Source organism: Serratia sp. TSA_198.1 (genome assembly GCF_052686505.1).
Map to the genome: position 1 here is coordinate 398,619 of NZ_JBQZFP010000002.1, position 115,343 is coordinate 513,961.

Annotated in this window: 91 protein-coding genes and 3 tRNA genes (2 of these 94 cut by a window edge); 56 read left to right on the forward strand and 38 right to left on the reverse strand. The window is 56.1% G+C overall.

Annotated features, from left to right (window positions below):
• Window positions 1-745 carry the 5' portion of an acetate kinase gene (gene ackA / locus ACUTSW_RS13285; protein ID WP_445584613.1) on the reverse strand. The gene continues 458 nt to the left of window position 1, outside the view, so the window shows 745 of its 1,203 coding nt (coding positions 1-745); its start codon is at window positions 743-745; its stop codon lies off the left edge, out of view.
• Window positions 746-1,100: 355 nt separating this feature from the next.
• On the opposite strand from ackA, the gene yfbV reads away from it, so the two are divergent.
• From yfbV to ACUTSW_RS13305, 4 genes are all read left to right on the forward strand, one after another.
• Entirely contained in the window at window positions 1,101-1,556 is a 456-nt protein-coding gene (gene yfbV / locus ACUTSW_RS13290; RefSeq protein ID WP_004947297.1) for a terminus macrodomain insulation protein YfbV, read from the forward strand.
• A 145-nt stretch (window positions 1,557-1,701) separates the two neighbouring features.
• On the forward strand, window positions 1,702-2,196 hold the full coding sequence (locus tag ACUTSW_RS13295) for a YfbU family protein (protein WP_197912942.1): 495 nt from the start codon (window positions 1,702-1,704) through the stop codon (window positions 2,194-2,196).
• Window positions 2,197-2,212: 16 nt separating this feature from the next.
• On the forward strand, window positions 2,213-2,869 hold the full coding sequence (locus tag ACUTSW_RS13300) for a sugar phosphatase (protein WP_063196799.1): 657 nt from the start codon (window positions 2,213-2,215) through the stop codon (window positions 2,867-2,869).
• 99 nt (window positions 2,870-2,968) lie between these two features.
• Window positions 2,969-4,801: an SLC13 family permease gene (locus ACUTSW_RS13305; RefSeq protein WP_445584614.1), complete on the forward strand. Its 1,833-nt coding sequence runs from the start codon at window positions 2,969-2,971 to the stop codon at window positions 4,799-4,801.
• A 26-nt stretch (window positions 4,802-4,827) separates the two neighbouring features.
• Here ACUTSW_RS13305 and yfbR read toward each other — a convergent pair whose 3' ends face one another.
• The gene (gene yfbR / locus ACUTSW_RS13310; protein ID WP_006317020.1) at window positions 4,828-5,427 is read right to left on the reverse strand and encodes a 5'-deoxynucleotidase; all 600 of its coding nucleotides are present in this window, start codon (window positions 5,425-5,427) and stop codon (window positions 4,828-4,830) included.
• A gap of 111 nt (window positions 5,428-5,538) precedes the next feature.
• Window positions 5,539-6,753, reverse strand: a complete 1,215-nt coding sequence (locus ACUTSW_RS13315; RefSeq protein WP_004947286.1) for a pyridoxal phosphate-dependent aminotransferase — start codon at window positions 6,751-6,753, stop codon at window positions 5,539-5,541.
• 40 nt (window positions 6,754-6,793) lie between these two features.
• Here ACUTSW_RS13315 and ACUTSW_RS13320 point away from each other — a divergent pair, with 40 nt between their 5' ends.
• The 15 genes from ACUTSW_RS13320 (at window position 6,794) to nuoN (ending at window position 24,441) form a co-directional block, all read left to right on the forward strand.
• Window positions 6,794-6,982, forward strand: coding sequence for a hypothetical protein (locus ACUTSW_RS13320; RefSeq protein WP_445584615.1), 189 nt, complete (start codon window positions 6,794-6,796; stop codon window positions 6,980-6,982).
• A 630-nt stretch (window positions 6,983-7,612) separates the two neighbouring features.
• Window positions 7,613-8,548 carry a transcriptional regulator LrhA gene (lrhA, locus tag ACUTSW_RS13325; RefSeq protein ID WP_004947284.1) on the forward strand — a complete coding sequence of 312 codons (936 nt, stop codon included), beginning with the start codon at window positions 7,613-7,615 and terminating at the stop codon, window positions 8,546-8,548.
• Between the two features lie 710 nt (window positions 8,549-9,258).
• A complete protein-coding gene (locus ACUTSW_RS13330; protein ID WP_004947282.1) occupies window positions 9,259-9,696 on the forward strand; it encodes an NADH-quinone oxidoreductase subunit A in 438 nt (145 codons plus the stop codon).
• Between the two features lie 29 nt (window positions 9,697-9,725).
• Window positions 9,726-10,400, forward strand: a complete 675-nt coding sequence (locus tag ACUTSW_RS13335) for a NuoB/complex I 20 kDa subunit family protein (protein WP_004947278.1) — start codon at window positions 9,726-9,728, stop codon at window positions 10,398-10,400.
• Window positions 10,401-10,496: 96 nt separating this feature from the next.
• Window positions 10,497-12,293, forward strand: coding sequence for an NADH-quinone oxidoreductase subunit C/D (gene nuoC / locus ACUTSW_RS13340; protein WP_004947275.1), 1,797 nt, complete (start codon window positions 10,497-10,499; stop codon window positions 12,291-12,293).
• Between the two features lie 2 nt (window positions 12,294-12,295).
• On the forward strand, window positions 12,296-12,847 hold the full coding sequence (gene nuoE / locus ACUTSW_RS13345; RefSeq protein WP_062868101.1) for an NADH-quinone oxidoreductase subunit NuoE: 552 nt from the start codon (window positions 12,296-12,298) through the stop codon (window positions 12,845-12,847).
• On the forward strand, window positions 12,844-14,196 hold the full coding sequence (gene nuoF, locus ACUTSW_RS13350) for an NADH-quinone oxidoreductase subunit NuoF (RefSeq protein ID WP_004947269.1): 1,353 nt from the start codon (window positions 12,844-12,846) through the stop codon (window positions 14,194-14,196). The genes nuoE and nuoF overlap by 4 nt, the downstream gene beginning before the upstream one ends.
• A gap of 79 nt (window positions 14,197-14,275) precedes the next feature.
• Complete coding sequence (gene nuoG, locus ACUTSW_RS13355; protein ID WP_445584616.1) at window positions 14,276-17,014, forward strand: NADH-quinone oxidoreductase subunit NuoG; 2,739 nt, start codon at window positions 14,276-14,278, stop codon at window positions 17,012-17,014.
• Complete coding sequence (gene nuoH, locus ACUTSW_RS13360; protein WP_062792113.1) at window positions 17,011-17,988, forward strand: NADH-quinone oxidoreductase subunit NuoH; 978 nt, start codon at window positions 17,011-17,013, stop codon at window positions 17,986-17,988. Before nuoG ends, nuoH begins: the two co-directional genes overlap by 4 nt.
• Before the next feature lie 14 nt (window positions 17,989-18,002).
• Window positions 18,003-18,545, forward strand: coding sequence for an NADH-quinone oxidoreductase subunit NuoI (gene nuoI, locus ACUTSW_RS13365; RefSeq protein ID WP_004947256.1), 543 nt, complete (start codon window positions 18,003-18,005; stop codon window positions 18,543-18,545).
• A gap of 13 nt (window positions 18,546-18,558) precedes the next feature.
• On the forward strand, window positions 18,559-19,119 hold the full coding sequence (gene nuoJ, locus ACUTSW_RS13370; RefSeq protein ID WP_013813890.1) for an NADH-quinone oxidoreductase subunit J: 561 nt from the start codon (window positions 18,559-18,561) through the stop codon (window positions 19,117-19,119).
• Entirely contained in the window at window positions 19,116-19,418 is a 303-nt protein-coding gene (gene nuoK, locus ACUTSW_RS13375) for an NADH-quinone oxidoreductase subunit NuoK (protein WP_004947249.1), read from the forward strand. The genes nuoJ and nuoK overlap by 4 nt, the downstream gene beginning before the upstream one ends.
• Complete coding sequence (gene nuoL / locus ACUTSW_RS13380) at window positions 19,415-21,262, forward strand: NADH-quinone oxidoreductase subunit L (protein WP_445584617.1); 1,848 nt, start codon at window positions 19,415-19,417, stop codon at window positions 21,260-21,262. The genes nuoK and nuoL overlap by 4 nt, the downstream gene beginning before the upstream one ends.
• 185 nt (window positions 21,263-21,447) lie before the next feature.
• The gene (nuoM, locus tag ACUTSW_RS13385; protein WP_004947242.1) at window positions 21,448-22,977 is read left to right on the forward strand and encodes an NADH-quinone oxidoreductase subunit M; all 1,530 of its coding nucleotides are present in this window, start codon (window positions 21,448-21,450) and stop codon (window positions 22,975-22,977) included.
• A gap of 6 nt (window positions 22,978-22,983) precedes the next feature.
• Window positions 22,984-24,441: an NADH-quinone oxidoreductase subunit NuoN gene (nuoN, locus tag ACUTSW_RS13390; RefSeq protein WP_004947238.1), complete on the forward strand. Its 1,458-nt coding sequence runs from the start codon at window positions 22,984-22,986 to the stop codon at window positions 24,439-24,441.
• Window positions 24,442-24,517: 76 nt separating this feature from the next.
• Here the strand turns inward: nuoN and ACUTSW_RS13395 are convergent, their stop codons facing one another.
• A complete protein-coding gene (locus tag ACUTSW_RS13395) occupies window positions 24,518-25,393 on the reverse strand; it encodes a LysR family transcriptional regulator (protein ID WP_013813886.1) in 876 nt (291 codons plus the stop codon).
• A 337-nt stretch (window positions 25,394-25,730) separates the two neighbouring features.
• Between ACUTSW_RS13395 and ACUTSW_RS13400 the strand changes: the two genes are divergently transcribed.
• From ACUTSW_RS13400 to ACUTSW_RS13425, 6 genes are all read left to right on the forward strand, one after another.
• Window positions 25,731-27,560: a thiamine pyrophosphate-binding protein gene (locus tag ACUTSW_RS13400; RefSeq protein ID WP_445584618.1), complete on the forward strand. Its 1,830-nt coding sequence runs from the start codon at window positions 25,731-25,733 to the stop codon at window positions 27,558-27,560.
• An 83-nt stretch (window positions 27,561-27,643) separates the two neighbouring features.
• Window positions 27,644-28,069, forward strand: a complete 426-nt coding sequence (locus ACUTSW_RS13405; RefSeq protein ID WP_062868097.1) for a cupin domain-containing protein — start codon at window positions 27,644-27,646, stop codon at window positions 28,067-28,069.
• Window positions 28,070-28,243: 174 nt separating this feature from the next.
• Window positions 28,244-29,107 (forward strand): DMT family transporter, encoded by an 864-nt coding sequence (locus ACUTSW_RS13410; RefSeq protein WP_004947227.1) that lies wholly within the window; start codon window positions 28,244-28,246, stop codon window positions 29,105-29,107.
• Between the two features lie 18 nt (window positions 29,108-29,125).
• Window positions 29,126-29,641, forward strand: a complete 516-nt coding sequence (locus ACUTSW_RS13415; protein WP_445584619.1) for a DUF6789 family protein — start codon at window positions 29,126-29,128, stop codon at window positions 29,639-29,641.
• A gap of 155 nt (window positions 29,642-29,796) precedes the next feature.
• The gene (locus ACUTSW_RS13420) at window positions 29,797-31,041 is read left to right on the forward strand and encodes an MFS transporter (protein ID WP_445584620.1); all 1,245 of its coding nucleotides are present in this window, start codon (window positions 29,797-29,799) and stop codon (window positions 31,039-31,041) included.
• A 273-nt stretch (window positions 31,042-31,314) separates the two neighbouring features.
• Window positions 31,315-31,818, forward strand: coding sequence for a DUF1097 domain-containing protein (locus ACUTSW_RS13425; protein ID WP_445584621.1), 504 nt, complete (start codon window positions 31,315-31,317; stop codon window positions 31,816-31,818).
• On the opposite strand, the gene ACUTSW_RS13430 is transcribed toward ACUTSW_RS13425, so the two are convergent.
• Window positions 31,798-32,781: a LacI family DNA-binding transcriptional regulator gene (locus ACUTSW_RS13430; RefSeq protein ID WP_063196814.1), complete on the reverse strand. Its 984-nt coding sequence runs from the start codon at window positions 32,779-32,781 to the stop codon at window positions 31,798-31,800. The two genes, ACUTSW_RS13425 and ACUTSW_RS13430, sit on opposite strands and share 21 nt — an antisense overlap.
• Window positions 32,782-33,053: 272 nt before the next feature.
• On the opposite strand from ACUTSW_RS13430, the gene idnO reads away from it, so the two are divergent.
• The 3 genes from idnO (at window position 33,054) to elaB (ending at window position 35,272) form a co-directional block, all read left to right on the forward strand.
• Window positions 33,054-33,818 (forward strand): gluconate 5-dehydrogenase, encoded by a 765-nt coding sequence (idnO, locus tag ACUTSW_RS13435; protein ID WP_063196816.1) that lies wholly within the window; start codon window positions 33,054-33,056, stop codon window positions 33,816-33,818.
• 24 nt (window positions 33,819-33,842) lie between these two features.
• Window positions 33,843-34,874, forward strand: coding sequence for an L-idonate 5-dehydrogenase (idnD, locus tag ACUTSW_RS13440; protein ID WP_445584753.1), 1,032 nt, complete (start codon window positions 33,843-33,845; stop codon window positions 34,872-34,874).
• A gap of 86 nt (window positions 34,875-34,960) precedes the next feature.
• The gene (gene elaB / locus ACUTSW_RS13445; protein WP_004947209.1) at window positions 34,961-35,272 is read left to right on the forward strand and encodes a stress response protein ElaB; all 312 of its coding nucleotides are present in this window, start codon (window positions 34,961-34,963) and stop codon (window positions 35,270-35,272) included.
• A gap of 44 nt (window positions 35,273-35,316) precedes the next feature.
• On the opposite strand, the gene ACUTSW_RS13450 is transcribed toward elaB, so the two are convergent.
• Window positions 35,317-43,959, reverse strand: a complete 8,643-nt coding sequence (locus ACUTSW_RS13450; protein WP_445584622.1) for a GH36-type glycosyl hydrolase domain-containing protein — start codon at window positions 43,957-43,959, stop codon at window positions 35,317-35,319.
• Window positions 43,960-44,246: 287 nt separating this feature from the next.
• Here ACUTSW_RS13450 and menF point away from each other — a divergent pair, with 287 nt between their 5' ends.
• The 6 genes from menF to menE all read left to right on the forward strand — a co-directional run bounded on the left by menF (window position 44,247) and on the right by menE (window position 51,457).
• Window positions 44,247-45,539 carry an isochorismate synthase MenF gene (menF, locus tag ACUTSW_RS13455; protein WP_445584623.1) on the forward strand — a complete coding sequence of 431 codons (1,293 nt, stop codon included), beginning with the start codon at window positions 44,247-44,249 and terminating at the stop codon, window positions 45,537-45,539.
• Window positions 45,540-45,791: 252 nt separating this feature from the next.
• Window positions 45,792-47,465 carry a 2-succinyl-5-enolpyruvyl-6-hydroxy-3-cyclohexene-1-carboxylic-acid synthase gene (gene menD, locus ACUTSW_RS13460; RefSeq protein WP_445584624.1) on the forward strand — a complete coding sequence of 558 codons (1,674 nt, stop codon included), beginning with the start codon at window positions 45,792-45,794 and terminating at the stop codon, window positions 47,463-47,465.
• Window positions 47,462-48,232 (forward strand): 2-succinyl-6-hydroxy-2,4-cyclohexadiene-1-carboxylate synthase, encoded by a 771-nt coding sequence (gene menH / locus ACUTSW_RS13465; RefSeq protein WP_445584625.1) that lies wholly within the window; start codon window positions 47,462-47,464, stop codon window positions 48,230-48,232. Before menD ends, menH begins: the two co-directional genes overlap by 4 nt.
• 11 nt (window positions 48,233-48,243) lie before the next feature.
• Window positions 48,244-49,101: a 1,4-dihydroxy-2-naphthoyl-CoA synthase gene (menB, locus tag ACUTSW_RS13470; RefSeq protein ID WP_311991854.1), complete on the forward strand. Its 858-nt coding sequence runs from the start codon at window positions 48,244-48,246 to the stop codon at window positions 49,099-49,101.
• Window positions 49,101-50,084, forward strand: coding sequence for an o-succinylbenzoate synthase (gene menC, locus ACUTSW_RS13475; RefSeq protein WP_445584626.1), 984 nt, complete (start codon window positions 49,101-49,103; stop codon window positions 50,082-50,084). The genes menB and menC overlap by 1 nt, the downstream gene beginning before the upstream one ends.
• Window positions 50,072-51,457, forward strand: coding sequence for an o-succinylbenzoate--CoA ligase (gene menE, locus ACUTSW_RS13480; protein ID WP_445584627.1), 1,386 nt, complete (start codon window positions 50,072-50,074; stop codon window positions 51,455-51,457). Before menC ends, menE begins: the two co-directional genes overlap by 13 nt.
• Window positions 51,458-51,498: 41 nt before the next feature.
• Here menE and katA read toward each other — a convergent pair whose 3' ends face one another.
• On the reverse strand, window positions 51,499-52,935 hold the full coding sequence (gene katA, locus ACUTSW_RS13485; protein ID WP_311991857.1) for a catalase KatA: 1,437 nt from the start codon (window positions 52,933-52,935) through the stop codon (window positions 51,499-51,501).
• Between the two features lie 334 nt (window positions 52,936-53,269).
• Here katA and ACUTSW_RS13490 point away from each other — a divergent pair, with 334 nt between their 5' ends.
• Entirely contained in the window at window positions 53,270-53,812 is a 543-nt protein-coding gene (locus ACUTSW_RS13490; protein ID WP_311993854.1) for a YfaZ family outer membrane protein, read from the forward strand.
• A gap of 50 nt (window positions 53,813-53,862) precedes the next feature.
• Here ACUTSW_RS13490 and tyrP read toward each other — a convergent pair whose 3' ends face one another.
• Complete coding sequence (tyrP, locus tag ACUTSW_RS13495) at window positions 53,863-55,071, reverse strand: tyrosine transporter TyrP (protein ID WP_442994749.1); 1,209 nt, start codon at window positions 55,069-55,071, stop codon at window positions 53,863-53,865.
• Between the two features lie 242 nt (window positions 55,072-55,313).
• Here tyrP and ACUTSW_RS13500 point away from each other — a divergent pair, with 242 nt between their 5' ends.
• The gene (locus tag ACUTSW_RS13500) at window positions 55,314-56,510 is read left to right on the forward strand and encodes a nicotinamide mononucleotide deamidase-related protein YfaY (protein ID WP_062868082.1); all 1,197 of its coding nucleotides are present in this window, start codon (window positions 55,314-55,316) and stop codon (window positions 56,508-56,510) included.
• A 444-nt stretch (window positions 56,511-56,954) separates the two neighbouring features.
• On the opposite strand, the gene yfaE is transcribed toward ACUTSW_RS13500, so the two are convergent.
• The 4 genes from yfaE to ubiG form a co-directional block, all read right to left on the reverse strand.
• Window positions 56,955-57,215: a class I ribonucleotide reductase maintenance protein YfaE gene (gene yfaE / locus ACUTSW_RS13505; RefSeq protein ID WP_062868081.1), complete on the reverse strand. Its 261-nt coding sequence runs from the start codon at window positions 57,213-57,215 to the stop codon at window positions 56,955-56,957.
• Window positions 57,216-57,218: 3 nt separating this feature from the next.
• The gene (gene nrdB, locus ACUTSW_RS13510) at window positions 57,219-58,349 is read right to left on the reverse strand and encodes a class Ia ribonucleoside-diphosphate reductase subunit beta (protein ID WP_006317935.1); all 1,131 of its coding nucleotides are present in this window, start codon (window positions 58,347-58,349) and stop codon (window positions 57,219-57,221) included.
• A gap of 68 nt (window positions 58,350-58,417) precedes the next feature.
• Window positions 58,418-60,706, reverse strand: coding sequence for a class 1a ribonucleoside-diphosphate reductase subunit alpha (gene nrdA / locus ACUTSW_RS13515; RefSeq protein ID WP_062868080.1), 2,289 nt, complete (start codon window positions 60,704-60,706; stop codon window positions 58,418-58,420).
• Window positions 60,707-61,135: 429 nt separating this feature from the next.
• Entirely contained in the window at window positions 61,136-61,861 is a 726-nt protein-coding gene (gene ubiG / locus ACUTSW_RS13520; protein ID WP_020439480.1) for a bifunctional 2-polyprenyl-6-hydroxyphenol methylase/3-demethylubiquinol 3-O-methyltransferase UbiG, read from the reverse strand.
• Window positions 61,862-62,073: 212 nt separating this feature from the next.
• Between ubiG and gyrA the strand changes: the two genes are divergently transcribed.
• Together gyrA and rcsC are read left to right on the forward strand one after the other, a co-directional pair.
• A complete protein-coding gene (gyrA, locus tag ACUTSW_RS13525) occupies window positions 62,074-64,725 on the forward strand; it encodes a DNA topoisomerase (ATP-hydrolyzing) subunit A (RefSeq protein WP_004947160.1) in 2,652 nt (883 codons plus the stop codon).
• Window positions 64,726-64,898: 173 nt separating this feature from the next.
• Complete coding sequence (rcsC, locus tag ACUTSW_RS13530) at window positions 64,899-67,769, forward strand: two-component system sensor histidine kinase RcsC (RefSeq protein WP_445584628.1); 2,871 nt, start codon at window positions 64,899-64,901, stop codon at window positions 67,767-67,769.
• Between the two features lie 53 nt (window positions 67,770-67,822).
• On the opposite strand, the gene rcsB is transcribed toward rcsC, so the two are convergent.
• From rcsB to ACUTSW_RS13545, 3 genes are read right to left on the reverse strand one after another with little or no spacing between them, the layout of a single operon-like run.
• Window positions 67,823-68,473, reverse strand: a complete 651-nt coding sequence (gene rcsB, locus ACUTSW_RS13535) for a response regulator transcription factor RcsB (protein WP_004947156.1) — start codon at window positions 68,471-68,473, stop codon at window positions 67,823-67,825.
• A complete protein-coding gene (rcsD, locus tag ACUTSW_RS13540) occupies window positions 68,466-71,168 on the reverse strand; it encodes a phosphotransferase RcsD (RefSeq protein ID WP_445584629.1) in 2,703 nt (900 codons plus the stop codon). The genes rcsB and rcsD overlap by 8 nt, the downstream gene beginning before the upstream one ends.
• Before the next feature lie 21 nt (window positions 71,169-71,189).
• Window positions 71,190-72,344, reverse strand: coding sequence for an MFS transporter (locus tag ACUTSW_RS13545; RefSeq protein ID WP_241921933.1), 1,155 nt, complete (start codon window positions 72,342-72,344; stop codon window positions 71,190-71,192).
• A 422-nt stretch (window positions 72,345-72,766) separates the two neighbouring features.
• Between ACUTSW_RS13545 and ACUTSW_RS13550 the strand changes: the two genes are divergently transcribed.
• The 3 genes from ACUTSW_RS13550 (at window position 72,767) to ACUTSW_RS13560 (ending at window position 74,878) form a co-directional block, all read left to right on the forward strand.
• Window positions 72,767-72,925 carry a hypothetical protein gene (locus ACUTSW_RS13550; protein WP_445584630.1) on the forward strand — a complete coding sequence of 53 codons (159 nt, stop codon included), beginning with the start codon at window positions 72,767-72,769 and terminating at the stop codon, window positions 72,923-72,925.
• 259 nt (window positions 72,926-73,184) lie between these two features.
• Window positions 73,185-74,303 carry a porin OmpC gene (locus ACUTSW_RS13555; RefSeq protein WP_062868075.1) on the forward strand — a complete coding sequence of 373 codons (1,119 nt, stop codon included), beginning with the start codon at window positions 73,185-73,187 and terminating at the stop codon, window positions 74,301-74,303.
• Window positions 74,304-74,461: 158 nt separating this feature from the next.
• Window positions 74,462-74,878 carry a VOC family protein gene (locus ACUTSW_RS13560; protein ID WP_004947147.1) on the forward strand — a complete coding sequence of 139 codons (417 nt, stop codon included), beginning with the start codon at window positions 74,462-74,464 and terminating at the stop codon, window positions 74,876-74,878.
• Here ACUTSW_RS13560 and ACUTSW_RS13565 read toward each other — a convergent pair.
• Complete coding sequence (locus ACUTSW_RS13565) at window positions 74,872-75,450, reverse strand: TetR/AcrR family transcriptional regulator (RefSeq protein ID WP_445584631.1); 579 nt, start codon at window positions 75,448-75,450, stop codon at window positions 74,872-74,874. The two genes, ACUTSW_RS13560 and ACUTSW_RS13565, sit on opposite strands and share 7 nt — an antisense overlap.
• A 113-nt stretch (window positions 75,451-75,563) precedes the next feature.
• Here ACUTSW_RS13565 and ACUTSW_RS13570 point away from each other — a divergent pair, with 113 nt between their 5' ends.
• On the forward strand, window positions 75,564-76,031 hold the full coding sequence (locus ACUTSW_RS13570) for a nuclear transport factor 2 family protein (RefSeq protein ID WP_004947138.1): 468 nt from the start codon (window positions 75,564-75,566) through the stop codon (window positions 76,029-76,031).
• Between the two features lie 148 nt (window positions 76,032-76,179).
• Here the strand turns inward: ACUTSW_RS13570 and ACUTSW_RS13575 are convergent, their stop codons facing one another.
• Window positions 76,180-76,620, reverse strand: coding sequence for a DUF2946 domain-containing protein (locus tag ACUTSW_RS13575; protein WP_445584632.1), 441 nt, complete (start codon window positions 76,618-76,620; stop codon window positions 76,180-76,182).
• 168 nt (window positions 76,621-76,788) lie between these two features.
• On the opposite strand from ACUTSW_RS13575, the gene ACUTSW_RS13580 reads away from it, so the two are divergent.
• From ACUTSW_RS13580 to ACUTSW_RS13595, 4 genes are all read left to right on the forward strand, one after another.
• The gene (locus ACUTSW_RS13580) at window positions 76,789-78,201 is read left to right on the forward strand and encodes a PepSY-associated TM helix domain-containing protein (protein ID WP_445584633.1); all 1,413 of its coding nucleotides are present in this window, start codon (window positions 76,789-76,791) and stop codon (window positions 78,199-78,201) included.
• Between the two features lie 67 nt (window positions 78,202-78,268).
• On the forward strand, window positions 78,269-78,598 hold the full coding sequence (osmE, locus tag ACUTSW_RS13585; protein ID WP_445584634.1) for an osmotically-inducible lipoprotein OsmE: 330 nt from the start codon (window positions 78,269-78,271) through the stop codon (window positions 78,596-78,598).
• A 156-nt stretch (window positions 78,599-78,754) separates the two neighbouring features.
• A tRNA-Ser gene (locus ACUTSW_RS13590) sits at window positions 78,755-78,842 on the forward strand.
• Window positions 78,843-78,848: 6 nt separating this feature from the next.
• Window positions 78,849-78,924, forward strand: a tRNA-Thr gene (locus ACUTSW_RS13595).
• 189 nt (window positions 78,925-79,113) lie between these two features.
• On the opposite strand, the gene ACUTSW_RS13600 is transcribed toward ACUTSW_RS13595, so the two are convergent.
• From ACUTSW_RS13600 to ACUTSW_RS13615, 4 genes are all read right to left on the reverse strand, one after another.
• A complete protein-coding gene (locus ACUTSW_RS13600) occupies window positions 79,114-80,262 on the reverse strand; it encodes an acyltransferase family protein (protein ID WP_062868071.1) in 1,149 nt (382 codons plus the stop codon).
• 214 nt (window positions 80,263-80,476) lie between these two features.
• A tRNA-Pro gene (locus ACUTSW_RS13605) sits at window positions 80,477-80,553 on the reverse strand.
• Between the two features lie 78 nt (window positions 80,554-80,631).
• Window positions 80,632-82,413 (reverse strand): LPS biosynthesis-modulating metalloenzyme YejM, encoded by a 1,782-nt coding sequence (gene yejM, locus ACUTSW_RS13610; RefSeq protein ID WP_062868063.1) that lies wholly within the window; start codon window positions 82,411-82,413, stop codon window positions 80,632-80,634.
• A gap of 9 nt (window positions 82,414-82,422) precedes the next feature.
• Entirely contained in the window at window positions 82,423-82,650 is a 228-nt protein-coding gene (locus tag ACUTSW_RS13615) for a YejL family protein (RefSeq protein WP_006317912.1), read from the reverse strand.
• Between the two features lie 177 nt (window positions 82,651-82,827).
• Between ACUTSW_RS13615 and yejK the strand changes: the two genes are divergently transcribed.
• Window positions 82,828-83,838, forward strand: coding sequence for a nucleoid-associated protein YejK (gene yejK / locus ACUTSW_RS13620; protein ID WP_004947114.1), 1,011 nt, complete (start codon window positions 82,828-82,830; stop codon window positions 83,836-83,838).
• 85 nt (window positions 83,839-83,923) lie between these two features.
• On the opposite strand, the gene rplY is transcribed toward yejK, so the two are convergent.
• Together rplY and ACUTSW_RS13630 are read right to left on the reverse strand one after the other, a co-directional pair.
• A complete protein-coding gene (rplY, locus tag ACUTSW_RS13625) occupies window positions 83,924-84,208 on the reverse strand; it encodes a 50S ribosomal protein L25 (RefSeq protein WP_004947109.1) in 285 nt (94 codons plus the stop codon).
• A gap of 161 nt (window positions 84,209-84,369) precedes the next feature.
• A complete protein-coding gene (locus tag ACUTSW_RS13630) occupies window positions 84,370-86,127 on the reverse strand; it encodes a DEAD/DEAH box helicase (RefSeq protein ID WP_445584635.1) in 1,758 nt (585 codons plus the stop codon).
• A gap of 309 nt (window positions 86,128-86,436) precedes the next feature.
• On the opposite strand from ACUTSW_RS13630, the gene rsuA reads away from it, so the two are divergent.
• From rsuA to ACUTSW_RS13645, 3 genes are all read left to right on the forward strand, one after another.
• Entirely contained in the window at window positions 86,437-87,150 is a 714-nt protein-coding gene (gene rsuA / locus ACUTSW_RS13635) for a 16S rRNA pseudouridine(516) synthase RsuA (protein WP_445584636.1), read from the forward strand.
• Between the two features lie 30 nt (window positions 87,151-87,180).
• Window positions 87,181-88,377, forward strand: a complete 1,197-nt coding sequence (locus ACUTSW_RS13640) for a Bcr/CflA family multidrug efflux MFS transporter (RefSeq protein ID WP_062868061.1) — start codon at window positions 87,181-87,183, stop codon at window positions 88,375-88,377.
• A gap of 613 nt (window positions 88,378-88,990) precedes the next feature.
• The gene (locus ACUTSW_RS13645; protein WP_004947098.1) at window positions 88,991-89,335 is read left to right on the forward strand and encodes a YejG family protein; all 345 of its coding nucleotides are present in this window, start codon (window positions 88,991-88,993) and stop codon (window positions 89,333-89,335) included.
• Between the two features lie 9 nt (window positions 89,336-89,344).
• Here ACUTSW_RS13645 and yejF read toward each other — a convergent pair whose 3' ends face one another.
• The 8 genes from yejF to ACUTSW_RS13685 form a co-directional block, all read right to left on the reverse strand.
• Window positions 89,345-90,937, reverse strand: coding sequence for a microcin C ABC transporter ATP-binding protein YejF (yejF, locus tag ACUTSW_RS13650; protein WP_445584637.1), 1,593 nt, complete (start codon window positions 90,935-90,937; stop codon window positions 89,345-89,347).
• 1 nt (window position 90,938) lies between these two features.
• The gene (locus ACUTSW_RS13655) at window positions 90,939-91,964 is read right to left on the reverse strand and encodes an ABC transporter permease (protein WP_006326758.1); all 1,026 of its coding nucleotides are present in this window, start codon (window positions 91,962-91,964) and stop codon (window positions 90,939-90,941) included.
• Complete coding sequence (locus ACUTSW_RS13660; RefSeq protein WP_013813790.1) at window positions 91,961-93,055, reverse strand: microcin C ABC transporter permease YejB; 1,095 nt, start codon at window positions 93,053-93,055, stop codon at window positions 91,961-91,963. The genes ACUTSW_RS13655 and ACUTSW_RS13660 overlap by 4 nt, the downstream gene beginning before the upstream one ends.
• Before the next feature lie 10 nt (window positions 93,056-93,065).
• The gene (locus tag ACUTSW_RS13665; protein WP_020439473.1) at window positions 93,066-94,874 is read right to left on the reverse strand and encodes an extracellular solute-binding protein; all 1,809 of its coding nucleotides are present in this window, start codon (window positions 94,872-94,874) and stop codon (window positions 93,066-93,068) included.
• An 89-nt stretch (window positions 94,875-94,963) separates the two neighbouring features.
• Window positions 94,964-96,550: a cyclic di-GMP phosphodiesterase gene (locus ACUTSW_RS13670; protein WP_445584638.1), complete on the reverse strand. Its 1,587-nt coding sequence runs from the start codon at window positions 96,548-96,550 to the stop codon at window positions 94,964-94,966.
• Window positions 96,551-96,805: 255 nt separating this feature from the next.
• Entirely contained in the window at window positions 96,806-97,381 is a 576-nt protein-coding gene (gene mepS / locus ACUTSW_RS13675) for a bifunctional murein DD-endopeptidase/murein LD-carboxypeptidase (RefSeq protein WP_004947077.1), read from the reverse strand.
• Window positions 97,382-97,788: 407 nt separating this feature from the next.
• On the reverse strand, window positions 97,789-98,499 hold the full coding sequence (locus ACUTSW_RS13680) for a phosphatase PAP2 family protein (protein ID WP_062868057.1): 711 nt from the start codon (window positions 98,497-98,499) through the stop codon (window positions 97,789-97,791).
• Between the two features lie 51 nt (window positions 98,500-98,550).
• Window positions 98,551-99,525, reverse strand: a complete 975-nt coding sequence (locus tag ACUTSW_RS13685; protein WP_445584639.1) for a CobW family GTP-binding protein — start codon at window positions 99,523-99,525, stop codon at window positions 98,551-98,553.
• Window positions 99,526-99,839: 314 nt separating this feature from the next.
• Between ACUTSW_RS13685 and ACUTSW_RS13690 the strand changes: the two genes are divergently transcribed.
• Entirely contained in the window at window positions 99,840-100,148 is a 309-nt protein-coding gene (locus ACUTSW_RS13690; protein WP_445584640.1) for a type 1 fimbrial protein, read from the forward strand.
• Between the two features lie 49 nt (window positions 100,149-100,197).
• On the opposite strand, the gene ACUTSW_RS13695 is transcribed toward ACUTSW_RS13690, so the two are convergent.
• Window positions 100,198-101,679, reverse strand: a complete 1,482-nt coding sequence (locus tag ACUTSW_RS13695; RefSeq protein WP_445584641.1) for a mannitol dehydrogenase family protein — start codon at window positions 101,677-101,679, stop codon at window positions 100,198-100,200.
• A 341-nt stretch (window positions 101,680-102,020) separates the two neighbouring features.
• On the opposite strand from ACUTSW_RS13695, the gene uxuA reads away from it, so the two are divergent.
• The gene (gene uxuA, locus ACUTSW_RS13700; RefSeq protein WP_445584642.1) at window positions 102,021-103,211 is read left to right on the forward strand and encodes a mannonate dehydratase; all 1,191 of its coding nucleotides are present in this window, start codon (window positions 102,021-102,023) and stop codon (window positions 103,209-103,211) included.
• Window positions 103,212-103,350: 139 nt separating this feature from the next.
• Here uxuA and yeiP read toward each other — a convergent pair whose 3' ends face one another.
• Window positions 103,351-103,923, reverse strand: coding sequence for an elongation factor P-like protein YeiP (yeiP, locus tag ACUTSW_RS13705; RefSeq protein WP_013813782.1), 573 nt, complete (start codon window positions 103,921-103,923; stop codon window positions 103,351-103,353).
• 129 nt (window positions 103,924-104,052) lie between these two features.
• Window positions 104,053-105,297, reverse strand: a complete 1,245-nt coding sequence (gene mtr, locus ACUTSW_RS13710; RefSeq protein WP_445584643.1) for a tryptophan permease — start codon at window positions 105,295-105,297, stop codon at window positions 104,053-104,055.
• Between the two features lie 283 nt (window positions 105,298-105,580).
• On the opposite strand from mtr, the gene ACUTSW_RS13715 reads away from it, so the two are divergent.
• Window positions 105,581-105,835: a YkgJ family cysteine cluster protein gene (locus tag ACUTSW_RS13715; RefSeq protein WP_006317870.1), complete on the forward strand. Its 255-nt coding sequence runs from the start codon at window positions 105,581-105,583 to the stop codon at window positions 105,833-105,835.
• Here ACUTSW_RS13715 and ACUTSW_RS13720 read toward each other — a convergent pair.
• The 4 genes from ACUTSW_RS13720 to ACUTSW_RS13735 all read right to left on the reverse strand — a co-directional run bounded on the left by ACUTSW_RS13720 (window position 105,832) and on the right by ACUTSW_RS13735 (window position 111,534).
• Window positions 105,832-107,010, reverse strand: coding sequence for a sugar efflux transporter (locus tag ACUTSW_RS13720; RefSeq protein WP_445584644.1), 1,179 nt, complete (start codon window positions 107,008-107,010; stop codon window positions 105,832-105,834). The genes ACUTSW_RS13715 and ACUTSW_RS13720 overlap by 4 nt on opposite strands.
• A 171-nt stretch (window positions 107,011-107,181) precedes the next feature.
• Window positions 107,182-109,662: a trimethylamine-N-oxide reductase TorA gene (gene torA / locus ACUTSW_RS13725; protein WP_197912460.1), complete on the reverse strand. Its 2,481-nt coding sequence runs from the start codon at window positions 109,660-109,662 to the stop codon at window positions 107,182-107,184.
• A 12-nt stretch (window positions 109,663-109,674) separates the two neighbouring features.
• Complete coding sequence (locus tag ACUTSW_RS13730) at window positions 109,675-110,835, reverse strand: NapC/NirT family cytochrome c (RefSeq protein ID WP_004947044.1); 1,161 nt, start codon at window positions 110,833-110,835, stop codon at window positions 109,675-109,677.
• A gap of 258 nt (window positions 110,836-111,093) precedes the next feature.
• Complete coding sequence (locus ACUTSW_RS13735) at window positions 111,094-111,534, reverse strand: nucleotide triphosphate diphosphatase NUDT15 (protein WP_445584645.1); 441 nt, start codon at window positions 111,532-111,534, stop codon at window positions 111,094-111,096.
• 247 nt (window positions 111,535-111,781) lie between these two features.
• On the opposite strand from ACUTSW_RS13735, the gene fruB reads away from it, so the two are divergent.
• The 3 genes in view from fruB to fruA are tightly spaced (at most 11 nt apart) and all read left to right on the forward strand, a layout consistent with a single transcriptional unit that may run on beyond the window.
• Window positions 111,782-112,915 carry a fused PTS fructose transporter subunit IIA/HPr protein gene (fruB, locus tag ACUTSW_RS13740; RefSeq protein ID WP_197912463.1) on the forward strand — a complete coding sequence of 378 codons (1,134 nt, stop codon included), beginning with the start codon at window positions 111,782-111,784 and terminating at the stop codon, window positions 112,913-112,915.
• A complete protein-coding gene (gene fruK, locus ACUTSW_RS13745; RefSeq protein WP_004947035.1) occupies window positions 112,912-113,853 on the forward strand; it encodes a 1-phosphofructokinase in 942 nt (313 codons plus the stop codon). The genes fruB and fruK overlap by 4 nt, the downstream gene beginning before the upstream one ends.
• 11 nt (window positions 113,854-113,864) lie before the next feature.
• On the forward strand, window positions 113,865-115,343 hold the 5' portion of the coding sequence (gene fruA, locus ACUTSW_RS13750; protein ID WP_445584646.1) for a PTS fructose transporter subunit IIBC. 210 nt of this gene lie beyond the right edge of the window; only the first 1,479 of its 1,689 coding nucleotides appear in the window; it begins with the start codon at window positions 113,865-113,867; the stop codon falls past the right edge of the window.

The window sequence follows — 115,343 nt, forward strand, 5'->3', positions numbered from 1 at the left end:
GATCGATGTCACCGCTGCGGGTACCCATCACCAGGCCTTCCAACGGAGTCAGGCCCATGGAAGTGTCAACGCACTTCCCGTTGCGCACTGCGGTAACGGAACCGCCGTTACCCAAGTGGCAGGTGATCACGTTCACTTCTTCAACCGGCTTGTTCAGCATCTTCGCGGCTTCTTGGGTCACGTAGAAGTGGCTGGTGCCGTGCGCGCCATAGCGGCGAACGCCGTGATCGCGATACAGGCTGTACGGCAGGGCGTACAGGAAAGATTCTTCCGGCATGGTCTGGTGGAATGCGGTGTCAAACACGGCAACGTTTTTATCCGCCAGGTTAGGGAAGGATTTCAGTGCTTCAGCAATACCGATCAGGTGCGCTGGGTTATGCAGTGGTGCAAATGGCACCGAATCTTTGATACCCTGCAAGACTTCATCGTTGATCACGGCAGACGCGGTAAACTTCTCGCCGCCGTGCACAATGCGGTGACCGATAGCGGTCAGCTGTGCAGAAAGCTCCGGTTTTTGTGCCAGAATAGTATTAACAATGTAGTTCAGTGCTTCGCTGTGCGCAGCGCCGGCACCCAAGGCCGCTTCGTGTTTGGCGCCGTCCATCTTCCACTTGAGGCGAGCCTCAGGCAGGTGGAAACATTCGGCCAGGCCGGAGAGGTGTTCTTCACCGTTGACAGCATCGATGATAGCGAATTTCAGGGAAGAACTGCCGCAGTTAAGGACCAGTACTAGCTTACTCGACATGGAAGTACCTACTTAAATAGTTCGTGTTGTTAAAGGAAAACCAAAACACGTGGTGAATTAATCGTCAATCAGACAACAAGCGTAGCGCATAATGCCGTTGACATTTATGATTAACATCATGTGAAGTGCACAAATCACATGATGATGAAAAAACCGATGATTTCTCTGCGGTTTAAGTAATCTTCATTTTTATAGGGCTAAAAGTTGACAGAATTATTGTCATCTTCTACCGGCCAAAAGGCCGGCCTAGGATACCGATAGCCTGCAGCAAACACAAAATAAATTTAAAGCTTCAAATTTTTTAGTATTGTGTTTGCAGTACCCCCATTTTTACTACGTGACGTTGAGGTACGCGATGACGAGCAAACCGTCTGGTTCCGTAAGCTGGTTTCAGGTCTTCCAGCGCGGGCAGCATTATATGAAAACCTGGCCGTCAGACAAACGTCTGGCTCCGGTCTTTCCGGAGAATCGCGTTGCGAGCGCCACCCGTTTTGCCGTCCGTTTTATGCCGCCGCTGGCGGTGTTTACCCTGACCTGGCAGATTGCGCTGGGCGGCCAGCTCGGCCCGGCGATCGCCACCGCGTTGTTCGCCTGCAGCATGCCGATGCAGGGCCTGTGGTGGTTGGGGCGTCGTTCGGTCACGCCGTTGCCGCCAACGCTGCTGCAGTGGTTCCATGAAGTGCGCAACAGGCTGACGGAGGCCGGTCAGGCGGTAGCGCCGGTGGAAGGGACCCCGACCTATCAAACGCTGGCGGATCTGCTGAAACGTGCCTTCAAGCAGTTGGATAAAACCTTCCTGGACGATCTTTAAACGTTAAAGGGCCGCAGCGATAGCGGCCTTTTTCGTGATAACGCCAATAACCCCGGTTTAAATCAAAGAACGGTCGAGTTGTGATTTCCTGCGATATTGCGCTGTGCGATGCTTTCGTCATAAGCAATTTACCGAGGAAATTATGATGGAAATGACCCATGCCCAACGACTGATCCTGTCGAACCAGTACAAGATGATGACTCTGCTCGACCCGGACAACACTGAACGTTACCGCCGTTTGCAGACGATCATCGAGCGTGGTTTTGGTTTGCAGATGCGCGAGCTGGATCGCGATTTCGGCGAAATGAGCGAAGAGGTGTGCCGCACTATCATCAACGTGATGGAGATGCACCACGCCTTGCAGGTCTCCTGGGATAATCTGAAAGACAAACAGGGTATCGAGGCGCGTCGCCTGGCTTTTCTCGGCTTTGATGCCGCCACTGAAGCGCGCTATCTTAGCTATGTACGTTTCCTTGTTACCACCGAGGGGCGCTATACTCATTTCGATTCCGGCAGCCACGGCTTTAACGCCCAAACCAAGATGTGGGAAAAATACCAGCGTATGCTGGCAATCTGGCTGTCATGCCCGCGTCAGTACCACCTGAGCGCCGTTGAGATTGCGCAAATTATCAATGCCTGATTAAAAGAGGTTTCCTGTGGAGTGTAAGGGTTTTCTGTTCGATCTTGATGGGACGTTGGTTGATTCTCTGCCGGCGGTGGAACGTGCCTGGGTTAACTGGGCCAAACGCCGTGGCATTAATCCACAGGACGTACTGGATTTTATTCACGGTAAACAGGCCATTACCTCGTTGCGCCACTTTATGCCCGGTGAAAGTGAGGCCGCCATTCAGCAGGAGTTTCTGCTGCTGGAACAGGTAGAGGCGCAGGATACCGACGGCGTCACCGCACTGCCGGGGGCCGCGGCCTTGCTGGCGCGGTTGAATGCGCTCGACATTCCGTGGGCGATCGTCACCTCCGGCTCTATTCCGGTCGCCACTGCCCGCCGTAACGCCGGCGGCTTGCCGCAGCCGGAGGTGTTTATCACCGCCGAGCAGGTAAAACATGGCAAGCCTCAGCCGGACGCCTATCTGTTGGGCGCCGAGCGACTGGGGCTGGCACCGCAGGATTGCGTGGTGGTTGAAGATGCGGCTGCCGGGATCCTTTCCGGGTTGGCGGCAGGCTGCCAGGTGATCGCGGTGAACGCCCCGGCCGATGCGCCCAAGTTGGATCAGGTCGATCTGCTGCTGTCATCCCTGGAGCAAATCGCGGTGAGGAAGACAGAGCAGGGCGCCGCAATCGATCGGGTTGCCTGACGGGCCTTATCTTCACCCAAATTGATTAGACCCCGCATCGGCGGGGTTTTTTTATGCTAATTTTTAAGACCTTGACTATGTCTGCCGGATGAGGCCGTTTTGAACAGCGAATTACTGTGGGTGCTGAGTTTACTGTTGATTGCCATCGTGCTGTTTACCACCAACAAGCTGCGGATGGACGTGGTGGCGCTGCTGGTGATCATCGCTTTTGTGTTGAGCGGTACGCTGACCCTGCAGGAAGCGACGGTGGGTTTCAGCGATCCCAACGTGATCCTGATTGCCGCGTTGTTTGTGATTGGCGAAGGGCTGGTGCGTACCGGCGTGGCCTATCAGGTGGGCGACTGGCTGGTGAAAGTCGCCGGCAGCAGTGAAACCAAAATGCTGATGTTGTTGATGATCACCGTAGCCGGGTTGGGGGCGTTTATGAGCTCGACCGGCGTAGTGGCGATCTTTATCCCGGTGGTGCTCAGCGTGGCGGCACGGATGAAAATCGCGCCGGGCAGGTTGATGATGCCACTGAGTTTTGCCGGCCTGATCAGCGGGATGATGACGCTGGTGGCAACACCGCCGAACATGGTGGTGAACAGCGAACTGGTGCGTGAAGGTATCGGCGGCTTCGGTTTCTTTGGCGTGACGCCGGTTGGGCTGGTGGTGTTGGTGCTGGGCGTGGGATACATGCTGGTGGCGCGGCGCTGGCTGGGCAATAACGACGGGGATAAAAGCCGGGAGACTTGGCAACGCCGCACCTTCCGCGATCTGATCCGCGACTACGAACTGACCGGCAGGGCGCGCCGGTTGGCGATCCGCAGCGGATCGCCTCTAGTGGGCCGCTCGCTGGATGAATTGCATCTGCGCGCCCGCTACGGGGCCAATGTGGTGGGGATCGAACGCTGGAAGCGCTTCCGGCGGGTGATGGTCAGCGCATTCGGCAGTACCGAACTGCGAGAAGGCGACGTACTGTTGATCGACATGTCGGACAGTCAGATCGACTTGCGCGAGTTTTGCAGCGAGCAGCAACTGGAGCCGATGGTGCTGCGCGGCGACTATTTCTCCGAACAGGCGCGTAACGTCGGCATGGCGGAGGTATCGTTGATTCCGGATTCGACGCTACTGGGTAAAAGCCTGCGCGAATCGACGTTCCGCAGTCGCTATGATTTGAACGTGGTCGGTATTCGCCGCCATGGCGAAACCCTGTCGGGCAAACTGGTGGATGAATCGCTGACGTTGGGCGATATCCTGCTGGTGATTGGCGACTGGAAGGCAATCCGCCAACTGCAGGCAAAAACCCATGATTTTATTGTCCTCAATTTGCCGGCAGAGGTGGACGAGGTCGCCCCGGCCATCACCCAGGCACCGCACGCGCTGTTTTGCCTGGCGCTGATGGTGGCGATGATGCTGACCGATGAAATCCCCAATCCGATCGCCGCGCTGATCGCCTGCTTGCTGATGGGAAAATTCCGTTGCATCGACATGGAAAGCGCCTATAAGTCGATTCACTGGCCGAGCATCATTTTGATTGTCGGCATGATGCCGTTCGCCCAAGCGCTGCAGAAAACCGGTGGGGTGGACTTGATCGTGCGTGGATTGATGGACGTTGCCGGCGGTGCCGGGCCGCGCGTGATGCTGGTGTGCCTGTTTGCGCTGTGCGCCGCGATAGGTCTGTTTATCTCCAACACCGCCACCGCCGTGCTGATGGCGCCGATCGCCATTGCCGCTGCGCGCGAGATGGGCGTTTCGCCATACCCGTTCGCCATGATTATCGCCATTGCCGCCTCGGCCGCCTTTATGACGCCGGTCTCTTCGCCGGTGAACACGCTGGTACTGGGGCCGGGGAACTATAAGTTCGGTGATTTTGTGCGGATCGGCGTGCCGTTCACGCTGCTGGTCATGTTGGTCAGCGTGATTATTGTGCCGTGGCTGTATGCATTTTAACGGCGCAGCGGGCTGCGCCAGGGCAGTTACAGGGAAGAGTCCAGGCTGATTTCATCCAGCGACAGGCTGAAGCTGGGGATAAACACATTCATGAAATAATCCATTTCCGGGCTGCTGCGCTGTTGCAGGGTCTTTTCAAGCCGGGCTTTCGCCAGCTTGAATTCGTTGTTGCCGGCAGACAGCTCCTCCAGGCATTTCAGGTAGGCGCACAGCGCATCGGCCTGTTTCACCACCAGTTTTTCGTCTTCGGTGTAGTAATGCTCATCGAGAATCGACCGGAAATCGTTACGTAATTCCGCCGGGATCATATCCAGCAGCTTCTGCTGGGCGATTTTTTCGATTTTCTTATACTCGTGGGCGATCTGCGGATTGTAGTACTTGATCGGCGTTGGCATATCGCCGGTAATCACTTCGCTGGCATCGTGGTACATCGCCAGCAGGGCGACGCGCTCGGCGCTCAGGTTGCCATTGAATTTTCGGTTTTTGATCACCGCCAACGCATGGGCGACAAACGCCACTTGCAGGCTGTGTTCGGAAACGTTCTCGGTACGTACGTTGCGCATCAGCGGCCAGCGGTTGATCAGTTTCAAGCGGGACAGGTGGGCAAAGAAATGGCTCTGGCTCATGGTGCTCTCTTCTACAACGGCAAGTGAGGGTTCCATTGTGAGCAGTGACGACGGGTTATGCAACCGGGGCGTGCAGGGAAGGGGCGCAGCAACCGGCTGCGCCCGTTGAGATTACTGACGATAACTTTCCAGGAAGCGGCCCAGTTTGCCCACGGCCATTTCCAGTTCATCGACGCGCGGCAGGGTAACGATACGCACGTGGTCGGGATACGGCCAGTTGAATGCGCTGCCTTGCACCAGCAGCACTTTTTCCTGCAGCAGCAGATCCAGCACCATTTTCTGGTCATCATGAATGTTAAAGCGTTTGGCATCGATGCGCGGGAACATATACAGCGCGCCCTGAGGCTTCACGCAGGAAACGCCTGGAATGTCATTCAGCAGTTCCCAGGTACGGTTACGCTGTTCATACAGGCGGCCGCCGGGTTGAATAAACTCGCTGATGCTCTGGTAGCCACCCAGCGCAGTTTGGATCGCGTGTTGCATCGGCACGTTGGCGCACAGGCGCATGGACGCCAGCATCTCCAGCCCTTCGATATAGCCTTTGGCATGTTTCTTCGGCCCGTTCAGGACCATCCAGCCCTGACGGAAGCCCGCAACGCGGTAGGTTTTGGACAGCCCGTTGAAGGTGACGGTCAGCAGATCCGGTGCCAGCGCGGCGATAGAATGGTGTTCGGCTTCGTCATACAGAATCTTGTCGTAAATCTCATCCGAGAAGATGATCAGGTTGTGCTGGCGTGCGATCTCGACAATCTGCTCCAGCAGTTCTTTGCTGTATACCGCGCCGGTCGGATTGTTCGGGTTAATGATCACAATGCCGCGGGTGCGTGGCGTGATTTTGCTGATAATGTCGTCCAGATCCGGGAACCAGCCCGCCTGCTCATCGCACAGGTAATGCACGGCCTTGCCGCCGGACAGTGACACAGCGGCAGTCCACAGCGGGTAATCCGGTGCCGGCACCAGCATTTCGTCACCGCTGTTCAGCAGCGCCTGCATGGATTGCACGATCAGCTCAGAAACCCCATTGCCGATGTAGATATCCTCAACGGTCACGTCACGGATGTTACGCGCCTGGTAGTGCTGCATGATCGCTTTACGCGCCGAGAAGAGCCCTTTGGAATCGGAATAGCCTTGCGCCGTCGGCAGATTGCGGATCACATCGACCAGGATTTCATCAGGGGCGTCGAAACCAAACGGGGCAGGGTTGCCGATGTTCAGTTTGAGGACTTTATTGCCTTCTTCTTCAAGACGTTTAGCTTCTTTGAGCACCGGGCCGCGAATGTCATAACAGACGTTGTCCAGTTTATGGGATTTCTCAATGGGGGACATAGAAAGTTGGGCCTTTTGCTGGAATGGGGGCGTTCCTACCGTGGAACACCGCAACCCGCTCAATGTACTCCTGGCGCTGGCGCTTTTGAAGGGTTATGCACGCCTTTGGTGCAAACGAGTGGTCCAAAGGCCAATTTCAGCGCTGATAAGCAAGGGTAAAGTATTTATTTGGTTTTTAATATCCAATAAAAATGGTTTTGTGGTTTTTTATCCTGTTATGATGGCGTGATGTTAACATTATTGACCTTGTTCAGAACGCTGGGGCTGCAGATTCTTGCGCACTGATAAGCCAGAGGGAAGGATTACCCGGATAAACTGTAAAGAAATGATAATACCGGAGTAGTCTGATAGCGGGTTGTCAATCGGCAACCCAAACTGAGTAATATGGAGATATTACATTAGTAATATTTCAGTCTCTTTCTTAAGTAAAATTTAACTGATTGTTCCCGTATTATTCACGTGGGAAATGTTACTAATTGAATTTATTAAAATCATTAAGAGATGAACCTGCGCAACGCAGTAAATAACTTACTTCTTCTCGAGGATAGGGGAGCTAAAGCCTGTCAGATCGCGGAAATCACGCAGCACGATTGGTGTGGCAATCCAGCATTGTGAATGAGTAAAATCTTTGGTTTGGTAAAAATTAAACACTTTCACTAGTAATAAAGCACAGCGTTCTATAAGCATCCGCGATAGATCGCATTTTAAAAGGCGATAGAGGTAACGAAATATAAGTAATTTTTTTGCCCTCCACTAATGAGTGGGGTACTGTCATGTCAGGCATCGTCCCTTTAAACGATGTCTTAGAAACACACCAGGGTAGTTTGTAAATTAGAATTCAAAAAGTGAAGAAAACACTATGACAACTGCAAATCGTCCGATACTTAATCTCGACCTCGATCTGCTTAGAACCTTTGTAGCTGTTGCTGATTTGAACACCTTTGCGGCGGCGGCAGTAGCCGTTTGTCGTACCCAATCAGCCGTCAGTCAACAAATGCAGCGGTTAGAGCAACTGGTTGACAAAGAGTTGTTTGCCCGTCATGGGCGCAACAAATTATTGACCGAACACGGTATTCAGCTTCTCGGCTACGCCAGGAAAATCCTGCGCTTCAACGATGAAGCCTGTACCTCTCTGATGTACAACAATATAAAAGGTGTTTTGACTATCGGCGCTTCTGATGATACGGCCGATACCATCCTGCCTTTCCTGCTTAACCGCGTCACGTCGGTTTATCCTAAACTGGCGATTGATGTGCGGGTGAAACGCAGCCCGTTTATGCTCGATATGCTGGAAAACGGCGAAGTCGATCTGGCGATTACGACGGTGGAAACCGAGGGGCATCCGCACATTGTGCTGCGCACTTCGCCGACCCTGTGGTATTGCTCTGCGGATTACCGTTATCAGGCCGGTGAGCCGATCCCATTGGTGGTGATGGACGAACCCAGCCCGTTCCGCTCGATGGCGATCAAACACCTGGATGATGCCGGGATCCCATGGCGCATCGCTTATGTGGCCTCGACGCTTTCAGCCGTTCGTGCCGCCTGCAAGGCCGGTTTGGGGATCACAGTCCGGCCGATCGAGATGATGAGTCCTGATTTGCGGGTGCTGGGTGCGGTAGAAGGCTTGCCACCATTGCCAGATACCCAATATGCCCTGTGCAAGGACACGCAGTGCGGCAACGAACTGGCGATGGCGATTTTCAGCGCCGTACAAAACGGCAACGACAGTTACAGCTTCAATGGAGCGAGTTCATCCCAGCAGGATGATACTTGCCTGGTCGACGACGAGGAATAACCTCCCGGCGCGTTAAGCTGCACGTTAAAACCTCTGCTTCGGTGGAGGTTTTTTTTGGCCGTAATTTCGACAAAATTGACTTTATGACGGTTAGCGTGGATTTGTTAGGCGAAATGGTTATTTGTTTAACTATTCATGGTAATGAGAACCGTTATCAGATGGTGAATAAATGGTTTTGCTTGTTTTTTGAACTTGGGGGAATGCGCGTAAAGGCCTGGAATTAATATGGTTATTTTGGTAATTTATTGCAGGTGTTTTTACGTCTGAATTTGACAAAATTTGTTAAAGGCCCACACTTTTTTTGAGGAATTATGCTGAAAACGTGTCCTGGATCAAAAAAATACCCCTAGGTAGTGAGTGGAAGAACAGGAGATTCCTGAGACAATGGTATAGTAAAACTGAAATAAGCATGTTGGTTTATATCTATCTGTTTCTACACGGCAATTGACTGACACGATTTAGCCTAAGCCAGTCGCATCAAATGTTAATTAAATGATGGGTATGTAAACTAATGTGTAGATACTTTTGTCAAAGTTGACAAAAGGTTATAGAAAGGAGTAAAAAGCCCACAGTAAAACGCTGCCTAACTCTCTGTAAAAGCAGTTTGTTTGTGTGGTTAATTTATCCTTCCCTTAAATCGATGTGGTGCACTAACTGCCAGTTACAAGAGCAGTGCGATCGACGCCACTTTTGATGAGTAAGCATAGAGTATGTCAACAACCACTGAAGTTATCGCTCATCACTGGGCGTTCGCCGTATTTCTTGTCATGGCTATCGGGCTTTGCGGCCTTATGCTGCTGGGTGCGTTTTTCCTGGGCGGGAGAGCCCGCGCGCGCGCCAAACACACCCCGTTTGAATCCGGGATCGACTCGGTCGGTACGGCGCGCATGCGTCTGTCCGCCAAGTTCTACCTGGTCGCCATGTTCTTCGTCATTTTCGATGTTGAAGCCTTGTACCTGTATGCCTGGTCGGTCTCCGTTCGCGAGAGTGGTTGGGTGGGCTTTATCGAAGCCGCCATTTTCATTTTGGTGCTATTGGCCGGTTTGGTTTATCTGGTGCGTATCGGCGCATTGGATTGGACGCCGTCGCGTTCCAAACGTCTCAGTAAACCAGGCACAATCACTAACACCAACCGTCATCCGCAGTAGTCATTTGTGGTTAAAAACGAGGCATTAAGATGGACTATACGCTCACCCGCATAGACCCGAACGGTGAGAATGACCGTTACCCCCTGCAAAAACAGGAGATCGTCGCCGATCCCCTGGACCAACAGGTTCACCGCACGGTTTACATGGGTAAACTCGAGCATGCGCTGCATGACATGGTGAACTGGGGGCGTAAGAACTCTATTTGGCCATATAACTTCGGCCTTTCGTGCTGTTACGTGGAGATGGTGACGTCGTTTACCGCCGTTCACGACGTGGCGCGTTTCGGTGCTGAAGTATTGCGTGCATCGCCACGCCAGGCTGACCTGATGGTCGTGGCCGGTACTTGCTTCACCAAGATGGCCCCGGTTATTCAGCGCCTGTACGAACAGATGCTGGAGCCAAAATGGGTTATTTCGATGGGCGCCTGCGCCAACTCCGGCGGCATGTACGATATCTATTCCGTCGTGCAGGGCGTGGACAAGTTCCTGCCTGTCGACGTGTACATTCCTGGCTGCCCACCGCGCCCGGAAGCCTACATGCAAGCGCTGATGCTGTTGCAGGAATCCATCGGTAAGGAACGTCGTCCGTTGTCATGGGTTGTCGGCGATCAGGGCGTGTACCGCGCCAATATGCAGTCTGAAAGAGAGCGTAAACACGGCGAGCGTATCGCGGTGACCAACCTTCGGACGCCTGACGAGATTTAAGACGTTCATTTAACGTCCATCTTAGTGCGCTATTGGTTAACACAGCGAAAAGTGAACTTGCGGCGAAATAACCCTTTAGTGTGGTGAAAAAAAATTATGACAGATTCAACGACGCACGACGCCCTGCCATCATGGCAAACCAGGGATCACCAAGACGATCCGGTGATTGGCGAACTGCGCAACCGCTTTGGGCCGGAAGCCTTTACTGTTCAGCCCACCCGTACCGGAATGCCCGTGGTATGGGTTAAACCTGACCAGTTACTGGAAGTAATGACGTTCCTGAGAAAACAGCCGAAGCCTTATGTCATGCTGTTCGATCTGCATGGCGTAGACGAACGTCTTCGCACCCACCGCGACGGTTTGCCTGCCGCGGATTTTTCTGTTTTCTACCATCTGATTTCCATCGAACGTAACCGCGACATCATGCTGAAAGTGGCGCTGTCTGAAAAAGACCTGCACGTGCCCACGGCGACCAAGGTATTCCCGAATGCCAACTGGTATGAGCGTGAAACCTGGGAAATGTTCGGTATTACCTTCGACGGCCACCCGCACCTGACGCGCATCATGATGCCGCAGACCTGGGAAGGCCACCCACTGCGTAAAGATTACCCGGCACGCGCCACCGAGTTCGATCCCTTTGTGTTGACCAAACAGAAAGAAGATCTGGAAATGGAGTCGCTGACTTTCAAACCGGAAGAGTGGGGCATGAAGCGCGGCACCGAAAACGAGGACTTCATGTTCCTCAACCTCGGTCCGAACCACCCGTCTGCGCACGGTGCGTTCCGTATTATTCTGCAGCTGGACGGCGAAGAGATCGTCGACTGCGTGCCGGATATCGGTTATCACCACCGCGGTGCCGAGAAAATGGGCGAACGCCAGTCCTGGCACAGCTACATTCCGTACACCGACCGCATCGAATACCTCGGTGGCTGCGTAAACGAAATGCCTTACGTGCTGGCAGTTGAGAAACTGGCCGGGATCAAGGTGCCGGATCGCGTTGACACCATCCGCGTAATGCTGTCTGAACTGTTCCGCATCAACAGCCACCTGTTGTACATCAGTACCTTCATTCAGGACGTCGGCGCAATGACCCCGGTGTTCTTCGCTTTTACCGACCGTCAGAAAATCTACGATCTGGTTGAAGCGATCACCGGTTTCCGTATGCACCCGGCCTGGTTCCGCATCGGCGGCGTCGCGCATGATCTGCCGCGCGGTTGGGATCGCTTGCTGCGTGAGTTCCTCGAGTGGATGCCGAAACGTCTGGATTCTTACGTCAAGGCCGCGTTGAAGAACAGCATCCTGAAGGGCCGTTCTGTCGGCGTTGCGTCCTACAATGCCAAAGAAGCGCTGGAATGGGGCGTGACCGGCGCCGGCCTGCGAGCCACCGGCATCGAGTTCGACGTGCGCAAATGGCGCCCGTATTCCGGCTATGAGAATTTCGACTTCGAAATCCCGGTCGGCGACGGCAACAGCGACTGCTACACCCGCGTAATGTTGAAGGTGGAAGAGCTGCGCCAGAGTCTGCGCATCCTCGAACAGTGCCTGAACAACATGCCGGAAGGCCCGTTCAAGGCCGATCACCCGCTGACCACGCCGCCGCCGAAAGAGCGCACGCTGCAGCATATTGAAACGCTGATCACCCACTTCCTGCAGGTTTCCTGGGGCCCGGTGATGCCAGCCAACGAATCATTCCAGATGATTGAAGCCACTAAAGGGATCAACAGCTACTACCTGACCAGCGACGGCAGCACCATGAGCTACCGCACCCGGGTACGTACGCCAAGTTTTGCTCACCTGCAGCAAATCCCTGCGGTAATCCGTGGCAGCCTGGTCTCCGACCTGATCGTCTATCTGGGCAGTATCGATTTTGTAATGTCAGATGTGGACCGCTAACTATGCACTCTCAAAAAGACAATCACGCAGTCAACGATGCGCTTGAGCCAATCAATGCAGCCGCTCCCCAGAGCGGCGCTGATGCATTTGTACTGAGCGCGGAAGAACGTGATGCGATCGAGCACGAAAAGCACCATTACGAGGATCCACGCGCCGCCTCCATCGAAGCACTGAAAATTGTGCAGAAGCAGCGCGGTTGGGTTCCGGACGGTGCGATTTACGCCATCGCGGAAGTGCTGGGCATTCCTGCCAGCGACGTAGAAGGCGTGGCCACGTTCTACAGCCAGATTTTCCGTCAGCCGGTAGGGCGTCACGTGATCCGTTATTGTGACAGCGTTGTCTGCCACATCACCGGGTACCAGGGCATTCAGGCCGCCATCGAGAAAAAACTGAGCATCAAACCGGGTCAAACCACCTTTGATGGTCGCTTCACTCTGCTGCCGACCTGTTGCCTGGGCAACTGCGATAAAGGGCCAACCATGATGATTGATGAGGATACTCACAGTCAGCTGAAGCCTGAAGATATCGAGAAGCTACTGGAGCAGTATCAATGATTAAAGACATTGTACGCACTCCCGAAATGCACCCGCTGACCTGGCGGCTGCGCGATGACAAACAGCCGGTCTGGCTGGATGAATACCGCAGCAAAAACGGTTATGCAGGCGCTGAGAAAGCCATCAAGGGCCTGGCCCCGGACGAGATCGTCAACCTGGTGAAAGACGCCGGGCTGAAAGGCCGTGGCGGCGCAGGTTTCTCCACCGGTTTGAAGTGGAGCCTGATGCCGAAAGACGAATCCATGAACATCCGTTACCTGCTGTGTAACGCCGACGAAATGGAGCCGGGCACCTATAAAGACCGCTTGCTGATGGAGCAACTGCCGCACCTGCTGGTGGAAGGCATGTTGATTTCCGCGTTCGCGCTGAAAGCCTATCGCGGCTACATCTTCCTGCGTGGCGAATATATCGAGGCGGCGGTGCATCTGCGTCGTGCCATCGCTGAAGCGACTGAAGCGGGCCTGCTTGGCAAAAACATCATGGGCAGCGGCTTCGATTTCGAACTGATCGTCCATACCGGCGCCGGCCGCTATATCTGCGGCGAAGAAACCGCTCTTATCAACTCGCTGGAAGGCCGTCGTGCCAACCCGCGTTCCAAACCGCCTTTCCCGGCTTCCTCCGGCGTCTGGGGCAAGCCAACCTGCGTAAACAACGTAGAAACCCTGTGCAACGTTCCGGCAATCCTGGCGAACGGCATTGAGTGGTATCAGGGGATCAACGGTGGCAAAAGCAAGGATGCCGGCACCAAACTGATGGGGTTCTCGGGCCGGGTGAAAAACCCAGGCGTTTGGGAACTGCCGTTTGGCATCACCGCACGTGAAATTCTGGAAGATTACGCCGGCGGCATGCGTGACGGTCTGCGCTTCAAAGCCTGGCAGCCAGGCGGCGCGGGCACCGACTTTTTGACCGCCGATCACCTCGATCTGCCGATGGATTTCGAGAGCATCGGCAAAGCCGGCAGCCGTCTCGGCACCGCGCTGGCGATGGCGGTGGATCACGAAATCGGCATGGTTCCGCTGGTGCGTAACCTGGAAGAGTTCTTCGCACGCGAGTCTTGCGGTTGGTGCACGCCATGCCGCGATGGCCTGCCGTGGAGCGTGAAGATCCTGCGCGCGCTGGAGAATGGCGAAGGGCAGCCGGGGGATATCGAAACCCTCGAGCAGCTGTGTCGTTCCCTTGGCCCAGGTAAAACCTTCTGCGCTCATGCGCCAGGTGCCGTAGAGCCACTGCAAAGCGCGATTAAATATTTCCGTGAAGAGTTTGAAGCGGGCATAGCCGTTAAGCACTTCAGCAACGCGCATGCGATTGGCGGCATCCAGCCGAACAATCTGCTGAAGCAACGCTGGTAAGCCGGCTCGTTCCGACAACACGGCCAGAATTTTTGATTAACGCCTGCCGCAAGGCAGGCCACTTGGAAGCATGCTGACTATGGCTACGATTCATGTAGACGGCAAAGAATACGACGTAGATGGCGCTGACAACCTGCTGCAGGCTTGTCTCTCCCTCGGGCTCGATATTCCTTACTTTTGCTGGCATCCGGCGCTGGGAAGCGTCGGCGCTTGCCGCCAATGTGCGGTAAAGCAATACCAAAACGCGGAAGATACGCGTGGCCGTTTGGTGATGTCTTGTATGACACCGGCATCGGATGGAACCTTTATTTCCATCGACGATTCCGAAGCCAAACAGTTCCGCGAAAGCGTGGTCGAGTGGTTGATGACCAACCACCCGCACGACTGTCCGGTATGTGAAGAAGGCGGTAACTGTCACCTGCAGGATATGACAGTAATGACCGGCCACAGCTTCCGTAAATACCGGTTCAGTAAGCGTACCCACAACAATCAGGAGCTGGGGCCGTTTATCTCGCATGAGATGAACCGCTGTATCGCCTGTTACCGTTGCGTGCGCTACTACAAAGATTACGCGGATGGCACCGATTTCGGCGTGTACGGTGCGCACGACAACGTCTACTTCGGGCGTACGGAAAGCGGCACGCTGGAAAGCGAGTTCTCCGGTAACCTGGTGGAAGTGTGTCCGACCGGCGTGTTCACCGACAAAACTCACTCCGAGCGGTATAACCGTAAGTGGGATATGCAGTTTGCGCCAAGCATCTGTCAGCAGTGCAGCATCGGTTGTAACACCAGCCCGGGCGAGCGCTATGGCGAACTGCGTCGTATCGAAAACCGCTACAACGGCAGCGTGAACCACTATTTCCTGTGTGACCGCGGCCGCTTTGGCTATGGCTATGTGAACCAGAAAGATCGTCCTCGTCAACCGCAGCAACTGCGCGGCAATGACTGGATCACCCTGAACGCCGAACAGGCGATGCAGGGCGCGGCGGACATTCTGCGTCAGGCAAAGAAAACCATCGGTATCGGCTCGCCACGCGCCAGCCTGGAAAGCAACTTTGCGCTGCGTGAACTGGTTGGCGCCGAGAATTTCTACACCGGTATTGCCCAGTCTGAGCAGGCACGCCTGAACCTGATGCTGAACGTGCTGCAAAACAGCGGCGTTTACACCCCGGCGTTGCGCGAAATCGAAGACTACGATGCCGTTCTGGTTCTGGGTGAAGATTTGACCCAGACCGGCGCACGCATCGCGCTGTCGGTTCGCCAGGCCGTGAAGGGCAAGGCACGTGCTATGGCTGCGGCACAGCGCGTTGCCGACTGGCAGATTGCGGCAATACAAAACATCGGCCAACGCGCCAAACACCCGCTGTTCGTCACCAACGTGGATAACACCCGTCTGGACGACATCGCGGCGTGGAACTACCGCGCGCCGGTGGACGATCAGGCTCGCTTTGGTTTTGCCATTGCCCATGCGCTGGACAACGCAGCGCCGGCGGTCAGCGATTTGGCTGCCGACCTGAACAAGAAAGTCGACATCATCGTGCAGGCACTGACCGATGCGCGCAAACCGCTGATCGTTACCGGCAGCAACGCCGGCAGCGAAGCCATCATCGAAGCGGCGGCCAACATCGCCAAGGCGCTGAAGGATCGCGGTTCTGACGTTGGCATTACCTTCGTCGCCAGCGCCGCCAACAGCGTCGGTCTGTCGATGATCGGCGGCGGTTCGCTCGATGAAGCCTTGGCGAAGCTGGAAAGCGGCGAAGCCGACACTGCCATCGTGATGGAAAACGATCTTTACCGTCATGCACCGGCGGCGAAAGTGGACGCGGCACTGGCGAAGGTCAACAACCTGATCGTGGCCGATCACCAGCGCACCGCGATCATGGATAAGGCCAACCTTATCCTGTCAGCGGCCAGCTTCGCTGAAAGCGACGGTACGCTGGTCAACCAGGAAGGTCGCGCGCAGCGCTTCTTCCAGGTTTACGATCCGGCTTACTACGACGATGCGAAGAAAGACGTTTACACCGTGATGCTGGAAAGCTGGCGCTGGATGCACTCGCTGCACTCCACCTACACCAGCCGCCACGTGGACTGGACGCAGCTTGACGACGTGATCGCAGCCTGCGTCGCGGCGCTGCCGCAGTTGCAGGGCATTGTGGAGGCTGCGCCGGATGCAAGTTTCCGCATTCGCGGCCAGAAGCTGGCCCGTTCTCCGCACCGCTCCAGTGGCCGTACCGCCATGCGTGCCAACATCAGCGTGCATGAACCGCGTCAGCCGCAGGATAAAGACACCATGTTCTCCTTCTCGATGGAAGGGAACAACAGCCCGCTGGCCGATCGTCAGCAGATCCCGTTCGCCTGGGCGCCAGGCTGGAACTCACCGCAGGCATGGAACAAGTTCCAGGCCGAAGTGGGTGGCAAGCTGCGTCATGGCGATCCGGGTATCCGCCTGATCGAAGCAGGGGAGGGTAACCTGGGCTACTTCACCCACGTGCCTGCCGCCTTTAATCATGCGGAAGGCTGGCGTGTCGCGCCGTATTACCACCTGTTCGGCAGTGATGAAATGTCACAGCGTTCCGGTGTGATCCAGCAGCGTATGCCAGAAGCTTATGTGATGGTGAACCCGGCCGATGCCGCTGCGCTTGGCGTCAATGCCGGTGCGCTGGTGGAGTTCAGCTGTGCGGGCCAGCAGCTTCGTCTGCCGGTGCGTCTGAGTGAAACTCTGACCCAGGGCCAGGTTGGTTTGCCGCTTGGCTTGCCAGGGATCCCACCGGTGCTGGTGGGCGCAACGGTTGAAAATCTGCGGGAGGCAACACGATGAGCTGGTTTACCCCTGAGGTGATCGACATTCTGATCTCCATTCTTAAAGCGGTAGTGATCCTGCTGGTCGTAGTGAGCTGTGGGGCATTCATGAGCTTCGGCGAACGCCGTCTGCTCGGCCTGTTCCAGAACCGTTATGGACCGAACCGTGTCGGCTGGGGCGGCTCGTTGCAGCTGGTCGCCGACATGATCAAAATGTTCTTCAAGGAAGACTGGGTACCGAAATTCTCCGACCGGGTGATCTTCACCCTGGCGCCGATGATCGCCTTTACTTCCCTGTTGCTGGCATTTGCCATCGTCCCGGTCAGCCCGACCTGGGCGGTGTCCGACCTCAACATCGGTATTCTGTTCTTCCTGATGATGGCCGGCCTGGCGGTTTACGCCGTGCTGTTCGCCGGCTGGTCGAGCAACAACAAATACTCGCTGTTGGGGGCGATGCGTGCTTCTGCGCAAACCCTGAGCTACGAAGTGTTTCTCGGCCTGTCGCTGATGGGCGTTGTGATGCAGGCTGATTCGTTCAACATGCAGGCCATCGTTGAATCGCAGGCTCACGTCTGGAACGTCATTCCGCAATTCTTTGGTTTTATTACCTTTGCGATTGCCGGGGTTGCGGTGTGTCACCGTCACCCGTTTGACCAACCGGAAGCCGAGCAGGAACTGGCTGACGGCTACCACATTGAATATTCCGGCATGAAGTTCGGTCTGTTCTTCGTGGGTGAATACATCGGTATCGTCACCGTTTCCGCCCTGATTGTGACGTTGTTCTTCGGCGGCTGGCAGGGTCCGTTCCTGCCGCCATTCATCTGGTTCGCGCTGAAAACGGCTTTCTTCATGATGATGTTCATTCTGATTCGTGCTGCTCTGCCACGTCCGCGCTATGACCAAGTGATGTCTTTCGGCTGGAAAGTGTGCCTGCCGCTGACGCTGCTGAACATGCTGGCGACCGCCGCCGTCATTTTGTACAACGCTCAATAAGGGGTGAATAAACCATGACATTGAAAGAGTTATTGGTTGGTTTCGGCACCCAGGTGCGCAGCATTTGGATGATAGGCCTGCACGCCTTCGCCAAGCGCGAAACCCAGATGTATCCGGAAGAACCTGTTTACCTGCCGCCGCGCTACCGTGGCCGCATCGTGCTGACGCGCGATCCGGACGGCGAAGAGCGTTGCGTGGCCTGTAACCTGTGTGCGGTTGCCTGCCCGGTTGGCTGTATCTCGCTGCAAAAAGCAGAACAGAAAGACGGCCGTTGGTATCCGGAGTTCTTCCGCATCAACTTCTCGCGCTGCATTTTCTGCGGCCTGTGCGAAGAAGCTTGCCCGACCACCGCAATCCAGCTGACGCCGGATTTCGAAATGGGTGAGTTCAAGCGCCAGGATCTGGTGTACGAAAAAGAAGATCTGTTGATCTCGGGGCCGGGTAAATATCCGGAATATAACTTCTACCGGATGGCCGGTATGGCGATTGACGGCAAAGCCAAGGGCGAAGCCGAAAATGAAGCCAAACCGATCGACGTCAAAGGTCTGTTGCCTTAAGGAGCCAGCAAGCATGGAAATTGCCTTTTATCTGGCAGGGTTGATTGCGATTGTCGCGACGATTCGCGTGATCTCGCATACCAATCCTGTGCATGCGTTGCTGTATCTGATCGTCTCGTTACTGGCGATCTCTGCAGTCTTTTTCTCACTCGGCGCGTACTTTGCCGCCGCGCTGGAAATCATCGTTTACGCCGGTGCCATCATGGTGCTGTTCGTGTTCGTGGTGATGATGCTGAACCTCGGCAACGCGGTACAGCAGCAGGAGCGCGAGTGGCTGAAGCCGTCGGTGTGGATCGGACCTGGTCTGATGTCGCTGGCGCTGCTGGTGGTGCTGATTGTCGCTATCCGCAGCCTGTCCGATCAGGGCATCAGCGGTGAGATGGTTGACGCTAAAGCGGTGGGGATCAGCCTGTTCGGTCCTTACGTTCTGGCGGTTGAACTGGCTTCAATGCTGCTGTTGGCAGGTCTGGTTGTTGCCTTCCACATTGGCCGCGAGCACAAACCGGGCGAAGTGTTGAGCAACGCGCCGGCCAGTAGCGAAATGGCGAGAAGAAAATCGGAGGAGCAAGCATGATCCCTCTTCAACATGGTCTGATCCTGGCGGCGATCCTGTTCGTGCTCGGCCTGACCGGGCTGACGCTCCGTCGCAACCTGCTGTTTATGTTGATCAGCCTGGAAGTGATGATTAACGCCGCAGCCTTGGCGTTTATCGTGGCGGGCAGCTATTGGGGCCAACCGGACGGGCAGGTGATGTATATCCTGGCGATCAGCCTGGCGGCTGCCGAGGCCAGCATTGGCCTGGCGTTGCTGCTGCAGCTCTACCGTCGTCGTCATACCCTGAATATCGATACTGTCAGTGAGATGCGCGGATGAACCTATTATATTTAACTATTCTGCTACCGCTGATCGGGTTCCTGCTGTTGGCATTTTCCCGTGGCCGCTGGTCTGAAAACGTCTCGGCGACCGTCGGGGTAGGCTCTATCGGCCTGGCTGCGCTGATTACGGTGCATGTGGCGATGGATTTCTTCGCCCAGAAAGCCACCGGCGTGCAGCTGTTTGAGCAAAGCCTGTGGAACTGGATGACCGTCGGCAACTTCAATATCGGCGTGACGCTGACGCTGGACGGCCTGTCGCTGACCATGCTGTCTGTGGTTACCGGCGTCGGTTTCTTCATCCACATGTTCGCTTCCTGGTACATGCGCGGTGAAGAGGGGTATTCGCGCTTCTTCGCTTACACCAACCTGTTTATCGCCAGCATGGTGATATTGGTACTGGCAGACAACCTGTTGCTGATGTACCTGGGCTGGGAAGGCGTGGGCCTGTGCAGCTACCTGTTGATCGGTTTCTACTACAAGGATCCGGCCAACGGCGCGGCGGCGATGAAAGCCTTTATCGTGACCCGCGTCGGCGACGTGTTCCTGGCGTTCGCGCTGTTCATTCTCTACAACGAACTGGGCACGCTGAACATCCGCGAACTGATGATTCTGGCACCGCAGAAGCTGGCCGTCGGCGATACCGCGATCACCTGGGCTACCCTGATGCTGCTGGGCGGCGCGGTCGGTAAATCGGCGCAGTTGCCGTTGCAGACCTGGCTGGCTGACGCAATGGCGGGCCCAACCCCGGTTTCAGCGCTGATCCACGCTGCGACCATGGTAACCGCCGGTGTTTACCTGATTGCCCGTACTCACGGCCTGTTCCTGATGGCGCCGGAAGTGCTGCATCTGGTGGGTATCGTCGGGGCTGTGACCCTGGTGCTGGCCGGCTTTGCCGCGCTGGTGCAGACCGACATCAAACGCGTGCTTGCTTACTCCACCATGAGCCAGATTGGCTACATGTTCCTGGCGTTGGGCGTGCAGGCGTGGGATGCGGCGATCTTCCACCTGATGACCCACGCGTTCTTCAAGGCGCTGTTGTTCCTGTCTTCCGGTTCGGTGATCCTGGCCTGCCATCATGAGCAGAACATCTTCAAGATGGGCGGCCTGCGCAAGAGCATTCCGCTGGTTTACGTCTGCTTCCTGGTGGGTGGCGCTGCGCTGTCGGCGTTGCCGCTGATCACCGCCGGCTTCTTCAGTAAGGATGAGATCCTGGCGGGTGCAATGGCGAACGGTCACCTCAACCTGATGATTGCCGGTCTGGTCGGGGCGTTCATGACCTCGCTGTACACCTTCCGTATGATTTTCATCGTGTTCCATGGCGAAGAGAAAATCAAAGCGCATGCCGGTAAAGGCATCACTCACCACCTGCCGCTGTTGGTTCTGCTGGTTCTGTCCACCTTCGTTGGCGCGATGATCGTTCCGCCATTGCAGGGCGTACTGCCGGATACCACCGAGCTGGCGCACGGCAGCGTGCTGCAACTGGAAATTACCTCAGGCGTGGTGGCTATCGCCGGTATCCTGCTGGCGGCAGCGCTGTGGTTGGGCAAACGCAGCTTGGTCACCAGCATCGCTAAAAGCGCGCCGGGGCGTTTCTTCTCGACCTGGTGGTTCCATGCCTGGGGCTTCGATTGGCTGTATGACAAAGTCTTCGTCAAGCCTTACCTGGGCATTGCGAAACTGCTGCAGCGCGATCCGCTGAACTCGATGATGAACCTGCCGGCCATTTTCTCCCGCTGGGGGAACCGTGGCCTGACGGTGAGCGAGAACGGCCAGGTGCGTTGGTATATAGCGTCTATGGGTGTGGGTGCAGTGGTCGTATTGGCGCTGTTGATAATAATTTAAAGCATTTATCGGGCATAGCTCTGTGCTATGTACAATGTTTTATACCGTATGGATTTCGCGTTGTAGCTAGGCGGCAAGTGCGAGCATCCCCTGGGGCTTACTTAGGTAAGTGACAGGGGTAAACGCCCGCAGCCAACAACGCTACAGCGTGAAAGACAACGGTAGAATAAGGGACACAAAACGCCATGCTATTACCTTGGCTAATTCTTATCCCCTTTATTGGCGGTCTGCTGTGCTGGCAGTTTGAGCGCTTCGGTACTAAGGTGCCGCGCTGGATTGCGTTGATCGCAATGGGGCTGACATTGGCGCTTTCTCTGCATCTGTGGATGCAGGGTGGCTACACGTTGACTACGCCGAAAGGCATCCCGCAATGGCAGTCTGAATTCCTGCTGCCGTGGATCCCTCGCTTCGGTATTTCCATCCACCTGGCGCTGGACGGCCTTTCACTGCTGATGGTGGTGCTGACCGGCCTGCTGGGCGTGTTGGCTATCCTCTGTTCCTGGCGCGAGATCCAGAAATACCAGGGCTTCTTCCACCTGAACCTGCTGTGGATCCTGGGTGGGGTAATCGGCGTGTTCCTCGCCATCGACATGTTCCTGTTCTTCTTCTTCTGGGAAATGATGTTGGTGCCGATGTACTTCCTGATTGCGTTGTGGGGCCACAAGGCGTCGGACGGTAAAACCCGTATCACCGCGGCCACCAAATTCTTCATCTATACCCAGGCCAGCGGTCTGGTGATGCTGATTGCGATTATGGGCCTGGTGTTCGTGCACTACAATGCGACCGGCGTGTGGACCTTCGATTATGAAGATCTGCTGCAAACGCCAATGTCGCACAACGTGCAATATCTGCTGATGCTGGGCTTCTTCATCGCCTTCGCGGTGAAAATGCCGGTGGTGCCGTTGCACGGCTGGCTGCCTGATGCGCATAGCCAGGCGCCAACCGCAGGTTCCGTTGACCTGGCGGGGATCTTGCTGAAGACGGCGGCCTACGGCATGCTGCGTTTCAGCCTGCCGTTGTTCCCGGAAGCGTCACACGAGTTTGCCCCAATCGCCATGTGGTTGGGCGTGGTCGGTATCTTCTACGGTGCCTGGATGGCGTTCGCGCAGACCGACATTAAACGTCTGATCGCTTACACCTCGGTATCGCACATGGGCTTCGTGCTGATCGCCATCTACACCGGCAGCCAACTGGCTTACCAGGGCGCGGTGATTCAGATGATCGCGCACGGCCTGTCTGCGGCCGGCATGTTCATCATCTGTGGCCAGTTGTACGAACGTCTGCATACCCGTGACATGCGCGAGATGGGCGGCCTGTGGGGGCGTATCAAGTACATCCCTGCGCTGTCGCTGTTCTTCGCGGTAGCCACCTTGGGGATGCCGGGGACCGGTAACTTCGTCGGCGAATTCATGATCCTGTTCGGCAGCTTCCAGGTGGTGCCGGTGATCACCGTGATTTCTACCTTCGGTCTGGTGTTTGCTTCGGTTTACTCGTTGATCATGATGCAGCGCGCCTATTACGGCAAAGCTAAATCGGAGCAACCGTTGCCGGGCATGACCGCGCGCGAACTGTTCATCATTCTGCTGTTGGTGGTGTTGCTGGTTCTGCTGGGGGTTTACCCGCAGCCGATTCTGGACACGTCTAATGCGGCGATGAGCAACGTGCAACACTGGTTTGGTTCGTCAGTTTCAGCAATTTCAACAACAAGGCCGTAATTCGCCATGACAATAACTCCTCAACAACTGATCGCACTGCTACCGCTGTTGATCGTCGGATTGACGGTGGTGGTTGTGATGCTAGGCATTGCGTGGCGACGCGACCACTTTATCAACGCCACACTGACCGTGATCGGTCTAAACCTGGCGCTGCTTTCGCTGTATTTTGTCGGCCAGGCAGGCCCAATGGACGTCACCCCGCTGTTGCGGGTTGACGGCTACTCGATGTTCTATACCGGGCTGGTGATACTGGCGAGCCTGGCGACCTGTACCTTCGCCTATCCATGGCTGGTGGGTTACCCGGACAACCGCGAAGAGTTCTACCTGCTGGTGCTGATTGCCACGCTGGGTGGCATTCTGTTGGCTAGCGCCAACCACCTGGCGTCGCTGTTCCTCGGTATTGAACTGATCTCGCTGCCGCTGTTCGGCCTGGTGGGCTATGCCTACCGCCAGAAGCGTCCGCTGGAAGCCGCTATCAAGTACATGCTGCTGTCCGCTGCGGCTTCGTCATTCCTGCTGTTCGGTATGGCGCTGCTGTATGCCGAGTCCGGTGATCTGTCGCTGGCCGGTCTGGGCAAGAGCCTGCACGAAAACATGATGCATCAACCGCTGATCCTGGCCGGTATGGGCATGATGATTGTGGGTCTGGGCTTCAAGCTGTCTCTGGTGCCGTTCCAACTGTGGACGCCGGATGTGTATCAGGGGGCGCCTGCGCCGGTCTCTACCTTCCTGGCCACTGCCAGCAAGATTGCGATCTTCGCCGTAGTGATGCGTCTGTTCCTGTATGCCCCGGCCGCCGACAGCGAAGCGCTGCGTATGGTGCTGTCGATCATTGCCGTCGGTTCAATTCTGTTCGGCAACCTGATGGCCATCAGCCAGACCAACATCAAGCGTTTGCTGGGTTACTCGTCGATCGCCCACCTGGGTTATCTGCTGGTGGCGTTGATTGCGGTGCAAACCCATCAACTGTCGCTGGAAACCGCCGGTGTTTACCTGGCCGGTTACCTGTTCAGCAGCCTGGGCGCGTTCGGTGTGGTTAGCCTGATGTCCAGCCCGTACCGTGGCCCGGACGCCGATTCGCTGTTCTCCTACCGTGGTCTGTTCTGGCATAAGCCGATTCTTTCCGCGGTCATGACGGTGATGATGCTGTCTCTGGCCGGTATCCCGATGACCTTGGGCTTTATCGGTAAGTTCTTCGTTATCGCGATGGGCGTCAGCGCTCACCTGTGGTGGCTGACCGGTGCTGTGGTATTGGGCAGTGCCATCGGTTTGTACTACTACCTGCGTGTGACCGTCAGCCTGTTCCTCAGCGCGCCGGAAGCTCTGCAACGCGATACGCCGAACAACTGGGCGTTGACTGCGGGCGGTGTGGTCGTGCTGATATCCGCCGCGTTGGTGCTGCTGTTGGGTGTCTACCCACAGCCGCTGATTACGCTGGTGCAGATGGCGCAGCCGATGTTCTGATAGGCATCAAGGCAGTAAAAAAAGGTCGCTTCGGCGACCTTTTTCTATGGGGCGGGGCAGGGGACGGGTGAGAGAATCAGCCTGGGTTATTTTTAAACGACGCTTCCAGCGCCTGCACGACGGCGCGTACCCGCGCAGCGCGCTGCAGGTCGGGGTGCAGCACCAGCCAGATATCCACCCAGTCCTTATTTTCCGGGAAGATGCGCACCAGGTCCGGATCCTTATCCGCCAGGAAGGAGGACAGCAGACCAATCCCCAAACCGCTCCGCGTCGCCGAGCGCAGCAGCAACTGTGAATTGCATTGCAAAACGACGTTGGGATCGATCAGCGCCTCGCCACAGAAATTATTCCAGTGGCGCGGCACCAGTTCGCGCGGAAACATCAGCAAATCGTGGCCGCGCAGGTGGTCGCCTTTGGTTGGCTGGCCGTGTTTATCGAGATAGTCTTGCGTCGCGTACAGCCCCATTTCGATGGTCGCCATGCGCTTGATAATCAGCTCATCAGAATCGGGCCGTGCGCCACGGATCGCCAGATCCGCGCCGCGGTAAGAAATATCGGAGATATTAACCGCCGTCAGCAGTGTGACGGTGATTAATGGGTGCTGCTCACGCAAATCCTTCAACGCCGGAATGACAAAGGCCTCGGCCATGGTGTCGGTGGTGGCGATGCGCACGTTACCGCACAGGCTGTCGTCGCCGCTGGTGGCTTTGCGGCCAATTGCCTGCACCGAGTTTTCCATATTCATTACGTCCGCCAGCATTTCCTCGCCCAGCGGGCTGAGGGAAAATGATTTCGGCGTGCGGATAAACAGCTTCGATCCCAGGCTTTCTTCAAACGCGGTAATGCGTCGGCCGACAGTGGCCTGGTCGACGTGTAGTTCATTGGCGGCTTTTCGTAAAGTACCGCAGCGTGCTACTGCCAGGAAGAAGCGTGCGTCATCCCAATTCATCATGCCATTTCCTTTGTACAGGCTTATCGGTCTTATCAGTGTTCATTCTCGCGCAGCCGCTTTGGCTCTGGTTTTGGCTGCAAATGAAGCCCACGTATCATAATTATTTATTATGTTTCAGGATATGAATAAATGCATCAATGTGAAGCAGTTTTGCATCTTTATTTTTACTAAACAATCTTTATGCTTATCAACGTTTATGCTGTGATCTGGCGCACATTTTTGTATCAATGTTACCCTAACGCGTAAGCAGATGCGCATGAGAGCCTGTCTCTGTGGGCTAACCGCCTGGTGGGATTGACTCTGAATCAGGTTGGCCCACCACGACTGGACATGAAAAATGGAGTCTCACGCAGAGAAGTTATACACCCCCGTAGCACTGGCAACTGCGGACGGTATCAGGGTTATTGCGACGCCTGGCGCGAAAGCGGCAGAGAGAAGCAACGCTGATGTGATTATCCAGGGTCTTGAAGCACGCGGCATTCAATACATATTCCTGGTACCGGGCAAGCTCGTGTACCCACTAATTAAATCCATTGAACATTCCGGCATTACCGGCATCGTCGGCGCTCATGAAACTGCCTGCGGTTTTATGGCCGATGGTTACGCCCGTGCCAGCCGCAAGTTCGGCGTTTGCCTCGGCATCTCCGGCCCGGGCACCATGAATTTCCTGCCGGCGATGGCTGCGGCTCAGGCCGATAAGATCCCGGTGCTGTATCTGGCCGGCGGCATCGCTACCTATCATGAAGCGCAGGGCGCTTTTCAGGACGGCAGCAATAGCGGCATCGATGAGCTGACTATCGTCAAACCTCTGCTTTCCGCCGCCATCGAAGTGAAAAATAATCTGACGTTGCAGCATGAACTGCGGCGCAGTTTGTCTTGCCTGAACACCCAGCGTAAAGGCCGCGCTTATTTAAGCGTACCGGTCGACATGCAAAAGAAAGCGGTGGCCGGCAGTCATGCTGCAGATCCACAGCGCACACCACAGTGCCGCGAAGCGGCGATCGACCAGCAAGGGTTGGATCAGGTGCTGGACGATTACCTGCTGCGCGGCTTGAAAGTTGTCTGCCTGGTGGGCAACCGCATGAATAACCCGCAGGATGCCGAACTGCTGCTGCGCCTGGCGGAGAAGTATCGTCTGCCGGTCGCCACCACGCTGTCCGGCAAGGGGGCGTTCCCTGAAGGGCACGAGCTGGCGCTTGGCCTGTATGGATTCGCCGGCCATACTCGTGCGGTGGAAACCATCAACGGCGATGACGTGGACGTACTGCTGGTGCTGGGATGCGACCTTAGCCAGCGTGACAGCCTGAACTGGAACCCGCGGTTGCACGGCACCAAAACGCTGGTGGTGATTGACGAAGACTTTGACAAGGTCAGTTCGCACTATCAGCCGGACATGCAGATTTTCTCCAGCCTGACCGGTGGGGTACAACACCTGCTGGATGCGGTCAGCGACGACGACGCGCACCTGGCCGGTATCAAGGCGCTGCGCGATGGCTGGCTTGAACAGGTGCGTCAATTGCCGCTTGAACAGCAACAGCCTGACTTGCAGGCGCGCCAGGCCGCAGGTGAAGCCAACATGTATCCCGGTGATGTCATCAAACGCATCCGCAGCCGCATGGACGAGGACACCAACGTGGTGGTTGACTCCGGGGCGCACCGTATCTTTATGGCTCACCACTGGCTGGCCAGCGGGCGCGGTGATTACCATACCTCAAGCTCCCTGGCGCCGATGGGCTGGGCGATATGCGCCGGTATTGGCATCAAACTGGCGGCACCGCACCGCGACTGCGTGGTGGTGACCGGTGACGGCTGCATGCTGATGCATGGCATGGAGATCCAGACCGCCGCTCGTTATCAGGTCAAAATGACCTTTGTCGTAATGAACAACAGCGCCCACGGTGCCATGCATATCGACACGCTTCAGAACCGTGGCGTATCGGCTGATTACACCGCTCTGCCGAGCCACGACTGGAAGTCCTTCGCCAACAGCCTGGGCGTTGCCTCCGCGAAGGCGACGACGCTGGAGGAACTGGACGAGGCGCTGGCCGCCGCAGCCGAGTACGCGGGTCCGTTCCTGATCGAAGTGATAGTAGGAAATCATGTCGCGCCCAATCGATACTATGCCGAGAGCATCGTAGAATACGAACAGCGTATCAAAGGGTTGTAAGGGCGCGTCCCTGAGGCCGTCGTTAATTATCCTTTGTATCTCGCTATTTCTGTTCTTATTCACAGAGTCATGGAGCGATAACAATGTATAAATTGATACTTCTGGCATTAACGATGGCATTTCAGGGGAGCGCGCAGGCTGCTGAAGATCACGGCGAAGGGATCAGCAAAGAAACCCTGCTGAAAACTGAAACCTCGTGGGAGGGCACGCCGTACGGGCAGTATCCGGCCGGCGCCCCTCAGATCACCATGTTGAAAGTGACGGTGGAGCCGAACAAGGTGCTTGCCTGGCATACCCACCCGTGCATCAGTGCGGTGTATATGACCGGCGGCAGTGTTTCTCTCACGGTAAAAAAAACCGGCTTGAAGCACACCTTTAAGCAAGGGGATTCCTTTACCGACACGGTAGATATCGTTCATCAGGGCGTTTCTGGCGATAAAGGGGCGGAGATGCTGGTGTTCTTCGCTTGTGCCGACAACAAACCACTGACGGTGAAAACCGCCGAATAATAGTGTCTTTCAAGCTGCGGCGTTGTTGACTGCACTGCCCGTAGGGGGCGAATATATTCGCCCCGTTTGATACGGGTGCAGCATACGGAGGCGCTGGCCCACTCTGGGGCAGCCTGTCCGTACAGGGTATAGATCATTTTTTGCCGCCCGTTTGGGTCGCATTCCGAGGAAATCATGGTTGCTTTGTGGATGGTCGTCGCCAGCGGGTTTTTCGCGCTGATGGGGGCCAGTGTTAAACTGGCTTCGGCCAAAGTCGGCTTTTTCGATATTATTTTTTATCGTTCGTTTATTAACGTACTGATCGTCGCCGCGCTGATTAAGGTTAAAAATCTCGGTTTCCGCACGCAGCACCTCGGTTTGCATATGAAACGCGCTGCCATCGGCAATGCGGCGATGTATTGCGGCTTTTATTCGCTGATCCACCTGCCGATCGCCACCGCCACCACGCTGGGTTACACCAACCCGATCTTTCAGTCGGCGATCGCCTTCGTTACCTCCAAAGGCCAATTGACCGGCAAACTGCTGTTTTCCGTGCTGTTGGGGTTTATCGGCATACTGGTGTTGCTGCGCCCGGACACGCCGAATGGCGAGTATGTCGCTACTCTGATTGGCCTCTTATCCGGCCTGCTGACTGCGCTGGCCTATTTCAATGTCGGTAAACTGGTGCGCAGTGGTGAGCCGGAGCTGCGGGTGGTGTTCTATTTCTCTCTGGTGGGCACGGTGATTGGCTGTGTGATGACTGCGGTGGTGGGCTTTACGGCCCTGGACAGCGCCATGATGCTGTGCGTAGGCGCTATCGGCGTATTCGGCAGTTTGGGGCAAATCACCATGACCCGCGCTTACGGTAGCGGCAATGCGGTGATTGTCAGCATCCTGTCCTACAGCACCATTATTTTTTCCACGCTACTCGGTTATCTGCTGTTTGGCGAAAAGCTGTCTTATATTGCTGCAGCCGGTATGGCGTTGATTATTCTTTCCGGCGCATTGGCCATTTTGAAACGCAGTCCGGCGAAAGCCTCGAAGGCTGCGGCAGTTTAACCACAAGGAGAGAGACAATTGGATGTAAGCCCAGCCAGGGAACTGGCACGTTATGGACTGTATGGCATTGTGGCGACCGTCGGTATGGACCTGGTCAATTTTATTGCCGCGTCCGCCGGGGTTATCAGTAAACTGAACCTGGTTTTTATCGGCAATTTAGCCAATCAATGGTGGCATGGGCAATTCCTGTTCCTGCGGCCTGGCGATATTCCCCCGGCGCCGCACGCATTATTATTGGGCTACAGTGCGCATTATTTTGCCGGTATCTTCCTGGCGATTCTTTTTTATTATTTTGTTTTTTCCGTTTATCACCCGCGTAGCGGTGCTCTATGCCGGGCCGTTATTTATGGCCTGGTTTGTTCGCTTATATCGCTATGTTTAATTTATCCCTCGGTAGGATTGGGCTTTTTCGGCAGCGCCACTAACGGCACAGGTCTGCTGGTGGCTAGTCTGGTCAACCATGTCGTATATGGTTTGGCCTTGGGTATTTGCGGCATTTGGCCGCGCCGGCAGCCAGTTCGCGTGTTGCATTAAACGATCATATTTGCCCTGTTCATGCATTAATGAATCACTGTGATGCATTCTTGGCTATTTTTGCTCTTATACCCAAACGGTATGATGAACGCGTTTCCTGATTGAGTTTGGTTTTCAGGACAGAATGTTTATCCAGCTTGTTTCGGGAGAGAAAAATGTCTGAAGGTGTCGCTGTTAATCAAGCAGCTAAAACGAATTCGGGCACGTCGCATTTTGCCATTCTGCTTTTTTTAGCGCTGGCATTAATGTCTGCATTGCTTAATAGCAGTGCACCGACGCCGCTTTATCCGCTTTATCAACATGAATTGGGTTTAAGCTCGGTCAGTCTGACAATTATTTATGGCGCTTATGCGGCAGGGGTGCTGATTTCACTGTTTGGCGTGGGCAACATGGCCGGCAAGGTGAAAGATCTGCGCAGCATGATTGTGCCGGCGTTGCTGGTGGTGTTAGCCGGCGCGCTGTTGTTTTCGATGGCCGATTCGTTTTTGATGATGTTTATGGCACGGTTGCTGGCCGGGATTGGGACCGGTGCGCTGACCGGGGCGGCCAATATTGCGCTGGTGCGTTTTGGGCCGAAAGACGGCGGTAAGAATGCGGCGCTGATCGCTACGCTGTCGTTTACTCTCGGCCTGGCGTTGGGGCCGATCTTCAGCGGTGTGGCGCTGCAAACCGGATTCCATACTACGTCATTACCCTTCATTATCATCATGGTGGTGGCGGCAGTAGCCGCGCTGGGCGTGATGCTGAAATGGCCGGGTGAAGTGGTGGTTGTGCCGGTAAGCGGGGAGCCGGTGGCAAACGCCGTGCCGGAAAAGAGTTCGTTGGCGGACGGCCTGCGCGCCACGGGCGGTAAGTTCTTCTTGTGCGCCGGTGCGTTGTTCATCTGTTGGGCGGTCGCTGCCAGTATTCTGGCGATTGGCCCGAGCGTATCGGAAAAGCTGTTGGGCATGCACAGCCGTGGTGTTTACGGTTATGTGATTGCCGTGTACCTGGTGATTGCCGGCATTAGCCAGATCCTCAGTCGCCGCATTAATGCGCGGCACTCGCTGATGTTTGGTTGCCTGGCGCAGGCATTGTCGGTGGTGGTGTTCGCCGAGGCGATTCAGATCCATTCGCTGGGCCTGGCAGCCGCCGGGATGGTGATTGCCGGTTATGCCTACGGCGCCATTTTTGTCGGCAGCGCCACGCTGGTGAATCTGATTTCACCGAAGGCCAGCCACGCAAGACTGATTTCGCTGTTTTACGTTATTGCTTATATCGCCAACTGGGTACCCATTCTGTTGGGGGTAGTGATCGACCATGCCAGCCTGCACCTGGCGGTCAACCTGTTATTTGTGGTCAGTACCCTGGTGTGCTTGATTCTGAGCTTCATGGTGACCCGCGCGGGCTTCCCGCGCTGATACCCGCCGCTAGTAAAGCCACCGCGTGGTTGGCTGCAACTTGATGTTCATAGGGTATAAGAAAGAATACTTTAGCCACGCAATGTGGCGAACGATTTCCCTGGTGTTGTTGTGTGTCATTTCCAGCGTGCTTGCCACGCTGGTTTTTTTTGTGACAAATTCCACAAGTCTGTAATTTCCATTTCTCTTATTGCATATTTTTTGTGATTTTAATCACATAAATTTGCCGATTTTCGAGTACACTGCGCGCTTTCTTTTCTGCCGGGTCGATTTATGAACGTTATTTTCGCCATTGCTGTCACTACCGGAATTCTGTCCGGCGTCTGGGGATGGGTTGCCGTCAGCCTGGGGCTGATCGGCTGGGCCGGCTTCCTCGGTTGCACCGCCTATTTCGCCTGTCCGCAGGGCGGGCTGAAAGGGTTGTTGATCAGCTCGCTGACCAGCTGTAGCGGGGTGTTTTGGGCGATGGCGATTATTCACGGCAGCGACCTGGCGCCGGGTTGGAGCATGCTCGGCTACTTGCTGACCGGTATAGTGGCCTTCCTGATGTGCATTCAGGCCAAACAGCAGTGGTTGGGGTTCGTGCCCGGCACCTTTATCGGTGCTTGCGCTACCTTTGCCGGCGGGGGCGACTGGCCGCTGGTGACGGCCTCTTTACTGGTGGGGCTGGTGTTTGGTTACGCGATGAAAAACAGCGGGCTGTGGCTGGCGGCGCGCAGCGAGAAGGCGAAAATGCCTGACGTGGCTACCGCGCATTCAAATAGTGCCGCCGAGTGAAATGCGGTAGTGCAAGTCAACGCGCTCAATGCACGGCACCCCTTTTATGCGCTTCAGCAGGATCTCGGTGGCTACCTTGCCGATATCAAAGCGGGGAGTAATCACGCTGGCGATGCCCGGCGTGGTGGCTTTACCGATATCCAGACCGTGAAAACCTGACAGAGCGATGTCCTGCGGGATCTTCAACCCAAGCCGCAGGCACTCCTGCAACACGCCTACCGCCAGATCGTCGTTAGTGCAGAGTATGCCGTCCAGATCAGGATAAAGCCGACGCGCCATTGCCAGCATATCGGAGCCGACCGAGACCGATGAAACCTTATGCGGCGTGATCTGGCGTGGGGGCAATCCCTGATTTTCCATCGCCCGGCAATAGCCCTGAAAGCGTTTCAAGTCGCGTGCATCGGACATGGCACCGAAATAGACCACCTGGCGTTTACCGCTGGCAAGCAGCGCTTCGGTCATGTCATAACCCGCCTGATAGTTATCGAACCCCACGGCAATTCGCCCTGCCGGCCCTTCAAGATCCATCACCTGCGCCACCGGGATTTTTGCCGCCGTCAGGTACTTTTCCGCCCGCAGAGTGTGCTGTGAATCGGTAAGGATCAGCCCGGCGATCGGGTAGGCCAGCAACTGGACGATGTGCTCTTCCTCGCGTTCGCGGCTGTAGTCATAGTTCACCACCAGCGTTTGATAACCCTGATCCAGAGTGACGGATTCGATGCCGGCCAGCAGATCGGCAAAGATCTGGTTGTTGAAGGAGGGGACTAACACGCCGATGCGCGGTTTTTGGTTCGAACGCGCTTCATCCGTGTCGGTGAAGTTCACCTCTTTCATCACGTCGGCGATGCGCGCGGCGGTGTCGGCCGCCACCTTTTCCGGCGTACGCAGATAGCGGCTGACGGTCATTTTGGTCACACCGGCGAGCAGCGCGATATCTTGCAGCGTAACGCGTTGGTTCTTCATTCTGGAGCCTTAGCAGGGTGGGGGCGGAGAAATCGCGGATAACCCCATGTTAGCAAATCGATTTGGTGATAACAATCAACGTCATAAAGTATAAAAATCCTATTTATCAATGGAATATGTCAATTGTTTGGCCTGTGCGACTGCGCGGCGTCACGTTAAAGGTAACAGCTTTTAGTAACATGATTTTAAGTGATGCAGCTCACGTTTTTGCCGGCGGCAATCCGGTGAGATAGGCGCCTGTTCTAACTGAATGACAGGGATCGGGGAACCTCATGAACAACTTATTTTCGCTGGATAATAAAAAAATACTGATTACCGGCGCGTCACGGGGCATTGGTTTTCTGCTGGCGCGCGGGCTGGCGCAGTACGGCGCGCACATTCTGGTCAACGCCACCAGCCGGGAAAACGCGCAGCGCGCGGTGGATGCGCTGCGGCGTGAAGGCTTCAGTGCCGATGCCGCCCCTTTTGACGTGACCGACTCGCAGGCCATTCATGCCGCCATTGAGCAGATTGAGGCGGAAATGGGCGCGATTGATGTGCTGATTAACAACGCCGGTATTCAGCGGCGCCATCCCTTTACCGAATTCCCGGAAAAAGATTGGGACGACATTATCGCCGTCAATCAGAAAGCGGTATTTATGGTGTCGCAAACTGTGGCGCGCCATATGGTGCAGCGCCAAAGCGGCAAAATTATCAACATTGGCTCGATGCAGAGTGAGCTGGGGCGCGACACCATTACGCCCTATGCCGCCTCCAAAGGTGCGGTGAAAATGCTGACGCGCGGCATGTGCGTGGAGCTGGCGCGTTACAACATTCAGGTCAACGGCATCGCGCCGGGCTATTTCAAAACCGAAATGACCCAGGCGTTGGCGGACAATCCGGAGTTTACCGCCTGGCTGACCAAACGCACCCCGGCCGCACGCTGGGGCGATCCGCAGGAGTTGATTGGCGCGGCGGTGTTTTTGTCGTCCAAAGCGTCGGACTTTGTTAATGGCCATTTGCTGTTTGTCGATGGCGGCATGTCCGCTGCGGTATAACGACCTGTTCAACGGAAAATCATGATGAAAATTCAAACCCGGTCCTGTGTGGTCAACGGCAAATATGATGTGGCGGTGGTGGAGCAAGAGGTGGAATATCAGGGAACCGGCACACTGGTGAAAATCACTCGTGGCGGAATCTGTGGTTCAGATCTGCATTATTACCAGGAAGGTAAGGTCGGCAGTTTTCAGGTGCGTCAGCCGATGGTGCTTGGCCATGAGGTGATCGGCGAAGTGGTGGCCAGCGATTCGGCGCTGCTGACAGCGGGCCAGAAAGTGGCGCTGAACCCCAGCAAGCCATGCGGGCAGTGCAAATATTGTCTGGCGAATCAGCAAAACCAATGTACCCAAATGCGTTTTTTCGGCAGCGCGATGTATTTCCCGCATGTTGACGGCGCGTTCACCCAATACAAGGTGGTCGATAGCGCGCAGTGCATTGCGTTCGACGCCGATCGCGACGAAAAGGTGATGGTGTTTGCCGAACCCCTGGCGGTGGCGATCCACGCCGCGAAGCAGCCCGGTGAAGTCAAAGGGAAAAAGGTGTTCGTGTCCGGTGTCGGTCCGATAGGCTGCTTACTGGTCGCGGCGCTGAAGGCGTTGGGTGCCGGTGAAATTGTCTGCGCCGATCTCAGCCCGCGCTGCCTGGATATTGCTGAGGAAATGGGGGCCGACGTCCGTTTGCACGCCGCCGACGACGACTTCAGCGCTTATCTGCAGGAAAAAGGGTATTTTGATATCGCTTTTGAGGTTTCCGGCCATCCGTCGTCTCTACAGCGTTGTCTGGAAATCACCCGCGCCAAAGGGACGGTGGTGCAGGTGGGCATGGGCGGCAGTTTCCCTGATTTCCCGCTGATGCTGCTGATTGCCAAAGAACTGAACCTGCTGGGATCGTTTCGTTTTGTTGAGGAATTCTCGTTGGCGGTGACCTGGCTGGCCGAAGGGACAGTCGATCCGCTGCCGCTGCTTTCCGCCGAGTTCGATAACCGGCAACTGGCGCAGGCGCTGGAGTTTGCCGGTGACAAGAGCCTGGCTGCCAAGGTGCAATTAGTGTTCTGATTTTAGCCAATAGTCTGATGGCGTGGACCGGCGATCCTTGTCTATAGTTAAGAACCGTTTAATTTTTTAACCACGGAGAATTTAACATGGCGAGAAATACGGATGCGGATCAAACCACGCTGGATGATGATCTGAGAATGCTGAGTGACACGCTGGAAGAAGTGTTGAAATACTCCGGCGATCGCGCCGATCAGGCCTATATCGATATCAAGGCCCATGCGGAACAGGCGCTGAGCGAAGTAAAGTCGCGGCTGACTGACACCACCGAGTCCTACTATGCGCGGGCCAAGGATGCCGTATGCCGCACTGACGGCTACGTGCGCGAAAAACCCTGGCACAGCGTCGGTATTGGCGCCACGGTCGGTTTGGTGCTGGGCCTGTTGCTGGCACGCAAATAACGGCCTGTTGAAGTTGGGCGCGGCAATCGCCGCGCCCCCAATGTTTACTGCCCCAGCGTGACCTCCACCTGATGGATCTTCCCATCGTCAACCAGCGTTATCGCCGCCTCAGGCTGTTTTTCACCGTCCACAGTGACCAGCGCTTCGCCCTGACCCTGACGGATCGTCAACCGATATTCGCTGCCGCCTTCGCGGTAGTTAAGCGTTACCTGCGGCCAGTCTGCAGGCAGCCGGGTATTGACGGTCAGCCGATCGCCGTGGCGTTTCACCCCCAGCAGGGATTCGACGATTAACCGGTACATCCAACCGGCGGAGCCGGTATACCAACTCCAGCCGCCGCGGCCGACATGCGGCGCCACCGCGTAGATATCGGCGGTGACTACGTAAGGCTCGACCTTGTAACGTTCGGCGGCGGTGCTGTCCAGGCTATGGTTGATGGGGTTAATCAGCGCCATCAATTCCCAGGCGCGTTCGATATTGCCCATTTCGGCGAAGGCCATCACCGCCCAGACCGCACCGTGGGTATATTGGCCGCCGTTCTCGCGTACGCCGGGCAGATAGCCGCGAATATAACCCGGGTTTGGGCCGTTGCCGTCGAACGGCGGCGTCAGCAGTTTGATCAGGCCGGCCTGGTTGTCGACCAGGTGTTTATCCAGCGACTGCATTGCCTGCAGGCTGCGCGGTTTATCCCCGGCGCCGGACAGCACCGACCAGCTTTGGGCGATGGCATCGATGCGACACTCCGCCGACTCATGGGAGCCCAGCGGCTCCCCGCTGTCAAAGTAACCCCGGCGATACCATTCGCCGTCCCAGGCGTGGTCACGCAGATTGTCGCGCAAGGTGGCGGCCTGTTGGCGGCACAGCGTCGCCAGTTCCTTGTCGTTGCGGGCGGTTGCCAGTTCGCCATAGCGTTGCAGAATATGGAACAGGAAGAAGCCCAGCCACACGCTTTCGCCGCGCCCCTCCAGGCCGACCATATTCATGCCGTCGTTCCAGTCTCCGGCCCCCATCAGCGGCAGGCCATGCTCGCCGAAGTTCAGCCCGTGTTTCAATGCGCGCACGCCGTGCTGATACAGGGTTTCCTGCGTCGCGCTCAGCGCCGGCTGTTCGTAGGACGATTCCTCGCCTGGCGCCAGCTTGCGCGCTTCAAGATAGCCGACCTGTTCTTCCAGAATGGTTTTATCGTCGGTGGCGTCCAGGTAGTGGCAAATCGCCAACGGTAACCACAGATAATCATCCGAACAGAGCGTGCGAACGCCATTTCCCTGCGGCGGATGCCACCAGTGCTGCACATCGCCTTCGACAAACTGGCGCGATGCGCACAGCAGGATCTGTTGGCGCAGCCGTTCAGGCGCGGCGTGGGTCAGCGCCAGCGTATCCTGCAGTTGATCGCGGAAGCCAAAGGCGCCACCGGATTGGTAGTAGCCGCTGCGTGCCTGAATGCGGCAGGAGAGGGTCTGGTACAGCAGCCAGCCATTGGCCAGCAGATCGACCGCCGGTTGCGGGGTACTTATCTGCACTTTGTTGAGAATACCGTCCCAATGCGCCGCCACCTGTTGCAACTCCTCCTGCAGGTTCTTTTCTTGCAGGTATTTTTGCAGCAACGCTTCGGCCTCATCGGCATTTTGCCCCAGGCCGAGGGCGAACACGAAGCTGCGCTGATCGCCATCGATCAGGCTGATCGCCGACTGTACCGCGCCGCAAGGGTCCATGCCGGCACCCACCTTGTCGGACAGTCGCCGTAGCTTCAGCACTGCCGGGCTGGCCAGCGAGCCGTTGCGGCCAATGAATTCGCGCCGGTCGCCGCTGACTGAACAATGCGCGCCGGAGACGCCGAAGAAGGCGGTGCGTTCCGAGCCACTGCCACCGTAGTGGTTGGTGGCCAGGACGCCGCACCCGCTTTCGGGCGCTGCCGCCTGCGTGACGATGTGCATAGCCGTTTTTTGCCGCAGATCGCCGAGGATAAACTCCACATAACCGGTAGCCGACAGTTTGCGCGTGCGTCCGGAGGTATTGGTCAACGTCAACAGGAACAGTTTCACCGGCACCTCTTTGGCGACCAATACGGTGAACTGGCTGTCGATGCCGCTTTCGCGATGATCGAACACGCTGTAACCGAAACCGTGGCGCGTCAGATAGTGGCCGCGTCCCCGGGCGGGCAGCGGCGTCGGCGACCAGAAGTGGCCGCTTTCTTCGTCACGCAAATAGAAGGCTTCGCCGCTGCGGTCGCAGATGGGATCGTTTTCCCAAGGCGTAAGGCGGTATTCGTGGGCGTTTTCGTACCAGGTGTACGCCTGGCCGCTTTCCGAAACGACCGAGCCGAACATCGGGTTGGCAATGACGTTTGACCAGGGCGCAGGGGTGATTTTGCTTTCGTTCATGGCGATCACATATTCACGGCCATCCTCCGAGAAGCCGCCGAGGCCGTTATAGAACTGCAATGCGTCGATGGCGGGCAACTGCGGCGAATGCAGGTTACGCGGCAGATTGTCTATCGTCGCCAGTTTCGACGAGGCGGTAACCGGCGACAGCGGCTGCTGCAGGATCTGCGGCAGTTGCAGGCGTTGGTTCAGCTGTTCATTTAATCCGCCGCGTCGGTCATCGAGGTAGATACGTGCCACGCTGAGCAGCAGACGGTGATCTTCCGGTGACATATGCTCACTGGTGCGCACAAAAATGCCGCCCGGTTTATCGGTTTGGGTTGACTCCATACCGGCGGCGATCAGGCCCATTATCTGGTTTTGCAACTCCTGGCGGTAGCCTCCGGCGTCCTCGTTAAGGATCACCAGATCCACCTGCAGCCCTTTCAGCCGCCAGTAGTTGTGCGCCTGAATCAGCTGCTGCACCAGCCCGATGTTCTCGCCATCGGTCACCGTCAACAGCACGATCGGCAGATCGCCGGAGATTGAATGTCCCCATAGCCCCGACTGGCCGCGGCGATTCTGGATGATTTCGCTGCTGGCGGCGCGCATTTCCTGTGCAGGGAACACGACTGCACTCGCCAGGCGGTTGAACAGATTGGCATCTTCCTCATTGGCGTTCAACTGGCGCAATACTACCTGGCTGTGCGACCAGGCCAGTTCAAACACGCGGTCCGCCAGATGGCGATCGCGGTATTTTTCCAGCATGGCCAGGCTGCTGACGCGGTCTTCGCAAACACCGTAGAAAATATCCAGCGTCAATGGCACGTTGGGCTCCAGCACCACACGCTGGCGGATAGAGATAATCGGATCGATGACCGGCCCGGCGCTGTTGGACAACGGCGTATTTTGATACAACGCCTGCGGGTTGGCCGGGGTCCGGCCACGGCCGATAAATTTGGCGCGGTCGGTTTCGAACGAGGTCTGGCTGGATCGGCCCTGTACCGTCATCATATGCAACAGCCACGGGCATTTCTCTTTTGGTTCGCGCGGGCGGCGGTGACACAAAATGGCGTCCTGATCCGGCAACAGTTCGGTCTGAACGAACAAATTGCTGAACGCCGGGTGAGCCAGATCGTTGCCGGCCGGCGCCAGCACCACTTCCGCATAGCTGGTGATTTCAATGGTGCGCGGTTGTTTACTGCGGTTCAGCAGGGTGATGCGCCGTAGTTCGATATCGTCCTCCGGTGACACCACAACCTGCGTTTTGACCGACAGCGAGCCCTGGCGGCGCTGATATTCTGCGCCTGCATCGTTGAACACCGCACTATACCCCTTGGCGGCGCCGCCGATCGGTTGCCAGGTGTTGCTCCATACCTCACCGGTTTGCGGATCGCGCAGGTAACAGAAGGCGCCCCAATTGTCGCAGGTGGCGTCTTCGCGCCAGCGGGTCAGGGCCAGGTTTTGCCAGCGGCTGTAGCTGCCGCCGGCCTGGGTTAGCATCAGGTGGTAGTTGGCGTTCGACAGTAACTGCACTTCCGGGATCGGCGAATCCACCCGGTTGAACTCACGCGCAATGAAGCTGGCCGGGGTAATGGTGCCCTCATGGGTTTCGAAGTGACGACGGGTGCTGTACAGCTCAACCGCATCCGGTACCCGTTCTTGCAGCAGCAAGCGCGTCGACTGGAACGCAGGATAATCGGCGAAGCGCGACACCATGGGGGCATCCAGCAGCAGATGGGACAGGGCAAGGAAGCTCATGCCCTGATGGTGCGCCATATAGGAGCGGATAATCACGTACAGCTGACCACGGCTGAGGCGTGCGGTGGTGTAATCCAGCGCCTCGTAAAAACCGTAACGGCCTTTGGCGCCATTCTTTTCCAGGGCGACGAGGTTGCTGCAAGCGGCATCCGGATCGACAATCAATGCCATCACCGTAGCGTAAGGCGCGACCACCATATCGTCACCCAGCCCGCGACGCAGGCCCAGCCCCGGTACGCCAAAGGCGTGATACTGGTAGTTTTGATCGGCATCGAAGCCGAAATAGCCGGATTCGGAGATGCCCCAGGGCACGCCGCGCTCCTTGCCCCAGGCGATTTGCCGTTCCACCGCTGCGCGGCACATTTGCACCAGCAGGGAGTCGGGGTAGGCCGGCATCACCAACTGCGGCATCAGGTATTCAAACATCGAGCCGCTCCACGACATCAGTGCCGGCTCATTTTCGATCACGGTAAACAGTCTGCCGAGCGCAAACCAACTGCGCTGAGGCACCTGATTGGTGGCGATGGCAACGTAGTTGGTCAGGCGGATTTCCGATGCCAGCAGATCGTATTTGCTGCTGTCCATTCGATTCTGATCGCAGTTAAAACCGACGGCCAGGAAATGGGTCGACTCGTCATACAGGAAGTTGAAGTCCATCTGCGCCATTTTTTCCAGGCGCTGTTGCAGACTGTACAACTGCGCCAACCGTTCCTGCGCCGATGCGCTGGCGGCGTCAAGCTGGCTTTGCTGCTCTGCGGGCAGCGTCAACCGGGACGGTGGATTGGCCAGCCAGTGCAGGCTGGGCACTTGTGTCAACTCGGGTACATCGTCGCTAAGCCAGCCGAACCACAGCGCCCATTCCGCGCAGAGTTCGTTGAGCTGCTGATGCAGCGCGCCAGCCCAGCGTTTGGCTTCTTCGTCGTGATTCAGCGCCGGTTCCTGCAACCCGTTGCTGTAGTTGCGCATGGCGTTCAGCTCGGCCTGCAAAGCGGCGGGGTGACTGTTTAACGCCTGTTCAAAATGATTTCGCAGCTTCGGCAGATTTTTGTGGGCGGCGTCTCCCCAGTGCTGTTCCAGCAGTTGCAGGCTGTCCCCAAGCCCGGCCAGCACTAATTGCGGGCTGATGACCGGTTGATGGGCCAGCGCGGGCAGACCGGCGCTGAGCGTCAGCAAGTGGCCGGCCAGGTTACCGCTGTCCACGCTGGAGATATAGCGCGGGTTCAGCGGCTCCAAAGTACGGGTGTCGTACCAGTTGTACAGGTGCCCGCGATAGTGTTCCATGCGGTCCAGCGTGTTAAGCGTCAGTTCAATACGCCGCAGCGCCTCACTGAGCGTCAGGTAGCCGAAATCATAGGCGGTGAGGTTAGCCAGCAACGACAGCCCGATATTGGTCGGTGAAGTGCGGTGCGCCACTACCGGCTCCGGTATCTCCTGATAGTTATCCGGCGGTAGCCAGTTTTCCTGCTGATTAACGAAGGTATTGAAGAAGTCCCAGGTTTGGCGGCTGGTGTGGCGCAGGAAGCGGCGCTGTTCATCGTCTAGCGCGGTTTTACTGCGCTGCGGTTGGTGGCTGAGATAACACAGCAGGAACGGGGCCAGGCACCACAGGGTGGCGAAGGGCAGCGTGATAAACAGCGCCATCGGGTTGTGCAGGAAGCTAAACAGCAGCAACGCCAAGCCGGCTACCGGGTTGATCCACATCGCCCGATAAAAGTTTTTCAGAGTAACCTGCTGACGGGCGCTGGATTGCGCGTAGCTGGTCCACTCTTGCAGGTTGCGTTTGCTGATCAGCAGTCGCCAAAGGGTAATGGCGATCGCTTTGAGGCTATACAGCGCTTCATGCGGCAGCGTTGCCAGCCGCAGGCCGACCTGAGCCAGCCGATGCAGCGAACCGTTCATCGCCAGTCGCAGATGCTGCAGGAAGGGCCTGCGCGGCGGTTTGCGCACAACGTCCTGCAATAGCGCCAGCAGGGTAGGCAACAGCAGAATGATGGTGAAGACCGCCAGCCAGTAACGGGTGTTCGGCAGCCAGACGAAACCGCAAAACAGCAGTAACAGCAGGCTGGGCGACGTCAGACTGCGGCGCAGGTTATCGAACAGCTTCCAGCGCGACAGGGTGCTCAACGGGTTGGTGGTGCGGGTGCCATCTTCGGTTTTTACTCGTGGCAGCAACCAATTGAGCAGTTGCCAGTCGCCGCGGATCCAGCGCGTACGGCGCGCCACGTCCACCAGATAATTGCTGGGATACTGTTCGTACAACAACACGTCGCTCAGCAGGCCGGAGCGGGCGTAGCAGCCTTCCAGCAGATCGTGGCTCAGCACCAGATTCGGCGGGCAGGTGCCCTTGAGGCTGTGCGAGAACACGTCGACATCGTAGATACCTTTGCCGATAAAGGATCCTTCGCCAAACAGATCCTGGTAAATGTCCGAGGCCATCAACGTGTAGGGATCGTTGCCCGGCGTGCTACTGCACAGTGCCGCGTAGCGGCCCTGTCCGTAAGTCGGTATTTCCTCCGCCATGCGCGGTTGCAAGATGGCGTAGCCTTCCACCACCCGCTGTTGACGTGCGTCGTACTGCGGTTGGTTAAGCGGGTGCGCCATGGCGGCGATCAACTGGTGGGCGCTTTCGCGCGGTAATACGGTATCGCTGTCGAGGGTGATAACGTATTTCACGTTTTTCAGCACTTCCAGGCCGGTGCCAACCTGGGTGCAGAAGGCGTTGCCACGGTTACGCAGCCAGTCGTTCAGCGCATTCAGCTTGCCGCGCTTGCGCTCCAGCCCCATCCAGACGCCCTGTTTTTCATTCCACTCGCGATCGCGGTGAAACAGGAAAAAGTGGCTGGGGCCTTCGCAGGGATAGCGGCCGTTAAGCGCTTCCATCTTCTGGCAGGCATAGGCCAGCAGATGGGCATCGTCCGCTTGCTGCTTTTGCGGTGCATCGTCGAAGTCGGTGAGCAGGGCAAAGTGCAGATGTTTCATCGCGTTGCCCAGATAACAGACCTCAAGCGCGTTGATCAGTTTATCGACGCCACTTTTGCTGCCGATCAACGTCGGTATCACCACCAGGGTACGGAACTCGGCGGGAATGCCGCAGGAGAAATCGAGCCTCGGCAGGGGTTGCGGCGTGCGGCTGCGGGTGGTGACCTCGCTAAGCAGGTTGAGCACGAACTGGCTGACTACCGCCGCCATCGGGAAGAACAGCAGCGCCAGCCCCCAACTGATGCCGGTGCTGTAGGCATGGCGCAGCAATTCCGCACAGATGGCGGTGGTGATCAGGCTCAGGCTGCCTAGCCAGGAAAGTAGCGGTGCCTGATTTAACGCATGGCGCAACCGGGTAATGCGGCCGAGCCGAACCTCCAGCTGCTGTTCCAGCTCCGGCCGACCATCGTCAATCAGATAGTAGCCAACGTGGTTGCGGCGCGGATCGCTGGACGGATCTTCGGCTGCCACCCGTGCCATATTCAGCACGTGCTGGGCGACCTGAACCTCATTGCGCGAGCAGTGACGCGCCAGCATTTCGATCACATGGCGGTAGTTGTCACGCGTGTCGAAGTGCATCAACGGATAAACCCCGGCCGGATCGTCGCGCAGGGTCTGATCGACCTGGCTCATGGTTTCGACAAACTCGGCCCAGTCCATTTCACTGAGCTGGCGCAGGCCGGAAATACTGTTGCTGACCGACAGTTGACTGACGGCCAGCTGCTGGTTAAAACGGTGGATCAGCTCATCCGACGTCAGGCTGACTTCCGCCAGCCGCTGCTCTACCCAGGTCAGCGGTAGCGCCAGCATGGTGCCGTGGCCTTGCAGGCGACGGACCAACTCGGCGACAAAAGCGCTGGAGCGAGGAGGATTGGAGCGCGCCATGTCGGCAATGACCACGATCAGGTTGGCCGGATCGTTTTCCGCCGATTCCAGCATTTTGGTCACCCAACTGTCGGCCAGATTACGCTCGCTTTGCGCCTGCGCGACCTCAACGCTGACGCGCCGCAGATTTTCGATCAGTGCCAGACGCAGCATGCCGGGCAACGCCCAGAGTTCGCCCAGCGTCAGATTGGCTTCTTTTTGATAGGCGGCGATATACCGCGTGAGGCTTTCGGCGTCCCAGTGGCCGTCGCCGTGCGCAATGGCCTCGGCGGCCACGTCATAGATTCGCGGGCAATTATGCGGCGCTGCCAGCTGGGGCAGGCCGCGGCCGAAGGTTTTTGGCAGATGATGGCGCACGACGCGGATTTGTTCTTCGATCAGATAGTAGTTATCGAGCAACCATTCGCCGGCCGGGGTCATGCTGGATTTTTTGCCGTTGCTCAACTGGTGGCAGCTTTCCGCCAGAATGCGCTCGTTTTCGTCCAGCCGCTTCAGCAAAAAGTAGGGGGTCTTGCGCGTCGCCAATTTGTGCGAGCGTGCCAGGCGCTGGCCATAGCGTTCCATTTGGTCGACAGAAAACAGTTCTGCCTTGATGGCGTTGCCGTTGGTCTCAGGGGCGTTTTTATTACGCCGTAACGGCAACGTCCTTATTTTTGCAGTTTTACGTTGTTTTTTTAACCAATTGATTAGTATTTCTTTCACACAAAAGCTCCTTACATCTGACCCAAAGGACAGCCGGTGAAACCGCTGGGAGATCGTGAACATCCTGTTTTTAACGCCGGGCAGATCTGACGTGGGTTCGCTGCAGGCAGGAACATGCTTTCTCAGTATAGTCGCATAATACCCGGTCGGACGTTTTTTGAACTAATTGTTTAGATTTAATAAACATTTTTTGAGCGTGAACCTTGACTTCACACCGCTATTTTTCCGCCGTTCAACCTTGATTTGCCGTATAATTCCCTACATTACGTTTGGTTATTGAGGTGGCTGTGCAACAACTTTCGGGATTGCTGAGGCGATTGCGCCGGCAGCTTGAATCCCCTATTTCGGTTGGGGGCGGTTTCCGCCAGTTTTCACTTCCCGTGCCTGCATCGCTGGCCGCCACTTTACTGGAGTGGCTGGCGGCGCAGCCGGTATTCCCGCAGTTTTACTGGCACCATCGCGACGGTCACGAAGAGGCGGCGGCCTGTGGCGCGCTGCGCCTGTTTACGCAGCCTGAACAGGCTCAGGCGTTTATCAGGGCGCATCAGAGCGTGCGCATATGGGGGTTGAACGCCTTTGACGGCATCGCGTATTTATTCTTGCCACGTCTGGAAATTCTGAGCCGCGAAGGTGAAGCTCAGTTAACGCTTAATCTGTTTTCCGAAAGCTCGCTGCGCGACGATGCGGACGCAGCTGACCGCTGGTTGGAAAAGGTGGTGGCTGCGCGGCCAATCGCGCCCTTAAAGGCTGAAGTGAACAAGGTGCAGCATCAACCGGCACGTGCCGGATGGGAAATCATGCTGCACGAGGCGCTGAAAGCGATCGATCGGCAACAGATGGAGAAGGTGGTGTTGGCGCGCAGCACGTTGCTGACGCTGGATGGCCCGCTGTCCGCACCGGCGATGATGGACGCCAGCCGTAGGGTGAATCACCGATGCTACCACTTTATGCTGAGATTTGATGCACATTCCGCATTTCTCGGTTCCAGTCCGGAAAGGCTGTACCGGCGAAATGGCCTGCAACTGCTGACCGAAGCGCTGGCGGGCACCGTGGCCAATCATCCCGATCAACAGCGCGCGCAGGCGCTGGCGCAGTGGTTGCAGGGCGACGCTAAAAACCAGCATGAGAACCTGCTGGTGGTGGACGATATCTGCCAGCGTCTGCAAGGGGTCGCCGGTTCGCTGGACGTGCTGCCGCCGGAAGTGGTGCGTTTACGTAAGGTGCAGCATTTGCGGCGCCGTATTGAAGGGCAGCTCAATCGCAGCGACGACGCCGATTGCTTGCAGCGGCTGCAACCGACGGCGGCGGTTGCCGGGTTGCCTCGTCAGGCGGCGCGCGAGTTTATCCTGCAACATGAACCTTTCTCCCGCGGCTGGTACGCGGGTTCGGCCGGCTATCTTTCCTCTCCCCTCAGTGAGTTTTGCGTTGCGCTACGTTGCGCGCAGTTAGAAGGGGAAGGGGTAAGGCTCTACGCCGGTGCCGGTATCGTGGCCGGTTCCGATGTCGCTGAAGAGTGGCAGGAAGTCGAAAACAAGGCCGCCGGGTTGTTGACCTTGTTGCAGTCCGGCCACCTGAGCTGAATGTCCCTGTTCATTGCATGGTGTTGTTGGGCGGCAAACGCGGAGAATGTAAAGCGCTTGTGATCCGCATGTTTGTTTTGTGCGCTAAATCAAGGAATTGTCCGCCATAAAGTTACAGGGATATGCGGCGTTTTTGCGCTGGCGCAAAAGTCGTGGAGATAACTACTCATATAATGCAGAACATAATTTTTGGCATGCCGCTAAATAGCCGGTGCCGAAGGATGATTCTGTTAACCGACTTGTGAGCGAATTATGTCGACAAGTGTTTTTAATCGCCGATGGGCGGCGTTGTTGTTGGAAGCGCTGGCCCGCCACGGAGTGCGGCATGTTTGTATCGCTCCGGGATCGCGTTCTACGCCGTTGACACTGGCTGCGGCGGCTAACAGGTCTTTTGTCTGCCATACCCATTTTGATGAACGCGGGCTGGGCCATCTGGCGCTTGGCCTGGCGAAGGCGTCGCGGGAGCCGGTGGCGGTGATCGTCACTTCCGGCACCGCCGCCGCCAATCTCTATCCCTCGCTGATTGAAGCCGGGCTGACCGGTGAACGGTTGGTGTTCCTTACCGCCGATCGGCCGCCAGAGCTGATCGACTGCGGCGCCAATCAGGCGATCCGCCAAACCGGCCTTTATTCCAGCCATCCGACGATGAGCATCGAACTGCCGCGCCCGACGCCGGATATTCCCGCCAGTTGGCTGGCATCCACCGTCGACAGCGCCATGGCGCGCTTGCAGCTCGGCGCTTTACACATCAACTGCCCGTTTGCCGAACCGTTGTACGGTGGCGATGAACGACACTACGACGACTGGTCGGCGGCGCTCGGCGACTGGTGGCAAGACAGCCAGCCCTGGCTGCGGGAAATGGATCCCCATGCGGTGCTGAAACAACCGGATTGGTTCTCCTGGCGGCAAAAACGCGGCGTGGTGGTGGCAGGGCGCATCAGCGCGCAAGAGGGGGAGCAGTTGGCGGAATGGGCCGCTACGCTTGGCTGGCCACTGATTGGCGACGTGCTGTCTCAGACCGGCCAACCACTGCCCTGTGCCGATTTATGGCTGGCTCAGCCTCAGGCGCAGCGCATCCTGCAAGACGCGCAACTGGTGGTGCAATTTGGCAGCAGCCTGACCGGCAAACGCCTGTTGCAATGGCAGGAGCAGTGCCGGCCGCAGGAATATTGGCTCATCGATGAGTTGCCGGGCCGGCTCGACCCGGCGCATCACCGTGGCCGCCGCATCCGCTCCGGCGTGGCGCAATGGCTCGAACTGCATCCTGCGCAGCCGCGCTCCCCCTGGACCGAAGAGCTGGCGTCACTGGCGGATCAGGCTCTGGACAGCGTCTCCGGCTATCTGGTGAACCGCTTTGGCGAGGCGCAATTGGCGCACCGCCTGCCGGAGCTGCTGGCGGAAAATGGTCAACTGTTCCTCGGCAATAGCCTGGTCGTGCGGTTGATTGACGCCTTGACCCGATTGCCGGCCGGTTATCCGGTCTTCAGCAATCGCGGCGCCAGCGGTATCGACGGCCTTATCTCTACCGCAGCAGGCGTACAACGGGCAACGGCCAAACCGACGCTGGCGGTGGTGGGGGATCTCTCCGCACTCTACGATCTGAATGCGCTGGCGCTGCTGCGGCAGTGTTCTGCGCCCACGGTGCTGATTGTGGTGAATAACAACGGCGGCCAGATTTTTTCACTGTTGCCGACGCCGGAAGAAGATCGCCAGCGTTTCTACTGCATGCCGCAGGACGTGGATTTCAGCCATGCCGCGGCGATGTTCCAACTGAACTATGCGCGGCCGGAAAACTGGGGGCAACTGAGGCAGGCGGTTGAACAAGGCTGGCGCCACGGCGGCGCTACGTTGATTGAGCTGCAGGTGCCGCCGAGCGACGGTGCCGAGACATTGCGGCATCTGGTACGACAAATGGCGGGGCAATGATGCTGGCGACACGTATTTTACAACGGGGCGAACCGAACCGCCCTTGGCTGATTTGGCTGCACGGCTTGCTGGGTAACAATAATGAGTGGCGGGTGATCGCCGCGCACTGCCCGGAGTGGCCGTCGCTGGCCATTGATCTGCCCGGCCACGGCGATTCGGTTGCCGTGGCGTGCCGCGGTTTTGACGATATCAGCGCGCAAATCAGCGCCACTCTGCAGATGCATGACATCGAACGCTATTGGCTGGTGGGCTATTCGCTGGGTGGGCGCATCGCCATGTATCACGCTTGCCATGGTCAAACTGACGGCTTGCTGGGGGTGATTGTCGAGGGCGGCAATCCGGGGCTGGACAGCGAAGCGTTGCGCAGCCAACGCCGTGCGCAGGACGCCGTCTGGGCAGAACGATTCCGGCATCAGCCGATCGCCGAGGTGTTGGTGGACTGGTATCAACAGCCGGTATTTACCGAACTCAGCGGCGTACATCGCGATGCGCTGATCACCGCCCGGTCCGACAACAGCGGCCCGGCGGTGGCTGACATGCTGCAAGCCACTTCATTGGGGCAACAGCCTTATCTGGCACCGCAGTTGCAGCAATTGACCGTGCCGCTGATGGTGCTGTGCGGCGAAAATGACCCCAAGTTTCAACGACTGGCGCGCGACGCCGGGTTGCCGTTACGCACCGTGCCGCAGGCCGGACACAATGCGCACCTGGCTAACCCGCAGGATTTCGTCGCCGAGCTGCAGTCCTTTCTCGTTAACCCTGGTTAAAGGAACCGATCATGCTTTATCCGAATGAAGAACAACTGTATGCCGCCATCGAGTGGCAGGATTGCTCCGGTGATTTCGAGGATATCCTGTATCACAAATCCGCCGATGGCATCGCGAAAATCACCATCAACCGCCCGCAAGTGCGCAACGCGTTCCGTCCGCATACGGTGAAAGAAATGCTGGAAGCGCTGGCCAATGCCCGTTACGACGACGGTATCGGCACCATTATTCTCACCGGTGCCGGCGACAAGGCGTTCTGTTCAGGCGGCGATCAGAAAGTGCGCGGTGACTACGGCGGCTATCAGGACGACAGCGGCGTGCATCACCTGAACGTACTCGACTTCCAGCGCCAGATCCGTACCTGTCCTAAGCCAGTGGTGGCGATGGTGGCCGGTTATTCGATCGGCGGTGGCCATGTGCTGCATATGATGTGCGATCTGACCATCGCGGCGGACAACGCCATCTTTGGCCAGACCGGCCCGAAAGTCGGTTCGTTCGACGGTGGTTGGGGGGCCTCTTACATGGCGCGCATCGTTGGCCAGAAGAAAGCGCGTGAGATTTGGTTCCTGTGCCGCCAGTATGACGCCGCCGCCGCGCTGGATATGGGCCTGGTCAACACCGTAGTGCCGCTGGCGGACCTGGAAAAAGAAACCGTACGCTGGTGCCGCGAAATGCTTCAGAACAGCCCGATGGCGCTGCGTTGCCTGAAAGCGGCGTTGAATGCCGACTGTGACGGCCAGGCGGGCCTGCAAGAGTTGGCGGGCAACGCCACCATGTTGTTCTACATGACCGACGAAGGCCAGGAAGGGCGCAATGCGTTTAACGAAAAGCGTCAGCCGGACTTCAGCAAATTCAAGCGTAACCCGTAATGAACGCGCCGATCCGCAACGTCGGGGTTTACCGTTACCGTTTGCCGATGGAGGCGGGAGTGGTGCTGCGTAACCAGCGGCTGAAAACCCGCGATGGTCTGCTGATTCATCTGCGGCAGGGGGAGCGGGAAGGCTGGGGCGAGATTGCGCCGCTGCCTGAGTTCAGCCAGGAAACGCTGGCCGAAGCCGAGCAGGCCACGCTGGCCTGGCTGCAGGGCTGGCAGGCAGGCCAATTGCCGGCAGACAGTCCGCTGCCTGCGGTAGCGTTCGGCACCAGTTGCGCACTGGCGGAGTTGGAACACCGGCTCCCGTTGCAGGCCGACTACCGCAAAGCGCCGCTGTGCACCGGCGATCCCGATGAACTGTTCGAGGTCTTGAGCGCGCTGCCGGGCGAGAAGATCGCCAAGGTGAAAGTTGGGCTGTATGAGGCGGTGCGCGACGGCATGATCGTTAACGTGCTGCTGGAGGCGCTGCCGGATTTGCGCTTGCGGCTGGATGCCAACCGCAGTTGGACCCGTGCCAAAGCCGAGGGTTTCGCCAAATACGTCAACCCGGCGCTGCGCGATCGCATCGTCTTTCTCGAAGAACCCTGCAAAACCCGTGATGAGTCGCGGGATTTCGCCCTGGCGACCGGCATTGCCATCGCCTGGGACGAGAGCGTGCGCGAGGCGGATTTTGTGGTGCAGGCCGAACCGGGCGTAGCGGCGATCGTGATCAAGCCCACTCTGGTCGGCAGCCTGAACCGCTGTCAGGCTCTGGTGGCGCAGGCCCATGCGGCAGGGTTGACGGCGGTGATCAGTTCCAGCATCGAATCCAGTCTGGGGCTGACCCAACTGGCGCGCATCGCGCACTGGCTGACGCCGGCCACCGTTCCCGGGCTGGATACGCTCGATTTGATGCAGGCACAGTTGCTGCGGCGTTGGCCGGGCAGCAGCCTGCCGTTACGGGATCTGCAAGCGATGGAATGCCTATGGCGCAGTTGAGCGATTGGCCGTGGCGACATTGGGCGCAGCGGCAACCGCAGGCGACGGCGGTGATTGTCGGCCGGCAGCCGGTCAGCTGGTTGGAACTGCAACGCCAGGTGGATGAACTGGCGGCCGATTTTCAGTATCAGGGTGTTGAACCCGGCAGTGGCGTTGCGCTGTGCGGCAAGAACAGCTATCCGCTGCTGCTGGCCTATCTGGCGCTGCTGCAGTGCGGTGCGCGGTTGTTGCCGGTGAATCCGGCCTTGCCCGTTTCTCTGCTGGATACGCTATTGCCCGACCTGGATATGGCGTTTGTCTTCAGCCCGGATCCCTTGCCGGCGTTGTCGGCCGCTCTGATTCCGTTGACCCCGCCCTCTACCGAACCACGCTGGCTGACTTTGCCCGTCTGGGATCCGCAGCGGCTGGCGACGCTGACGCTGACCTCCGGCTCCAGCGGTATGCCAAAGGCCGCCGGGCATAACGGCGCCGGGCATTTAGCCAGCGCAGAAGGGGTGCTGCGGCTGATGGATTTTCAGTCGCAGGATCGTTGGTTGCTTTCCCTGCCGCTGTTCCACGTATCCGGCCAGGGCATTGTCTGGCGCTGGCTGGCTGCGGGGGCCACGCTGGTGGTGCGTGATATGTCCCCTTTGGCCGACGCATTGGTGGGCTGCACTCATGCCTCGCTGGTGCCGACGCAGCTGTGGCGGCTGTTGGCGCAGCCGCTGGAAGGTCTGACGCTAAAAGAGGTGCTGTTGGGCGGGGCGATGATCCCGGTTGCGCTGACCGAACAGGCGGAGGCGGCGGGTATTCGTTGTTGGTGCGGCTACGGTCTGACAGAACTGGCTTCTACGGTCTGCGCCAAGCGCGCCGATACGCGGCCGGGCGTTGGGTTACCCTTGGCCGGCCGTGAAATCCGGCTGGTGGATGAGGAAGTGTGGATCCGCGCGCAGAGCCTGGCGTTGGGGTACTGGCATCGCGGCGCTTTGCAGCCGCTGGCCGACGAGCAAGGCTGGTTTCATACCCGCGATCGCGGCGTGATGGAACAGGGGGCGCTGCGAATTATCGGACGGATGGATAACCTGTTTTTCAGCGGGGGAGAAGGTGTGCAACCGGAGGATATTGAACGCGTGCTGATGGAGCATCCGCAGATTGCGCAGGCGTTTGTGGTGCCGGTGGAAGATGCGGAATTTGGACAGCGGCCGGTGGCGGTGATCGACAGCGAATCGCCCTTGGTGTTGGACGCACTGTTGACGTGGTCACAGGGCAAGCTGGCCAACTTCCAGCGCCCGACGGCGCTGTTCGCTTTACCCGACGAGCTGAAAAACGGTGGCATCAAGATTTCGCGCCGTGTGCTGCAGCAATGGGTGGCGGAGCAACTTTCAACGGCATGAAAAAGCCGCCCGAAGGCGGCCGTGGCGGTAAACAGGGCCGGTTATTTTAGCCCCAGCGCCCTGGCGACACCGGCGCCGTAGTCCGGGTGCACCTGGGTAAACAGATCGACCTGACGCCGCTGGATCTGTTCCGGCACCTGCGACAACTCACCGGCGATACGGGTGAACATGCGCTGGTGTTCTTCGGCGCTTAGCAGGTTGAACAGCGCGCGCGGCTGACTGAAATAATCCTTATCCTCGCGGTGATTCCAGTGATCGGCGGCACCTTCGATGCTCAACGGCGGTTCGCTGAAATCCGGTTGTTCCTGGAACAGGCCGAAGCTGTTCGGCTCGTAGGTCGCTCCGTTGCCGCTGTTGCCGTCCACGCGCATCGCGCCGTCGCGGTGATAGTTGTGGAACGGGCATTTGGCGCCGTTAACCGGGATTTGGTGATGGTTAACGCCCAGGCGGTAACGGTGCGCATCCCCGTAAGAGAACAGGCGACCCTGCAGCATTTTGTCCGGCGAGAAGCTGACGCCCGGTACCACGTTGGCCGGGTTCATCGCCACCTGTTCAACTTCCGAGAAATAGTTGTCCGGGTTGCGGTTCAGTTCGAAGAAGCCCACGTCGATCAGCGGGTAGTCTCCATGCGGCCATACCTTGGTCAGATCGAATGGGTTGTAGGGCGTTTGCGAGGCTTCGTGTTCGGGCATGATTTGAATTTGCAGCTTCCAGCGAGGGAAATCACCGCGCTTGATCGCGTCGAACAGGTCGCGCTGCGAGCTTTCGCGATCCTTGGCGATGATCGCTTCCGCTTCGTCATCCATCAGGTTTTCAATGCCCTGTTCGCAGCGGAAGTGGAATTTCACCCAGAAACGCTCGTTATTGGCATTGATAAAGCTGAAGGTGTGGCTACCGAAGCCGTGCATGTGGCGATAGGATTTCGGGATGCCGCGATCGCTGAAATCGATGGTCAATTGGTGCAAAGATTCCGGCAGATGGGAGAAGAAATCCCATTTGTACACCGGGTTGCGCAGGTTGGTGTGCGGATCGCGTTTTACTACGTGGTTAAGATCGGGGAACTTCAGCGGATCGCGCAGATAGAATACCGGCGTGTCGTTGCCTACCAGATCCCAGTTGCCTTCATCGGTGTAAAACTTCATGGCAAAGCCGCGAATGTCGCGTTCGGCGTCTGCTGCGCCGCGCTCACCGGCTACGGTGGAGAAGCGGATGAACATGTCGGTTTGCTTGCCGATTTCAGCGAAGATTTTTGCGCGGGTGTATTGGGTAATGTCATGGGTGACGGTGAAAGTGCCATAGGCGCCGGACCCCTTGGCGTGCATGCGGCGCTCGGGGATCACCTCGCGGTCGAAGTGGGCCAGTTTTTCCAGGAACCAGACGTCTTGCAGCAGCATCGGCCCGCGTTTTCCTGCGGTGATCACATTATTGTTATCGACAACCGGAGCGCCGGCTGCGGTGGTCAATCCTTTCTTGCTCATCACTTGCTCCTTATCGTATTGCCATTGAGTTAATGCTCGGGTGGCTTAAACGTTCATCATGATAGTTTTGCTGGGATCCTCTCTGGATTTTGATTAATGCCACTATCATTTGTAGATCTATTAGGCGACGACGGCAAATAGGTCTGAGTTATCGTTGACGTCGTCAGCGTGAATTTGCCTTTTACTTGCAAAACTTTACAATTATTTGATATCAGAAGGATTTTTAAGCCGTTATCCCTAAAAGACTCGTTGTACTTTGGTATAAACTCGGGGACGTATTATTACGGGTTGGTTCACATCATTCTGAACGGATGAAAAACGAGAGGGAAACATGATGAAAAAAACTTTGGTCGCGTGCGCAGCGGGTATGCTGTTTGTGACCGGTACGGCGAGCGCTATCAGCCTGTCGGGCGAAGCCGGGCAGCATTACACCAACCTCGGCTTCGGCCAGGACACCGGTAGCACCGGATTGGGGTTGTCGGGCAACTGGGCGCGCAGCGATCATAACGGCAACGTCGGCAGCCTGGGGCTGAATTTCGGTCTGCCGCTTGGACCGTTGACCGCTACGGTGGGCGGCAAGGCACTGTATCTGAGCCCGAAAGACGGCGATAACGGTGGCGCACTGGCGTTGGGCGGTGGCCTGGACTGGGCCATCAGCCGTTACTTCAGCCTGCATGGCGAGGGTTATTTTGCACCGGATTCGCTGACCAGCGGTGTGAAGGCGTATAACGAGGCCAGCGGCGGCCTGCGTTGGAATGTTTTCCGCCCGCTCAGCGTAGATGTGGGTTATCGCTACATAAAGATGGAAGGGAAAGACGGGCATCGTGACAACACGCTTGCCGATGGCCCGTATGTTGGAGTGGGTCTTAGCTTCTGATAGCAATAAAAAGGGGGCCAACCGGCCCCCTGATGTTACTGATAAATCTATTACCCAACCGCCGGCAAGATGCCGCTGGCAATGCCCAACTGAATGGCAATCACCGTAATCCCGCAGACAAACACCAGTGCCAGCGCCGGCGTGCCGCCCCAGACGCGGTATTGCGCCTGATGTCGTTGACGCGTCTTCCATACCAGCAATGACGGCAGCAACAGCGCCAGCACCGCCAACGCAATGGCGGCGAATCCCAGTGCCAGCACAAAGCCGCGCGGATAGAACAGAGCGAACGCCAGCGGCGGCAGGAAAGTGATGGCCCCGGTTTGCAGACGGCCGCGGACGTTGTTCTGACGTTTGCATAAATCGGCCAGGAAATCGAACAGCCCGAGCGCCACGCCGAGGAACGAAGTGGCCAGCGCCAGATCGGCAAACAGATGTACCGCCAACTCTACGTGCGGTGACGCCACCACGTCGCGTACCGCCTGCAACAGACCGTTCAGTCCCGCTTGTTGCGCCAGAATGCCGACGAAAGTGGTAGAACTGATGCTCCCCAGCGTGGCCAATTGCCAGAAGATATAGGCCACTAGCGGAATGGCGCTGCCGATGATGAACACCCAGCGCAGCTTGCGGATGTTGCCGCCCATGTAGTTAACGATGCTGGGTACGCTGCCGTGGAAGCCAAAAGAGGTAAAGATGACCGGAATGGCCGACAGCGCCAGCCCCTGTTCCAGCGGCAACGTCATCAGATTGGTGCGGTGAATATTCGGTAGCATCAGGCCCAGCATGACGATCAGAAACACCACTTTAGCGGTAAACAAAATGCGGTTAAACAGATCGACAGAATGGGTGCCGATGCAGACTACGCCACCAGCCACCAGAGTAAACAGTAATACGCCGAGCGTGGTGGGGAAATCCTGTGAAGTCCATTGGCTGATGCTGGCCGCCAGCAGTTCACCCGCACCGCTGATATAGGCGGCGGTCAGGGCGTACATCAGAAACATCATGCTGAAGCTGGTCAGCCATTGGCCGCCACCGCCAAGGTAGCGTTTCGCCAGGGTACCCAGGCCGGTATCCGCCTGTTCATGCTGATAAACTTCCACCAGCAACAGCGCGGTGTAACACATCAAGAGCCACAGCCCGACCAGCAAAGCCAGCGTGACGCCGAAACCTACGCCGGCCGCCGCCAGTGGCATCGCCAGCATCCCGGCACCAATGGTGGTGCCTGCCACGATAAAAACACTGCCCAGAGTGCGATTCTTCACTTTTTTCTCTACCAGCCAAAGATTTGGGAAAATTATAGATAACTAATTCTGAGTGCGGCAGGATAGTAGATTGACTATTTCGTGTCAAACATGCGTTACGGGTGGTGTTAAGTTATGTTTACATCCGTGCGGACCGCGCGGCACCGCAAAAATGCCTTCAACAGAAATTAACCTGTGATGCATAGTGAAAACTTATTTACGGGCTTCTATAGTGGAATGACTGGAAAATAAGGGAGAGATCAATGTTAAGGGTGGAGATGCTCAGCACCGGCGATGAGGTGCTGCATGGGCAAATTATAGATACCAACGCCGCCTGGCTGGCAGATTATCTGTTCCAGCAGGGCATGCCGATGAGCGGCCGTGAAACGGTGGGGGACAGTCTCTCCTCTCTGATCGAAACGCTGCAGGAACGCAGCCATATCGCTGATGTTCTGATCGTTAACGGCGGGCTGGGACCGACCAGCGACGATCTCAGCGCGCAGGCGGCGGCTACCGCCTGCGGCGTCGAGCTGGTTGAGCATGCTGAATGGATGGCGCGCATCGAGGCTTATTTTGCCGAGCGCGGCCGGCCGATGGCGGCTTCAAACCGCAAACAGGCGCAGATCCCGGCCAACGCCGAAATGCTCGATAACCCGGTTGGCACCGCCTGTGGTTTTGCGCTCAAGCTGAACAAGTGCACGATGTTTTTCACTCCCGGCGTACCTTCCGAATTCAAAGTGATGGTCGAGCAGCAAATCGTTCCCCGCCTGCGTCAAGGTTTTTCCCTGCCGGCACCGCCGCTGTGTCTGCGTTTAACCACCTTTGGCACCTCGGAAAGCGATCTGGCCACCGAGCTGGACGGCATGCCGTTGCCGCCGGAAGTGGTGCTCGGCTACCGTTCTTCCAGCCCGATCATTGAACTGAAACTGACCGGCCCGGAGAGCCAGCGCGCTGCGATGGAACAGGCATGGGAGCGAGTGCGTCAGGTGGCGGGTGAAAACACCATTTTTGAAGGCACGATAGGCTTGCCGGCGGCGCTGGCGCAGCGGTTAACCCAACAAGGGTTGAAGCTGGCGCTGAGCGAACAGTTCAGCGCCGGGTTGATCAATCTGCAATTGCAGAGCGAAGGCGCACCGTTGGCCGGTGGCGAGCTGTTGCCGTCGCACTGTGTGGAAACCCTGGAAACCACGTTGGCCCGCGCCCGCTCGTTGGCAGAGCTGGCAGGGGCGCAATTGGCGCTGGCGGTCAGCGCGATGAGTGAGGATCGGGTAAGCGTTGCTTTGCACACGCCGAAGGGGGGGATCGGCCAAAGGGTACGCTACCGGGCGGCGCGCCATGGCTTGCGTCTGCGGCAGGAATCGGTGGCGATGCTGGCGCTCGACATGCTGCGGCGCTGGCTGAACGGCGAACAGGTGTGCGGCAAAAACGGCTGGCTGGAGATCGTGGAAATCATCGAGTAAGGAATCGTTGGATTTAATGATATATCCCTTATTAATCATAATATTATAAGGGGTTATCTTGGTTGGGACAGGCTGTTACAATCGCTGCGGGTGCTTGAGACTGTTCGTCTTGAGCATAGTGTGGCAAGGCGGATAAGTGAAAGCCCCAAACTGACTCTCAATCAGAATGGGGCTGCACATACCGCCTAGACACCGGTAGGGTAGCCCCTTCATAGCAAGGAGGCAAGCATGCGGTTAAAGCATGTGTTTCACTCGTTACCTGTTGTATGTATTACTATTTTGCTATTCATACCCGTCGCCTTTCAAGCTGCAGCGTTGTTGGCTGCAGGTGCGCACCCCACTCACTTACCTAAGTAAGCTCCTGGGGATTTACACCCTTGCCGCCTAGCTGCAACTCGAAAGTCATAGGGTATATTCGGGGGGACTGAAGAATATTTTTGTAAATTATATTTCCAGCTCGATGTCCGTCAGCGGCATGCAGCAGCAGGGCAGGATCTCCCCGTCATTGATAAACGCCAGCGGCTGTTGGTGATAGGTCACTTCGCCTTTTACCAATTTCAGGCGGCAGGCGCCGCAATAGCCGGAGCGGCATTGGTATTCTACCTGCACGTCGTGCAGTTCCAGTACGTCGAGCAGGCAGCTTTCATTTTTCGGGCAGGATAACTGCGTGCCAGCGGCACGCAGTGTGATGAGAGGTGATGCCATCGCTTACAGTTCGAAGTCGCTCAGGTCGTCGGCATGCACTTCCGAGTCGATCTGACCAACCAGATAAGAGCTGACTTCCACTTCCTGCGGCGCAACTTGAACGTTGTCGGACACCAGCCAGGCGTTGATCCACGGGATAGGGTTAGAGCGGGTTTCGAACGGCAGGCCAAGGCCAACCGCCTGCATGCGGATGTTGGTGATGTATTCCACATACTGGCACAGAATGTCTTTGTTCAGGCCGATCATCGAGCCGTCGCGGAACAGGTATTCCGCCCACTCTTTTTCCTGTTGGGCTGCCAGCACGAACAGATCGTAGCACTGTTGCTGACACTCAACGGCGATTTCCGCCATTTCCGGGTCATCGGCACCGGAACGCATCAGATTCAGTATGTGCTGGGTGCCGGTCAGGTGCAGTGCTTCATCACGGGCGATCAGCTTGATGATTTTGGCGTTGCCTTCCATCAGCTCGCGTTCCGCAAAGGCGAACGAACAGGCGAAGCTGACGTAGAAGCGGATGGCTTCCAGCGCGTTCACGCTCATCAGGCAGATGTACAGCTGCTTTTTCAGCGCCCGCAGGTTAACGGTGACGGTTTTGCCGTTGACCTGATGGGTGCCTTCACCCAACAGATGATAGTAACCAGTCATCTCGATCAGATCGTCGTAATAGCCGGAAATGTCTTTTGCGCGCTTGAGGATCTCTTCGTTGGTAACGATGTCATCAAACACCAGTGCCGGATCGTTGACGATGTTACGAATGATGTGAGTATAAGAACGCGAGTGGATGGTCTCAGAGAATGACCAGGTTTCCACCCAGGTTTCCAGCTCAGGGATTGAGATCAGCGGCAGCAGGGCCACGTTCGGGCTACGGCCCTGGATGGAATCCAGCAGCGTTTGATACTTCAGGTTGCTGATGAAAATGTGCTTTTCATGTTCCGGCAGCGCCTGATAGTCGATACGGTCGCGGGATACGTCAACTTCTTCCGGACGCCAGAAGAAGGACAGCTGCTTCTCAATCAGTTTTTCGAAGATTTCATGTTTTTGCTGATCGAAACGCGCGACGTTAACCGACTGGCCGAAGAACATCGGCTCCAGCAGCTGGTTGTTTTTTTTCTGAGAAAATGTGGTGTAAGCCATAAGCCTGAATCCATCGTAACGTGGCTAAATGAAGGGGCCGGAAGAGTTCCGGCCCGCTGTGTCAAACATTAGATCTTGCAGGCGCCGCTTTCGCAGTCGTCGTCGCCGCCTTTGGCAGGCAACAAATCTTCCTGCACATCGTCCGCACCGTCACGGGTGTTCTGATAGTACAACGTCTTGACGCCAAACTTGTAGGTGGTGAGCAGGTCTTTCAACAACTGCTTCATCGGCACCTTGCCGGCCGGGAAACGGCTTGGGTCATAGTTGGTGTTGGCAGAGATCGACTGGTCGATAAACTTCTGCATCAGACCGACCAGTTGCAGGTAACCGTCGTTGTTCGGCATTTCCCACAGCAGCTCGTACTCGTTTTTCAGACGCTCATACTCCGGAACCACCTGGCGCAAAATGCCGTCTTTCGACGCTTTGATGCTGATGTGGCCGCGCGGCGGCTCAATGCCGTTGGTGGCGTTGGAAATCTGCGACGAGGTTTCCGAAGGCATCAGCGCAGACAGGGTAGAGTTGCGCAGGCCGGTTTCCTTGATCTCTTTACGCAGGGTTTCCCAGTCGTAATGCAGAGGTTCGTCGCAGATCGCATCCAGATCTTTCTTGTAGGTGTCGATCGGCAAGATGCCCTGAGAATAGGTGGTTTCATTGAACCACGGGCAGGCGCCTTGTTCCTGAGCCAGACGGTTCGACGCCTTCAGCAGGTAATACTGGATGGCTTCGAAGGTTTTATGGGTCAGGCTGTTGGCGCTGCCGTCGGAGTAGCGCACACCGTTCTTCGCCAGATAGTAGGCATAGTTGATCACGCCGATGCCCAGAGTACGGCGGCCCATGGCGCCACGGTAAGCGGCTTTGATCGGATAGTCTTGGTAGTCCAGCAGGGCGTCAAGCGCGCGCACCGCCAGGGTAGCCAGCTCTTCGAGATCGTCCAGGCTTTCGATGGCGCCCAGGTTGAAGGCGGACAGCGTGCACAGCGCGATTTCGCCGTTTTCGTCGTTGACGTCATCCAGCGGCTTGGTCGGCAGGGCGATTTCCAGGCACAGGTTGGACTGGCGCACTGGTGCGATCTGCGGGTCAAATGGGCTGTGGGTGTTGCAGTGGTCAACGTTCTGGATGTAGATACGGCCGGTAGAAGCGCGCTCTTGCATCATCAGTGAGAACAGTTCGACCGCTTTCACGCGTTTCTGGCGAATGCTGTCGTCTTTTTCGTACTGGGTGTACAGACGTTCGAATTCGTCCTGATTGGCGAAGAACGCGTCATACAGGCCCGGCACGTCAGACGGGCTGAACAGGGTGATGTCTTCGCCCTTGATCAGACGCTGGTACATCAGGCGGTTCAACTGCACGCCGTAGTCCATGTGACGCACGCGGTTGCCTTCAACGCCACGGTTGTTCTTCAGCACCAGCAGGCTTTCCACTTCCAGATGCCACATTGGGTAGAACAAGGTGGCTGCACCGCCACGCACGCCGCCCTGAGAACAGGATTTCACCGCGGTCTGGAAGTGTTTGTAGAACGGGATACAGCCGGTATGGAAAGCTTCGCCCCCACGGATCGGGCTGCCCAGCGCACGGATGCGGCCGGCATTGATGCCGATACCGGCGCGTTGCGAAACGTATTTCACAATGGCACTGGAGGTGGCGTTGATGGAATCCAGGCTGTCGCCGCACTCGATCAGCACGCAAGAGCTGAACTGGCGGGTTGGGGTGCGTACGCCGGACATGATTGGCGTAGGCAGCGAAATCTTGAAGGTGGAGATCGCGTCGTAGAAACGTTTAACGTAGTCCAGACGGGTTTCGCGCGGATAGTTGGAGAACAGGCACGCGGCGACCAGGATATACAGGAACTGGGCGCTCTCGTAGATCTCGCCGCTGACGCGGTTCTGCACCAGATACTTCCCTTCCAGCTGTTTGACGGCTGCGTAGGAGAAGTTCATATCACGCCAGTGATCGATAAAGGAGTCCATCTGCTCGAACTCTTCAGAGCTGTAGTCTTCCAGCAGATGCTTATCGTACTTGCCCATTTCGACCATGCGCGTCACGTGAGCGAGCAGCTTTGGCGGCTCGAACTGGCCGTAAGCTTTCTTGCGCAGGTGGAAGATGGCCAGACGTGCCGCCAGGTACTGATAGTCCGGCGCGTCGCGCGAAATCAGGTCGGCTGCAGCTTTGATAATGGTTTCATGAATATCGGCGGTTTTGATGCCGTCATAAAACTGAATATGAGAACGCAACTCTACTTGAGATACCGAGACGTTATTTAAACCTTCTGCGGCCCAGTCGATGACCCGGTGGATTTTGTCGAGGTTGATGCGCTCTTTACGGCCATCGCGTTTAGTTACAAGCAGACTTTGGTTCATGTGGTTGTCCGTATGATTCCCCCAAGCAGAAGTGTAGTCGCTCTGCTCAGTATGTAAACACTACATATAGGGGTTGTATGTCGGTGAGGTAACAAGATAGTGAGAAAACAGGGCGTTTGCAAGTGAACAAAACCGGCCTATTTTGTGGATAACTTGGGGGTGAAATTTGGCTTCCGGCCGTGAGTGCGCGCTGTGACTGGTGCGACGAGCTTGTCAATAAGCGTGATAAGAATTTCCTTAGATTCACAAAAATGTGATCGTTTGCCGCTTTATTAAACGTTAGAAAAAAACGTGATATTGATCTGATTTAATATTCTTAAAAACTGTTTACAACGGCGATTTTGATCGAAATCGTGAAAATAGGGCATTTATCCCGATTGAGATGCGCACCGGATCCGGCGGAGCCAGTCCCGGTGCGGGCTGAGATACTTACCCTTCGTGCTGAGTATGTACCATATAGTTCACATCAACGTTGCGGCCAAGCTTGAAATGGTCAGTGACAGGATTGTAATGCAGGCCAATCATGTGTTTTTCGCGCAGCGGCGTGCCGTCGACCCAGCCGATCAGTTCGGAAGGGCGGATGAACTTCTTGTGATCATGGGTGCCCTGCGGGACCATCTTCAGAATATATTCTGCCCCAATCACCGCCATCAACCAGGCTTTGGTGTTGCGGTTAATGGTGGAAAAGAACACATGGCCGCCCGGTTTCACCAGGTGAGCGCAGGCGCGTACCACCGAGGCAGGATCGGGAACGTGCTCCAGCATTTCCATGCAGGTCACCACGTCATACCGTTGCGGGTTGGCCTGTGCGTGGCTCTCCACCGTTTCTTGCACATAAGTGACGTCTACGCCGCTTTCCAGCGCGTGCAGTCGGGCCACTTGCAGCGGCTCTGCGCCCATGTCCAGCCCGGTCACCTGCGCGCCTTCAAGCGCCATGCTTTCCGCCAAAATGCCGCCACCGCAGCCCACGTCGAGCACCGTTTTGCCAAAAATGCCGCCGGCACGCTGCAGGATATAATTCAAGCGCAGCGGGTTGATGCGGTGCAACGGTTTGAATTCACCTTCCAAATCCCACCAGCGTGAGGCCACTGCCTCGAACTTGGCGATTTCCTGATGGTCAACGTTCTGCGTTTGGTTGGATGATTCTGCATTCATGGGCGTGTTTGGCTCCTTGTTCTCGTTGCGCGGATTATACATGTATCGGCGCAGCGTCGCCTGCGCCGATACATTTTTACCGCACATATATGCACAATTTCAGCGAAACAGCGGCGGTTATTTTCCCGTAAAGCGTGCTTTGTGATATAGTTTTACACCTTTGCCACTATGGCAGCGGGCAGATGAATCATTAGTAGAGGGATAGCAGCTCCATGAGCGACCTTGCCAGAGAAATCACACCGGTAAACATCGAAGACGAGTTAAAAAACTCGTATCTGGATTACGCGATGTCCGTCATTGTCGGACGTGCGCTGCCAGATGTTCGTGATGGACTGAAGCCGGTGCACCGCCGCGTTCTGTTCGCGATGAGTGTATTGGGTAACGACTGGAATAAACCATACAAGAAATCGGCCCGTGTCGTCGGGGACGTGATCGGTAAATACCACCCACACGGTGACAGCGCGGTATACGACACCATCGTGCGTATGGCTCAGCCGTTTTCACTGCGCTATATGCTTGTGGACGGTCAGGGTAACTTCGGCTCCGTCGACGGCGACTCCGCCGCGGCGATGCGTTATACCGAAGTACGCATGTCCAAAATTGCTCACGAATTGCTGGCGGATCTGGAAAAGGAAACCGTCGACTTCGTGCCTAACTATGATGGCACCGAGCAGATCCCGGCCGTCATGCCAACCAAGATCCCGAACCTGCTGGTTAACGGCTCGTCGGGCATCGCTGTGGGCATGGCCACCAACATTCCGCCGCATAACCTGTCTGAGGTTATCAACGGCTGCCTGGCTTATATCGATGATGAAAACATCAGCATCGAAGGCCTGATGGAACACATACCGGGGCCGGACTTCCCGACGGCGGCGATCATCAACGGTCGCCGTGGTATCGAAGAAGCCTACCGTACCGGGCGCGGTAAAATCTACCTGCGCGCTCGTGCCGAAGTAGAAACCGACGCCAAAACCGGCCGCGAAACCATTATTGTTCACGAAATCCCGTATCAGGTGAACAAAGCGCGTCTGATCGAGAAGATCGCCGAGCTGGTAAAAGAAAAACGCGTGGAAGGCATCAGCGCGCTGCGTGACGAGTCCGACAAAGACGGCATGCGTATCGTGGTTGAAATCAAACGCGACGCGGTCGGCGAAGTGGTACTGAACAATCTGTATTCGCTGACTCAGCTGCAGGTCACTTTCGGCATCAACATGGTGGCATTGCATCAGGGCCAGCCAAAACTGTTGAACCTGAAAGACATTCTGCAGGCGTTTGTCCGCCATCGCCGTGAAGTGGTGACCCGCCGTACCATCTTCGAACTGCGTAAAGCCCGTGACCGCGCCCATATTCTGGAAGCGTTGGCCATCGCGCTGGCGAACATCGATCCGATCATTGAACTGATCCGTCGTGCGCCGACCCCTGCGGAAGCTAAAGCCGGGTTGGTTGCTCAAGCCTGGGATCTGGGCAATGTGGGCGCGATGCTGGAACGTGCCGGTGACGACGCGGCCCGCCCTGAGTGGCTGGAGCCGGAGTTTGGCATCCGTGACGGCAAATACTACCTGACCGAGCAACAGGCTCAGGCGATTTTGGATCTGCGTCTGCAGAAACTGACCGGCCTGGAGCATGAAAAGCTGCTGGACGAGTATAAAGAGCTGCTGACTTTCATCGCTGAGCTGATCTTTATTCTGGAAAACCCCGATCGTCTGATGGAAGTGATCCGCGAAGAACTGGTGGCTGTCAAAGAGCTGTACAACGACGGACGTCGCACCGAGATCACCGCCAACACCTCAGATATCAATATCGAAGACCTGATCAACCAGGAAGACGTGGTCGTTACGCTGTCGCACCAGGGCTATGTGAAATATCAGCCGCTGAGCGACTATGAAGCGCAACGCCGTGGCGGTAAAGGCAAGTCAGCCGCACGTATTAAAGAAGAAGACTTTATCGATCGTCTGTTGGTGGCCAACACCCACGATACGATCCTGTGCTTCTCCAGCCGTGGCCGCCTGTACTGGATGAAGGTGTATCAGTTGCCTGAAGCCAGCCGTGGCGCACGCGGTCGTCCAATCGTCAACTTGCTGCCGCTGGAAGCCAATGAGCGTATCACCGCCATTCTGCCGGTGCGCGAGTATGAAGAAGGGCGTCACGTGTTTATGGCAACCGCCAGCGGCACCGTGAAGAAAACCGCTTTGACCGAGTTCAGTCGTCCGCGCAGCGCCGGCATCATCGCAGTCAACCTCAATGAGGGCGATGAGCTGATTGGTGTTGACCTGACCGACGGCAGCAACGAAGTCATGCTGTTCTCCGCCAACGGTAAAGTGGTGCGCTTCCCGGAAACGCAGGTGCGTTCAATGGGCCGTACCGCTACCGGTGTTCGCGGTATCAACCTGGGTGAAGGCGATGGCGTCATTTCCCTGATCGTCCCGCGCGGTGAAGGCGATATCCTGACCGTGACCCAGAATGGCTACGGCAAACGTACCGCAGTCACCGAATACCCGACCAAGTCGCGCGCTACCCAAGGGGTAATCTCCATCAAGGTGAGCGAGCGTAATGGTCAGGTTGTCGGCGCGGTACAGGTGGAAACCACCGATCAGATCATGATGATCACCGATGCCGGTACGTTGGTGCGTACCCGCGTGTCGGAAGTCAGCGTGGTCGGCCGTAATACCCAGGGTGTTACGCTGATCCGTACTGCGGAAGACGAGAACGTCGTCGGTCTGCAGCGCGTTGCCGAGCCGGTGGAAGACGAAGAATTGGACAGCCTTGAGCCGGGCGCGGAAGAAGCGGAAGAAGACGCCGCACCGCTGGACGACGCTGACGATGATTCTGAAGCCGCAGATGATGCGGAAGACGACAACGCCTAAGCGGTAGGGGGGCGGCGGCGCGATGCTGACCCCTGATCGTACAGATGCAAACAGGGCCTGGCAGCGATGCTAGGCCCTTTTTCAGTTCTATGGTTTAATTGCCGTGCCAAAATCAGCGATCCCGACCCTGAGGCGAATGCGCTGGCCGCCACTTAATTTTTCATGGTATCCGATTGAAATATTTAGCTTCTTTTCGCACCACGTTAAAAATATCCCGCTATCTGTTCCGGGTGCTGGCGATTATGCTGTGGTCGCTGGGCGCGCTGCTCACAACCTTCTATATCCTGAATATCCTGAACGACAAAGAGACGGACATCCGGCAAGAATACAGCCTGGATTTCGATCAGGCGCAGGGTTATATCCGTCATTCTGCCGATATTATCCGCGATATCAAATATATGGCGGAAAATCGCCTTAACGGCTCGGTCAGCAGTCTGGACATGTTCGGTGGGATATTTTCCGCCAAGAACAGCACGCCGGAGTTTCTTCCGCTGTATCCGGAGTCCAACTGTTCGCTTAACACCACTTACCGCAGTTCGCTCAATTCGCTGAGTGGGCTGATCCAGTATTGGAAAGAGAATTTCGTCGCGGCCTACGATCTCAACCGGGTTTTTTTCATCGGCGGCGATAGCCTGTGCATGGCGGAGTTCGGTGGCGGCAATGCCGTGCCTAACCGCGAGAACGTGTTGAAATCGCTGCATGAGCGCATCCTTAAATACCGCAACGCCAAAAATCAGGATAAAGATAATAACCTGTACTGGATCAGCCCAAGCCAGCAGCGGCCGGATGTCGGCTATCTGTATGTGCTGACGCCAATCTATATTGGCAACAAGCTGGAGGCTCTGCTGGGCATAGAGCAGACCATTCGCCTGGAAGATTTCGTCACTGCAGGCAACTTGCCGATTGGCGTGACACTGCTGGATGAGAATAACGAACCGATATTGCGTCTGGCGGAAGGGGAACGTGCTGCCGCGATGCTCGATAGCTACCCGGATGCGCATACCTATTTTGGTTATGACGATAATTACCGCCATCTGATTATGAAGAAGGTGCTACAGCCTTCGTCGCTCAGCATTGTTTATGCCTTGCCGGTAAAGAGTGTGGTCGAGCGTTTCAAGATGCTGATCCTCAATGCGTTGCTGCTGAACCTGTTGTCGGCCATTGTGTTGTTCACCCTGGCCTGGCTGTTTGAACGTAAAATGTTCCTGCCGGCGGAGAATAATGCCTTCAGGCTGGAAGAACATGAACAGTTCAACCGCAAGATCGTCGCCTCGGCGCCGGTAGGGATCTTGATTCTGCGCATCAGCGACGGCACCAATATTCTGAGCAATGAGTTGGCGCATAACTACATCAATTTGCTGACCCACGAAGACCGTGACCGCATTACGCGCATTATCTGCGAACAGCAGGTGAATTTTGTCGACGTGATGACCAGCAATAACAATAATCTGCAAATCAGCTTCGTTCACTCCCGCTACCGTAACGAGGATGTGGCGATCTGCGTGCTGGTAGACGTCAGCGCTCGCGTGAAAATGGAGGAGTCGCTGCAGGAGATGGCGGCGGCGGCGGAACAGGCCAGTCAGTCCAAGTCGATGTTCCTGGCGACTGTCAGTCACGAACTGCGCACCCCGTTATACGGCATTATCGGTAACCTCGATTTACTGCAAACCAAGGCGTTGCCGCAGGGCGTTGACCGTCTGGTCAATGCGATGAACAACTCGTCCGGGCTGTTGTTGAAGATCATCAGCGACATTCTGGACTTCTCCAAAATTGAATCCGAGCAGTTGAAAATTGAGCCGCGCGAATTTTCCTGCCTGGAGGTGATCACCCACATCGCAGGCAACTATTTGCCGCTGGTGGTGAAGAAGCGGCTGGGGCTGTACTGTTTTATCGAACAAAACGTGCCGGAGCGTATTTCCGGCGATCCCGTGCGGTTGCAGCAGGTTTTGTCCAACCTGTTAAACAACGCGATTAAGTTTACCGACACCGGCTGCATCATCCTGCAAGTCTGCACGCGCAGCAGTTATCTGGAATTCAGTGTTCGCGATACCGGCGTTGGGATTCCGGAAAAAGAGATTACCCGTTTGTTTGACCCTTTCTTCCAGGTGGGCAGCGGTGTGCAGCGCCATTTCCAGGGGACCGGGTTGGGGCTGGCGATTTGTGAAAAACTGATCAATATGATGGATGGCGATATCGCCGTTGAATCAGAGCCGGGGTTGGGAAGCCTGTTTACCATACGTATCCCGCTGTTTAACGCCCAATTCCCGATCCCGCAGGCCAGTGATACCTGGCAAGGCAAAACCCTGTGGCTGAGCATTCGCAATCAGCGGCTGGAAAGCTATCTGATGGAGATCCTTGGCGGTTATGGCGCTACGGTGCTACGCCATCAGGGGCAGGACACCGCTGCAGGGGAGGTGATGCTCAGCGACTATCCGCTGATGGTCAATACGCCGCTGCTGGCGCAGATCCAGTTTTCCATCGAGCACATTGGCCCGTCGCAGGAAACCCGGCCGGGTTACTGGATGCATAGCACCTCAACGCCGCGCGAAACCTTGGCGTTGCTCAATCGGCTGTTTGGCACCAGCACTGAAAGCGGCAGCACCCTGATGCAATTGCCGTTACCGGTCAAAGCCAGCACGGTGGACAACGGCGATATTCATCTGTTGGTGGTGGATGATCATCCAATTAACCGTCGGTTGCTTTCCGACCAGCTCGGCTCGCTGGGTTATCAGGTGGTTACTGCCAACGATGGGCTCGATGCACTCGATGTGTTGAATCGCAATACCGTCGATATCGTGCTGACCGACGTCAACATGCCAAATATGGACGGTTATCATCTGACCCAGCGCCTGCGCCAGCAGCACTTTACCTCTCCGGTGATTGGCGTGACGGCGAATGCCCTGGCGGAGGAGAAACAACGCTGCATGGAGGCGGGAATGGATAACTGCCTGTCGAAACCGGTCACGCTGGAAACCCTGGAGCAGACATTGGCGTACTACAGCCAGCAGGTGCGCCGCCTGCGCGCCGAGTCGGGGGATGCCTAGAAAGCAAAAGGGCGCGGCATACAATGCCGCGCCCTCGGTTAACCGTGACGGTTTTACTCTTTATCCAGCGGTGCCATGCTGACGGAGGAGAGGTAGTTGAGCAGCGCGATATCGTTTTCGACACCCAGCTTCATCATGGCCGATTTCTTCTGGCTGCTGATGGTTTTGATGCTGCGGTTGAGTTTCTTGGCGATCTCGGTCACCAGGAAACCTTCGGCGAACAGGCGCAAAACTTCGCTCTCCTTCGGAGACAGACGCTTATCACCGTAGCCGCTGGCGCTGATTCTCTCCAGCAGTTTGGAGACGCTTTCCGGCGTGAATTTTTTGCCTTTTTGCAACGCGGCCAGCGCTTTCGGCAGGTCGGTTGGCGCACCCTGTTTCAACACGATGCCTTCGATGTCCAGATCCAACACGGCGCTCAAAATTGCCGGGTTGTTGTTCATGGTCAGAACGATGATCGACAATTGCGGATAATGACGTTTGATGTATTTGATCAGCGTGATGCCGTCGCCATATTTATCACCCGGCATCGAAAGGTCGGTGATCAGTACGTTAGCGTCCAGTTTGGACAGATTGTTGATCAGCGCTGTCGAGTCTTCAAACTCCCCAACGACATTCACCCATTCAATTTGCTCAAGTGACTTCCGGATGCCAAACAGTACGATAGGATGGTCATCAGCAATAATTACGTTCAGGTTATTCATGTTGTTGGCTACCTTGCTGCAGCAGTCTACTGACGAAAAAATCAATCTGACTGATGTTATTCTCGATCTTGAGCGCATCACCGTCTGCGATGTGCTGTTCTAACGATTCACACAGTTGCTTGCCGGGAAGCAGATTTAACATGGCAAACACGCCTTTCAGGCGGTGTGCTGTCTGTGACAGAGCATTGAAATCACTGCTGCCCGCCTCAGTATACAGTTTTTTGACATCATCGGGTACTGTATCAACGAACAGGCCATAGTAATCACTTGATTTCAATTGTTTTTCATAGAGTTGGATGTCATCGGCGGTCAGTGATAGCGCGATTTCTTCCTGTTCCAGAGCGGCCATTTGCTGTTCGATCAGCATCAGCACGGCGTCTATCATTGCGCCACTCAGGTTATAGTTTACCCGAATATAACGCTTTTCAAGCTGTTGCCACCCGGCCTCATCGCTGGCCAGCAGCAGGGTATAGTCGTCGGCCCTTTGCGGATTATCGGTCAGCAGCACGTCGTAGTCGCGATTAACCTGGCGGTCGTCGGCAATGATGCAGCTCGCGCCATAGGCATGCAGCAAGGTGGTGACGATACCGCGCACCTCTTCGGACGTGATGTCCAGCAGCGCGGTCACGCCGTCGAGCAGTTTCTCCTGCGCTTCGGTGTCCTTTTTCTCCATTTCCATCGGCACGCGGATGGTATAGCGAGTCCCGATGTCTACCTTGCTGCGGATGTCCAACTGTCCGTTGAGCTTTTTGCACAGCTGGTTGCACAGGAAGAAGGTGAGGCCAGAACCATGATTAAAGCGATCCACCAACGTTTGGCTGAGGAACGGATAGTTCAGGTTGCTGATTTCTTCGTTGGAAATGCCCGAACCTGTATCATTGATATGGAATACCAGGCGATCCTGGTGTTCCGGCTCATGGTCGATCACCAGCGAAATCTTGCCGCAAGCGGTAGTGATGATGGCGTAATGGACCAGCAGTGAGATCACTTTGCGCAGCGCGTTGGCGTCGCCGATATAGTGCTGTTCAACGTCAAGATTGACATGGTTGAACAACGACAGACCTTTTTGATTGATGGCCGGCAAGGCTTCCAGCAGCAGCTCATCTATCAGAGCGGCAGGGTTGAAAGGCTGGCGCGAAGGCTGCCAGTCCTGGGTTTCCAGGCGGGTAAGCAAGGTGATGTTCTCGATCAACCCCAACACCGATGCCGATTCCTCGACCAATTGGTTCAGCAGCGTCTGTTGCTGTTCCTCATCCGGCTGGGTGCGCAGGCGATCGGCCAGATCGTGCATTTGGCGCACCGGTTGGTTCAGTTCGATACCCAGGTTATGCAGCATCAGTTTACGCGCCTGCACGTTTTTATCGTATTCGCGGCGGGCCTGCTGCAACCTTTTATTCACCATCACTTCCTTGTCCTGATCGTTGAGCAGGAACAGGTAAGTTTCCGGCGATAGCTGGCTGCGGAAGATGCGAATTTCGTACACCTCATTGTTGACCGTTGCCTGAATGACGCCGTGATGTTGCTCGGCCATATGGGCGATTTTTTGCAGGCTGAGGTGGGGCAGCAGATGTTGGGCAATTTTATTGCTGGCGATCACCGTATTGCTGGCGAAGCTGTACACCAGCAGGCCGGAAGGCAGGCTGGCAATGATTTCCTGATTCAGCGCACGTTCGGCCTCCAGTTCAACCGCCATGCTTTCGCTCGGCCGGATGTACTGACGACGAATAGAGTAAATGCCGATCATCGACAGCACCAACAGCAGCAGATTGATGGCGACCAACCACACATTGTTACGCAGCAGGTCAATCGCCAGGTTCAGGGCCGATACGCGGTAAACCACTTTCAGCGGCGCATTCGGCAGCGGAGCGCTGAACTCCACCCAACTGGAGGTCAAGGATACGCTGGCGTTGGTGGTCGTTTCCACCGGCAGAGTGTTGTCGTCCAAATCGATATCATCGGGCTGCAACATAAAGTTGGAACGCGCCATATTAATCGGAATGATGTCGTTGATCGGCAGATCGAAAGCAATGACCGTAGCCAGGTGCCCCGGCTGATTAAAAGTGGTGCGGATTGAAAATGAGTAGGCGTTTTGGAAGCGCTGTTTGCGCAAGCTGGAGAAACTTTCCCGTTCGTCGAGCATGTTGGCCTGTTGCAGCATTTCTGCCCGACGATCCTCCGCCGACGACGTCAGGTAGCTTTCCCTGAAGCGTGAGGCCAGCTCTTTCAGCGGTTGAGTGGTGATCAGGCTCAGGCTGTTATCCTGGCCATTAAGATAATACATGGCGTAGCTTTCAGATTTGGCGCCCCAACGGGTATCCAGGTAATCCGAAATTCTGGCGATCATGGCCAGTGTGCTGTCGTCGTGGCTGCCAAAAATCACCGCATCGGTTTTTTTGTGCGGTTTCTCTACATAATAGACGTCCGGGCGTAGCCGGGTTTCCTGCAAGCTGGGATCGGGACTTAAAGAAGAGACCGTGCCGAACTTATCGTAGATCTGGTAGGTGATATAGCGATAGTTGTCTACGCGTTTTTGCAGGCCGTTGGCGATGCTGTTCAGCGCGTACTTTTTCTCCGCCAGCCAGGCGTTGGTGTAGTTGTAGCCATACAGGCCGATGGCAATCGTCAGCAGGACGGTAAATAACAGGAAGAAGCGGGTAATATTGCTTGAGCTAATCGTCAGTTGTTTGTTTTGCATAGTTGACTGCACATTCCTGAATCAACGGGTTACGGCTCTGGCGCTGGCGGTAACCGCCAGGAGTAATACGGCGACGCAGGCAAAAGCCACCGTCAGGTTGAAGAACTGGGCGATGAAGCCAATCAGCGCCGGCCCGGCGAGAATGCCGGCATAGCCTACGGTAGTCACTGAAGCGATGGCCAGGTTTGCCGGCATATCATGTTGGTTGCCCGCCGCGCTGAACAGGATCGGCACCACGTTGGAAGCGCCCAATCCAACCAGCATAAAGCCAACCAGCGAAATCATCGCGTTGTTGAAGACAATCGCCAGGCTCAGGCCAATGGCCGCGCAGAGGCTGCCGAGCAACAGCACCTTATACCTGCCCAGGGAGTTCACCACGCGATCGCCATTCAGCCTGCCGATGGTCATGGCAATGGAAAACAGCGCGTAGCCTAAACCGGCCTGGCTGCTTGCTACGCCGCGCAGGGTGGTGAGGAACAGGGCGCTCCAGTCGAGCATTGAACCTTCCGCCAGGAACATGATAAAGCACAGGATGCCGATAAACATCACCCAGCCGCGCGGCAGCACGAACAGGGGCCCACCTTCTTCGCCACCGCTCTCGCGCAGTAAATTGCGACTGGCGAGCGCCAGCAGGGCTGCAATGGTCAGTACGATAATCAGCGTTGCCAACAAGGGCGACAGCCCGAGCCACAACACCACGCTGACACCGCCGGCACCGGCTATGCCGCCGACGCTGAAGAAACCATGAAAGCCGGACATCATCGCCTTGCCGCTGGCGCGCTCGACCACCACGGCCTGCACATTCATCGCTACGTCGATCATGCCGATAGCTGCGCCAAACAGCAACAAGGCCAGCGCCATGCCGCCGGTGCTGTCCATCAGCGCCAGCAAGGGTAAATCAATGCACAATGCCAGGCCGGCGAGCAGGATCACCGGTCGGCAACCCAACCTACCGGTCAGATAACCGGTCAGCGGCATGGCCAGCATGGAACCGGCGCCGATGCACAGCAGCAGCAAACCCAGCGACCCATCATCAATACCGATACGTGCTTTGGCAAAGGGCACTAGCGGTGCCCAGGCGGCCATGCCGAAACCGGCGACAAAAAAGGCCAGGCGCGTGGCAATCTGTGCCGGGACACCGGGTTTTTGCTGTTCATTGCACAGGGTAGAAGTCATGTGGGCATCAGAATCTGTTATGGAAGTGCTGATTGAAAGTAATGGACTGTTTTTATCACAATCCGCGATCCGGGTCGAAAGGATTCGCGCTGCCGTCGGGGGGCATCGGCCAGGGCGGAGGGCTGCTATAGCGTTTCATCGGATTGAAATATCTTCGACCGTCTTCTTGTTGCAGGACATTTTTTGCTGTCTGGTAGACAAATGGGTTGAGCGTAGGTCGTGCTGAAAAAAAACGCCATTTAAGCAATCGAATACTTTTTAAATAATGCGATTAAACTGCAGTCAATGAGAAATGTTAGCGATTTGTGCTGCAGTTAATTAGGGTAATGATATCGATGGGTTATTATTTCTTGGCAAAAAATGCGATTGAAGAAGGGTTTCGGTGCATGAAGAAATAAAAAACCGGCCAGAAGCCGGTCGAAATGGATAAAAATTATCGTATAGATAATGAAGGTAATAATGAAAATAATGATGATAGCGGCGCAATTATAGCGCCAGTTGGATGGGATGCTTTTGGCACAATGTGCTTATTGTTGATCACTTTTGTATGGCTATCTTTTTTTTCTTATATTTTTGTATAACCTAATGATTTTATATTAATTAATGTATTTTTTATCATTATGTGCTGTATTTGTTTTGTCTGTAATGTTTTGTGGAAGTTCGCGCATATTTACATTTTGAATCATTTGTTAATTATAATGAAACACTATTGGGTACTTGGTATCATTTTCTTTCTGGATTAATATAACCCCTGTTACCAGAATGGTAATGCACAGTCGTGCTAATAATGCTCAGAAGGGCAGTGGCCATAGCTCGACATAATTAATGAGGATAATAACGATGAAACTTCGAGTACTCTCTCTGATAGTACCCGCCCTGCTGGTTGCAGGCACTGCAGGCGCGGCGGAAATTTACAACAAAGACGGAAATAAACTGGATTTGTTCGGTAAAATCGATGGTCTTCACTATTTCTCCGACAACAAGAATTCCGACGGCGACCAGTCTTATATGCGTTTTGGTCTGCGCGGCGAAACCCAAATCAGCGATCAACTGACCGGTTATGGCGAGTGGGAATATCAGGCGAACCTCAATCGTGCGGAAAGTGAAGATAACAATAACTTTACCCGTGTCGGTTTCGCCGGTCTGAAATTTGGCGACTACGGCTCGCTGGATTACGGCCGTAATTACGGCGTACTGTATGACATCGGTGCATGGACCGACGTTCTGCCGGAGTTCGGCGGTGACACCTACGGGGCAGATAACTTCATGTTCCAGCGCACCAACGGCGTGCTGACCTACCGTAATACCGGCTTCTTCGGCCTGGTCGATGGCCTGAACTTTGCCCTGCAATATCAGGGTAAAAATGACAGCGCGACCGAATCCAATAACGGTCGCGACGTGCTGGCGCAGAACGGTGACGGTTATGGCATGTCTGCGTCCTACGATCTGGGCTATGGCATCAGCGCTGCAGCCGCTTACTTCTCTTCCGATCGTACGAACGACCAAAATGGTGTGAACGGCAACTACAGCAATATTCTCGGCCGTGGCGATAAAGCCGAAGCTTACAGCGGCGGTCTGAAATATGACGCCAACAACGTTTACCTGGCGGCGATGTACACCCAGTCTTACAACGCTACCCGTTTCGGCAGCAGTGGCAGCACTGTTTACGGCTACGCCAACAAAGCGCAAAACGTCGAAGTTGTTGCACAGTACCAGTTTGACTTTGGCCTGCGTCCGTCCGTGGCTTACCTCCAATCGCGAGGCAAGGACATCGACCGAGGTTACGGCGATCAGGATTTGATGAAGTATGTTGACGTGGGTGCGACTTACTACTTCAACAAAAACATGTCCACTTACGTTGATTACAAAATCAACCTTCTGGATGACAACAATTTCACCAAAGCTGCTGGCATCAACACCGACAACGTGGTTGCCTTGGGTCTGGTTTACCAGTTCTAAGCAACAAAGTGTGAAAGTGACCACGCGGCCTCCGGGTCGCGTTTTTTTTTGCCTGCGATTAGGCACAAATGGATATTTGCCCGGCACGGATTGCTATTTCACCGCCCCCTTGTGTGACTAAGCTCTACCTATATAGATAGACACCTCAGGAGGTTAGTATGGAGCTCAGCATAGATCGGGTTATTGAAACGGTCCTGTATGTGCGCGATATCGAACGCGCCAACACTTTTTACCAACAGGTGTTAAAGCTGCCGGCGATGGTGGCCAACGAGCGTTTTCGTGCCTACAACGTGGGCGAACAAAGCGTATTGCTGCTGTTTATTGAAGGCGACTCGCTTAAGGGGGCACATTATCCGGAAGGGTATATTCCTCCGCATGACGGCAACGGGCCATTGCATATCGGGCTGGCGGTGGCGAAAGAACAGTTACCGCATTGGGAGCAGCATCTGACGGCGCATGGTATAGAGATAGAAGGGCGGATGACCTGGGAACACGGCGGGGAGAGTATTTATTTCCGCGATCCCGACGGCCACCTGCTGGAGCTGGTGACGCCGGGGATCTGGGCCAATTATTGATCGAGCCAGGCTAGCGCCAACGCCTCAAGCATTCCACTCATCAGCAGCAATGTCTGTTGTGGTTGCTGCTCAATTTGCACTTTGACGATCGCCCCGTCTATCAACATTGCCAGCATTGCCGCTTGCTGTTCCTGCCGCGGGCCGACAGGCAGGCGGCGTGCAATTGCGTCGGCCATCTGCTCTTTGTGCTGCCGTGCAATGTTCAGACTTTCCGGCAGCATATCCGCTAATTCCACCGCCGTATTGATAAAAGCGCAACCGCGGTAGTGCGGATCGTTGAACCATTCCGCAAGGCAGGGCGTTAAAGCAGACAGCACATTGCCTTGCTCTGCAACATGCCGTTCCAGGGATTGGTTAAACCAGGCCAGCCACTGCTCATGGCGATTGGCTAAAAACGCTGCGATCAGATCGTTCTTGCTGGGGAAGTGCCGATAAAACGTCACTTTTGTTACGCCAGATTCGCTGATGATGCGATCGATACCGGTCGCGCGCACACCTTCACGGTAAAACAGATCGTGCGCCGTCAGCAGGATACGCTGGCGCGCAGGCAGAATGCTGGTTGTAACAGACATCAGAGCACCTCATAAATTATTTATCGGATCGATTGTAGACAACTCTGTCTACATGCGCTAGCTTAATTAAGTAGACAAACCTGTCTACTTAATCCTAAGCCCAGAGGTGAACAATGAGCATTAAACCCCCGTTACCGCCATTTACCCGTGAATCAGCCATCGAGAAAGTCCGTTTGGCGGAGGATGCCTGGAACAGCCGCGATCCTGAACGTGTATCTCAGGTTTATTCTGTAGATACCCATTGGCGCAATCGGGCTGAGTTCGTTGATGGCCGGGAGGCGGTCTGCAAGTTCTTGCAGCGCAAGTGGGCTAAAGAGCTGGAGTACCGGTTGATTAAGGAGCTTTGGGCGTTCGATGGCGCGCGTATCGCAGTGCGGTTTGCCTATGAATGGCGTGATGATTCTGGCAACTGGTACCGCAGCTTTGGCAACGAGAACTGGGAGTTTAATCCGGACGGCCAGATGATTAACCGGCATGCCTGTATCAACGATATGCCGATCCGTGAACAGGACCGTCAATTCCATTGGCCGCTTGGCCGCCGACCGGATGATATTCCGGCCCTGAGTGACTTTGGCTTCTGATCGCGTTTACTGATAATAGGTCCGCAGTTCTAGCCTGTCGCGCAGAAATAATTGAAGGGATTTCAATCTGGAAAGTAAAAGTTAATTACGTTTTAGGCTATTTTATTTTGGGCGTAATAAACCCTGCCTGAATAAATAAGCATATAAATTAAAGTGGCTGTGCTGAATGTGGAAATAACGGTGGGGCGCGTGTTTGATAAAATGGAAAGGTGGCCAGAGTAATAACGAGGTAAATAGCGTGAATGAGACGGGGGGCACATTGAATCGGCAGGGGCGGTGCCGCAGGTATCAGGGCCATCAGCGGCGGGTTGTGATGTAACAGGCTGCAATAGCCGCAGAGGTCAAAACAGGCGCCGGAGGCCATATCCGCCATGCCGTGGCCTGCGGGCGGGCTGTCCTCTGGCTGATGACTCATCATCGCCATATGCTCGTCATGCTCCCCGCTCATCGGCATATCCATAGTCATATCTTTGTTATTTATGTTGTTTTTAGAGAGATGCGAGGAGATGGACGGCGCGATGAAAACCATCAACATAGCGAATAAGCCCAGCCAGGCCAGAGTACGCATATGTTGAGTGGACAGTTTCACCAGGAAGGTCTTCCAGAGTCAGAGGAGAAATGATTGATGATGACGGTAATTGTGCCCGCATTGTAACATTAATGAGAATTAAGCTAAACAGAGAAGAAATCTGTTTGTTAAATGAAAATAATTCGGGTAGATTTCGCCATTATTCTATTTGACCACGGATAACCTATCATGTCTGAACGCACTTCTGCGTCGCCTGCGGTTGCGCAGAATATTAATCGGCAGGTAACCACCCGCAGTTGGTTTATTCCGTTGATGATGCGGATTCATTTCTATATTGGTCTGTTTGTGGGGCCGTTTTTACTTATTGCCGCAGTGAGTGGAATATTTTACGCATTGACGCCGCAAATTGAATCCCGCCTGTATGCCCAGCAGTTATTTAACGACAGCACCGGGCCGACACTGCCGCTAGAGCGGCAGATAACCGCCGCTCAGGCGGCAGCACCGCAGCAGGCTTCGCTTTCGGCGGTGAGGCCGTCACCTGGCGAAGGCGAGAATACTCGTGTGTTGTTTGACGTTGCGGGATTAAAGGCCTCTGAACGGTTGGCGGTGTTTGTCGATCCGGTGACCGCGCAAACGCATGGCGCAATGACGGTTTATGGCACCAGTGGCATATTGCCGCTGCGCACCTGGTTGGATCAATTTCATCGCAGTTTGCTGCTGGGGGATTTTGGTCGCAATTATAGCGAGCTGGCAGCGTCCTGGTTGTGGATCGCGGCGCTCGGGGGATTGATGCTCTGGGGCGCACGCAAGCGCAAACAGACGAGGCCAGGGCGTAAAGGTTTACGTTGGTTGCATGAGAAAAGCGGTGTGCTGTTGCTCATCGGTCTGTTGTTCTTTTCCGCCACCGGGCTGACCTGGTCGCAGTGGGCCGGTGAGAATATCAGCGTGTTGCGACAGCAACTGGGCTGGGCGACCCCCTCGTTGTCTACGGCAGTGGGTGGGCAGAACGCACTGCCTGCTGATGAGCATGCCGAACACCGTGGCCACAAGATGCACATGGCAATGGCTGAGTCGCCTCAGGACAGTGCCATGTATGACAGAGCGCTGGCTGTCGCACGTACGGCAGGCATTGATGCCGGCAGGGTTGAAATCAGGCAGCCGGCAGCGGCGGGCCAGGCTTGGGCGGTGATGGAGATCGATCGCCGGTGGCCGACGCAGGTTGATGCCGTGGCAATCGATCCCGCGACGATGGCGATCGTTGATCTGGTCAGGTTCGAACAGTATCCGCTGGCAGCCAAATTGACGCGCTGGGGTATCGATCTGCATATGGGTATCTTGTTCGGTCTGGTAAATGAGCTGGTGTTGGTGGCCTTCGCTGCCGGGCTGGTGGCGATGGTGGTGATGGGGTATTTGATGTGGTGGCGCGGCCGGCCCACTCGGGCAGTGCGTAAACCGCTGCGCTCACCCTTTATGTTGCTGCGCAAAACGCCCAAAGGGCCGCTGTTGCTGATCGTCAGCCTCACGTTGCTACTGGGCGTTTGCCTGCCGGTGATGGGCGTTAGCCTGTTGGCCTTTTTACTGTGCGATCTATTCCGGTTTCTGATGGCGCGGAGGAGTGAACCGCACCTATCGACAAAGTGACGTTTGTAGAAAAGCCTTTCCTCTTCTACACTTAGAGAACAACAAACGTACGTCAAGAGGACAAGCCATGACTAATAAGCTGGTTTTAGCCGTTTGCACCGCAGCGACATTTTCCATTCTTGCCGGCTGTACCGCTTATGACAGGGCCGCCAGTTACGTGAAGGAACCTGTGGTAAGCGATGTAAAAGTAGGGATGACTAAACAGCAGGTGCGGGCAATTGCCGGCCCACCGTCTACCTCTGCAACGCTGGTTAATGCGGAGGGCACATGCGACACCTACGCTGTGGCGCCGCGCGACGGTAAAGTGCAAACCTATTTTGTCAGTTACAGCGACACCGGCCATGTGATGAACAAGGGGTACCAGACTTGTTCAGACTACGATTCTCAGCCTAAATAAGCCCCATTGCGCTGAACAATAAAACCTCGCTTTGGCGGGGTTTTTCATTTTTTAACCGCCACTTGCATGAAGTTTAAGCAAACGCGCTTTTTACTGCATTTTTTTGCATGAAACGATAGACATTTCATAACGGTATCGTTAATATCTGCGCCCATTGGAAGGATGGCCGAGTGGTTTAAGGCAACGGTCTTGAAAACCGTCGAGTGTAACAGCTCCCAGAGTTCGAATCTCTGTCCTTCCGCCAAATTTAGCCGGCTTAGCTCAGTTGGTAGAGCAACTGACTTGTAATCAGTAGGTCACCAGTTCGATTCCGGTAGCCGGCACCATATTAAGTTATACTGACGTTTAGCACGTCTTAAACCCCAGCAATCTAAATGATTGCTGGGGTTTTTTTATTTCATTTTTTTAATCAGTATCGTTAAACCGACATCGATTGAGAGAAAACTTACTGGGTTTATCTACCCCCCCCCTTGTACATATTACAGGGGGGGATATTGAATCATCTACCTTTGTTTTTACGGCAAGACAATGGCTTTGGTCAGCTTACGGCTAATAATTGTTTTGCCCAGTTTGATACCCGGTTTTTCGATAAATTTATAGAGAAACACTGCAACCCCATAAGTTATGGGTAAAATGATAATAGATGCAGTCATAAATCTTGCTATGGAAGGCAACCCGGAAAATTGGGGATTTGACAGCAGGAAAGCGATGACAGGAAGAACTATTAACAGATGCAGCAGATACACAGAGTAGGAAACATCCCCCATAAAGACGCTAATCTTATTGGTCAGTATCCAGCGAGGGAAACGCAGTACATTGGCCCAGAGACTTCCTTCAACTCTTGGCCAAAGAATCGTAGCCAACATCAAGAGCATGCCAATTTCAGCCAGAAAACGGATCTTGTTAAAACTATCTTGCATATAAATACTGACGCAAGCTGTGGCCAAGGCAAAAAACACATATTTAAAGCTTTTTCCGCGTATAGCTTCAGAAATAAACATGCCAGCTATAAAAAGATGCAACTTTATCAGTATCATTGATGGCATAGGGAACGAGGAAAAGTAATTAGGCAACAACTGTTTAGCAATCATGCACAGTGCAATCACGGTAAAACAGGCCCGCGCGAAGCCTAACTGCATTACTGCTAACATTATGAATGGGAACAGGAAATAGAACTGCATTTCCAGCCCTATACTCCAGTCTGGCAGCACGGTATTAAATGAAAAACTTGGCAGAAAGCCAAACATAAACGTTACATGGGTAAAAATGTTTAAGAACGAGTTATCGCTATAGCGCGAACTATCAGTTTGGGTTGCGCTATAAAAACTGCTGATGGTTTCCCGAGCTTCACCAAAATAACTGCCAAAACCAATAGCAAAAATGAGTAATACATAGTAAAGCGGGGCAATACGGAAGAAACGGCGTAGCCAAAATTTCTTGAAGGTTGCACTTTCAGTCCAAGGTTCTTTCTCTTTACGCTCCACATAATTTTTAGCCATCAGGTAGCCAGAAAGCAAGATGAATAGATCAACCCCGATTCCAGGATCTGAAAGTATGGGGAAGCGAAAGCTGGTTAATATACAGATATGGCCCAAAACGACCCATAAAGAAGCCAGACCACGTAACCCTTCCAGCTCCTGCGACCATTTCTTAGCAGGTTGCATTGGCAAGCCCCTCTGAACAATATTTCATTAACAACTACCCATATTCAGGTGAATTTTTGTCAGTATAGCATGGCATATTTAGATAGTTTACAGGGGCAATGTCTGAATTTGGCACTGACTATTGTTATGTAGATGGGGTTGCCGGGGGGGCGTTACATACAAATTGCAGGCATAAAAAAACCAACCGCAAAGGGTTGGTTTCTCTAAGGATGTTTGGTCGGCATGAGAGGATTTGAACCTCCGACCCCCGACACCCCATGACGGTGCGCTACCAAGCTGCGCTACATGCCGACGCTATGGCAAATTATACTACCCTTAACCAAAATCAATGCAAGAGTAGCAGCGCCTGATTGCTTGTATTTTAAGCAGTTAGTTGGCAATGAAGCGTTTAACGTCAGTCAGCACCTGCAACAGCAGGGTAAGCTGCGGTTTCTCGTCTTTTATTTCTTTGTCGTTTTTATCGTACGCGCGATAAGTGCCATTGCCGTCCAGCACCAGGGTTTGTGTTGGCGTAGTGATGATCAACAGGTTGTTATCACCGGTGGCGACCCAGTTATTCTTGCGCTGTGCGGTGAACAGATCTTCACCTTGCGAGTAATCGTTAGGGGCCGTTTTAACGTGCAGTAAACGCTGCATCAGCGTGCGCATCACATCGTTATGGCCGGTCAGCTTATTGATGGTCTGAGCTGGCGTACCCGGCCAGTGGATAACCAGCGGCACTTGCAGCTGCTGTTGGTTATAACTGCTGCCAGCACCCCAGTAGCCTTTGCCGCTGTCATTAAATTCAACGCCGTGTTCTGCGGTAATCACCACGACCGTTTTATCCAGAACGCCACGGGCTTTCAGCGTGCTGAGCACCTCCGCAATCTGCGTGTCCACATCCTGCGCACCGGCGCGGTAACGTTGAATAAAGTCGGCCGGGGCCGGTGTTTTTTCATTGGCTGCCGGTTCAGCGCCACGGAAGTTGATGTAGGAGAACCACGGAGCCTTGTTGTTCTGATCGGCCAGCCAATTCTGCCATTGTTGAGTGGTGACTGCATCGTTTTGCCTGTTTGGCGTCGGCAGCGAGAAGTCGGTCAACAGTGCCTGACGATATAGGCTGGCGTTAAAGCCGTCGGACGAGAACAGGCCAAACTGATAACCCTGGGCGCTAAGTGCGTTCACCAGGGCAGAAGGTTTGCGCGCGGCGAGAATGCTGTCCAAATAGGTCGGCGAAATGCCGTAGAACAGGCCAAACAGGCCGGTATCTGCATGATTGCCCGAACTGTAGTGATCGCTGAAGCGAACGTTTTCCTGCGCGAAGCGGGTGAGGGCAGGCATATCCTTCGTCATATCCTGGGCGCGAACGCCATCTACGACGATCATCAACAGGTTATAGCCGCTGCCTTTGTCGTTGTAGCTGAGATCGTTGAGTGGATATTCCACCGCTACGGCCTCCGGATTACCCTGCTGCACCAAACGGCGCTCATACTCTTGTGGATCGAGCAGGCCGTGTTTCTCAAGGAATTTACGTGCGGTCATGGGGTAGGAAAGCGGCAGGTTGGCTCGCTGCATGGTGATCGGGCGATAGAAATTGGCGTCGGCCCAGATATAAATCAGGTGCGAGGCAAAAAAGGCGCTGATGAACAGCACGGCCAACGGCTTGCCAAAGTGTTGGCGGTTCAGGCTGCGAAGCTTTTGCCAGCTCCAGGTGCCAAACAACATCTCCACCAGGAAGATAACGGGCACGCAGATGAACATCAGTTGCCAGTCGCGCGCCAGCTCGCTTTGATCCGGGTTGACCACCAGTTCCCACACCACCGGGTTAAGGTGAAGGTGGAAATGCGTGAACACTTCGCTGTCTACCAGCAACAGCGTTAGCCCGGTCGTGGCCAGCGCGGCGGAAATAAGCCGCAGCAGCCGCTGTGACATCACCACAAAGGTCAGCGGGAATATCACCAACAGGTAGCCGGCGAAAACGATAAAGCTGAAATGCCCCAGCAAGCTGACCAGGGCATAAACCCGGCCCAACAGGGAGGAGGGCCAGTCGGTGACAAACAGATAGCGGCTGCCCAGCCCGAGGGCGAGCAGAATATTGAATAAGGCGAACCAGTGCCCCCAGCTAATCATCTGGGAGACTTTTTCACGATAACGCTGACGGTTTGTCACCATAATTAATTATTAATGCGCTTTGTCTTCACGAATAGAAGCTTGCAGAGCTTCTGCAAACGATCTTGCCAACGTCTTCCGCTGCGCGGGAGCAACGCTGGTGTTGATCAGATTAGTTACCATGTTGCCCAGCACCATCAGAGAAAGATCGGTGGGAGTATGGTGTTTTTCCAGAACATTGACCAGCTCAGAGAGCAGTTGTTCAACGTGTTCGTCACTGTAACGGGATGATTGTGGCATAAAAATTGCGCTCAAAGCCTGACAAAGTCCCATATCTTACCGTATAGAGCCGTGATTTTCCGCTCTTTTATAGCGTGGTAGCCGTTAAGGTAACGATCGTTTGCCGATCCCGCTTTACAGTTGCAGGGCGAAGCCTTCGGTGCTTGAATACGCGCTCAAAGAACAGGAGGATTTATCATGAGTCTGGATATCGACCAGATCGCTCTGCACCAGTTGGTAAAACGCGACGAACAAACGCTGGACGTGGTGCTGCGCGACTCTCTTCTTCCCACCAATGCGGCGGTGGAAGAGATGATGGAGGAACTGCATCGTGTCTACAGTGCCAAGAGCAAGGCTTATGGCCTGTTCAATGAAGGCAGTGAGCTGGCGGATGCGCTGCGCACCTGCCGCAAGGACGATAAGGATTTTCTGGCCTTCAGTCGCGCGGCAACCGGCCGTCTGCGCGATGAGCTGGGCAAGTACCCGTTTGCCGAAGGCGGCGTGGTGCTGTTCGGCCAGTACCGCTACCTGTCGACAGAGTACTTGCTGATTGCGGTGCTCAACAGCCGCAACAGTTCACGCGTTAACGAAGAGCTGGATATCAACACCACCCATTATCTGGACATCAACCACGCCGATATCGTGGCGCGCATCGATCTGACCGAATGGGAAACCAACCCGGAGTCCACCCGTTACCTGACCTTCCTGAAAGGCCGGGTGGGGCGCAAGGTGTCCGATTTCTTTATGGATTTCCTGGCGGCGGCCGAAGGGCTGGACACCAAAGCGCAGAACCGGGGCTTGCTGCAGGCGGTTGACGACTATTGCGCCGACGCCCAGTTGGATAAAAATGAGCGCCAGTCGGTGCGCCAGCAGGTTTACAGCTATTGCAACGAACAGCTGCAGGCCGGCGAGGAAATCGAGCTGCAGGAACTGTCGAAAGAGATCGCGCCGGTGGGCGAGAAAGATTTCCTGCAATTCTCCAGCGAACAGGGCTATCAACTGGAAGACAGCTTCCCGGCCGATCGCGGCACTCTGCGCCAGTTGACCAAGTTCGCCGGCAGCGGCGGCGGCATCAGCATGAACTTTGACGCCATGCTGTTGGGAGAACGGGTGTTCTGGGATGCGGCAACGGATACGCTGACGATTAAGGGCACGCCGCCGAACCTGCGCGATCAGCTGCAACGCCGGTTAAACGGCGGCAACAAGTAACCTTTGCCGAATCGCAGACAATAAAAAACGCCGCAATTGCGGCGTTTTCTACTTCGGCGTCCCGAAAAGCTCGAATACGTTGCGATTACGCGCGAACGAAGTCGATGTGGGTCAGTTTTGGCTTGAACGGGTGACGCTGTACAGCCTGAACCTTAACTTTGGTTTCTTTACCGTCGATAACCAGAGTTACTGCTTCGCTGTAGAATTCTGGTTTAGCTTCCATGTTCTTTACAGAATCATGGTCTAATTCGATGGAAACTGCAGCTTCTTCGCCACCGTAAACGATAGCTGGGAATTTGTTAGCTGCACGCAGGCGGCGGCTCGCACCCTTACCCTGGTCTTTACGTACTTGTACATTGATAGTGAACATTGTTTTTTCTCTTAAAAGAAAATTTACCCTGTTAAGGCGACCCAGTAACAGGTTCGATAAACCACTTTAGCACCGGGCGAACCCAGCTAAAGCGGGCGGCATTTTAACGGAAAGCCGTCGGCAGGGCAATGGAAACCTCCCGAATCTGCGCGATGCGGGCATCAATACAGCTCGTTGGCCCGGCGGAAGCGGCCTTGATAATCGAACACTTTTTCCCGTACCTGCCAGAATTGCCCACGTTTGCGCGCCACGACAAAATCCGGATGACGCAACAGTGCCTGCTGGGCCAGCACGTCGGCGGCGGTTTGCCAACTGAACGGCACCCCCGGCGCGCGTTGATGCGGGCGCAGAAACAGCATCTCGAAGGCTTTGCGCTGCGCCGGCGTTTGCAGGCGGAAACGCTCGCTGGTGCTGGTGCCGTCTTCATCGTAATAGGTGGCCTTCAGCCACTCGCCTTTTTCATCGCGTCCGCTTTGCAACTCCATACCGCCGCAGCGCAGAACCAATGCGTCCTTCAGTTTCAGCGCCTCTTTCAGCATATCGTCGGGATCGACCAGCACTTCCTGGCACTGGTGGCAGCGGCGCGCAGCAATGTCGTTTTCTGCGCCACAGTGCGGGCAACTCTTGAAACGAAAGCGGTAGTCGCACTGTTCTCGATGGCCATCATCGTCTTCCAGCCAGCCCTGGCAGCGGCGGCCGTAATGCTCGATGATGTCGCCATTTTCGGTGCATTTTCCCCAGAACAGGTTGGCGAAGCCGCAGCCGGGGCAAAATACCTGTACCGGCTGGCTGTCGCTGTGCGGTTTGCTGACGCCCACCTCCGGCGTAAACAGGTCATGCGGGTTGCCGGCGTAGTCGAGGATCAGGCAATCCTCTTTGCCGGGAGCCAGCCGCAACCCGCGGCCGACGATTTGCTGATAAAGGCTGACGGATTCGGTGGGGCGCAAAATGGCGATCAGATCGACATGCGGCGCGTCAAAGCCGGTGGTCAACACCGCCACGTTGACCAGATAGCGCAGCCGCTGCTGTTTGAACGCCTCAATCAACGCATCCCGCTCGGCGGCCGGCGTTTCGGCACTGACCAGCGCGGCCTCACCGGCCGGCAGCAGGCCGTGGATCTCACGAGCATGCTCAACGGTGGAGGCGAAAATCATCACCCCTTTGCGCGTTTCGGCATATTCGACGATCTGGCTGATGATGTGCGGTGTGATGCGATTTTGCTGTTTCAGCTCGCGGTTGAGGTCTACCTCACTGAACAGGCCGTTGCTTCTGGCCTCCAGGCGGCTGAAATCGTACTGCACAATCGGCATGTCGAGCCGTTCCGGCGGCACCAGATAACCGTTCTTGATCATGTAGCGCAGCGGCAGTTCATAAATGCAGTCGCGAAACAGGCTGCCGGCATCGCCGCGGGTAAAGCCGTGGTAGTGATACTGATAAATCCAGCCTTTACCCAGCCGGTAAGGTGTGGCGGTCAGCCCCAACAGCCGCAACTGCGGGTTGGATTTTTGCAGGTGCTGAATAATTTGCTGGTACTGGCTGTCATCGTCATCGCTGATGCGGTGGCACTCGTCGATAATCAGCAGGGAAAATGCGCCGTCGAACAACGGCAGATTACGCGCCACGGACTGTACGCTGCCGAACACCACTTTGCCGGCGCTGTCTTTTTGCTGCAGCCCGGCGGCAAAGATATCCGCCTCCAGCCCGTAGGCGCAGTATTTGGCGTGGTTTTGCGCCACCAGCTCTTTCACGTGGGCCAGCACCAATACCCGGCCGCGTGCGCGCTTCGCCAGTTCGGCGATCACCAGACTTTTGCCTGCACCGGTCGGCAGCACAATCAGCGCCGGTTGAGAATGCTGGCGGAAATGTTTGATGGTAGCTTCGACCGCTTCCAGTTGGTAGGGGCGTAGAGTAAAGGCCATGAATTAACGCCGTTGGTTGAAATGGGCCGCCGGGAACATGTTTTGCAACATCTGAACCCACAGAAACAGTGACATTTTACTCCTCAGGCGGCTAAAAAATTTCTATTATTATGCCTTGTGAGCGCATGCGGTGCGAGAAGTGCGGAAATTACCTCTGTCAGGGGGCCGTTTCCGCCGCTATACTCCCGTCACAGTAATCGCTGTTTCCCCCTCTCCGAACCTGCCCTGTTGCACCTGGTGCAACGGCGGGCGTCATATTTTAGCAATACGATCAATGCGATCATAACAACGACAGGCAAAGCAGATTCAATGCGACTGGACAAGTTTTTATCTCAGCAGTTAGGTGTTAGCCGCGCGCTGGTAGCGCGTGAACTTCGGGCAAAACGCGTCACCGTGGACGGTGAAGTGGTGAAGAGCGGGGCGGTCAAACTGACCCCGGAGCAGGAGGTGGCGTTTGACGGCAACCCGCTGCAACAGTTGAGCGGCCCACGCTATTTCATGCTCAACAAGCCTCAGGGGTACGTTTGCTCTACGGACGATCCCGATCACCCGACGGTGCTGTATTTCCTCGATGAGCCGGTCGCTTATAAACTGCACGCCGCCGGTCGGCTGGATATCGACACCACTGGCCTGGTGCTGATGACTGACGACGGGCAGTGGTCGCACCGCGTCACCTCACCGAAACATCATTGTGAGAAAACCTATCTGGTCACGCTGGAGCATCCGCTGGCGGAAGATACCGCACAGCAGTTTGCCCAAGGCGTGCAGTTGCATAATGAAAAAGATCTGACCCGTCCGGCACAACTGGAAAAAATTGAAGACACTCTGGTGCGTTTGACCATCAGCGAAGGGCGCTATCACCAGGTGAAACGCATGTTCGCGGCGGTGGGCAACCGGGTTGTCGAACTGCACCGCGAGCGGATTGGCGCCATCGTGATGGATGAGGATTTGGCTCCGGGCGAATACCGCCCGCTGACTGAAGAAGAAATCGCCAGCGTGGGCGCACCACATTTGCAGGACTAACGGCTGCGGCTGATTAAGGAATCGTTGAACGTGCAACAGAACCGGTCATCTCACCTCGGTTTGATTTTTATTCTGGGCCTGCTTTCCATGCTGATGCCGCTGGCTATCGACATGTATCTGCCCAGTATGCCGGTGATAGCCAAGCAGTTCGGCGTCGAGTCGGGCAGCGTGCAGATGACGCTCAGCGCCTATATGCTCGGTTTTGCCCTGGGGCAGCTGTTCTATGGGCCGATGTCGGACAGCATAGGGCGCAAGCCGGTGATCCTGTGGGGGACGCTGATCTTCGCCATTGCCGGCGGCGCTTGCGCCATGGCGCAGTCGATCGAGCAGTTGATCAACCTGCGTTTCCTGCACGGTCTGTCGGCGGCGGCGGCCAGCGTGGTGATTAATGCCCTGATGCGCGATATGTTCACCAAGGACGAATTTTCGCGCATGATGTCGTTTGTCATCCTGGTGATGACCATTGCGCCCTTGCTGGCGCCGATGATCGGCGGTGCGCTGCTGCTGTGGTTCAGCTGGCATGCGATTTTCTGGACCATGGGCGCAGCGGCGCTGATCGGTTCGCTGCTGGTGGCGTTCTTTATTAAAGAAACGCTGCCGAAAGAGCGGCGGCAGAAATTCCATCTGCGCACCACGTTGGGCAATTTCGCTTCGCTGTTCCGCCACAAGCGCGTGCTGAGTTATATGTTGGCCAGCGCCTTCTCGTTCGCCGGCATGTTCTCGTTCCTCAGCGCCGGGCCGTTCGTGTATATCGAATTGAATAACGTTTCGCCGCAGCATTTTGGTTACTACTTTGCGCTGAATATCGTGTTTTTGTTCCTGACAACTTTGGTCAATAGCCGCAACGTACGGCGGCGGGGGGCGATCAAAATGTTCCGGCTGGGCTTGTTGGTTCAGTTGGCGATGGGGCTGTGGTTGCTGGCGGTGAGTGCCATCGGCCTGGGCTTCTGGGCGCTGGTGCTCGGTGTGGCGGTCTATCTGGGCTGCATCGCCATGATTTCGTCCAACGCCATGGCGGTGATCCTGGATGATTTCCCGCATATGGCGGGTACGGCGTCCTCGTTGGCCGGTACGCTGCGTTTCAGCATCGGCGCTCTGGTCGGGGCGGTACTGTCGATGGCGCCAGGCAAGAGCGCCTGGCCGATGGTCTCTTCCATGGCGCTGTGCAGTATCGTAGCGGTGCTGTTCTATTTGTATGCCAGCCGTCCACGCAGCAACCTTGCCTGATCCTTCCGCGACTTATCTCTGAATAACCAAGGCCGGCTTAGTGCTGAGCCTGGGTTATTCCATTCTTTTCAGCGCACTCTCATCAATCCCGTTGGCAATGCAGATTTTGTTGCTAAATATAAGTACGCTAATTAAATGCTCGGCGTGAAATCTGTGTGCTTTTTGTTAAAAAAAGCGCAGGTTGAGAAACGATAATTACAGAGGTTCCGCACGGCATCTTTGCCGGGATGTGGTGTTTGATTTTTATTTTGTCTATTTAAAATCAATGGATTAAATCGATTTTTTACCTTGAAGGGCGAAGTTAAATGTTTCTGCAATGTAAAATTATAAAGAGTGAAAAGTAACCGCATTGCAAGAAAAAAGAGTTGAGATCGTGGCGGGAAAGGGTTACATATAACGCAAAAATGCGAGCTGAGTCGCAAAATGCCGTGAAATGACACCGTGCGGCGCACCAAAACAGCACGATATCAGCAAGCGCAGGGTACGGTTAATGAGTTGTGACATATTTTACATTTAAATAACATGTACGCTCGGCAGAGTCGGTTCTCAACGGCTATAACTTAGTTACCCTGTCAGGTAAAAACTGTTTCACTTTTCAAACTAGGGATTTCATGTGGATAGTATCCAACTTTCGGTAGTGCATCGCTTGCCGCAAAGTTATCGTTGGCTATCAGGTTTTACCGGCATCAAGGTTGAACCGATTCCGCTTAGCGGGATAGACGAAGATAACAATCTGATTGGCTTGAAACTGCTCAGCCATGAAGGGGCGGACGCTTGGCAGGTTATGCAACAGCTTAAGCTGTCTTTGCAGGAGATTCAGGTCGATTGCGCCATCGTGGAGTGGGAAGGGGAAGCTTGCCTGTTTGTGCACCGCAGCGATGAAAGCGCTACCTTATGCCGGTTAAAAAACGTTGGCGCCGCCATCGCCGAGCCACTGAGCGCGCAATATCCTTTCTGACCCCCGCCGCTAATCGGCCAGCTGCAACAGCTGCTGCGTATAAGCGGCGGCAGGCGAGTTAAAGATCGTCTGGCAGTCGCCCTGTTCAACCACTTCTCCCTGGCGCAATACGATCACCTGATGGCACAGTGAGCGTACTACCTGCAAATCATGGCTGATGAACAGATATGCCAGCCGATGGCGTTGTTGCAGAGATTTCAGCAACGTCAGGATTTGCGCCTGTACCGATTTATCCAGCGATGAGGTCGGCTCATCCAGAATCAGCAACTGCGGCTGCAGAATCAGCGCCCGTGCGATAGCAATGCGCTGGCGCTGGCCACCGGAAAACTCGGTAGGGTAGCGGTGGCGCAGGGCGGGATCCAGCCCCACTTCTTGCAAGGCTTCCATCACCTTTTGTTCACGCTGTTCGGCGCTCAATTTCTGATGTACCTCCAGCCCCTCGGCGATAATTTGCAACACGCTCAGTCGCGGGTTCAGCGCGGAGTAGGGATCCTGAAACACGATCTGTATCTGGCTGCGGTACGGCAGCATCTGTTTCAGGCTGAACTGGTGCAGCGGTTGGCCGTTAAACCAGATAGCGCCGCTGGCGCTCAACAGACGCAGCAGCGCCAGCCCGGTGGTGCTTTTACCCGACCCCGACTCCCCCACCAATCCAACGCTTTCCCCGGCCTTCAGCTCAAAACTCAGTCCTTTCAACGCGTAATGATGGTCAACCGTGCGGCGCAACAAGCCGCGCTTGATCGGGAAACTGACCTGCAAGTTTTCCACTTTCAGCAGCGGGGCGGCGTCCGCCGGCAACGGCAGAGGATCGCCGACATTTTCCGCTGCCAGCAGTTGCTGGGTATAGGGATGCTGCGGCTGGCTGAACAGGCCCGCCCGGCTGTTCTGCTCTACGCATTGGCCGTTGCGCATCACCGCCACATTGTCCGCCAGGCGGCGAACGATATTCAGGTTATGAGTGATAAACAGCAGCCCCATCCCCATTTCTTGCTTCAGCTCTTTCAGCAGCAGCAGGATCTGCGCCTGAATGGTCACATCGAGCGCAGTGGTCGGTTCGTCGGCAATCAGCAGTTTTGGCTGGGTCAATACCGCCATGGCGATCATGACCCGCTGGCGTTCGCCGCCGGAGAGCTGATGCGGGTAGTCTTTCAACCGGCCTTTGGCGTTGCGAATACCGACGCGATCCAGGCACTGAATAATCTCCCCGCGCGCTACGTCGCGCCGCATGCCACGGTGCAAAGCCAACACTTCCGCCAGTTGTTTCTCAATGGTGTGCAATGGGTTGAGCGACACCATAGGCTCCTGAAAAATCATCGAAATCTGGTTGCCGCGCACTTTGCGCAGCTCGGCTTCCTGCGCATGCAGCAACGAGCTGCCATTGAACTGGATATCCCCACCGGTATAGACCACCGGCGGCGAAGGCAGCAGCCGCAGCACCGACAGTGCGGTCACGCTTTTGCCGGAGCCGGACTCACCCACCAGGGCCAACGTTTCCGCTTTTTCTATTTGCAACGACAAGCCGTTGACCACCTGATTCAACTGCTCTCCCTGACGGAAAGCGACGCTGAGATCCTGAATTGAAAGCAGTGGGGTACTAGCCATATCAATGCGCCTTGCTGGGGTCAAAGGCGTCGCGTATGGCTTCGCCGATAAAAATGAGTAAAGACAGCAACACTGCCAACACCAGGAACGCAGTAATGCCGAGCCACGGTGCTTGCAGGTTGTTCTTGCCCTGCAGCAACAGTTCACCGAGCGACGGAGAGCCGATCGGCAGGCCGAAGCCCAGGAAATCGAGAGAGGTCAGGGTGGTGATGGAACCGCAGAGGATAAACGGCAAGAAGGTCAGCATCGCCACCATCGCATTGGGCAGCATATGTCGGTACATAATGACCCGATCCGGCACCCCCATAGCGCGTGCGGCGCGGATGTAATCATAGTTGCGGGTGCGCAGGAACTCGGCGCGCACCACGCCTACCAGGCTCATCCAGCCAAACAGAATGGTGATACCGAGCAGCCACCAGAAATTGGGTTGTACGATACTCGACAGCAAAATGATCAAAAACAGCGTCGGCATGCCCGACCACACCTCGATAAAGCGTTGTCCCCACAGGTCAAAACGCCCGCCGTAATAGCCTTGCATCGCGCCGACGCAAACGCCGATCACGCTGGAAAACAGCGTCAGCGCCAACCCGAACAGCATCGAAATGCGAAAGCCGTACAGCACGCGGGCCAGCACGTCGCTGCCGTTACCGTCGGTACCCAGCAGGTTATGGCGCGAGGGGGCTGAGGGGAAGGGCACCTCAGTGGCGAAGTTGATGGTGTCGTAACTGAAGCGAATCGGCGGCCAAACCGCCCAGCCGTGGCGGTCGATCTGCTGTTTTACGAAAGGATCCTGGTAATCGGTGGCGGTATTCAGCTCACCGCCAAAGGTGGTCTCGCTGTAATTGATCATGAACGGCAGGTACAGGCGGCCTTCGTAGCGCACCAGCAGCGGCCGGTCGTTGGCGATCAGGTTGGCGGCCAGGCTGAGGATAAACAACACCAGGAAAACCCACAGTGACCAGTAACCGCGGCGATTACTGCGAAAACGCGCCCAGCGCGCCTGGTTGATCGGGCTTAAGCGGCTCATTGGCGGGCCTCGAAATCAATGCGCGGATCGACCAGGGTATAGGTGATATCGCTGAGGATATTCAACAGCAGGCCAATCAGGGTAAAAATATACAGCGTGCCGAACATCACCGGATAGTCGCGTTGCAGAGTGGCATCATACCCCAGCAGCCCCAGCCCGTTGAGCGAGAACATCACTTCAATCAGCAATGAACCGGTGAAAAACATGCTGACGAACGTCGCCGGGAAGCCGGCGATCACCAGCAGCATGGCATTGCGAAATACGTGACGATAAAGGATTTTGTTCTCGTCTAACCCCTTGGCGCGCGCGGTGACTACATACTGTTTGCGGATCTCGTCAAGGAACGAGTTCTTGGTCAGCATGGTCAGGGTGGCGAAACCGCCAATCACCGTCGCCAGCACCGGCAGGGTGATGTGCCACAGATAATCGGTAATCTTGCCATACCACGACAGGCTATCGAAGTTGCTGGATACCAGGCCGCGCAACGGGAACCAATCCAGGTAACTGCCGCCGGCGAACAGCACGATCATCAAAATGGCGAACAGGAAGGCCGGAATGGCGTAGCCGATGATAATCAGCGTGCTGCTCCAGATATCGAAAGCGCTGCCGTTATGCACCGCCTTGCGGATACCGAGCGGGATCGACACCAGATAGATAATCAGCGTGCTCCACAGGCCCAGGGTGATGGAAACCGGCAGGCTATGGCCCACCAGTTGCATCACCGACGCGCCGCGGAACAGGCTGTCGCCAAAGTCGAGACGCATATAATTCCACAACATGGTGAAATAGCGCTCATGCAGCGGTTTGTCGAAACCATAGCGTTTGGTGATTTCGGCAATCACTTCCGGATCCAGCCCGCGCGAACCGCGGTACTGGCTATCCGTCGCGCTGCCGACGCCGATCCGCGCGTGCCCCAGGCCTTCACCTGCGCCACCGCCGCCGAACCCGCTGCTCTGGCCCATTTCGATATTGGCAATGGCCTGATCGACCGGGCCACCGGGCGCGATCTGCACGATGAAAAAGTTAATGGTGATGATCGCCCACAGGGTGGGAATAATCAGCAACAGTCTGCGAATCAGATAAGCCGCCATCGCCGACCCCTTATTGTTGTTGGGCCGGCAAACGCGCCGCCTTGTTGACGTCAAACCACCAGTTGTCGAAGCCAATCACGTAAGCAGGACGGATCGCCGGCGTGGAGAACTTGTCCCAGTAGGCATAGCGGTCGTGATTGGAATACCACATCGGCAGCATGAACCTGTTCCAGGTCAGCACCCGATCCAGCGCACGGCCCAGCGGCAGCAGGGCTTTTTCGTCGCCCTGATGTCGCAGGATGTTGCGCACCAGGCTATCGACCGCCGGATCGGTGACGCGGGCAGTATTCCAGCTGGAATTGATGTATTCGGAGTCCCAGTTCGTCTGGAGCGAAGAACTCGGGAACGGCATCGCCAGATAGACCGTCGGCATCATGTCGAAATCGCCGTCACGCATGCGTTTGGTGAATTGAGTGACGTCAATTTCACGGATCTGCATCTCGATCCCCAACCGCTTGAGGTTGTGCTGGAACGGCAAGACGTACTGGAAGTTGCTGCCGCTCAGCAACATCAGCTCGAAGGTAAAGGGCTTGCCGGTTTTACTGTTCACCAGTTGCTGGTTTTTCACTTCCCAACCGGCCTGCTTGAGCAACTGGGTGGCTTTCAGCAGGTTCTGGCGATCGTTGCCGCTGCCGTCAGAGGTTGGCGGCTGGTAGATGCTGGTGAACACCTCCGGCGGTACCTTGTCCTTCAGCGGCGCCAACAGCGCCAGTTCGGCGGCATCCGGATAGCCGCTGGCGGCGTAGGGGGTATTCTGGAAATAGCTGTTGGTACGTTGATAAGCGTTGTAATACAGCGCCTTGTTCATCCAATCGAAATCGAAGGCCAGCGTGATAGCCTCGCGCACGCGTCGATCGGCAAACAGAGGGCGTTTCATATTGAACGCCATCCAGCGGGTATTTTGCGCCGACTGGTTGGTTTCATCCTGTTTGACTATGTAGTTACGGGCGAAGTTACCGCCCTGATATTGGGTCGCCCAGCTTTTGGGCGAACCCTCAATGCGGAAGTCGTAGGCACCGGCCTTGAAGGCCTCCAGCGCCACTTTGTCATCCAGATAGTAGTCGTAGCGGATGCTGTCGAAGTTGAAGCGGCCGCGATTGACCGGCAGGTTGGCTGCCCAGTAGTCGCGTACCCGTTGATAGGTAATGTATTGGCCGAGGCGGTAACTGCCTACCTTATACGGGCCGCTGCCAAGCGGCGGCGCGGCCAGCGGCTCGTTCAGCTTATGATCTTTCCAGAAACTCTCCGGCAGCACCGGCAGCCCAAACAGCCCAAGCAGCTTGTCTTTATCCGGCTGCGGGAATTCGATGCGCACCGTCAGGCGGGAGATGGCCTTTACCGTAATGCCTTTGTACGCCACGCGAAACTGCGGCACACCTTCGGTCATAAACTTGTTAAAGGTGAAGGCGACGTCGGCGGCGGTGATAGGGCTGCCATCGTGGAAGCGGGCGCGGGCGTTAATATCCAGCTCCACCCAGTGCATATCGGCCGGGAAGCGGGCGGACTCGGCAATTAGTGGGTAATAACTGCCTATTTCGTCGTCCGAGGTGGTGAACAGCGAGTCATACAGTGCGTCGGTGCGTTCGCCGGGTACGCCGCGCGAGGCGTAACGGTTAAAGTTATCGTAGGTGCCGATCGCCGCCATCCGCACGTCGCCGCCTTTCGGTGCGGCTGGATTGACGTAGTCGTAATGGCTGAAGTCGGTGGCGTATTTCGGCTCACCGAGAAGGGCGAAAGCGTAACTTTCATTGAGGGTTTCGGCCTGCAGGCCAAAACTCAGTGCTGAGAGCACCAGGGCAGCAAAAACGCGCACGGACATCTTGACGGTAAGCTCCTGCTGATAAGTCGGTTAAGTCTGCGGCCAGCATAACATTCACTGCCGCGCCGCAGGGTGAAGTAATGTAAAGATCAGGCTTTTTGCGCCTGATAATCAAAGACCTGCTGGTTAGTGCAGAATGTCACGAAGTTGTCGATGCTCAACGGCTTGCTGAAATAATACCCCTGCATAAAGTTAACGTCCCGTTCCTGCAGGAAGTGCAATTGTTCGGCGGTTTCCACGCCTTCCGCCACGGTTTGCATTTTCAGCTTTTTAGCCAGTGAGATCACCGCATCCAGCACCGGTGCGGTGACCGTATCCTGACCGATGGTGTTGACGAAACCACGGTCTATTTTCAGATAGTCCATGGTAAAGCGTTCCAGATAAATCAGCGCGCTGTGGCCGGTGCCGAAATCGTCGATGGCGATTTCAATGCCTTGCTGGTGCAGCCAGTCAAACTCCGCCAGCGCGTTGGCTTCCTCTACCATGCCGCGCTCGGTTATCTCGAATACCAGCGTAAAGTAGTCGCTGGGCAGTTGCGCCAGCAGTTCGTACACGTCCTGATGGAAGGAGGGGGCGCTCAGATGGGAAGGGGAGATGTTCAGACCCAGTTTGGCGCCCTTTGGCAACACCGTCGCCAGGCGTGGCACGTCTTCGGCGATCAGGCGGAACAGATGGCGCGTCAGCGGCACAATCAGCCCTTCGCTTTCGGCGTAGGGGATAAACAGGTCCGGCGGGATACGCCCTTCAATTGGATGCTGCCAGCGGATCAGCGCCTCCAGCCCGGCGACGGCGCCTTTGCGGGTATGGAACACCGGCTGGTATTCGATAAAGAATTCATTGCGCTTGATGCCGCGCATCAACGCACGCTCCGGGCTTTGGCGCAGCAGCAGCATGTAGTAGCACAGGACGCCGATCATCAATGACAGCACCAGGCTGCCCAACAGGGTCAGGCGGATATCATTGGGCGTCAGCGTTTCGTTATAAAACAGAATCGTCATCGGCGTGCCCGGGATGGCTAAGCGATCGGCCTGATTGTTTGGCAACTGGCTCACCGGCATCAGGTTCGGGCTGAAGGTTGTCAGGGCGCGATCGCCCAGAATAATGGCAATGCCGGGTGTGCGTGCGTCACGCGAAGCGAACAGCAGATAGGGCATCAGGTTGATATCCAGGGTCGCCAACACGCCGGTGTTTTCCTCTCCGGGATGACGCAACCAGACGGCTACTGCGGGTTTTCCCGGCACAAGAGGGGTGCCTTGCTGCAGTTTGAGATCCCGCGTCTGGCGCGGATCGATTTCCGGATAAATATTTTTCAGTGCCAGCATCATGCTGCCGGTAGCCGAGGAGCAATAGGCAAAACCGTTTTTCACCAGCAAGAAGCTCCGCACGCCGGAATTAAACGCCGCCTGATAGGTAATATCCGGCTGGCTGGACGCGCAGGAGCGTTCCGTCAACGGCATCAATTGCAGCATGATTTCCGTCAGACTATCCAGATTTTCGAGGGTGAATTTCTGTGTACGTTGTTCTACCGTGCGTTGATATTGTGTGCGCTGGTGATTAATCAGGAGGAGTGTGATGCCCGTAAACAGGATAAAAAATACCAGAGCGACAATGCTGCTTTTAGCCAGGCTGCGTCGTCTGTGCGAAACATGGCGTGCAAATGCCCTTTTCAAGCCCATAAACCTTTGCCCCCTGAGCACGGCGTATCATTCTGTTTTTGTTATCAAGTGATCGCTTAATATATCCCAATGGTGGTGGTGCAGTCATTATTCATCGTTATTTACGCAGGGTAATCCGCTAACAAATGCTTAATTGTATTTGATGATGATAGGTGAGTTTTTTATCAGCGTAACGTTACGGATAAAAAAAACGCTGCCCAGGGGCAGCGTTTTATTGCTCGTTTGGTATTCAGGACAATCAGGTATTTTGCGCCGTCAGCTGCTGGTCAGCACTCTGCGGGCTTCACGATAACGTTTATTCCAGTAGTTATCGTTCAGATTCGAAATCATCACGCCGCTGCTGGTAGAGGCATGAACGAATTGATCGTTACCTAAATAAATGCCGACGTGGCGCCCGGTAGAGCCGGCGCGGAACAGCACCAGATCGCCAGGACGCAGTTTGGTACGCACGATTTTCTTGCCGAGGTCTTCCTGCTCGTAGGTAGAACGCGGTAAATCCATACCAAACTGTTCACGGAAGGTGCGTTGTACAAACGCCGAGCAATCAATGCCGCGCTTGCTTTCACCGCCTAAACGGTAGCGAACACCTTTCCAGTCTGCATACTGATCCATAATTTTTGACTTAACGTCAACGTTACGGACCATTGCTTCGAATTCATCCTGAGAGGCTTGCAGTAAAAGACCGTTTTTGTCATTAACTGCATGCATCTCAGTTTGTGCGTTATTCAAGTTCGAAGTGTGAGTCGAGCTGCACGCGGAGAGCATTACCGCTGCGGCAATTGCAGGTACTACCCGCAAAAAATATCTCAGAAACGGTTGAGATTTGACCATTGTTGTTGTTTTCCCTTGAAGTCCTTAACGACGAAAGTCGCTACCTGAAAATGCCAAACGAAACGAGCCTAATCTGCACCTGCTGCCCCGACAATCGCTTACCGCTGAAAACGTGGCGGAACGCACATTTTTCACGGATTTAATGCTGAAACGAGGTAAACCAGGCACAAACGCATCCGAGGTTACCGCAACGAATCAGGGATTGCGAGCCTTTTCCTGTCCTTTTTTATATGAATTTGTGATGTAACATAATGTAAAACTTCATATAAAAAACGCCGATTGCCCGTTGTGTTGGTTTTACGTGAAATCAGGTGACGAAAGCGTTAACGCGCTGATGTGGAAATAGACAAAAGGTGGCGCGGAAATAATCAGGAGGCGGCGGGCCTCCTGCGGGTCATAGCGATTTGTTATGACTGGGTGGGGCGGTGTTTGCCGGGCAGCATGAGGTTCAACCCGTTAATCAGCTTGTCGCTGAGTGGGGTCATCAGGCACCAACTGACGCCCACCAACACCACGGACAGTGAGCCGACGGCGATATCGGTGAACCAGTGGGCACCGATCATCACACGCGGCAGTGAGAAAACCAGCGTGATCAGCAGCGCCACGGCAAAAGCGCGGCGGTTAAAATAGCGCAGCATAAAACAGCTAAAAATCATCAGCATCATGCCGTGGTCGCCGGGGAAGCTGTCGCTGGAGGCGTCTTTGGTGGGAATGCCGGTCAGCATACTGACGCGGTTGATATTCTCGAAGCTGAGCGACGGGCTGGGGTGTTTTACCGGCAACAGGTGCCCAAGCTGGTTCAGCACTACGGCGGTGAGCAACATGACAACGCCGGTGACCCATAAACGACGGCGGCCGACGGCATCTTGCTTGAGATAAAAATACAGGTACAGCAGCCCCATGGCGATCAGGGAAATCACGTCGAAGGCGCGATTATTGGTGATGGCCACCAGGTGCAGAAAGCCGGGATCGGTCGCCAGATGGCGGTTGAAGAAAAAGAAAATCGCTGAGTCCAGAGTAAACCAGTAACCGTGGTTAGCCGGCAGGAACCAGGACAGAAACAGCGCAATGCCCAGTAAATTGAAGAAAATGATGAAGGGTAAATTGCGGCGTGTCATGACATAACCTGTTGTAAGTCTAAAAATAAAATGATGTTAACGGTAAAGATTCTAACTTAAACGAATGTTAAACAATTGGGATTGCAGGGCGTTCCAGTCAGCATTGTCGCTGTGGATCAGTTCAATGCGGCTGTCCAGCGGTGCGACAGGGCGCGTTTCGATATTGAGATCCTGCCCCTGGCGGTTAATCAGCAACGTGCCTTCCGCAATGCGGACCACGCCTTTGGCGCGTTCTACCGGCGCCAGCCGCACCCACTCCATGATGCCAATGGTATCGAATACCGTGTCCGCATCAAAAATCCAGCCGCAGCTGGTAAACCCCTGGCCCTGATTGAGCGCCCGTCGCCAACGCGAGGTTTCCGGCAGCCGCAATGCGGCCAGGCCCTGAGTTTTGGCATGGCTATGATGATGCTGCGCATCCGGTAATTCTGTGCGATTCGTGCGAGGCAGGTTGAGCCAATCTACATTTGCCTGGCCTTGTTCTATGGGGTAAAGCGGCCGCTGGCGGGGATCTTGCGCCACCCATTGTTGCAAGGCCAGCAGATCCTGCGGTTGATAGGTGTCGCTTTTACTGGCCAGAATAATGTCGGCCGCTGCCAGTTGATCGCGAAAGTTTTCATTTTCTCGATAGCGCGGCTCGCTGAGTTGGTGAGCGTCCAACAGGCACAGCGTGGCCTGCAGATCGATCCAGCCGGCGTAGCTGTCCTGCGTCAGCAACGACAGGATTTGCTTCGGATGGCCCAGGCCGGTCGGCTCGATGAGCAACCGATCGGGCTTGCTTTGCTGCAACAGCATATTCAATCCAACCTGCATCGGCAGGCCGTTTACGCAGCACATGCATCCGCCGGGGATCTCCTTCAGCACTGCGCCGCTGTCCGCCAGCAACGCGCCGTCGATGCCAATTTCACCGAATTCATTCACCAGCACCGCCCAGCGTTCGTGTTCCGGCTTGTTGGCCAGCAGATGACGGATGGTGGTGGTTTTGCCGCTGCCGAGAAAACCGGTGATCAGGTTGGTTTTGGTCATTGATGATTCCTGATGTTGATAAAGTCCAGGGGGCGATAATTAAGCTGTGCCGCCTGACTGTGTGTGAGTGTGTTTAACCTGCGCCAGGTCACAAATTCAATACGTTAAAATGCGTTATTTAACCGGTGAAATCCACGTTTGGTGCTCGGAAAATTCCTAACAAAAACCCGCTATTAGACAGGTGCGCAGGCAGTTAGTAGCTTGTTTTTACGCTATTAATGGCTGGAATATCCATCAAATAACCCCCCTTACCTTGCGATTATTCCTAAGAAAGTCCTCTATGTTTAAATTGAGTTAACAAAAGTGAGGTTGCCATGAACATCTTTCGGTTAGTTTTGATCGCAGGAATGTTTTTTTCATGGATGGCGGCAGGCCATGCCGGAACCACTGGCGGGGTTATTCATTTTGTTGGTTCTGTCGTAGAAAGCCCCTGCTCGGTGGATATCGCCGGTTCAACGGCCAATACGCAATGTTACCGCAATGGGCAACACTATCAAGGGCAACAGACCCTGTCGCACTTCGATGTTTCACGCAAAGAGCTTCCACTGAATTTAGGCACGACGGAAATGCAGTGGGTGGATCAACAGAAAAAATTGGCCGTCATGACCGTGGTTTATCGTTAAGTTATCCGACCATGCCGGACGCAGCTTGCCCGGCATGGTTTTCATTTCCTTAGGCCAGTTGAGTCGCAACCCACTCTTTCACCGTTTGGCGTGCCCCGCGATCGCGCAGCGACAGGTAAGCGCGGGTTACCGCCGCCACAAATTCACCCTCGGCCGGCAGTTGTTCACCGAAAACGCTTTTCAACCCCAATAGCGCCTTAACCCGCTGTTCGTCGTCCGGCGTAGCGGCCACCCTTTGCTGCAGTACAGGCAGTAGCGGATCGCGGATGTCGATAGGCTGGCCGGCATCATCCACACCGCTGACATAGCGCATCCAGGCGGCGACGCCCAACGCCAGGCCGGCATAACTGCCGCCGTGCTGCAAATGCCAGCGGACTGAATCCAGCATGCGCTGCGGCAGTTTTTGCGTGCCGTCCATGGCGATTTGCCAGGTGCGGTGCTGCAGCGCAGGGTTGCTGTAGCGTTCGATCAGCTGCGCGGCGTAGGCGGCCAGATCGATGCCGCTGACGCTGAGGGTCGGCGCCTGTTCTGCCAGCATCAGGTGGTGGGCGGCGCGGCGATAAGACTCGTCGGCCATGCAGTCGTTAATGTACTGATAGCCGCCCAGATAACCGAGATAGGCCAGGAACGAATGGCTGCCGTTCAGCATGCGCAGCTTCATCTGTTCAAACGGTAGCACGTCGTTGACCAACTGCGCCCCGGCCAGTTCCCAGGCCGGGCGACCGGCGACAAAATTATCTTCCACCACCCATTGAATGAAGGGTTCGCAAGCGATGGCGCACTCATCATGGACGCCGCCGAGCGCGGCGGCAATGTCAGCCAGCGTTTCCGGCGTGGCGGCCGGAACAATACGGTCGACCATGGTGCTGGGGAAGCTGACCTGCCGGGCTATCCACTCGGCCAGCATGCTGTCACGCTCCTGCGCCAACCCGATTATTGCGTTACGCAGCACATGGCCGTTTTCCGGAATGTTATCGCAGGAGAGCAGGGTGAAGGCGGGCAGGCCGCGTTCAAGGCGCAGACGCAGCGCCTCCACCAGAATGCCGGGAACGGTGGCCGGTTGGCCTGGATTGGCCAGATCGGCACGGATCGCCTCGTGTTGCAGATCCAGTTTTCCACTGCCCGGCTCGATGCAGTAGCCTTTTTCGGTAATGGTCATCGACACGATCGCCACCTGAGGTTCCGCCAGCTTTTCCAGCACGGCCTCGATCCCTTCCAGCTTGCGGTGCACGCTTTCATTCACTGCGCCTATCACGATAGCCTGATTACCCGTCGCGCCTTTCTCCAGCACGCTGTACAGATGCTCTTGCAAGCGCAGGCTCTGGAACAATGGCACGCCGCCAGACAGGCTGATTTCGCAAATACCCCAGTCGCCGCCCTGGCGATTCAACACCCGGTCGGTAAGCAACGCCTGGTGGGCGCGGTGGAAAGCACCAAATCCGATATGCACCATGCGGCTTTGCAATGCGCTGCGATCGTAGCGTGGTTGCTGGACCGCATCCGGTAGCGGCGAGTTGGCGATAGTCTTCATTCAAGGCTCCAAAGCTGAGTAAAAAAGTGCTGGCCGGTAGCTTTGCAAAAGCTATCAGACCAGTTTTTCGGTCGGCATGTGAGGCTGCTTTCAGCCTTTACCGTACGGGCTATTTGCCGCCAGTGTAAGGCTGTCTGCGCATCAATAAAATTGCTCAGTCCAAAATAAGCCAGATTCGTGAAGTGGATCAACCCAGCGCGATTTCTGTTTTGACAACCCGACTCGACGGAGTAAGGTAAAAGATAAGTGATATCTATCTCGTTTGGTATAACAAGATTGCCGGGTTTGAGCGGTCTTGATCACCAACCGGCAACCTCCGGCGATTTTTACAAGGATAAACAATGGAACAAACATGGCGTTGGTACGGGCCGAACGATCCTGTCTCTCTTGACGATGTGCGTCAGGCCGGTGCCACCGGCGTCGTCACCGCACTGCACCATATCCCGAATGGCGAAGTTTGGCCGATCGATGAGATCAAGGCGCGTCAGGCGCTGTTGGCGGAGAAAGGGCTGGTGTGGTCGGTGGTGGAAAGCATTCCGGTGCATGAAGAGATCAAAACCCACAGCGGCAATTACCCGCGGCATATCGCCAATTACCAGCAGTCGCTGCGTAATCTGGCGGCCTGCGGTATCGATACCGTGTGCTACAACTTTATGCCGATTCTCGACTGGACACGCACCGATCTGGAGTACCTGCTGCCCGACGGTTCGAAAGCGTTGCGTTTCGATCACATCGCCTTCGCCGCTTTTGAGCTGCATATCCTGCAACGCACCGGCGCAGACCAGGATTACACACCGGAAGAGCAGGCGCAGGCGGCCGCCCATTTCGCTGCCATGAGCGAAGCGGAGAAAAACACATTGACCGGCAATATCATCGCCGGGTTACCGGGCGCCGAAGAGGGTTACACGCTCGATCAGTTCCGCGCCCGCCTGGCGGAGTACGATGCGATCGACAAGGCGCAATTGCGCGAAAATATGGCGGTGTTCCTGCGCGCCATTGTGCCGGTGGCGGAGGAAGTAGGCGTGCGTCTGGCGGTGCATCCGGACGATCCGCCGCGGCCGATCCTCGGCCTGCCGCGTATCGTGTCCACCATTGAGGACATGCAGTGGCTGAAGCAGACCGTCGACAGCCTCTATAACGGTTTCACCATGTGCACCGGGTCTTACGGCGTGCGTGCGGATAATGACCTGGTACGGATGATTAACTCCTTCGGCGACCGCATCCATTTCACCCACCTGCGCGCCACCTGCCGCGAAGAGAATCCGAAGAGTTTCCATGAGGGGGCCCATCTGCAGGGCGACGTGGATATGGTTGCGGTGATTGAGGCGATCCTCTGCGAGGAGCAACGGCGTCATCAGGCGGGCGATCGTCGGCCGATCCCGATGCGTCCCGATCACGGGCACCAGATGCTGGATGATTTGAAGAAAAAAACCAATCCGGGTTACTCTGCGATTGGTCGGCTGAAAGGATTGGCGGAGCTGCGTGGCGTTGAGCTGGCGCTTAAGCGCCGTTTCTTCCCTGAATTGCCGTAGCGTTTTGGTTTTCCAAACTTGCGGGCAATGTTCTGAAGGATTTACTGGATAGGGGAGTTGCATGCCGCGCCCACTATTATCGCAGGGATGCTACTTTGTCATAAAAAACAGGGGCCAATGATTGGCCCCTGAGCATTGACTAGTCTGCGCGGCTCATATAGCGGCGCTCCGCAATATGAATGCGGATTTTGTCGCCGGCGCTGAGGTATTCCGGTACCTGAATGGTCAGGCCGGTCGCCATGGTGGCCGGCTTGTTGCGGGCGCTGGCGGAGGCACCTTTGATGCCCGGCGCGGTGTCGACAATTTCCATATCTACGGTCTGCGGCAGTTCCAGCGCCAGCACCTGGCCGTCCAGCGTCAGCACCTGCATGCCCGGCAGGCCGGCTTCGGGAATAAACAGCAGCTCGTCTTCGATCTGGTCTTTCTTGAAGATGTACGGGGTGAAATCCTCGTCATCCATGAACACGTATTCTTCCCCGTCGATATAAGAGAAGTTCACCTTGCGGCGAGACAGGGAAATGGTGTCCAGAATATCGTCGCCCTTAAAACGCTCTTCTACCTTCAGCCCGGTGCGGACGTCGGAGAAACGCATTTTGTATAAGGTGCTGGCGCCGCGTGCGCTTGGACTTTGCACATCGATGTCTTTCACCAACAGCAGTTTGCCGTTGTAATTGATCGCCATGCCGCGCTTAATTTCGTTAGCCTTTGCCATATAAAGTAACCTGCAATGAAGAGTATTTGGGAAGTTGCGACAAGTTACTCGCGCCGCCGATTTCAGGCAAGCAGATCGCGCAAAAACAGTGACGGAAAGGGGATGACGAATGCCATCCCCTGAGCGGATTTACTGAAATACCGGCAGCAGGCCGAGCAACGCCAGCAGATGGGCGGCGGCGTTGATCACCCCGAACAGAATGATGAACAGGATCATGCCGTGGCCACCAGGCGCGCGATACTGCGCCTGCGGGAAGCGGCGGCGGCTGGCGCGCGCCAACATCGCCGGCACGATCACCGCCCAGATGGTGGCCGCCAGCCCGGCGAAGCCGATGGCGTACAGGAAGCCGTTCGGGAACAGCAGGGCGGCCAGCGTTGGCGGCGCGAAAGTCACCAGCGCGGTTTTGCTGCGCCCGGTCGTGTCATCGCTGAATTTAAAGAAGTCCGCCAGATAATCGAACAGGCCCAGCGACACCCCGAGGAATGAACTGGCCAGCGCCATATAAGAGAAGGCGTTCAGCAATTGGCCAACGGCCTGGCTGCTGGAGACGTTGCCCATTTGTTTGAGCAGGCTGCCGATGTTGCCGCCTTCGGCAATCACCTGTTTGAAGGCGTCACGGGCGATGTTGCCCTGAATCACATACTGCCACAGGATATAGATAGCCAGCGCCAGCAGCGTGCCGTACACCAGGCTGCGCACCACCGCACGGCTGTCTTTCTGGTAGTACTTCACCAACCCCGGCACGTTGCCGTGGTAGCCGAACGACGTCAGCAGATAGGGCAACGCCGCCAGGGCATAAGGCAGGTAGCTGGCCTGCTCATCGCCGCGGTTAAACAGCACCGCCGGTTGTACGTGGGTGAACATATCGCCCACCGACATCACAAAGGTGATCACCATCCCGCCGATCAGAATGGTGCTCAGGCGGTCGACGGCACGGGTCGACAACCAGACGATAAACGCCACCAGGATGGCAAACACCAGCCCTGCAGTGGTTTGGCCGACGCCGACGATGCCTTCCAGCGTGTGGGCGATGATCGAGCCGCCGGCGGAAATGTAGGCGTAGGTGAGGATGTACAGCACAAAGGTAATGGAAATGCCGTTAATGGCGTTCCAGCCTTTGCCCAGCAGATCTTTGACGATGGTATGGAAGCTGGCGCCGCTTGGGTAATGCAGTGTGGCTTCCAGGATCATCAGGCCGGAAACCAGCATGCAGGCCCAGGTATAAATCAACAGCGCCACGGAGCCGCTGAACCACACGCCAGAAGTGACGATGGGAATGGAGAACATGCCGGCGCCGACGGCGGTGCCTGCAATGATCATCGCGCCGCCGAGTACCGAAGGGCGGGCTAGCTTCTGGATGGTGTCCGTGGACATTTTTGCTCCTGAGTGGCCGCGTCGGCCGTGAGTTCTTTTGTACTAGCTCAATGGTACATATGAGATTGGTGCATGTAAAGCCGCGAATGCGCTTGTTTCATGCATTAATTGGCGTTAATTGGACAATTTATGGCGTATTTTTAACCTGTGCGCGAATGGCCGCTTTGTAGCTATGGAGGTGGGGTGTAAAGATTGGCGGGTAAAGCCGGATTATGCTGGCGGCGGATGAGCCGTGCTGATATTGTCGCGCTTCAATTCCGCCAGCCCACCGGGAGACTCGCTGATGGACTGTCGTACCGACTGCGGCGCCTGTTGTATCGCGCCTTCAATATCCAGCCCTATCCCCGGAATGCCCAACGGCAAGCCCGCCAATACCCGCTGCATTCATCTGAGCGAGCAACTGCGCTGCGGCCTGTTTCACTCGCCGCTGCGGCCCAAAGTGTGCGGCAGCCTGCAGGCCAGCCGCGAGATGTGTCATGACCATCGCGACCAGGCATTGATCTACCTGATCAAGCTGGAAGCGGATACTGCACCTTAAGCGTCTTTAAGCTTCCACAGGCACAGCATCGCGCCGACAACCATCGCCAGCGCGGAATAAAACACCGCGTGATAGCTCCAGATCTCCGCCACTACGCCGGCGACAGAACCGGCAATAATCCAGCCCACGCGCGTGGTGTTGGTAAACAAGGTGGTGGCTGCACCCGCCTGTCCGGGCATCAAATCCTGGAAATAGAGCATGCCGATCCCCGCCAGCACGCCGATAAACGCCGCGTTAAGCAGTTGCAGGGCGATCAGTTGCCAGGTGCCGGTGATAAACAACAGCCCGAAATAAAACAGCAGGCCCGCCACCACCGCGCAGCGCATCAACATACGTTTGCCGAAGCGTTTGGCCACCATGCCGGCAATCAGCATGGTCGGTATCTCCAGCCCGGCCGCCGTGCCCATCAGTATCCCGGCCAGCTTTTCCGACAGTTGCAGTTCGTGCACCATATACAGCGGCATATTAATCAAATACATGCCATTTGCGGTCCACATAAAGGTGCAGGCCATAAACAACAGCAGCGTATCGCGGCGGTTCTGGCGTGGCGCCTCCAGCGTGGCACGGGTTGTCACCTGCGTTTTGCGCATCGATGGCAGCATTTTCCACACCAGCGCGCCGCACAGGATAAATGCTGCCGCCGCCGCCAGATACATCACCTTAAAGCCAAAGCCCAATGCCAGCGCGAAGGCGATAGGCGGGCCTATTACCCAGGCGAGGGAAACCTGCGCACGCAAAATTGAGCTGAACATCACCGCCTCGCGGCCGGTGCGATCGGCGTGTTCGCGCGCCAAGGCAAACATCTGCGGGTTGGCGGTAGAGCCGAAACTGGTCAGCATCACGCCCACGATCAGCAGCAGGTAATAATTACGGTTCCAGGCGAACAGCACGCAGCCCAGCGCGCCCAGCATGCAGCAGAGGAAAATCAGCGACTTGCGGTCGCCTTTTTGATCCGAGCGGCGGGCGAGAAACTGGCTGACCAGAATGCCGATGACGGCGCTGCCGGTGAAAAACAGGCCCACCATCGAAGGACGTACCTGCACTTCCGTCGCCAGAAACAGGCTGAGCGTGGGGGTCTGTAAGGCACCGGCAATCCCGGTGAGAAAAGCCACGACGAGAAAGGCCAGCGAAGTGAGATCGGGCGAGCGTCGCGTTACCGCAGTCGATGTAGGCATAGAGGTCAGTAAAGGGTCGGAATGATAAGGAGGTCGGGTGAATAATACGCCCATTTATCAAGAAAGAACAAAAAAACAAAAAGCGGTTTCATTTTTCCTGGCAGTAAAAAACGTTTATTTGGATAAGGCTAAGTAAAAAAGGGCGACGTTGCCGCCGCCCTGTCTGGCAGTTTACGCGCCTGCAGGCACGGCGTGTGCGGTGTTTTTCAGCACCGGGCCCTGATACTTCTCAATCTGCAACTGCGCCATTTGTCCGCAATTGCCTTGTGCCAGGCTGGAGGAACCCACGTCGAAGGTCAGGCAGTTGACGTTGCCGTTCTTGCACAGCGACCCCGGTTGGGAAGGATCGGCCGGATCGAACCAGGCGCCTTCGCTGATGCGCACCACGCCGGGGCGCACGTCTTCGCTGACCACCGCACCGACCAGGATCTGGCCGCGATCGTTAAACGCCCGCACCAAATCGCCATTGGCGATACCACGCAGTTGGGCATCCTGAGGGTGGATCACAATCGCTTCCCGATCCGCTACCGCGTATTTTTTACGCAGCGGCGTGTTGTCGAGTTGCGAATGGAGCCGGTTGATCGGGTGCGCGGTGTTCAGCGACAGCGGGTACTTCACCGCTTCCGGCCCGCGATACCATTCGTGAGGCGGCATCCAGGTCGGGATGCCCGGGCAGTCCTGATACTTCATTTTGGCGATGGCGTCGGAGTAGATCTCGATTTTGCCGGACGGCGTGCCCAGCGGATTCAGCAGCGGATTTTCGCGGTAGTCGGCGAAGCGCACCCATTGGGTATTGGCCTCGGGCACCGGGAAACGCACATAGTTGTTGGATTGCCAGAACATGTCGAACGGCGGCAGGGCCACCCGGGCGGCGCGCGCTTGGGTTTTCATGTCGTCGTACATGCCTTTGAGCCACTGGGTTTCATCTTTGCCTTCGGTAAAGGCATCCTGAACCCCCAGCCTGGCGGCCATCGCTGCGAAGATATCGAAATCGCTGCGCGACTCATGCTGCGGCGGCACGCACTGGTGCATCGGGAACACGTACAGCTGCGAATAATCGCCGCCCATTTCCAGATCGTTGCGCTCGTAGCTGGTGGTGGCCGGCAATACGATATCGGCGTGCTTGGCGGTGGCGGTCCAGTAGGGTTCGTTCACCACGATAGTGTCCGGCCGCTGCCAGGCCTTGACCAGGTTATTGGTGTCCTGATGCTGGTGGAAGGTGTTGCCGCCCGCCACGTACACCATTTTCACCTCAGGGTAGGTCACCTGCGCGCCATTGAAGTTAATGGTCTTACCGGGGTTGGCCAGGCATTCGGCAATGCGTGCCACCGGGATCGGCGACGGGGAGTTCTTCGGCGAATTGCCGGCGGAAATACCGGCAATAATGCCGCCTTTCGCCGTCGGGCTGCCGCCGGAGGAATAATGATAGCTGAAACCGAAGCCGCCGCCCGGCAGGCCAACCTGGCCGAGCATGGCCGCTACCGTGACCAACAGCCAATGTTGCTGTTCGCCATGATGCTGACGCTGAATGCCCCAGCCGCCCATGATCATGGTGCGGTTTTTCGCCATGTCGCGCGCCAGTTGGCGCAGCACTGCGGCATCTACGCCGCAAATGTCCGCAGCCCATTCGGCGGTTTTCGGCATGCCGTCGTGTTCGCCCAGCAGATAGGCCTGGAACTTGTCAAAACCGACGGTGTAGGTTTTCAGGAAGTCCGGGTTATGCAGTTTCTCGGTCAGCAACGTATGGGCGATGCCGATCAGCATGGCGCCGTCCGTATAAGGGCGCGGAGCAATCCACTGCGCGCCGACAAATTTGGCGCTGTCGTTGTGCACCGGATCGATGCTGATGACGCGGGTGCCTTTTTTCTTCAACGCCTCAAAACCGGTCTGGCCGTAGTGATCCGGCACGTTCCAGCTGTTTTTCAGCGTGATCATCGGGTTACAGCCCCACATCACCACCAGTTGGCTGTTTTCAATCACGTTGGGCCAGGCGGTTTGCTGCTCGTAAACCTCCATCGAACCCACTACGTGCGACATGATCACCTGCGCCGCACCGGTAGAATAGTCACCGGCATAGCCGAGGAAACCGCCGGTCAGATTCATCAGGCGTTGCAGCAGCGTGCGGCTGTTGTGCAACATGCCGACGCTCTTCCAGCCATAGGAACCGGCGTAGATGGACTGCGGGCCGTGATCTTTTTGCAAACGGGTGATCTCGTTGCAGACCAGTTCAATCGCTTTGTCCCAGCTGACGCGCACCCATTCGTCGCGCCCGCGCAGTTCAGTGCGGCTGCCGGGGCCGCCTTCCAGCCAGCTTTTACGCACCATCGGGTATTTAATGCGGTTTTCGGCGTGCACCTGGAAGGGCGCCATGGTGATCAACTCGTTCGGATAAGGATCGTCTTTCACCGGCTGTACGCCGACCATTTTGCCGTCCTGTACGATAGCTTCGAAAGCGCCCCAGTGCGCGCCGGTCAGAATGCCTTTTTGCGCCTGGCGCAGTACCACAAACTGCGGCAATGCCTGGCTGATGGCTTGCGCCAGCGCAGATTTAGGCCACAGGCCCGCCAGCAGCGGTGCGGCGGCCAGCGCGGTGGCGCCGGTCAGGAAGCGGCGGCGGCTCATTGTTAACGGATGTTGTTGATATTTGCTCATTGCGCTTCTCCCTTAAAGCTTGGCTGGTGCGGCAGGTGCCATGTCGCTGGCGTGTTTCTGCACGTACTGTGTCAGAACGCGCAGCTGTTCCTGCGTCAGCGAGGTGCGTGGAGCCATGCCTTTAATCACGCCGATCCACTGGTTGGCGTTGAAGCGATCGAGGGCGGTCAGGCCGTGACAGCCGGTACAGTTGGCCGACATCATATCTGCCGCGTAGCGCCAGATTTTTTGCTGATCGTCGATCAGTTGCTTGCGTGGCAGCCAGACCTGCAGTGAAACCTGATGCCATACCAGGCCGGTTTCGGCGTCTGTCAGAGTATTGCCGGTTTTCAATAATTTACGGGCGTCTTCACCCAACAGCACGCTGAGGATACGTTTGCCCTGCGCGGCATAAAACACTTCGCTCACGCCGTCCTGTTGCCAACCTGAGACGTTGGCCAGCACTTTGTCGCCGTCTTGTTTCACCACCTGAACTTCGGTGGAAGGCATCAGGTTACCGGCATTGTGGCTGTCGTCCGGCTGCAGGAAGAACGGCTCGGTGGCGATGGTGTACAGTGTGGTGGCGGTAGGTGAGGTTTCCGCCGCCGCCTTCGCCAGTTCGGCGGCGCCGGCCTGAGTTTCACCGCTCATGTCCGGCAGGATATGCGCCACGCCTTTATGACAGTCGATGCAGGTTTCGCCCTGTTTGATGGCGACCGGGTGCTGAATACGCGCTTCAGGCCGTTGGGCGGTGATGTCCATGGCGTCGAAACTGTGGCACGAGCGGCAGGTGGCGGAGTCGTTTTCTTTCAACGTTTTCCACACCGACTGGGCCATCGCCAGCTTGTGCGCCTCGTATTTTTCCGGCGTGTCGATGGTGCCGACCATTTCGCCATAAATGTCTTTTACCGCGCGGATTTTGGTCCACAGGTAATCGAGCGGTTCATGCGGGACGTGGCAGTCGGCGCATTCGGCGCGGATGCCTTTGGTGTTCTGGAAGTGAACGCTGCCCTGATATTCAGCCAAAGGCTGTTGCATGGTGTGACAGGAAACGCAGAAGGTGGTGTCGCTGGTTTTATGGAACACGGTGGCGGTGCCCGCCAATAGCGCCGCACCGAGGATAATGCCGAGCAGCAGTAGCCACAGCCATCCCCACCGGCGCTTTGTTGCCCAGCCCGTTAGTTTTTTGTTCATATTGAACCCACTTATAATTATGAAATACCAAGGAAAACCTTTCCCTAAAAGGTGTTGGCCAAAGGCCAATTAACCAGATTAAGTATAAGGTTTATTGGTAAAAACATCTAACACTATAGGGTTATTTTTAGTGGAAAAAAGGCCATTCGGGGGAAATTTTAGCGTTATATTTTGTATTACATAGCGCGTTTTTACAGAGGATTATGACTTTGTAAACACCGTCACGGACAGGGTATGAAAACCCTGAATGGGAAATGGTTATTTTGTCGGCAACAATGAGGCTGTCGGTAAATAGCATTGGCCGGTCAGCCACAGATGGATGGCGTTGCGGCTGGCTTCAAAATGCGGCTCCGGCAGCGCCTCAGGTAAACACCAGCGCCATTCCGAGCATTTATCCGGTTCTTTCAGTTGCGCCTCACCGCCGGGATGTTGCGTCACCATACATACCGATACCGTATGCTTTCCTTCGGCACGCCAGGTCTGCAGATTGTTACTGATGCCGATCAGGTTCGGCGGGGCGATGATCAACCCGGTTTCTTCGGCGATCTCACGCTGCGCGCACTGTTCAAACGTCTCGCCGGCATCCAGATGTCCACCGGGAATTGACCAGAAAGGGGCGTGTTTACCGCAGCGTTTTCCCAGCAAGATCTCTCCCTGCGCATTAACGATGATTACGCCTACGCCCGCGACTACAGTCATGCTTCTCTCCGTCAGCAAAGTTTCAGCACAGTATGTCACTTTTGCGCCGCAGCGGATAACCCATAGGCCAAAGTGTGCGTAAGGTCAAAAATTTATCACATCAAAATTGAGAAAACTTGCTTTCAGTCTGGGCTACTCACACACTGATTGAAACGTTTCAGCGTTATTGCCGCAATGACTTCGTGTCGATAACGCTCCTTTTTCTCAATAAAGCTGAAACGATTCAATTCAGCAGGAGAGGAGAATCATGTTCCAGTTATCACAACAAGACATCCACCTGGGCGCTGCCGCCGGCAGCAAACAGGACGCTATCCGCCAGGTGGCCGCCGGGCTAACCGAGGCCGGCTGCGTCAGCGCCGCCTATGTAGACGGCATGCTGCAGCGTGAGCTGCAAACCTCAACCTACCTGGGCAACGGCATTGCCATTCCGCACGGCACTACCGATACCCGAGATCTGGTGCTGAATACCGGCGTGCAGGTCTTCCAGTTCCCTCAGGGCATCGAGTGGGGTGAAGGCCAAACCGCGTATGTGGTGATCGGCATTGCCGCCCGTTCCGATGAACACCTGGCGCTGCTGCGTCAGCTGACGCACGTCCTGAGTGACGACAGCGTGGCCGAACAGATGGCGAAAACCACCTCATCCGAAGAGCTGCGCAGCTTGCTGATGGGCGAAAAGCAGGCAGCTGAATTCCGGTTCGACGCTTCGCTGATCGCACTCGACGTTGCCGCAGATAACCTAATGACGTTGCAAGCGCTGAACGCGGGCCGTCTGCAGAAAATCGGCGCAGTCAACGCACAGTTCGTCAGTGACGTCATTACCCGCCGGCCGTTGAATCTCGGGCAGGGCATCTGGCTGAGCGACAGCACCGAAGGCAATCTGACCAGCGCGGCGACCCTGAGCCGTCCGGCGCAGGCATTTGACGAAAACGGCGAGCAAGTGGCGCTGTTGCTGACGCTGTCCGTAGCCGACCAGCAACCGCTGGCGGTGCTGAATTACCTGGGTGACCTGCTGCTGGCGAACAAGGCTGAACGCCTGCTGAACGCCGATGCCGCCACCCTGTTGGCATTGCTGACCAGCGAGGTGGAAGAAGAAAGCACCATGCTGAGCGCCGAGTACGTGATCCGCAACGAACACGGCCTGCATGCCCGTCCCGGCACCGCGCTGGTTAACGTGATCAAGCAGTTCAACAGTGAAATTACCGTCACTAACCTGGATGGCAGTGGCAAACCGGCCAACGGACGCAGCCTGATGAAGGTCGTGGCGTTGGGCGTTAAAAAAGGACATCACCTGCGCTTTACCGCCAAGGGTGAAGATGCTGAAGCGGCGCTGAAAGCGATCGGTGAAGCCATTAACGAAGGACTGGGCGAGGGCGCAGCATGACCAGAAGAGTAGCCACCATAACCCTGAATCCGGCTTACGATTTGGTGGGCTTTTGCCCGGAGATCGAACGCGGGGAAGTGAACCTGGTGAAAACCGCTGGCCTGCATGCCGCCGGCAAAGGCATTAACGTTGCCAAGGTTCTGAAAGATCTGGGCATTGATGTCACTGTGGGCGGTTTCCTGGGGAAAGACAACCAGGATGGCTTCCAGTTGCTGTTCAGCGATCTGGGCATCGCCAACCGCTTCCAGGTGGTACCGGGCCGTACCCGCATCAACGTCAAGCTGACGGAAAAAGACGGTGAAGTGACGGATTTCAACTTCTCCGGTTTTGAGGTGACATCGCAGGATTGGGATCGTTTCGTGACCGATTCTCTGAGCTGGCTGGGTCAGTTCGACATGGTTGCGGTAAGCGGCAGCCTGCCGGCCGGCGTTGATCCCGATGCCTTTACCGACTGGATGATCCGCCTGCGAGCACAATGCCCGTGCATCATTTTCGACAGCAGCCGCGAAGCGCTGGTCGCCGGATTGAAAGCGGCGCCATGGCTGGTGAAACCGAACCGCCGCGAGCTGGAAATCTGGGCCGGTCGTCCGTTGCCGCAGTTGGAGGACGTGGTTGAAGCCGCGCATGCGCTGCGCGATCAGGGCATTGCCCACGTAGTGATTTCTCTCGGCGCCGAAGGCGCGCTGTGGGTTAACGCCTCCGGCGCCTGGATTGCCAAGCCGCCGGCTTGCGAAGTCGTCAGCACCGTGGGCGCCGGCGATTCGATGGTTGGCGGCCTGATTTATGGCCTGTTGATGCGCGAATCCAGTGAACACACTCTGCGTTTGGCCACCGCCGTGGCTGCGCTGGCGGTAAGCCAGAGCAACGTTGGCGTGACCGATCGTCCACAGTTGGCCGCGATGATGGCGCGCGTCGATCTGAAACCTTTTAACCAATAGCAGGAGGCGTAATGAAAACGCTGCTGATGATAGACAATTCGTTGGGGCAGGCCCGTGGCCACCTGGCGAAACGCATGCTCGGCGCTGCTGCGGCGAAAACCGGCCTGACGCTGGTTGAGTCGCCTGCCGAGGCCGAACTGGTGGTAGTGGCGGGGCAGACAGTGCCTGCTGACGCCGCGCTGAACGGCAAACGGGTTTATGTGGGCGATGTGGAGTTGGCGGTACGCGAACCGGAAGCCTTCCTCGCACTGGCCAAAGCCGAGGCGAAAGCCTGGCAGGCGCCGACTGCGGTTGCCGTGCCGGCAAAAGCGGCGGGTCAAAAACGTATTGTGGCGATCACCGCTTGCCCAACCGGCGTGGCGCATACCTTTATGGCAGCCGAAGCCATTGAAAGCGAAGCTAAAAAACGCGGCTGGTGGGTGAAAGTGGAAACCCGCGGCTCCGTGGGCGCCGGTAATGCCATTACGCCTGAAGAAGTGGCGGCGGCGGATCTGGTGATCGTGGCAGCTGACATTGAAGTGGATCTGGACAAGTTCGCCGGCAAGCCGATGTACCGCACCTCTACCGGTCTGGCGCTGAAGAAAACCGCGCAGGAACTGGACAAGGCGCAGGCCGAAGCCGAGATTTTCCAACCGCAGAAAAGCGGCGGTCCGGCAGTGGCCGGCAAGAAGAAAGAGAGCGCAGGGCCGTATCGTCACCTGTTGACCGGCGTGTCGTATATGCTGCCGATGGTGGTGGCGGGCGGTTTGTGTATCGCGCTGTCGTTCGTGTTCGGTATCAAGGCATTTGAAGTCAAAGGCACGTTGGCCGCGGCACTGATGCAGATTGGCGGCGGTTCAGCCTTCGCGCTGATGGTGCCGGTGTTGGCCGGTTTTATCGCTTTCTCCATCGCTGACCGTCCGGGCCTGACGCCGGGTCTGATCGGCGGCATGCTGGCGGTGAGCACCGGTGCCGGTTTCCTCGGCGGTATCATTGCCGGTTTCCTGGCGGGTTACGTCGCCAAATTTATCAGCACCAAGCTGCGTTTGCCGCAGAGTATGGAAGCGCTGAAGCCGATTTTGATCATTCCGCTGGTCGCCAGCCTGGTCGTCGGTCTGATCATGATTTACATCGTCGGTACGCCGGTGGCGAAAATCATGGAAGGTCTGACTCACTGGCTGCAATCGCTGGGTACCGCCAACGCGGTGCTGTTGGGCGCGATCCTCGGTGCCATGATGTGTACCGATATGGGTGGCCCGGTTAACAAAGCGGCTTACGCCTTCGGCGTGGCGCTGCTGAGTTCTTCGGTATACGCCCCAATGGCTGCCATTATGGCCGCCGGTATGGTGCCACCGTTGGCGATGGGATTGGCGACGCTGCTGGCACGTCGTAAGTTCGAGAAATCCGAGCAGGAAGGCGGTAAAGCGGCGTTGGTATTGGGCCTGTGCTTTATCTCTGAAGGCGCGATCCCGTTCGCTGCCCGTGACCCGATGCGTGTGCTGCCATGCTGC

Excerpts from the sequence above, each read along its gene's own strand:
- yfbV (WP_004947297.1), top strand. The coding sequence starts at position 1,101 with ATGACGAGCAAACCGTCTGGTTCCGTAAGCTGGTTTCAGGTCTTCCAG.
- ACUTSW_RS13295 (WP_197912942.1), top strand. The coding sequence starts at position 1,702 with ATGGAAATGACCCATGCCCAACGACTGATCCTGTCGAACCAGTACAAG.
- yfbR (WP_006317020.1), bottom strand. The coding sequence starts at position 5,427 with ATGAGCCAGAGCCATTTCTTTGCCCACCTGTCCCGCTTGAAACTGATC.
- ACUTSW_RS13315 (WP_004947286.1), bottom strand. The coding sequence starts at position 6,753 with ATGTCCCCCATTGAGAAATCCCATAAACTGGACAACGTCTGTTATGAC.
- lrhA (WP_004947284.1), top strand. The coding sequence starts at position 7,613 with ATGACAACTGCAAATCGTCCGATACTTAATCTCGACCTCGATCTGCTT.
- ACUTSW_RS13330 (WP_004947282.1), top strand. The coding sequence starts at position 9,259 with ATGTCAACAACCACTGAAGTTATCGCTCATCACTGGGCGTTCGCCGTA.
- ACUTSW_RS13335 (WP_004947278.1), top strand. The coding sequence starts at position 9,726 with ATGGACTATACGCTCACCCGCATAGACCCGAACGGTGAGAATGACCGT.
- nuoC (WP_004947275.1), top strand. The coding sequence starts at position 10,497 with ATGACAGATTCAACGACGCACGACGCCCTGCCATCATGGCAAACCAGG.
- nuoE (WP_062868101.1), top strand. The coding sequence starts at position 12,296 with ATGCACTCTCAAAAAGACAATCACGCAGTCAACGATGCGCTTGAGCCA.
- nuoF (WP_004947269.1), top strand. The coding sequence starts at position 12,844 with ATGATTAAAGACATTGTACGCACTCCCGAAATGCACCCGCTGACCTGG.
- nuoG (WP_445584616.1), top strand. The coding sequence starts at position 14,276 with ATGGCTACGATTCATGTAGACGGCAAAGAATACGACGTAGATGGCGCT.
- nuoH (WP_062792113.1), top strand. The coding sequence starts at position 17,011 with ATGAGCTGGTTTACCCCTGAGGTGATCGACATTCTGATCTCCATTCTT.
- nuoI (WP_004947256.1), top strand. The coding sequence starts at position 18,003 with ATGACATTGAAAGAGTTATTGGTTGGTTTCGGCACCCAGGTGCGCAGC.
- nuoJ (WP_013813890.1), top strand. The coding sequence starts at position 18,559 with ATGGAAATTGCCTTTTATCTGGCAGGGTTGATTGCGATTGTCGCGACG.
- nuoK (WP_004947249.1), top strand. The coding sequence starts at position 19,116 with ATGATCCCTCTTCAACATGGTCTGATCCTGGCGGCGATCCTGTTCGTG.
- nuoL (WP_445584617.1), top strand. The coding sequence starts at position 19,415 with ATGAACCTATTATATTTAACTATTCTGCTACCGCTGATCGGGTTCCTG.
- nuoM (WP_004947242.1), top strand. The coding sequence starts at position 21,448 with ATGCTATTACCTTGGCTAATTCTTATCCCCTTTATTGGCGGTCTGCTG.
- nuoN (WP_004947238.1), top strand. The coding sequence starts at position 22,984 with ATGACAATAACTCCTCAACAACTGATCGCACTGCTACCGCTGTTGATC.
- ACUTSW_RS13395 (WP_013813886.1), bottom strand. The coding sequence starts at position 25,393 with ATGATGAATTGGGATGACGCACGCTTCTTCCTGGCAGTAGCACGCTGC.
- ACUTSW_RS13400 (WP_445584618.1), top strand. The coding sequence starts at position 25,731 with ATGGAGTCTCACGCAGAGAAGTTATACACCCCCGTAGCACTGGCAACT.
- ACUTSW_RS13405 (WP_062868097.1), top strand. The coding sequence starts at position 27,644 with ATGTATAAATTGATACTTCTGGCATTAACGATGGCATTTCAGGGGAGC.
- ACUTSW_RS13410 (WP_004947227.1), top strand. The coding sequence starts at position 28,244 with ATGGTTGCTTTGTGGATGGTCGTCGCCAGCGGGTTTTTCGCGCTGATG.
- ACUTSW_RS13420 (WP_445584620.1), top strand. The coding sequence starts at position 29,797 with ATGTCTGAAGGTGTCGCTGTTAATCAAGCAGCTAAAACGAATTCGGGC.
- ACUTSW_RS13425 (WP_445584621.1), top strand. The coding sequence starts at position 31,315 with ATGAACGTTATTTTCGCCATTGCTGTCACTACCGGAATTCTGTCCGGC.
- ACUTSW_RS13430 (WP_063196814.1), bottom strand. The coding sequence starts at position 32,781 with ATGAAGAACCAACGCGTTACGCTGCAAGATATCGCGCTGCTCGCCGGT.
- idnO (WP_063196816.1), top strand. The coding sequence starts at position 33,054 with ATGAACAACTTATTTTCGCTGGATAATAAAAAAATACTGATTACCGGC.
- idnD (WP_445584753.1), top strand. The coding sequence starts at position 33,843 with ATGAAAATTCAAACCCGGTCCTGTGTGGTCAACGGCAAATATGATGTG.
- elaB (WP_004947209.1), top strand. The coding sequence starts at position 34,961 with ATGGCGAGAAATACGGATGCGGATCAAACCACGCTGGATGATGATCTG.
- menD (WP_445584624.1), top strand. The coding sequence starts at position 45,792 with ATGTCGACAAGTGTTTTTAATCGCCGATGGGCGGCGTTGTTGTTGGAA.
- menH (WP_445584625.1), top strand. The coding sequence starts at position 47,462 with ATGATGCTGGCGACACGTATTTTACAACGGGGCGAACCGAACCGCCCT.
- menB (WP_311991854.1), top strand. The coding sequence starts at position 48,244 with ATGCTTTATCCGAATGAAGAACAACTGTATGCCGCCATCGAGTGGCAG.
- menC (WP_445584626.1), top strand. The coding sequence starts at position 49,101 with ATGAACGCGCCGATCCGCAACGTCGGGGTTTACCGTTACCGTTTGCCG.
- menE (WP_445584627.1), top strand. The coding sequence starts at position 50,072 with ATGGCGCAGTTGAGCGATTGGCCGTGGCGACATTGGGCGCAGCGGCAA.
- katA (WP_311991857.1), bottom strand. The coding sequence starts at position 52,935 with ATGAGCAAGAAAGGATTGACCACCGCAGCCGGCGCTCCGGTTGTCGAT.
- ACUTSW_RS13490 (WP_311993854.1), top strand. The coding sequence starts at position 53,270 with ATGAAAAAAACTTTGGTCGCGTGCGCAGCGGGTATGCTGTTTGTGACC.
- ACUTSW_RS13500 (WP_062868082.1), top strand. The coding sequence starts at position 55,314 with ATGTTAAGGGTGGAGATGCTCAGCACCGGCGATGAGGTGCTGCATGGG.
- yfaE (WP_062868081.1), bottom strand. The coding sequence starts at position 57,215 with ATGGCATCACCTCTCATCACACTGCGTGCCGCTGGCACGCAGTTATCC.
- nrdB (WP_006317935.1), bottom strand. The coding sequence starts at position 58,349 with ATGGCTTACACCACATTTTCTCAGAAAAAAAACAACCAGCTGCTGGAG.
- nrdA (WP_062868080.1), bottom strand. The coding sequence starts at position 60,706 with ATGAACCAAAGTCTGCTTGTAACTAAACGCGATGGCCGTAAAGAGCGC.
- ubiG (WP_020439480.1), bottom strand. The coding sequence starts at position 61,861 with ATGAATGCAGAATCATCCAACCAAACGCAGAACGTTGACCATCAGGAA.
- gyrA (WP_004947160.1), top strand. The coding sequence starts at position 62,074 with ATGAGCGACCTTGCCAGAGAAATCACACCGGTAAACATCGAAGACGAG.
- rcsB (WP_004947156.1), bottom strand. The coding sequence starts at position 68,473 with ATGAATAACCTGAACGTAATTATTGCTGATGACCATCCTATCGTACTG.
- rcsD (WP_445584629.1), bottom strand. The coding sequence starts at position 71,168 with ATGCAAAACAAACAACTGACGATTAGCTCAAGCAATATTACCCGCTTC.
- ACUTSW_RS13545 (WP_241921933.1), bottom strand. The coding sequence starts at position 72,344 with ATGACTTCTACCCTGTGCAATGAACAGCAAAAACCCGGTGTCCCGGCA.
- ACUTSW_RS13550 (WP_445584630.1), top strand. The coding sequence starts at position 72,767 with ATGGATAAAAATTATCGTATAGATAATGAAGGTAATAATGAAAATAAT.
- ACUTSW_RS13555 (WP_062868075.1), top strand. The coding sequence starts at position 73,185 with ATGAAACTTCGAGTACTCTCTCTGATAGTACCCGCCCTGCTGGTTGCA.
- ACUTSW_RS13560 (WP_004947147.1), top strand. The coding sequence starts at position 74,462 with ATGGAGCTCAGCATAGATCGGGTTATTGAAACGGTCCTGTATGTGCGC.
- ACUTSW_RS13565 (WP_445584631.1), bottom strand. The coding sequence starts at position 75,450 with ATGTCTGTTACAACCAGCATTCTGCCTGCGCGCCAGCGTATCCTGCTG.
- ACUTSW_RS13570 (WP_004947138.1), top strand. The coding sequence starts at position 75,564 with ATGAGCATTAAACCCCCGTTACCGCCATTTACCCGTGAATCAGCCATC.
- ACUTSW_RS13580 (WP_445584633.1), top strand. The coding sequence starts at position 76,789 with ATGTCTGAACGCACTTCTGCGTCGCCTGCGGTTGCGCAGAATATTAAT.
- osmE (WP_445584634.1), top strand. The coding sequence starts at position 78,269 with ATGACTAATAAGCTGGTTTTAGCCGTTTGCACCGCAGCGACATTTTCC.
- ACUTSW_RS13600 (WP_062868071.1), bottom strand. The coding sequence starts at position 80,262 with ATGCAACCTGCTAAGAAATGGTCGCAGGAGCTGGAAGGGTTACGTGGT.
- yejM (WP_062868063.1), bottom strand. The coding sequence starts at position 82,413 with ATGGTGACAAACCGTCAGCGTTATCGTGAAAAAGTCTCCCAGATGATT.
- ACUTSW_RS13615 (WP_006317912.1), bottom strand. The coding sequence starts at position 82,650 with ATGCCACAATCATCCCGTTACAGTGACGAACACGTTGAACAACTGCTC.
- yejK (WP_004947114.1), top strand. The coding sequence starts at position 82,828 with ATGAGTCTGGATATCGACCAGATCGCTCTGCACCAGTTGGTAAAACGC.
- rplY (WP_004947109.1), bottom strand. The coding sequence starts at position 84,208 with ATGTTCACTATCAATGTACAAGTACGTAAAGACCAGGGTAAGGGTGCG.
- ACUTSW_RS13630 (WP_445584635.1), bottom strand. The coding sequence starts at position 86,127 with ATGGCCTTTACTCTACGCCCCTACCAACTGGAAGCGGTCGAAGCTACC.
- rsuA (WP_445584636.1), top strand. The coding sequence starts at position 86,437 with ATGCGACTGGACAAGTTTTTATCTCAGCAGTTAGGTGTTAGCCGCGCG.
- yejF (WP_445584637.1), bottom strand. The coding sequence starts at position 90,937 with ATGGCTAGTACCCCACTGCTTTCAATTCAGGATCTCAGCGTCGCTTTC.
- ACUTSW_RS13655 (WP_006326758.1), bottom strand. The coding sequence starts at position 91,964 with ATGAGCCGCTTAAGCCCGATCAACCAGGCGCGCTGGGCGCGTTTTCGC.
- ACUTSW_RS13660 (WP_013813790.1), bottom strand. The coding sequence starts at position 93,055 with ATGGCGGCTTATCTGATTCGCAGACTGTTGCTGATTATTCCCACCCTG.
- ACUTSW_RS13665 (WP_020439473.1), bottom strand. The coding sequence starts at position 94,874 with ATGTCCGTGCGCGTTTTTGCTGCCCTGGTGCTCTCAGCACTGAGTTTT.
- ACUTSW_RS13670 (WP_445584638.1), bottom strand. The coding sequence starts at position 96,550 with ATGGGCTTGAAAAGGGCATTTGCACGCCATGTTTCGCACAGACGACGC.
- mepS (WP_004947077.1), bottom strand. The coding sequence starts at position 97,381 with ATGGTCAAATCTCAACCGTTTCTGAGATATTTTTTGCGGGTAGTACCT.
- ACUTSW_RS13680 (WP_062868057.1), bottom strand. The coding sequence starts at position 98,499 with ATGACACGCCGCAATTTACCCTTCATCATTTTCTTCAATTTACTGGGC.
- ACUTSW_RS13685 (WP_445584639.1), bottom strand. The coding sequence starts at position 99,525 with ATGACCAAAACCAACCTGATCACCGGTTTTCTCGGCAGCGGCAAAACC.
- ACUTSW_RS13690 (WP_445584640.1), top strand. The coding sequence starts at position 99,840 with ATGAACATCTTTCGGTTAGTTTTGATCGCAGGAATGTTTTTTTCATGG.
- ACUTSW_RS13695 (WP_445584641.1), bottom strand. The coding sequence starts at position 101,679 with ATGAAGACTATCGCCAACTCGCCGCTACCGGATGCGGTCCAGCAACCA.
- uxuA (WP_445584642.1), top strand. The coding sequence starts at position 102,021 with ATGGAACAAACATGGCGTTGGTACGGGCCGAACGATCCTGTCTCTCTT.
- yeiP (WP_013813782.1), bottom strand. The coding sequence starts at position 103,923 with ATGGCAAAGGCTAACGAAATTAAGCGCGGCATGGCGATCAATTACAAC.
- mtr (WP_445584643.1), bottom strand. The coding sequence starts at position 105,297 with ATGTCCACGGACACCATCCAGAAGCTAGCCCGCCCTTCGGTACTCGGC.
- ACUTSW_RS13715 (WP_006317870.1), top strand. The coding sequence starts at position 105,581 with ATGGACTGTCGTACCGACTGCGGCGCCTGTTGTATCGCGCCTTCAATA.
- ACUTSW_RS13720 (WP_445584644.1), bottom strand. The coding sequence starts at position 107,010 with ATGCCTACATCGACTGCGGTAACGCGACGCTCGCCCGATCTCACTTCG.
- torA (WP_197912460.1), bottom strand. The coding sequence starts at position 109,662 with ATGAGCAAATATCAACAACATCCGTTAACAATGAGCCGCCGCCGCTTC.
- ACUTSW_RS13730 (WP_004947044.1), bottom strand. The coding sequence starts at position 110,835 with ATGAACAAAAAACTAACGGGCTGGGCAACAAAGCGCCGGTGGGGATGG.
- ACUTSW_RS13735 (WP_445584645.1), bottom strand. The coding sequence starts at position 111,534 with ATGACTGTAGTCGCGGGCGTAGGCGTAATCATCGTTAATGCGCAGGGA.
- fruB (WP_197912463.1), top strand. The coding sequence starts at position 111,782 with ATGTTCCAGTTATCACAACAAGACATCCACCTGGGCGCTGCCGCCGGC.
- fruK (WP_004947035.1), top strand. The coding sequence starts at position 112,912 with ATGACCAGAAGAGTAGCCACCATAACCCTGAATCCGGCTTACGATTTG.